Origin of the sequence: Bacillus cereus group sp. N24, from assembly GCF_016483345.1 — a bacterium.
Taxonomy (GTDB): Bacteria; Bacillota; Bacilli; order Bacillales; family Bacillaceae_G; genus Bacillus_A; species Bacillus_A toyonensis.
On record NZ_JAEHCA010000002.1, the window covers coordinates 402,382 to 517,026 of the forward strand.

Genomic DNA, 114,645 nt, shown 5'->3' on the forward strand with positions numbered 1-114,645 from the left:
GTGTTGCGTCTTTATCACTACAAACTGACATCCCTGTTATTTTCGGAGTATTAACGACAGAAACAATTGAACAAGCGATTGAACGTGCAGGTACGAAAGCTGGTAATAAAGGATATGAATCAGCCGTTGCTGCCATTGAAATGGCTCACTTATCAAAACAATGGGCATAAAAAAAGAGGCTGCGGCCTCTTTTTATTTTTTCGCTTTTTTTCGTACATCTTTTATTAATTCATTCATCGTTTTTCCTTCTGTCTTTATACGAAGTGCTTGCGCTGTTCTCCATACATTCTCTCTTTTTTTCGCTTCTTCTATAATAGTAATTTCTTTTCGTACTTCCTTTAAATCTTTCCCTTCCGTTTTCAATCCAAAATGTTCAGCTTTCGTTCGAAAATGTTGTTCAATTCTTTGTTGCATCTCTTTTTGTTCAGGATTTTCAGCGGCCTTAACTGGATCAGTACTTATTGCTTTCATTAAAATTAGACAGGTCATAATCGCTAATATGTATTTGTGCATGTAAAATCCTCCAACCCAATATAAAATACATATTTACTATGTACAACTAGGGCTTGGAAAATTCGTCCGCAAAAATTCTTTTTCTCACTCAAAACCCATTCGTATCAAGTGATAATAGCCTTTCATTACATTTTATTTACAAAAAAAGCAAACTCTTTTACAAGTTTGCTTTTTCCTCTATCTTATAGTGCACATTCCTCAATCTCAAATCCTAAATCTTCAATCATACCCCAGTCTGCAGTTGGCTCTTGTCCAGCTGTCGTTAAGTAATCCCCGACAAAAATAGAGTTTGCTGCAAATAAGCCGAGTGGCTGTACAGAACGTAAATTAATCTCGCGACCTCCTGAAATACGAATTTCTTTTGTTGGGTTTACGAAACGCATCATCGCCAATACTTTTAAACATTCTACAGGTGTTAACTCTTTTTGTCCTTCAAGCGGTGTGCCCTTTACAGCAACGAGGAAATTACACGGAATAGAATCTGCATCTATACGTTGTAATTCAAATGCTATTTCAGCACGTTCTTCAATTGTTTCTCCCATTCCAAAAATCGCCCCAGAGCATGGTGAAATACCAGCTTGTTTCGCTTTTTGAACCGTATCAACACGATCGTCATACGTATGAGTTGAGCAAATGCTTTCATAATTGTTTTCATGTGTATTTAAGTTGTGGTTATAACGATGAACACCAGCTTCTGCTAAGCGTCCTGCTTGATCTTCGTTTAAGAAACCTAAACAGCAACAAATCTTCAAATCTGTCGTTTCACGAATTTCCTTCACAGCCCCAATTACGTGATTTACTTCTTTATCTGTCGGGCGACGGCCAGATGCTACAATACAATATGTACCCGCTTTACGGCGAATTGCTTCATGTGCTCCTTCTACAATCTTCTCCTGCGTTAACCATGCATATTTATCAATTGGTGCTTCTGAAATAATAGACTGTGAACAATACCCACAATCTTCAGGACATAAGCCAGATTTCGTATTAATAATCATATTCAATTTTATTTTCTTACCAAAATGATGATGACGAATGATGTAGGCTGCATTCATAATTTCTAAAACTTCTGTATCATCAGCTTCTAATATTGCTATTGCATCTTCTTTCGTAATCATTTTCTCTTCTACTACGTCGTATGCAAGTTTTTTCCAATCCCTTTTTGTTTGTACTTGTTTCATTTCATCTCTTCCCCTCTTTTGTTATATACGTAAATAAAGCATGATACGTTGCCATTATCCCTTCATTTCCCGTGAAGTCTCTTTCGTATATACGAAGCATCGCACGAAAGAGTGAGGGACTTTGGCAATATGATTCTTCATTACTATTGGTCGCTCCTACTTTTCGAATAGAATGCAGAAACTCTCTAACTTCTGCAAAACTCTCTATGTAACATGTTTCAGAAACATGTACATCCCCTGTTTCTATCTTGCATATATGGCGTAACTGATCTTTCGAATAAAAACGTTGACCTATCGCTATTTCATTTCGTATATTTTTTTCTTCTTTCGCCCTCCGAAACGAATTGTGAAGCTCTTGAAAAGTTTCTTGTCCAAACGTTGAAAAGAGTAGTATCCCATCTGTAGACAAATGATGAAATAGATTTCTAATCACTTGTTTTAAATCATTTAGCCATTGAAATGTAGCATTTGAAATAATGACATCATATGATTCTTCTAATCGTAATCGTTCGATATCTTCACAGTGAAACGTTACATTTTTTACATTTTGTCTATTTTTCGCAACCGCAATCATACTTTCAGCAAAATCAATAGCTGTAATATGCGCTTTCGGAAATAAGTTTGATAATTTCTCTGTGACATAACCTGTCCCGCATCCAAGTTCTAAAATACGTATCGATGATGTTTCACTGTATCGCCGATTCAATACAGAAAGTAACGAATGGGCCATCTTTTTTTGTACATTTGCATATCGATCGTAAGATACGGCTGCCCCGTTAAACCGTTTTTGCAGTAACGTTTTGTTGATCATGTCGTATCCCCTCTACAAATTGAATTACCTCATTTACACAATATTCGAAATTCATTATACATAATGCATGTCCTGCCTCACTTACTACCTTGAGTGTTACATTTGTATTGTCCGCCATACTATGAGCAGCAGAAAATGGACATATTACATCCTGCTCTCCATGAATAAGTAGTATAGGTGCTTGAATTTCTTTCAGCTCTCCTCTCATATCTGTTTCTATTAAATAATCCAAACCTAATTGTAAAGACTGAATAGAATCTCCTTTAAAATGTTTTACAATATCTTCAAAACATTTATTCTCTTTCAGCTCATCTTTCGTAAACATATTTTCATAGAACCGCTTGAGCGTATCTTCTTTCTTTCTCACCAAATTCTTTTTCAGCCGTTCTACATGCAAAGAATTCCATCCACTTGTATAGTCACTCGTATTTGTAAATTTAGCAGTACCACCAATTAATACGATACCTTTCGCCTTAATCTTTTTATAGGCTTGAATTGCCGCTAAAGCTCCTAATGACCATCCAACTAAAATTACATTTTCATCATGCGCTACATCTATTATTCGTTCCGCAAACTCGCCTATCTCTTTCACGTTACGCCAATCTATGCATTGAACAGGATATTCTTTGAAATACGGAAGTACTAAATCCCAAACATTTTCTTCCATTCCCCATCCAGGGATAAAAATAATCTTTAGCTCTTTCATACGAAAAGCTCCTCTTCTTTCGCAATGTGAATAATTTGGTCAATGGCCCATTTTAAATCAGCTATTGTATGTTGTGACGTAACAGCAAAACGGACCCGGGAACTATTAATTGGAACCGTCGGTGGACGAATTGCAATTGCTGCGATGTCTACCTCTTGTAATCTTTTACTAAACCGTAAAGCATTTTCATTTGAACCGACTACAATTGGTACAATATGAGTTGAGCTATTCCCAATATCAAAACCAGCTTCTCGTAAATGGGTTCTGAAATATGCACCATTCGCTATAAGACTCTCTCTTCTTTCGTTATCTTCTTTCACAATTTCAATTGCTTTTCGTATCGCCCCTAATATTCCTGGTGGTAAGGCTGTAGTAAAAATAAAGCTTCTCATCATATTTCGTAAATACTCTATATAAATTGCATCGCCTGTCAAATACGCACCATAGCACCCTAAAGCCTTACTAAACGTCCCCATATGTATATCAATTTTTTGAGCAATGTCTTTTTCTATATGAGATAACCCAGCTCCATCGATTCCATATATTCCACTCGCATGCGCTTCATCAACTATAATGATTGCCCCGTATTTCTCCTTAAGCTGCACTAATTCTCTCAAGTATGCAGTATCACCATCCATACTAAAAACAGTATCAGTTACGATTAATTTCCTCTTTTCAGGTGACGCTATTTTCAATAACTTCTCTAAATGATCCAAATCATTATGACGATACCTTTTATGTTCTGCGCCGCTTAATATAATTCCATCAACAATACTTGCGTGATTTAATTTATCACTAAACACAATATCGTGACGACAGGCTAAAGCAGATATAGCACCTACATTTGCTGTATATCCACTATTTACAATTAGTGCTCTTTCAGTACCTTTCCAGTTGCATACACTTCTCTCAACCTCTTCATACAATGGATAATTTCCTACAACGAGGCGAGAGGCAGTCGCACCAGTTCCATATTTTTTTGTACACGCAATAGCAGCTTCTTTTAATCTTTCATCCCCAGCTAATCCTAAATAATTATTTGATGCTAAATTTAACAACCTTTTTTTATCTCGAATAAGCCACGTCTCTTCTGCTTGCTCTGTTACATGCAAATTACGATACTGTCCTTGCTCATGTAATTGTTGTAATTTAGATTGAAGATGTGTGCGCCACGTTTGATTCATTTTGAATGAACTCCTCTAATTTTGAAATCATAATATGTTCTTTTGCTGATTCCAATAATTTTTCCCTAGTAAATTCACCTTCAAGAAATGGTAATAAACCTAAAACTGGTACTCCACTTAACTCCTCAATCATTTCTTTATTTTCTTGCACTCTTTCTTTGTCACATTCTTTACAACTAGACAAAATTACACCTGCTACTGTTAAACCGTGTGCCTGTGCATAAGAAATTGTTAAGACAGTATGATTTACTGTCCCTAGCGTAGGGCGAGCTACTATAATAAGAGGCAACTGTAATTGTTTTGCGAAATCAATTACTAAACTATCTTCAGTATATGGGACTGCAAGCCCGCCTGCCCCTTCGACAAATACGCTATTAAACTCTTTTAATAGTTCTTCATAGTGCCTCATAATGTCTTTTAACTTTACGACTCTTCCAGCTCTTTTCATCGCAAGTCTCGGAGCAAGCGGTTCTTCAATGGAATAAGGACAAATTTCATCTTCTTTTGTCGGTACACCCGATAATGCTTTTAATCTTGCTGCATCTCCCTCAGGGTTTGATGCAACATGTCCACTTTGCAACGGTTTATATACCCCTACGTTATATCCCAACTCTCTATATACACCTGCTAACGCACCTGCAACCACAGTTTTTCCAACTTCAGTATCTGTTGCTGCTATGAAAAAACCGCTCATTCTTCTCCCTCCGTAACATCTGAGATTGCTTTATATAAAATGCGTAACATATCATCAATCTCATCAATTGTAGAAGCAAGAGGAGGCATAAATACAACCGTGTTACCGAGCGGTCGTAAAATCATGCCAAGATCTCTCGAGCGTTTACATACTTGCACACCGACTCTTTCTGTCCATTCAAACGATTCTTTCGTTTCCTTATTCTTCACTAGTTCAATACCAACCATTAACCCACACTGACGAATATCACCTACATGTTTATATGCAAAGAGCGCTTCTAATTGCTTTGCTACATATTCTGTTTTACGTGCAACATCTTCTATTAAATTTGTTTTTTCATATAATTCTAGATTCGCAATTGCTACTGCACACCCTAACGGATTACCTGTGTAACTATGACCATGGAAAAATGATTTTTGTTCCTCATATTCTCCTAAGAAGGCATTATATATTTCGTCTGTCGTTACCGTAACTGCAACCGGTAAATAACCACCTGTTAAACCTTTCCCAGCGGTTAAAATGTCTGGCGTCACATTTTCATGTTCACATGCAAACATTTTTCCAGTGCGCCCAAATCCCGTTGCTACTTCATCCGTAATAAATAAAACATTATATGTTGTACATAAATCCCTTAGCCCTTTTAAATATCCTTTCGGCATTTTAATCATACCGCCAGCACCTTGCATTAAAGGTTCTACAATAATAGCTGCAATTTCTTCATGTTTTTCTTTCAGCATTTCTTCCATTTCTTCTAAATGTTTTTTTACAATTTGTTCCTTATTATCTCCATAAGGAGAACGATATGTATATGGATACGGCATTTTAATTGCTTCAAATAAGAGTGAACTATACACTTGGTGAAACAAGTCTATTGCTCCTACTGAAACAGCACCAATCGTATCACCGTGATATGCTTCTTTTAATGTAACAAATCTTTGTTTTCTCGGTTTCCCTTTATGTTGCCAATATTGGAAAGCCATCTTAATTGCAATTTCAACAGCTGTAGAACCAGAGTCTGAATAGAACACCTTCTTCAATCCTTCTGGTACAACCTCAATAATTTTTTCTGCTAATAAAATTGATGGAACGTTAGCAAGTCCTAACATAGTAGAATGAGCAATTTTATTTAATTGCTCACGAATTGCTTCATCTAATTCTGGCACTTGATGTCCGTGAACATTTAGCCAAATAGATGAAACCCCATCCCAATATTCATTTCCATTTACATCGTATAGCTTTCTTCCCTCTCCACGTTCAATAATGACAGGATCTTCTTCTAAATAATCTTTCATTTGTGTAAATGGGTGCCATACGTAAGCTTTATTTTTCTCTGATAATTCTTCATATGTATAAGATGATTTTTCAGCCGTATTACTATTCACAGTCACAATTGTCACCCCTAATGTTAACTAGTTTATAGATATAGTTAACATTAAATCCAAAAGACTGTCAATTATTTTTAAATTAAAAAGTTCTTAAAAAAGAACAACTTATCATACGATAAGTTGTTCTACTTTCCATGCTGTATCTTTCCGATTTCTAAAATAATCTCTTCATCTTTTTTTCCTTCTGTATCAATTCCCAGTTGTTTTGCATGCTCAATTAATAAATCATGACGCTTCTCAAATCTAGCTGTGTTTACTTCTTTCGTAATTTCCTCTTTTGTTTTCTCATCAGTAGAAACTCCTAGTTTCGCAGCTACTTTTTCCATCGACTTCTTCTCTTCCGTTTCTTTCACTTTCTTCACTTCTGATTGCTGGATTTGCTTTTGCTTCACCTGCTCTGATTCAGCTGCAAAAGCTGTGTAAATTCCAGCACTTCCGCCAATGACTAGTAAGGTGGTAAAAAGAATTAGTTTTTTCTTCACTCTTTTCTCCCCTTTCGAATTCATTATAACGCACATTTTTCAATGTTAAAACCTATCTCCTTTATTTCCCTAAAAAAATATTACACATTTTTATTGACATGTATGATGAATATATGATAAAAATTTAACTAACATCATATGAATCGGCGTTGATAGGATTTAGTAGTATTTCGATTTCTGATTTCAGAGAGCTGGTGGTCGGTGCGAACCAGTACAGAGCGAATTATGAATTACCCCCTGGAGCTTCTTTTACGAAACGTAAGGAGTAGTGAAAGACGGTTATAGACCGTTATGTCTAAAGAGTGGTGAAACGACACTGTTTCACAATTTAGGGTGGTACCGCGAATTTTTCGTCCCTGCATATATTGCAGGGGCGTTTTTTATTTTATTAACGCATATCATACGACCCTTTATTTTGTGATACATTCATTTTACAAGCTAGGGTGGTACCGCGATTTCTTCGTCCCTGCATAATTATATGCAGGGACGTTTTTTTATCCAATCATTTCCGTATCATATAGAAGTATTAACAAATTACCGGTAATTTGTCAAAAGATTCTAAAATTTAAAAGGAAATATACAATATTGGCGAATTTTATATAAAAAAGGCTATTCTCGATTAATTAGGAGGGGAAAACAATGGTTTCAAAAATTGAATCTGTTCTTTTAACAATTTTTATCTTTTTCTGTATTGGTTTTAGTGTTATTCAATTAGAAGTTTCACCGCATATCCCGATTTTATTCGGTATCGTTATTTTATTAGCGTTTGGGTTTATGAAAAAAATCTCTTGGTCTACTATGGAAAAAGGGATGATCAGTAGTATTTCAGCGGGGATTCCCTCTATTTTTATTTTCTTACTTGTAGGCGTATTAATTAGTGTATGGATCGCAGCTGGAACAATTCCAACTTTAATGGTATACGGCTTCCAACTTGTATCTCCGAAAATTTTCGTTCCAACTGTTTTTGTTGTTTGTGCGATTGTTGGAACGAGTATCGGTAGTGCATTTACAACTGCTGCAACTGTAGGACTTGCCTTTATGGGCATGGGTAGTGCTCTTGGATACGATCCAGCGCTTATCGCTGGTGCAATTATTTCTGGTGCATTCTTTGGGGATAAAATGTCTCCTTTATCTGATACAACAAACTTAGCTCCTGCTGTAACCGGTGTAGATTTATTTGAACATATTCGTAACATGCTTTGGACGACAGTTCCAGCTTTCATTATTGCTTTTATTGCATATTTCATTTTAGGCAGTGGATCTGGAGGCAATGTTGATTTTACATCCTTTATTAGCACGTTAGAAAAAAATGCAACAATTTCTATCGTTACACTTATTCCAATTTTATTACTGTTCCTATTCGCATTCAAAAAGGTTCCAGCAGTTCCAACATTACTTGCTGGAATCGTAGTAGGAATCATTATTCTCTTTATTTTCAAGCCTAGTACATCTCTAACTGATTTAATGAAAATTATGCAGGACGGTTACGTTTCTAAAACTGGTATAAAAGATATTGATAGCTTATTATCTCGCGGCGGTTTACAAAGTATGATGATGTCCGTTGCCCTTATTTTCCTAGCTCTTTGCATGGGAGGATTACTACAAGGGATGGGTATTATCGCGCAGCTGATGAATATCATCTCTAGCTTTGTTAAAAATAGTACACGCTTAATTATTTCTACTGCTTCAACTGCAATTGGTGTAAACTTCTTACTCGGCGAACAATACTTGTCAATCGTTTTAACAGGACAAGCATTCGCTAACAAATACGATGAAGTCGGTTTAGAACGTCGTAATTTATCACGAGTACTAGAAGATGCTGGTACAGTAATTAATCCACTCGTACCATGGGGTGTAAGTGGCGTATTCTTAACAAACGTCCTTAGCGTCCCAACATTCGATTACCTGCCATACGCAATCTTCTGTTTAGCTTGTCCAGTTGTAACCATTATCGTCGGCTTTACTGGATTCGGTCTTTCATGGAAAAAAGAAAAAGCAGTACCAGTTTCATAATATACAAGTAAAAAAAGGATTACCGATTGCGGTAATCCTTTTTTTATACAACACTTTACTATCTATTTGCTTTCTTTCTTCTAAATAACATAAGTAATCCCGCTCCAACAAATGCAAGACCCGCTCCAATTGTAGAAGCAACACTTGCACCTGTTTTCGGTAAATCACGTTCATCTTTGTCAGCTTCTTTATTTTCACTTACAGTTGTCGTTGTTTCTTTTGTATTTTGATCATCTGTTGTAGTTTGTCCAGATCCTGCATTGTTTCCACTATTACCTTCATTTGTTGGTGGTGTCGTTGGATTCCCTCCATTATTGCCTTCACCTGTTGGTGGTGTCGTTGGATTTCCTCCATTATTACCTTCACCTGTTGGTGGTGTTGTTGGTTTTTCTCCACCATCGTTCTTCTTCGTTATATCAATTGCATATTTAGCAAATTCATTTTCAGATGGTCCAACATATGATATTTTCCCATCTTTCTTTATATACTTTTGTGCATTTGGTGAAGAATCAAATGTTGTATTTAATTTATCTGCAACAATCGGCTTAAATGTCCAGTTTTGATCGGCTGCTGGATTAATAACTGGTGTTTCTTGCATATACTTCACAATGATTTGACGCGTTTCATCTTGTGATTGGTATACAACTTCCCCTTTACTTACACCTGGGAACGTTTGGCTACTTCCACGATAGTTATTTGTAGCGACGATAAATTCTTGATTGTCAGCTACTGGCTTACCTTCATACGTCATATTTATAATACGATTCGTATTTGCATTTACAACTTTTCCATCTTTATCGTATTTCGCTGGTTGCGTCACATCAATTTCGTATTTTAAACCATCTAAAATATCAAAGTTATATGTAGGATACCCTATATTTACTAACGGCTGTTCTTTCGTTTCCTTTGGATCAATTTTATTAAACTGACCTGCAGACATTTCAAGCCATTCTTTCACTTGCGCTCCATTTACTTTTACAGCATATAACGTATTTGGATATACATATAAATCTGCAACGTTTTTAATTGCTAACGTTCCAGCTGGAATATCCGTATAATATGTAGCACCGTTTCGGCCACCTGCTTTAAATGGTGCGCCTGCAGATAAAACTGGTATTCCTTTATATTTACTATATTGTCCATTTTCAGCAAACAACTTTTCGACATACCATTTTTGGGCATTTGTCACAAGTTGCACAGAAGGATCATCTTGTACTAATGAGAAATAACTATTAATTGGCGCTGTCGTTTTTCCTACAGCTGTATTCACATAATCAATTGTCGCTTGATGATCATCTTTAATTTCATTAACTAAATTTTGATCAGATTGTACTAATGGGTTTCCTTTACTATCAGCAATCGGACGAAGTTGTGGCTTCGATTGCTCTTTTTGTACTTCCCATTTTCCGCTTACCTTTTTCAATTGCATATCAATAATACCTAAGTTACTTCCAAACACACCAGGCATTACAACTGGAACACCATTAAATACATCCTTCACTTCAGTATGTGAATGTCCCATTAATACTGCATCTACACCAGTAACTTCTGTTAAATAATACGATGCGTTTTCCATGCCAACGTTGTATCCACTCTTATCAACACCAGAATGCGCTAGTGCAACGATAACATCTGCACCTTCCGCTTTCATTTTCGGCACCATTTTCTTCGCTGTTTCAACTATATCTTTCGCTTTAACTTTTCCTTCTAAATTTGCTTTATCCCAGTTCATAACTTGAGGTGGAACAAATCCCATTACCCCAATTTTCACCTTCTGTTTTTGACCTGATTCATCTTCTACTTCTTTTTCAAAAATATGATATGGTTTAAAGTAATTTTGGTCGTTCTCTTCATTATTATCTTTATCATCTTTATAGACGTTCGAGTTAATAACCGGGAACTTTGTTTTACTAATCACTTTGTTTAAATAATCTAAACCATAGTTAAATTCATGATTCCCAAGAGAGATGACGTCATACTTCATTAAATTCATTACACGATATAATGGATGAGTATAACTAGGATCCACAGGATTTTTCGGATCGTTTATTTTATTCGCTACATAATCTCCAAGCGGTGTCCCTTGTAATGCATCCCCATCATCAAATAGGACAGAGTTCTTCGCTTCTTCACGTGCTTTATTAACAAGTGTTGCCGTTTGCACGAGACCTACTTTATTATCTGTTTTCGTTTGATAATAATCGTAATTCATTAAGTTAACGTGAATATCTGATGTTTCTAGAATTCGTAAGTTAACTGTACTCTCCCCATTGTTCTCATCCGCATGAGCTGTTGTTGGCAATACTTGCGGCGCTATTACACCTATAGCAAGAGTTGCTCCAGCTAGCATTTTTTTTGACTTTTTCACAAAAAATCCCCCTTATACAATTACCAGAAATAATGAAATGAATCCCTATCGGTCCTTAACCACATACCTTTTTTCTTCTATTAGAGACACGATTTTCATTTCATCCTGCGCTAACGAGTAGTCCCCTTAAACGCTCGATTGATGAAGACTAACAATTAACGGGAGATAAAGCTCCCACTAAGTAGCATTTCACCTTATCTGACATTATCATATATAAAACTCTTTCGTATCGTCAATATTTTTTGACAAACTTCAACAAATTTTCTGTAAAGTTATTGTAAACTTTTCATAAACATATAATATGCCCTTACATTGCTAATACTGCTGAATATGATACAATTACCAATTACAAGGAGGATGAATTTATGAAAAAAGTCATCTTAATAGTTGTTTGTCTCCTCCTTCTAATCATTTCTTATTCTAATTTTGAAAAGAACGATGAGACAAAACAAAACGAACCTGAAGACAAAACAGAGAAAACATCTGCTCCAAGTTGGATTGATAAGCAAACAAACGACTCCTTTTATCACCTCGTATTAGGTGATTCAATAGCTAAAGGATATGGATCGACACAAGGTGGATTTGCTGAATTAGCTTCCAGACAAATAGAAGCACAAATTCATAAACCAATTACAGTAGAAAATCTTGGGATAAACGGCCTTACTACAGATCGTCTCGCTAAAAAAGTTCAATCAGAAGATGTAAAGCAAAAAATTAGAGCTGCAAATATAATTACGATTAATATTGGAGGAAATAATTTATTTCGTTTAAATCGTGATGTCGGTGTTATAGATGGTATTAAAATGTTAAATAAAGAAAAAGCTCATTTTGAAGCGGATATAAAAACTATTGTAAAGACAGTTCGAGATCAAAATCCGAACGCTTTACTCATTCTCTCAGAACTCTATAACCCATTACAACTCGATGACTCCATCGCAAGTTATGCAGACATGTTTTTAGACGGATGGAATGAATCCGTTTATTCCATTTCAAAAGCAAATCAACCGTCTATCGTTTTACCAATTCGTAAATTAATATCGAATGATAAAAAAGATTTACTATTTGACCAAGTGCACCCAAATGATAACGGCTATGCGATTATTGCTAATACATTTACAAAGCAAGTGTTATCCTACAAATATTAAAGCTGCTGTGAAACAATTCTATTTTTATACCATGTCTTTTTTGTTACAATGAAAGTGGAAGGGGGCCTTTATATGGAATCACGCGAGTGGGAACGTATTGTTGATCATCTTCTTTCGCTAGTGCCTCTTTTTTATCGCAAATTTATGCTTCCTGGAGAATTTTCTTCTCAAAGACATATGCCGCCATCACATACACAAGTATTACTACTTTTGCATGAAAATGGCACATTAGCAGTTTCCGAAATCGGCAAGCGGCTAGCGATTTCAAGGCCTAACATGACACCTCTATTAAACAAACTTATTCAAGAGGAACTAATAGAGCGTCATTATAGCGAAAAAGATCGACGGGTCATTTTAATTTCTCTAACAGCTGAAGGGAAATTATTAGTAAATCAGTATCAGCAATTCATTTTAGACAAACTAAAAGAAAATTTCCAAACATTATCTGAGGAAGAGCGCGAAAAGCTCATTCAATCTCTTCAAACCATTCAAAATTTAATTTTGAAAACAAACGCATAAAGCTGCTTCTAAATAGAAGCAGCTTTATGATTCATAATAATTACCGTAGTATACATTTGAATATGGCCATGTCGTTAAATATGGTTTTTGATCTTGCGTAGGTTGTTGTGGTGGTATTTGTGGCAATTGCTGAAATTGTTGCTGTTGATACACTCCAACTTGCTGTCTCATATCATTTACCGGATAATAATTTGTATATGGGTATACTTGAGGTACATAGTAATAATACATCCATTCTCTCCCCCTTTTTCTTAAACATATTCAAAGGAGAAAATGAATGTGCCATTCTTTATATTTGTACAAGTGGTTCTCTCACTTTTTTCTTTCTGTTCTTCAAACGTAACTTACGATTCTTTTCATATAAATAATGCACTACGAAATATGAAACTACACCGAACACAACTCCTAAAATCGTCATTCCAATTAATACATATACTTCACTCTGTAATAAGCTCTTTAACATCGTAAAAATGTGACTTGAAAACAAGTCCGATATCGTAAATGGTTCATGATGTATTTGTTGTACATGAAATGGATAAATCATTTTCCCTAGCGCATACGCAAGCGGAAATAAAAACACTGGGAGAAACGATATTTTCCCAATAATATTGCCAATAACTGCAGCAGGAAATGATCCTTTTGCTAATCGAACGATTGGATAAAATATTACATATACGAGCGATGCTGTATAAATTACTAACATTTCTAAACCAAAACCAATAGCAAAACCTAACGACACTTTCTTTGCTCCTTCTGGCGATCGAAGCAACTTATAATATTGAAACTTTAATATTCTCCACATCCGCTGAAAAAACGAATATGTTTGCTTAGTTGTTTTCACTCTCATCATCTCTTTAACTATATTTTATATGTAGTATGTCCTTACACGTACTGAATAACAAATTTAGTTTTCTCTTTCTATTATAAATGATATAAAAATGATTAACCAAATATACATCCGACATTTTAATATAAAAAACCTTCCTTTTAGGAAGGTTCTTCTACATTATTAAATAAACTTACTAATAATGCTTTTTGAGCATGTAATCGATTACCAGCTTGCTCAAAAACGATAGACTGTGGTCCATCAATAATTTCTCCTGTTACTTCTTCTTCACGATGAGCAGGTAAACAGTGTAAGAAACGATATGTTTGCTTTGCATGCATAACAAGTTCTTTATTGATTTGATAAGGTTGAAATAAAGTATATTTCTCTACTTCTCCATCTTGCCCCATACTCATCCAAACATCAGTATAAATAAAATCTGCTTCCTGTACCGCTAATTCAGGATTATGCAAAATTTCAATTTCAGCGCCTGTTTCTTTAGCAATCGCTAACGCTTTTTTAACAATTTCCTCATTCGGTTCATACCCTACGGGTGTTGCCACAGTCATATTCATTCCGACTTTTGCACTCGCTAACAGTAACGAATGACACACATTATTCCCATCACCTACATAAGCCAATTTAATTCCTTTAAATGTATTCACTTCTTCATATATCGTCATTAAATCTGCTAATGCTTGACAAGGATGATGATCATCCGTTAATCCATTAATAACAGGAATGCTCGATTCTTTTGCCAGCTCTTCTACATCCGCGTGTGAGAATGTACGTATCATAATCCCATCAATATAATGAGACAGTACTTTCGCAGTATCAGAAACGGTCTCTCCTCTTCCGATTTGCATCTCCTTCCCACTTAAAAACATTCCATGTCCTCCGAGCTGTACCATTCCTGCTTCAAAAGATACACGAGTACGAGTTGAATGTTTATCAAAGATAAGCCCTAATATTTTACCTTGTAATAAAGGCTCTTGCTTATTCTTTTTTAAATATATAGCGAACTCAATTAAAGAAATAATTTCTTCTTTCGTTAATTCTTCTAGTGTTAAAAGATCTTTCGTATTTAATTTCGGTACTTGTACAGTTGACATGAAATTTCCCCCTTATATGATTGATACGTTTTTTGTACAAACTACTTTTTTTATCATATATACTGCCTGTTCTAACTCTTCATTCGTTACAATGAGTGGCGGTAATAGTCTTATGACATTAGGCCCTGCTTGTAATACGAGTAGCCCGTCTTTTTCAAGTTGTTCTATAAAATTTGAAACTTCATGCTTACATTCGATTCCAATCATAAGCCCCTTGCCACGAATATTTTGAATACATTCGACATGACATAACTCTTCTTGCAATCTCTTTAATACGTATTCGCCCTTTTCCTGTACGTCTTTTAAAAAGGATGGTTCCTTGCTTACCTGTAACACTTCTTTCGCAGCAGTCATCGCAATATAATTCCCTCCAAAAGTTGAACCGTGTGATCCCGCATTAAAAGAAGAGCCCAGTTCTTTCCTACCAATTACTGCTCCAACGGGAATACCATTTCCAAGAGCCTTAGCGATAGTAACGATATCAGGTTTTATTCCCATCTGTTCGTAAGCGAATAGTGTTCCGGTTCTTCCTATACCCGTTTGTACTTCGTCTATAATAAATAGAGAACCGTACTTATTACATAATATTTCGATTTCTTCCAAAAAAAACGGATCAGCTAGTATGACTCCGCCCTCTCCTTGAACAACTTCTATCATTACTGCCGCAACTTCTTCATTCATTACTTCCTCTAATGCTTGTATATCGTTAAAAGGGATATGTAAAAAAGACGGAAGTAGTGGACCAAACCCTTCTTTCACCTTATCTTGACCTGTTGCACTCATCGTTCCAAATGTTCTACCGTGAAAAGACTGCTCACATGTTACGACTAGAGATTTTCCAGTATGCTTACGAGCTAGCTTTAAAGCTGCTTCATTCGCCTCTGCCCCGCTATTACAAAAAAACACATAATCTAATGCTGTATTTTCTGTTACTAACGATGCAACCTCTTCTTGTAAGGAGTTTGTAAATAAATTCGATATATGCCATATGTCTCCAAGTTGCTTTTCAACCGCCTTTACAACAGTAGGATGACAATGTCCTAAATTACATACTCCAATACCGGAAGTGAAATCTACATATTGCTTACCATGTTTATCAATAACTTTCGTTCCATTCCCCTTTACAAACTCAACGTTTCTTCTTCCATACGTTTGAAAAAGATGACTCGTCATACAATACTCACGCCTTTCGTTACCGTCGTTCCGATACACTCGCCTGTGACCTCAGTAAAATCCTTTGTGCCATTCACAATACTTACCTTTTGTACTCCCATTTTTAATGATGTAAGTGCCGCCTGTACTTTCGGAATCATCCCGCCTGTAATAACACCTTTTTCTATAAAAGTTGCAATTTCAGACTCATCTGTTTTCTTTACCAATTTCCCTTCATGTAATATCCCATCTACATCTGTAATGAAAATAAGTTCTTTTGCGGATAGCGCATCCGCAATCCCAGCTGCAGCAGTATCCGCATTTATGTTATACACCTCATTACCATTTATTCCGATTGGGGCAATAACAGGAATATAATTCATATCTATTAATTTTTTTAATAAGGTTGTTTCTACATAACTTACCTCTCCTACATATCCTATTTCTTCGCTGACAGGTTGAACTTGAAGTAAATTACCGTCACACCCTGAAAGCCCTACGGCCAGTAAATTATGCTTTTGTAAATTCATTACAAACTTTTTATTTGTACTACCACATAGCACCATTTGAACAACATCCATCACTTCTTTTGGTGTTACTCGTAATCCATCTCTTTTTTCCACTTTGATATGACACTCTTTTAATTTGGCATCAATTTCTGGGCCACCACCATGGACAATCACTACCTTATACTTCTGTTGCAATTTCTTTATACAATCAAAAAACACATCATTTAATTGATCCAACATGCTACCGCCGCATTTAATTACGATATAATCACTCATCTTCTCTCTCCTTATGTACGATAACAAGCGTTTATTTTTACATAATCATAACTTAAGTCGCATCCCCAAGCTGATCCGGTCTCTTTTCCTACATGTAAATACACATCAATAATAATTTCATGTTCTTTTAATTTCTTTTTCATTTCCTCTTCAGAAAATATTTGAGGTTCACTATTTTTTAGCACAACGATAGATTGAAGAGTAATATCAATTGTATTTGGATTAATCGTTACTTCACTTTGTCCAATACTGCTAATAATTCGCCCCCAATTTGGGTCTTCACCGTGTATTGCGGTTTTCACAAGACTTGAACCAACTATTTGCTTTGCAATTTTCTTTGCCTCTTCACTCGCTTTAGCCCCTAGCACATTTACTTCTATTAACTTCGTAGCACCTTCACCATCTTGTGCAATTTTTTTTGCTAAATCTTCACATACCTTCTGTAAAGTAAATACGAAAGTTTCCCAATCTGTGTGTTCCATATTGATTGGTTTCGTTTCCGACAATCCACTTGCCATAACAATGACCATATCATTTGTAGAAGTATCTCCATCTACCGTAATTTGGTTAAATGTATGATTCGTAATTTGTGATAATGCTGTTTGCAATACTTCATGCTCTATATTGGCATCTGTTGTAATAAAACTAAGCATCGTTGCCATATTCGGATGAATCATTCCTGAACCTTTAGCAACACCAGCGATAGTCACTTCTTTTCCATCAATAATCATCTCATAACAAGTTTCTTTCGTTATAAGATCCGTCGTTAAAATTGCTTCACAAAAAGAATGAGCTTCACTTACTTCTTTTGTCGGTATAAGAGATGTAACTCCCTTGCGGATGCTATCCATCGGTAAAGGTACTCCAATTACACCAGTTGAACCGACCGCAACGTAATTTTCTTTTACACCAAAGTGTTCTGCCCCTAATGTTCGTATCTCGTAAGCATCTTGTAGCCCTTTCATTCCTGTACAAGCATTTGCATTTCCGCTATTAACGATAATTGCTTGTAATTTCCCTTCAGTTGCTATACTATCTTTCGTTACTTGCAGGGGTGCTGCTTGTATTTGATTTGTTGTATAAACAGCGGCGCACGATGCTGGTACGTCACAAACGATTGCACCTAAATCCTTTTTCTCCTTTTTCAAACCATTGCTAGTACCGATTGCCGAAAAGCCTTTCGGCGTTACAATTGAACCACTTTCTAATTTTGTAATAGACGCTACTTTAATCATCATGTCCCCCTTATGGATAAAGCGGCATATGCTGTAAACCTGTTGTCTCTTCCAATCCCGCTAATACATTTGCGTTTTGAATCGCTTGCCCAGCCGCACCTTTCATCATATTGTCTATAACAGAAACGACTGTAACTCTTTCTGTTCTTTCATCGTAAGCTACCCCAATATCACAATAATTTGAGCCCCTTACTTCTTTCGGACTTGGAAATTCTCCATGAGAGCGAACTCGAACGAAAGCTGAGTATTCATACGTTTCTTCATACAATTTTTGAAGCTGCTCTATTTTCATTTCCTTTTTCACTTTCGCATAAAGTGTAATCATAATCCCCCGTGATATCGGTATTAAATGTGTACTAAACGTGATTGGCTTCATTTCACTATTCCACTCTGCAAGCATTTGCTCAATCTCAGGAATATGCTGATGCTGATTAACTTTATAAATGTGTAAGTTATCATATAACTCAGGAAAGTGAGCCATTGTTGTTGGCGTTTTGCCCGCTCCAGATACTCCTGATTTCGCATCAATAATAATGGAATCTTCTTCAATTATGCCGCTACGCGTTAACGGCGCTATCGCTAATAATACAGCTGTAGCAAAACATCCTGGGTTTGCAATTAAATCTGCATTTTGAACCTCAGACCTTTTCCATTCACTTAGCCCATATACTGCTTTCCTAAGAATTTCTTCTTGTGCAGCTGGCCTTTTATACCACAGTTCATATGACGAGGGATCTATCATACGAAAGTCTCCAGATAGGTCAATTACTTTTAAACCTACCTGTAATAATTTTGGAGTTAATTCTGCCGATACACCTGCTGGGGTTGCTAAAAATACAATTTCTGCTTCCTTCTCTATTTCCTCCACATCAATTTCTTGTAACGTATGGACAAGGATATTTCGAAAATGTGGATATACATTCGCTATACACTCACCAACTTGCGAAAAAGAATGGAGAGATGCTATCGAAAAATACGGATGCTGCTCTAATAACCGAATTAATTCAATACCTCCATATCCAGTTGCTCCAATAATTGCGACTTTCATAAGTTCCTCCTCATATTGATTCTTTAAATTAAGTATGATTATAATATTGTATATTTATAGAGTCAATTAAATATTTATAAATTTTTTAAAACTAAAAAACTTAATTTTACTAGAAAAATAATATACTCAACCGAATTTTTATACAAAAATAGTGCATGGTAGTTTTTTTATTTCACTTCAAGTACAATAAAACAATACATACGTACATACAGGCGGGGAAAAATATGAACGAAAAGTTAATTGAGAAAATGATTATAAAAAGTTTTCAGCAATATCAATGCAATCCTGTATCAAAAGAGGATCAGGAAATGTTAGTGAAACATATTCAAGCGATTATTCATTCGAATAATGAAATTGACGTATACGAGGCAATTGAGGATACCGTTTACGATTATGTGACTGGAAAATAAAAAAACAGGAGATTTCCATATGGAAATCTCCTATTTTTTACTTAATGATTTTCCCGCTACACGTTCAAATAAACCAGGGAATAACGCATAGAGCTTAGGCCCCATTCCCATCCACTTCGGCAAATTCACTTCACGTTTTTTCGTTTGCATCGCCTTTACGATTTGTTCTGCTACATATGTTGGTTTTAACATGTAACGTCCCATATTTTTTACATATGTACCAGATTGATCAGCTATTTCAAAAAAGTTCGTATCTATCGGTCCTGGGTTAATTGCTGTTACATAAATATCTGTATTGGATAATTCCATGCGCAAACTATTCGTAAACCCTAATACGGCATGTTTCGTTGCTGCATAAGCACTCGATTTCGGAGTTGCAATTTTCCCAGCAAGTGAAGCTATATTAATAATATGTCCTTCGTTTCTTTTTACCATATAAGGTAATACCACTTTCGTACAAGCCACTAGTCCAAATACATTTACTTGGAACATATCCTTTACTTCATCCATTGATGCCTCTTCAAACGTTTTAAAAATACCAAAACCCGCATTGTTTACCAATATATCAATACGTCCCACTTCTTGTAATACCTTTGAAAAAACAGATTTTACTTTCGTCTCTTCACTTACGTCTAATACATAATAATAGCAAGGCGTATTATAAGTTTTTTTTATTTTGTCTGCTAACGCTTGTAGTTTCTCCTCTGTTCGAGCCATTAATACTGGAGTCGCTCCCTGCTCTGCAACTTGCATTGCAACTTGCTCTCCAATTCCACTAGAAGCACCTGTAATGACGATTACTTTTTCTTGTAAACGTCCTGTCATTGCTGTCACCTACTTTGCATAATAAATCAATTGTTGCGAAGATTCATCAATCATCACTTGTTGATTATATGCTAAAAAGTCTAATTGTCCAACAGTTTCGGAGATAGTAAGCGGCAATTGTTCTTTATATAATACTGGAAATAGCTTCACACATACTTCAAATGCTGTCATCGGTTTTTCCTTTAATAACTCAAGTACTTTAAATGCACGTGTTTCTTGCTTTTGTAACCTCGTTTCAATAAGTTGTTTCACATTTAGAACATCTTCCCCATGCCCTGATAAAATACGTGAAATATTCATTTCACTTAAACGTTTTAACGTTTGATTGTATTGTAGTAATGGACGTGCTCTTTCCGTTTGCCCTTCATATGGTGGTTCTAATATTGGATTCGAAGAAATATGACTAATGAGAGCATCCCCACCAATTAATATTCCATCGGATTCTCTATATAAAGAAATATGAGTAGAAGCATGGCCTGGGGTTTCAATTACTGTAAATCCAGGCAAAGAATCAATGCGATCTCCCTCTCTCACAGTATGTGTTAACGATCTATTGCAAGAATATTTAAGTGTCTTTGTCGTCAATAATGCCTCGTCTTTCAAAAATGCTGCTGGAACACCGAACTGCAAGGCTGTCTCTCTAAAAAACTCATGATACCACTTTAAAAACTCTGGATTTTGCGTGATCCACGGCTCATTCCAAGGGTGTCCAATAATATTCGTTTTCTCAGAAAATATATTTAAAAGTCCACAATGATCCGCATGATGATGCGTAATCACTACCGTTTCAATATCTGCTATCGTATAACCTAATGCACCTAATTGACTTTCTAACGCATTTTTTGCCTCTTCTGTATTCGTCCCTGTATCAATTAATGTTAATGTCTCCCCCTCAACTAAAAACACATTCACAGTCTCAACTGCAAATGGCACAGGAATCTCCATTCGGTGAATCGCCGTCATGCTTAGCCCCCCTGACTCTTTCCGGTTCAAAAATGAATACCTCTTCAGTTTACAACTTCTACATAAATTTGTCATTATTTTCAGATAAAAAGAGGTGTTTTCTATAAAAAACCGAATGTATGTACATTTATAAGTATTTCTAACCAAGTTTAAAGGAGGAACATCATGTCTATTCAAAACATATCCTTTCTCGGTGCAGGCTCTATTGCCGAAGCGATTATTGGTGGATTGTTACACGCAAATGTAGTTAAAGGAGAACAAATTACCGTAAGTAATCGTTCTAACGAGACAAGGTTACAAGAGCTACATACAAAATATGGTGTCAAAGGTACGCATAACAAAAAAGAACTACTTGCTAATACAAATATTCTTTTTCTAGCAATGAAACCAAAGGATGTTGCAGAAGCGCTTACCCCTCTTAAAGAATATATAAATAAGGATTTGCTTATTATTTCGTTATTAGCAGGTGTTTCTACTCACTCGATTAGAAACCTACTTCAAAAAAACGTTCCGATCATTCGTGCAATGCCAAATACATCTGCCGCTATTTTAAAATCAGCTACCGCTATTTCGCCTTCAAAACATACAACAGCGGAACATATTCAAACTGCAAAATCTTTATTTGAAACGGTCGGTCTCGTCTCTGTTGTAGAGGAAGAAGATATGCATGCTGTCACTGCATTGTCTGGAAGTGGACCAGCTTATATTTATTACGTAGTAGAGGCGATGGAAGACGCCGCAAAAAAAATTGGTTTAAAAGAAGATGTTGCAAAATCGCTTATTCTTCAGACGATGATTGGTGCTGCTGAAATGCTAAAAGCAAGCGAAAAACACCCTTCTGTTTTGCGAAAGGAAATTACATCTCCTGGCGGAACTACCGAAGCAGGCATTGAAGTATTACAGGAAAATAAATTTCAACAAGCACTCGTTTCTTGTATTACACAGGCAACGAAACGATCACATGATCTTGGAAAAACATTAGAACAACTCACAAAAGAAAAATAAAAATGGAGCTCAATCTTACTTGAGCTCCATTTTTTATCATCATATACTTTTAGTTATTACTCTTTCCAAAAATCTCTTCTTGTAGACGACGACCTGTCGGTGTTGCTGCAAGCCCGCCTTCAGCTGTTTCACGAAGTGCTACTGGCATCGTTTGTCCGATTCTAAACATTGCCTCAATCACTTCATCACATGGAATTGTACTCGTAACACCAGCTAATGATAAATCCGCTGAAATCATCGCATTTGAAGCACCCGCTGCATTACGCTTTACACAAGGTACTTCTACAAGTCCTGCAACAGGATCGCACACTAAACCAAGCATATTCTTTAATGAAATTGCCATCGCTGTAGCTGCTTGATCTGGTGTTCCACCAGCCATCTCAACTGCTGCTGCCGCTGCCATTCCACTTGCTGAACCAACTTCTGCTTGGCATCCTCCTGCCGCACCAGAAATACAAGCATTATTCGCAACTACCATACCGAAAGCTCCTGCTGTAAATAAAAATTCAATCATTTCTTCACGTGTAGGTTGTAATTTTTCTTTCAGTGCAAACAGTACACCTGGCACTGTTCCAGCAGAACCTGCTGTTGGTGTTGCACAAATAATCCCCATCGCCGCGTTTACTTCATTTGTTGCAACAGCTTTACTCACTGCGTCCAAAATCGTATCTCCAGATAAGCCTTTTCCGCTCTTCATATACGCTTGAACTTTTACAGCATCACCGCCAGTTAAACCAGTTGGTGATTTCACGCCGCGAATACCACGTTCTACTGCTTGTTCCATCACGACTAAGTTCTTTTCCATACCAGCAATTACTTCTTCACGTGAAATATGTCTTGTTTCCATTTCACATTGAATCATAATTTCTGCGATTTTTACATTTTGTTCTTTAGCTTGCGCCACTAGTTCCGCTGCGTTCCGAAACATGGTGTGTCCCCCCTGCAATTAATCCATAATAGTTACTTGACAAATATTTTGTTGCCCTTTTATTTCTTCAATTACTTCATCTGCTAACAATTCATCTGTTTCAATGACCATAAGCGCTCTTCTTCCTTTTTCTTTACGAGAAACGCTCATTGTACTAATGTTAATCTCGTGTTTCGCAAGAATGGAAGCTACAGCTGCGATAGCACCAAAGCGATCGTTATTTACAATAAGTAGTGCTGGACTCGTGCCTGTTAATTGAAGATCGAATCCGTTTAATTCTACAACTTCAATTTTACCGCCACCAATTGAGCAAGCAACAACTTCAATTTCCTCTTCACCTTTATACAGACGAATTTTCGCTGTATTTGGATGCGGAGCATTTGCATCTTCTTCAATGAATTCCACTTCAATCCCGCGTTCTTTTGCAATATCTAACGCACTTGGAATACGTAAATCATCTGTTTCAAATCCAAGTATTCCACCGATTAGCGCTACATCCGTACCGTGACCACGGTATGTTTTTGCAAATGAACCATATAATGAAATGCTAACTCTCTCTGGCTCATGACGAAACAGCTGACGAGCAACTTGCCCCATTCTTGCCGCGCCTGCTGTATGTGAACTTGATGGACCAATCATAACCGGACCAATAATATCAAACACTGAGCGGTACTTCATCATAACTCCCCCCTAAACCTCTATGAAAAAAATTTATTCTACTATTTTATTAAGCTGCCACATTTGTTGCTGTTCCAGTTCTACCACGAATTTGTTCCGCTGTACGAATTGGATAGTTTTTGAATAAAATGAACCAATATCCTGAAATAATACCAGATACCATAATACATAAGAAATATAGCATTACTTTCATTTAAAACGATATAAGATAACCAGCAATAAATCCTGGTAGCAATCCAAAGTTTAACACAGAAGCCATTGCAAGCATAGCATAAACAGGTGATATAACCATTGCTAATACAACTAAATTTGCACCCGCTACTCAACCTAGACTACCTGCTGATGTTCTGAACTCTTTTAAAGAGTGGTATACCAATTAAATTCCCACCAACTTATTATTAAAAAAGCTTCTACTAAAGCACTTGCAACAGCTACACTAGCTAATCATACCGTTTAGCTAAAAAGTAAAAAAGACTTAGTACAAATAATGATATCTTTCCTATTATAATCTCCATATTACTCTCTCATGTTTTAGTCAACTTCACTTGTTACGACAATGACTAATATGCATGTGACTTATAATAAATTGTAATCTGCCCTCATTATAGCTTGTTTTTTATAAAACGCTTACTTTTGTTGAATTTTAAAAGTTCTGAATAAAAGTCCCTTTCTGCTATTTGTATTACTTGTATGTCATCTGACTTATATAACAGTTTTTCTAAATAATCATTATTACGTATTTTTATCCTATATATTCAAACCATTCTAAGTTTCTGTATCATCCAAGTTTAAGTATAAAATAATAACAGTTTTATTTTTAAAATTTTTTAGACATAAAAAAATGGTAACCTAATGTTACCATTTTTCAAAAAATCATTATTTTTCTACTGGAAATGATTTTAAATCTGTCGCTATTTCTGTATTAGGAAATAACTCTCGTGCCTCTTTCAATAATTCCTTATATGTATCTCCTTGATAACGAGAACTAATGTGAGTTAATATTAATCGTTTCGCATTTGCATGAAGTGCAATGCTCGCAGCTTGCTTAGATGTGGAATGAAAATAATCATGCGCTTGTTGTTCATCGTCTGCCGCAAAAGTTGCTTCATGAACAAGTACATCAGCATTTTGTGCTAGCTCTCTACTCGCTTCGCAATATCGTGTATCACCTAAAATGGTAATAATTCTTCCCTTTTGAGGCGGACCGATAAAATCTTTTCCATTTAGTATCGTACCATTCTCTAATACAACTACTTCTCCATCTTTTAAACGCTTAAAGATTGGCCCTGGTTTCACTCCCATTTCGAGCAATTTATCGACTAAAAGAACACCTTGTATATCTTTCTCTACAATACGATATCCAAAACATTCAATGCCATGTGACAATTTTTTCGTTTCTACATAAAACTCATTATCTTCAAACACAGTACCTTCTTCTGTTATCTCAACGATTTCAAGTGGATATTTCACATGTGTCGTACTTACTGATAATGCCACTTCAATAAATTGTTTAATTCCTTTTGGTCCGTACACTGTTAATTTTGTTGTTCCACCTTGAAACGAACGGCTACCCAATAAACCCGGCAATCCAAAAATATGATCGCCATGTAAATGCGTAATAAATATTTTTTCAATGCGGCGTGGACGTACAGACGTATGTAGTATTTGATGTTGCGTCGCCTCGCCACAATCAAATAACCAAGTCTGTCCTCGTTCTTCTAACAACTGCAAAGCAATTGCTGAAACATTCCTTCCTTTTGAAGGAACACCTGCACCAGTTCCTAAAAATACAAATTCCACTCTCTTTCCTCCAGCTCTTTATATAATCTATCTTTCATCTTACGGAATGTTATTTCAAATGGCAAATTGAATTTACATAACCAATCATCTAGACAACTATATAATACGAACGTTATACTTAAAAAATTTAGCCATCGTTCGTGTTTTGTGGTAAAATGATTGTACTACATTTTAAGGGAGCGTTTTATTATGAAAGAAGTATTTCGTTTACAAACTGATTTTTCATCTTCATTTGATCGCTGGGTAAGTTCTTTCGTGTCTGATCACCCAGCACAATTAGAATGGACGACTTTAAAAGAATTAATCCATGAATATACAACATCACATACAAATGAGACATTACCAACATATATTTCTTCAGCTTTAACATATTACGCACAACGCGTTTCAACAACAAATAACTCAGAAATTGTTATTTTTGAAAATCCTACAATCTCGTAATCTATAATAAAAAAGCACTGGTTACAGTGCTTTTTTATTATACTTATTTAACAAATGATCATATTCCGTCCAAAAATCTGTATAAACACTTTGATCAAACTCATCTGAAATTATCTTTTCACTTGATTTATTAAATAATTCTTTTGCTTGTAGTGCAAAAGAAACAATTTGTTTTCTATATTCACTTTCATTCACTTCTATATGAAGCCCTTCATAGTATATAGCCTTTTGAGCAGTAGAAATAACTTTGACAAAGTCCTTTAAAACCACGTTTTCACCTATATGGTTTATAGTCCAATGAATTGAAATTGGGCATCCTAACATTAGCATAGTGCCACATCCGTGCAAAATAAGCCCCTCGTCATTTTCAATATCACAAATATATTCTTTATCTAAAGTTCGTAACAGAGCTAAAGCTGATTCACTTATTCCCCATTCTTCATCTATACCTGCTTGGGTAATAATCGTTCCAGCCACAGTTAAATAAATTTCTCCGTGAGAACATAAATCCTCCTGCTCATTAAACAGCCATTTTTGATTCTCAATATTTATAATAAACTTTTGTGATATCATTACAAATTCCCCTTTTATACAAACATTTATTTTCCACATTATTTACAATCAATGTCATACATTTCATCCCATATATCTATTATAAATCTATTTAATATTTTAAAAAAACAGATAAAAAAGATATTGACACTACGATTTTACAGTGCTAACATTCAACATGTAATTGAATATGGTCTCTGTTAGGTGAGGCTCCTGTATAGAGAAACGCTGCTGCCCAAAAATGTCGAGAGACGCCAATGGGTCAACAGGAAAGGTCGGAATGAAGGCCTTTTTTAACGTAGCTGGTTCCAGTACCTATGCTATACAGTGCTAAAACTCAACGAGGGAGAGGTGCATGTATTTTGTCATACACAAAAACTGTTTTTAGCTATGTTTACTAACAGGCTTTCGTGTGGACGTTTTTTAACTGTGAATTCAGACCTTTACTCGTTGTGAGTAAAGGTCTTTTTTATGTCTTTATGCACCTGACTATGAAACAAACATAGCATATTCAGAAACTATTAAATTGGACGGAGGTGAGGAACAGTGGCAAGTGATGATTCGGCCCAGATACCCATATGTTTTACGTTAATATTTCATCATGTAGGTAGGAAAGAAGCTGTTCCTCCTAATTTTAAATAGTCGAGTAACAGATTGTTTCCTCCTTCATGCCAGAGGAGGAACTACCGATGTTTAATTTTCAAAGACAAGAAACAAAGCATGCTTACGATCAAGATAGCATGCAAACAAATAACAAAGTATTAGTGGAAGTTGCAACACAAGATATAAACTCTGCATTAAAACTTCTAGAAACTACAGAAAATGGACTCTCTAAACAAGAAGCGTCCCGTAGACTTTCTTTATATGGTCCGAACGAAATTGCTCATAATAAAACATTGCCGTGGTACATTCAATTTCTGCTGGCATTTAAAAATCCATTTATTTTTGTTTTATTAGCTCTTGGAGCGCTCTCTTTTTTCACAGATGACATGCAAGGAACAATTGTCGTATCTGTAATGGTACTTCTAAGTTCAACGATTCGCTTTTTACAAGAATTCCGCTCTCAAAAAGCCGCGGATAAATTAAAGGCTATGGTTCGAACAACCGCGAGCGTCTTTAGAATAGATGGATTTGTACACGAAACAAAAAACGTAACGAATTTAAATCGAAATTATACAATAGAAATTCCAATGGAAGAACTTGTACCTGGCGATATTATTTCACTTTCAGCCGGTGACATCGTTCCAGCTGATGTGCGTATTTTATCGGCTAAAGATTTATTTGTTAATCAGTCTTCATTAACCGGGGAAGCACTTCCTGTAGAAAAATACGAAAACTGCTATCATACAGAAAACAAGCATATCTTACCGAAAAATATGAAAAAAAATTTCAATCCACTCGATATGGAAAACCTTTGCTTTATGGGTACGAATATTGTAAGTGGTAGCGCAAAAGTTGTTGTCGTTTCAACAAGTACCGATACGCATTTCGGCTCTTTAGCGAATAAAGTAATCGGGAATCGCGCAGAAACAAGCTTTGATAAAGGTGTAAACAAAGTAAGCTGGCTCTTAATTACATTCATGCTTATTATGGCGCCCATTGTCCTTCTCATTAATGGATTCACAAAAGGTGATTGGCAAGAAGCTTTCTTCTTCGCTATCGCTATTGCAGTTGGTCTTACACCTGAAATGTTACCAATGATTGTAACTGCTAATTTAGCTAAAGGTGCTGTGAACATGTCTAAGCAAAAAGTTATTGTAAAACAGCTAAATTCTATTCAAAACTTAGGCGCGATGAACATTCTTTGTACAGATAAAACTGGGACATTGACAGAGGATAAAGTTGTTCTTGTTAGACATTTAGATCCTACTGGTAATCCATGCAATCGTGTATTACAGTTTGCATATTTAAATAGCTTCTATCAAACTGGATTGAAAAATTTAATAGATAAAGCTGTTATTGAGCATACAGAAGAAAAACAAACGTTCGACCCTTCAACGTTTCAAAAACTAGATGAAATTCCATTTGATTTTGCCCGCCGTCGCATGTCCGTCATCGTCAAAGACATCTCAGGTGAACATACAATGGTTTGTAAAGGTGCCGTGGAAGAAATTTTATCCATTTGTAACTACACTGAATCAAACGGAAAGATTGTTCAACTTACCGAGGAAATGCGCTCAAATGTCAAACAACTAAGTGAGACATTGAATGGCGAAGGTATGCGTGTAATTGCTGTAGCTTATAAAAAAAATAGAAAAATAAATGATAAAGAGTACGCGGTAAAAGATGAAACAAATATGATTCTCGCTGGATATATTGGCTTTTTAGATCCACCGAAACCATCTGCAGCTGTTGCTATTCAAGCATTACAGAAACATGGTGTACAAGTAAAAATTTTAACTGGTGATAATGAAATTGTTACAAAAAAAGTTTGTAAAGAAGTTGGATTGGATATTGGTGAGCCTATCCTTGGCTACGAGATCGATTCTTTACCAGATAAAGCATTAGCAAAACTAGCCGAAGAAACAACAGTGTTCGCAAAACTAAATCCAATGCAAAAATCTCGCATTATTCGTGCCTTACAAGGGAACGGTCATACAGTAGGTTATATGGGGGATGGTATTAACGATGCCGTAGCATTACGTGATGCTGACGTTGGAATATCTGTTGATACTGCAACTGATATCGCAAAGGAGTCTTCCGATATTATTCTACTTGAAAAAAGTTTAACTATATTAGAAGCGGGTATTTTAGAAGGACGCACTACGTTCGGAAATATTTTAAAATATATTAAAATGACGGCTAGCTCTAACTTTGGAAATGTATTTAGTGTGTTAGTGGCCAGTGCTTTCATTCCCTTTTTACCGATGCTTGCCATTCACCTTTTAATTCAAAACTTGCTTTACGATATTTCACAGCTGTCTATTCCATGGGACAAAATGGATAAAGAATTTTTAGAAAAACCGAGAAAATGGGATACTGCAAACTTACGGAACTTCATTATTTGTATCGGCCCAATTAGTTCCATATTTGATATTATCACATACGTAGTCATGTGGAATGTCTTCGGTGCAAATACACCTAGCGAACAATCATTATTCCAATCTGGTTGGTTTGTCGTTGGACTGCTCACACAAACTTTAATCGTTCACATGATAAGAACACAGAAGATTCCATTCATTCAAAGTACTGCATCAGCACCGGTACTGTTATTAACCGCTTGTATTATGGCAATCGGAATTTATATTCCATTCTCACCACTTGGTGCGGTCGTTGGTTTACAAGCATTACCACTTAGCTATTTCCCTTGGCTAGTAGGAATACTATTAGGCTATGCTTTCTTAACACAATTCCTGAAAAAAGTTTATATTAAAAAGTTTCATAGCTGGTTATAAAGTGAAACTTTAATCAGTGGGGTCTTACTGCCCGCAAATAGCGGGATAAAAACGAGAATGAATGGGTACTCCCCACTCATTCTTAAAAACATAACACGTACTTATATGTATGGAGGTGACCATGATGGTATGGTATGACATTGTATTAAGATTATTTATCGCAATTATTATAGGTGCTTGCATCGGAATGGAAAGGCAATGGAGACACCGGATGGCCGGTTTACGGACAAATGCTCTCGTATCACTTGGTGCCTGTATATTTGTTTTATTATCCGTCATGCTTGATCATGATGCTAGCCCCTCACGTATTGCTGCTCAAGTTGTTAGTGGGATTGGCTTTTTAGGAGGCGGTGTGATTATCCGTGACGGTTTTAGTATTAGAGGATTAAATACTGCGGCTACTTTATGGTGTGCTGCTGCTGTCGGTACTCTTACAGGCGCTGGTTTTCTCCTTGCAGCTATATTAGGTGCAGCCGGCGTTTTACTAGCAAATATACTACTTCGCCCGATCGCTCTCTTTATGAATAAAAAATCAAAAGAAGAATCACCTGAACAAACAAACTACTTCCTTTCTCTTACTTGTTCCGAAGAAAATGAAGCACATATTCGTTTTTTACTCATGCACATGGTAAGTACAGAAGGTCTCGGTTTAAAAGAGTTATATAGTGAAGATGTAGATTCTAAGCAAAAAGTCTGTATACAGGCTACATTACATTGCAAGACAAATGCGGCTATCTTAATTGAAAAAATAGTAAGTAGAATGTTATTAGAATCTGGCGTTACTGCTGCTGGGTGGAGGACTTCTTTAGATTTAGAAGCAAGTTAAATATGAAAGGTGTCATGCTATTTACTACTTCATGACACCTTCTACATAAACTTATTTTCTAACTTTTGTTGAAACGACTTCTCTTGCTTACGTAGTAGTTGACTACCTCGTTGTAAAAGCGGTGTTCCATACTTATCATTAATTTGATCAATGACAGCAAGTAGCGGTTCTTTTTTCGCATCCTCTTCAAATGAAAACAAATCTAATTGTTTCACCGATTCTGTCTTCCACTCTATTTCAGTAGCTGTAACACCTAGTAAACGAACGGAATCACCATCCCAATGTTGCTTCCATAAACGGGATGCTGCTTGAAAAATATCGCGTTCTTCCCAAATTGCATTTTTCAATTGCTTACTCCGTGTTACCGTTCGCCTATCATGGTATTTAATCATAATTTGAATATTATAGCTGACAAGAGTTCGCTTTTGTAATCTTTTACTCACTGATTTTGATAAACGTTCTAACATATCAAGTAACTCTTTCTCTTCATCCATATCCTTTGAAAAGGTCGTCGAATTACCGACACTTTTATGCTGTCCCATTTGACTCGGATCAACTTCTCTATCATCCATACCTTTTGCACGCCTTTGTAAATCAACACCGTGCTTTCCAATTTTAGCGCGAATGATATGCTCGTCTCCCTTTGCCAATTGTTCAATTGTCTGTATATGAATATCATTTAATTTTTCAGCTGTTTTCTCACCAATTCCATGCATGGCTCCAACTGGAAGTGGCCAAATCAATTCTGAAATATCACGTTTTCGAAGTACAGTAATACCAAGTGGCTTTTTCATATCTGAAGCGGTCTTTGCTAGAAAAAGATTTGGAGCAATCCCAATACTACACGGAAGCTGTAGCTCTGTTAACAACGCTTGTTGAATCATCTTTGCTATTTCAAGAGGCGAACCGAGTGCATAGCAATCTGTAATATCTAAATATCCTTCATCTATAGAGACTGGTTGTATCTTTTCTGTAAAACGGGAAAGGATTTGAAACATTTGAAATGAAGCTTCACGATATAATGTGAAATTAGGACGCCTTATAACTAATTGTGGGCATAACCTTTTCGCTTCCCAAAGAGGCATCGTCGTACGTATTCCATATTCTCTCGCCTCATAACTACACGTTATAATAATTCCTTTTCTCTCTTTTTCATTTCCAGCAACCGCTAATGGCTTTCCTTGTAATGATGAATCATGAGCAATTTCAACAGATGCGAAAAAACAATTCATATCCACATGTAAAATAACACGGCCATTTTTCGGATACATTTCTCGCATAGTACTCCCCCCCTCCAAAGAACATTCGTTCCTTCATTATACCAAATTCATGTACAATATAATAATTACTTATTCTTTTTATCCTTATTTTTGCTATACTTAATACGTAATATGGATATTATTGTCAAAGGATTGACTTATTATGAAATCTAATAGTAAACCTAACTATATCTTTCTCATTATTATATTAATCCTCTTAATTAATTACTTACTACTCCCGATTTTTAATATTAATACAGCTGCACTCCTCCCTCGTTTACTAAGTATCGTAACAACTTATATACTGCCATGGATTTTCTTATATTGGTTTATCCGCCTAGTGAAAGCAGTTGAATCAAAATAAAAAAGACGTGTAAACCATAATTGGTTCACACGTCTTTTTTATTTTATTACTTCGCTACTTCTTCAATAATTGCAACAACTAATTCTGCTGTTTTCGCTAATTCTTCAACAGGAATCTTCTCGTTTGTTGTATGAATTTCTTCATAACCAACCGCTAAGTTAACTGTTGGAATACCGTGTCCTGCAATTACGTTTGCATCACTTCCGCCACCACTTTGGTGAAGAGAAGGTGTGCGACCAATTTTTTCAGCTGCACGTTTTGCAACTTCTACAACGTGGTCGCCATCAGCAAATTTAAATCCTGGGTACATAACGTTTATTTCAACGTCTGCTTGACCACCCATATCTTTTGCAGTTGTTTCAAATGCTTCTTTCATTTTCGCAACTTGTGCTTCCATTTTCTCGTTGATTAAAGAACGAGCCTCTGCAAAGATTTGTACATGATCACAAACGATATTTGTTTGTGTACCACCTTCAAAACGTCCAATATTTGCAGTCGTTTCAGAATCAATACGACCAAGTGGCATCTTCGCAATTGCTTTCGCTGCGATCGTAATTGCAGATACACCTTTTTCTGGTGCTACACCAGCATGAGCTGTTTTCCCGCGAATAATTGCGTTCACTTTCGCTTGTGTTGGAGCTGCAACAACGATTTCACCAACTTTTCCATCGCTATCTAATGCGTAACCATATTTCGCTGTAATGCGCTCACGGTCTAATGCTTTTGCACCAACAAGTCCAGATTCTTCTCCAACTGTAATAATAAATTCAATTTTACCATGAGGAATATTTTTCTCTTTTAACACACGAATTGCTTCGAACATTGACGCTAATCCTGCTTTATCATCCGCACCTAAAATTGTAGTACCATCTGATACGATATATCCATCTTTAATAGAAGGCTTAATTCCATTACCAGGAACTACTGTATCCATATGAGAAGTAAAGTAAATTGTATCCACGCCATCTTTTGTTGCTGGTAAAGTACAAATTAAGTTACCTGCACCATGACCAGTTACAGACATTGTGTCATCTTCAAATACTTCTACACCTAAATCTGTAAATTTCTTTGTTAATACTTTGCAGATTTCTGCTTCAAATTTCGTTTCAGAATCTACTTGTACTAATTCCATAAATTCATTTACTAAACGTTCTTGATTAATCATAAGACTGCGCCTCCTGCACTACCATTATGTATGTAACACTACTAATTATAACAGAATTTCGCAAAAGTTTCGAAATACAAGACAAAAAACAGACGGTTTATATGTCTAGATAACCATCTGCTTTCGATTACTCATTTAACAATACCCAGCGCATATGATCTTCCCACACTCCATTTACCATTAGCATCTTCCTAGATACACCCTCATACTGGAAGCCTATTTTCGTCACTACTTGTATAGATGCTAAATTACGCGGCATAATTGGTGCTTCTATACGATGTAAATGAAATTCCTCAAAAGCAACTGCAATTGCTTTTCTAAGCGCTTCTGTCGTATAACCTTTATTTAACTCTTCCTTATCTAATTTATAACTGAGTACACAAGATTGATAAATACCACGAACGATTAAATTAAATGAAATACAGCCAATTATTTTCGTGTCATCACCTTTTTTAAAAATCCATAGCCTAATGATCTTACCTTCTGTAAACTCTTTTCTATCCTTTTGTAGCTTTTTCTTTTGATAATCTAACGTAAAAAAATCCTCCGGTCTATACTCTTCCCAAGCTTTTAAAAATTCACGATTTCTGTCGTAATATTGAAGAATTTTTTCAGCATACGACTCATCGATTTCCCTTAAATGTAAGCGGCCTGTCTCATATATTTTCATCATTGTATCTCCATTCTTCAGCTTGCAAAACAAAAACTCACAATCTATCTTTTAATATATTCTCTATGCATACTTAAATTTCCTGTTATATTTTGCAACCCCTTCCCGAAATTTGTCCTTTCTCTCCCCTTGTCCACAGTTTCATTTCTCGTTACAATGAAGGTGTACTGATTTGCAAGGAGGTTTAACGATGCATAAAAAAGCTCAAAAAGTTATGGTTTATATCATGCTAATTTCTATGCTTGTAACAACATTACTTGCTGGCGCAAGTATGTTTTGGTAAAAAGGGCGATGTGTTCGTCCTTTTTTTACGTTTTACACATAATAAAATAAACCATCTCGACATCGAGATGGTTTATTTTATATAAAGCACAACCGCTACAATACTAAAGGAAAATGCCATTACTAACGCTATCACAAAACTCGTGTACTGTTTGTGTTGAAACGCTCCAATAACAAAAGTAAGATTAAGTAATGCCATCAATACAATCGCTACAACGTAAGAGCATATATTAAAAGTTGCCAATATGAATGTAATCACAAATAGAAAACCAATAAAAAACTGCATATACGAAATTTTTGGATTCAAGTACATATGAGCAACCCCTTTACCTATTTTTATCCCGCATTAACGGGGAATAACCTCGCACTGATTAAAGTTTCACTTTATCTTTCTATATTTTCATTAACGCATGGTTATGTACACATGTCAAGACAACTTATGATAAAAGAAAAAGCCAACCTTTGCGTTGGCTTTTTCATATGCAATGGCACCTTTTTCTTTTGCCAATCGCTGAAATGTTTTTTTCGACTTCACAATCCACACTTTTGTTCCAATTGGAATGCGATCAAATAAATATTCCACATCGTTTTTCTTCATTCTTATACATCCTTGTGAAATATACTTTCCAATTGAACTTGGTTGGTTTGTTCCATGTATTCCATATTTACTCCCATCAGTTCCTCTTGCATTAAACCCAATCCACCTTGATCCAAGTGGATTTTTTGGTGAACCACCTGGAATATCTTTTGCAATATAGTACGGATCCTTCGCTTTCATTACAATATCAAAAGTTCCTTCTGGGGTTAATTCATTCGTTTTTCCTGTCGCTACGGGAAAAATCTTTTGAATTTTCCCATCGTCAATGTAAGCTAGTTTATTCGTCGCTTTATTTACAATAATGAAAGGATCTCCGGCACGTGGATTATCACCAAGAGGCCAAATCGGCGATAAAGAAAGACATAATATGAAAGAGAGAAGATACGGCATAAATAATTCCTACCTTCTATATAAGTTCTTTTATATTATCCTTTCCCTTAAAGCGACTTTTAATGAGTAAATATTGCTCCATTTCATATACAAGTTGAACAAGTTTTGCACGTATTTCAAATTCTTCACGTGTGACTGGTAACGGCATTTCTCTAAACAATTCTCTCATTTCTTGAAGCTGCCTTAAGGAAATAACACCTGTACTTTCAGGGCTAATTGCATTCCCAATATTTTCAACAACATCGGCAATCATATCAGCCTGTTCATATGTCCACGATAAAGAGGCTGCCAATGGTATCATTCGCTCTAAAATTTCGAATTGTTGCATGCGCATATTAAAGTAACGATAGTAATAATCATCTTCGCGCATAAATGCATTCTCAAGCTTCTTAAAAGATAAATCTCTTGCTTCATTTAGCATATTCTCGGTTTCAATGAGTTCTGCCCCGCTCCAACTACTTTCTCGATTTCGTAAATACACAACCATTTCAAACAATATCGTTTTAAAATTACTTTCTATTTTATTCCGATACTCTCTTAGCTTATTTTCACTACTTGGCATATACATGTTCACTAATAACGCCACACTAATTCCTATCGTTAATATAGCAATTTCATTTCCAACTATAAGCCATGTAATGTGTTTCAATGAATATAGATGCATAACAATAACTGAACTCGTGACGATGCCTTCTTGAATTTTCAACATAACTGCAGTCGGAATAAATGTAAGTAATAATACGCTAATTGCAAGTGGGGTATAGCCAATTGTTTCAAAAATGCAAAATGCGAATACCATTGATAATACACAAGCTAAAAATCGATGTACCGATACTTGAAGTGATTTACGCTTCGTATTTTGTACACATAATATAACTAAAATACCTGCTGAACTATAAAATTCTAAACCTAATAACTGAGCAATAAAAACTGCCGCTCCTGCCCCTATTGCTGTTTTTACTGTACGGTATCCAATTTTAAACATATCATTACTCCTATATGTATAAACGTATTTACAGTTAGTATAAAAAAAGGATGACACAATGTCATCCTTTTCTACTTATTATTCACATAACCTTTTCATATTACAATATTTTTTGTAAAAATTGTTGCGCACGTTCACTTTTTGGTGCTGCAAAAAATTGTGCTGGCGGACTGTCTTCTACAAGGTTTCCTCCGTCTAAGAAAAGAACGCGATCTGCCACCTCTTTTGCAAATCCCATTTCATGTGTAACGATAGCCATCGTCATTCCTGTCGTTACCAATGATTTCATAACTTCTAGCACTTCTTTCACCATCTCTGGGTCTAGCGCTGATGTTGGTTCATCGAACAGCATAACTTCCGGTTCCATTGCTAAAGCTCTCGCTATCGCTACACGTTGCTTTTGTCCCCCTGAAAGGCGATTCGGATACGTATCTTTTTTATTTAACAAGCCTACTTTTTCTAAAAGTTTCTCGGCTTTCTTTTCAGCCTCTTGTTTCGTTACTCCTTTTACATTGATAGGAGCATACGTAATATTTTCTAATACAGTCATATGAGGGAATAGGTGAAAATGTTGAAATACCATTCCTACATTTTCACGAACGTGCATTATATTCGTTTTCGGATTCGTTACTTCTTCCGTTCCAATCCAAATGTGACCATTTGTCGGTGCTTCTAACACATTCATACAGCGTAAAAATGTTGATTTCCCTGATCCGGACGGTCCGATAATTGCAACTACTTCCCCTTTTTCAATCGTTGTTGTAATGCCTTTTAATACTTCGTTTTTCCCAAATGATTTATGAAGGTTTTCAATTTTAATCACTTTTTTTCATTCTCCCTTCAATTGCCTTCCCGACTAATGTAAGAATAATGACTAGCGTATAGTAGATCAGACCAACAAATAGTAGCGGCTCAAGATATTTAAACGTTTCACCGCCTACAATGTAAGCGCGGCGCATTAAATCCGTCGCACCTATTACTGTTACTACAGCCGACTCTTTCGTAAGCGTCGCAAACTCGTTTACAAGTGCCGGTAATATATTTTTTAAAGCTTGGGGAAAAATAATATTTCGCATCATTTTTCCATATGGAATTCCTAAAGCCATCGCTGCTTCTGTTTGTCCTTTATCAACCGCTTGAATGCCGGCACGGATGACTTCTGACATATATGCACCTGAATTCAAACTAAATGCTAGTACAGCCGCTAAAAAGGCCGGTATCTCATAACCAATTATTTGCGGGACACCGAAATAAATAATCATTAATTGCAATACAAGTGGTGTACCACGGAAAATTGATGTATAAAGATCTGCCGCTATATTTAATGCTCGTATTCTAGCAATCTTACAAAGTGCTAATAACGTTCCTAAAATAAATCCTACTAAAGCTGATACTGCTACAATTTTCAAAGTAACTTCTAGCCCTTTTAATATATACGGTATCGAAGGCGTAATCGCTGAAAAATCCAAGTTCATTCTTTTCATTCCCTTCACAGAAAAGTGAAAGGCAGCTTATTTTCCGCTGCCAAACCACTTCTTCACTAATTTATCCATTTCTCCGTTTTCTTGCATTTTTTTAATCACTTTATTAAATTCAGCTGTTTTATCACTGTTTTTCGGAAGGGCAATTGCCGCTCCTACTTCTTCTGGTGCTTCTTTAATTTCAATTCCTTGTAAATCTTTCATTTTCTCTAAATAATTTTTCGCTACTGTATCTTCTAAAATCGCCGCATCGAAACGACCCGCTTTAATTTCTTGTACAATTTCTGGTATACGGTCACGTCCCTCAGCTTTGAAATCAACTTGTTTTTTAAATTCCGCCGCCTTCTCTTCTTGAATAGATCCTGTTTGTACCCCTACTTTTTTCCCTTTTAAATCTTCTACTGATTTAATGTTAGAATCCTTTTTAGAAACAATCATGTTTTTCGCAACAAAATATATATCTGTAAAATCTACATTATTTTTACGCTCTGCCGTTGGCGTCATACCTGCCATTACAAAATCAACTTTTCCTGAGCTAAGAGACGCTAATAAACCACCAAAATCCATATCTTTCACTTTCACTTCATACCCAAGTTCTTTTCCGATATACTTTGCAATATCAATGTCAAAGCCAATAATTTCATCACTCTTTGAAGCTTCTACATATTCATAAGGTTTATAGTCTGCTGAAGTTCCCATTACAAGTACTTTCTTATTTCTTTTTTCTTCTTTTACGTCCCCATTACTACACGCACTAAACATACTTACAATTAAAATAAGTGCAAACGATATCGATAATAACTTCTTCATCTTTCTTCCCCCTAATAATGTATATTTAAAAGTTTAATAGAATATTTATTCGATGTTTGTATTGTATCAGCAGTTTTATTTTTATGCAATATATAAAATAAAAATAAATAAAATAACATTAAATAACGCATTCTCAATGCATAAAAAACTGCATAACAAAACAAGATGATGTATATTCCATCGTTTTGTATAATTAATAAAAAAAAGGCGGTACACCCACTTAATCGTGGGCGTACCGCCTTTTCACTTATTTATAGTTCTTCACAATTCTCTTCAAAATACGATTGTAATTTCGCAATAACTTGCATCGGTTCATGACCTTCAATTTCATGACGTTCTACCATCGTTACAATTTTTCCATCTTTTAATAAAGCAAATGATGGAGAAGAAGGTGGATACCCTTCAAAATATTCACGAGCTCTTGCTGTTGCTTCTTTATCTTGACCTGCAAACACCGTTACAAGATGGTTAGGACGTTTATCATAATGTACGGAATGCGCAGCAGCAGGGCGAGCAATACCACCTGCACAACCACATACAGAGTTTACCATTACAAGTGTTGTACCATTTCTTTTAAACGCTTCTTCAACTGCTTCTGGTGTCGTTAATTCTGTATATCCAGCAGAAACGATCTCTTCACGCGCTTGACGAACAACATCATTCATAAAAAAGTTAAAATTAATCAATCTTTCCCCTCCTCTAAATCTACCTATTTGTATCTTACCAGTTAATGTTTATGAAATACAAGTAAGTTTACTTGTATTTAAGCATAGAAAAGGTGTTAGAGCTCTTGCTCTAACACCTTTTCTCAATGACCACGATGTTTTTGCTTTGCTTTTTGTACTTTTATAAAACGTTTTCTCTGCTTTTCAGCTTCCCGTTTCTCTTTAGATTGCACTTTCTGTTCTTGTTTATGCAGTTCATAAGATAAACTAATTGCTTCTTGTGCCTTTGTAAAACGTTTTACATTTACTTCTTTTGCCGCTTCTCGTATGATACGTTTTATATTTTTTGGACGCTGTTTTTCTTTAACGTCCACACCACATTTTGCAACGTGCTGGAAATATGCTAACATTGGACCATTCACAAATATAAGTACTTCCTCGTCTGAAGGTTCCATTCCAAAAATATACCTCGCTCCATACAATTTCCCTTTTTCTTTATGCGTAATAATTCCTACAAAAAATTGACCGTCGTGATATACTGTCAAATCCATTGACAGCCCCTCCTTTAATAAAATTAGAAATATTGGACATCCCGGAGGGGAAGGTTACTGACATGAAATCATGCGTCTGGACTACCGACCAGAGCTGTGTTTTTATATTTCTTTCATTATTATATATTCATTTCCATAATTTTCATATATTCAACAATCATTTTTTTATGCGATCCAACAATATAGTCAGGTAGCTCCGTTACTGGAAAGAATTTAAGCTGAACCGCCTCTTCTTTATTCATAACAAAATGTCCTTCGTATTCATCCGTATAATAGGCTGTCGTTACAGATTGAAATTCATCACCGTTTGCTAATTTTGTAAAGTAGTTCGCTCCAGAAAACACATTGATTAATCGTAAGTTCTTTACTTCTATACCTGTCTCTTCATATACTTCACGGTAAGCTGTTTCTTCTGGTGATTCACCAAGCTCCATGAGCCCGCCAGGCAGCCCCCATTTTCCATACGGTTCTGTTCGTTGTTGCAATAATACATCTCCATGTTCATTTATAACGAGTACAACAGCACCAACTAAAATTAAAGGGCGATGACCAACTATTTTTCGTAATTCTTCTACATATCCCATCGTATCGCCTCCTTTTTCGTTGTCCACACTATTGTATCATATGTATGAAACGACAAAATGCGTATATTTTTCATTTTTTTAACAAAATATTTATTTTACGTGCTTCATCTACTGTAGCTAACATAATAGATTCGACTTCTGTACTCTCCTCTAGAAATTCTCTCGCCCACGCTTCTGTTTTTCCTAATAAAGCAAGAACATCTTTCTGAATCCTCCCATCCTTTACTAATACAAAAGAAACTGGAGATTTTTTTCCCGCCACTTTAAGATCAAGTCGCGAAACTGCTTCATATTCTGGATATCGAAATATAGAAACGACACCGTTCGCTTCCCATAATGCTAATTTGATTGTTTGAATATCGCTCACATTTCGCATACGAAGTTCCGAAAATAAATATTCCACGGTAATTCTCGCTTTTTTCAAATTGCTAAAATCAATGGAACCATTGTGTATAAGAATGATAGGTGCTGGCTCTAAAAAACGTCTCCATCTATCCCATTTCAGCATTAAAACTGAGCTTATAATATGAAGTACAACGAGTATGAACGTTGTAATCATCGAACCGAGTAACCCTACTTTTTCATCAGACAATGCGTTAGAAATATTCCCACCAAGCAATAGCACTAATACAACATCTAAAAAACGAAGTTGTGCGATAGATCTTTGCCCCATCGCTTTCGCAACTAATATTAAAAATACGTATGCTATTATAGCCCGTACAACCCATTCCATATTTGAAAGGTGCCGTGCCCCTTCAAAAATATGCATATGCATCATTCGCACCCCACCTCAAACTGCTAGTCTGTTTTAGTTTGCAACGTTTAAAAGCATATATGTAAAAAAGCTAGTTCGTTTTTACACGAACTAGCTTTTTTACTTAACTGAAAACATATATTTTTTATACGTTTTCCGTACCGATAATATGAGACCCATCATAATCATATTCGAGAACAAGGAACTTCCCCCATACGATAAGAAAGGCAATGCAATCCCTTTTACAGGCATTAATCCAACGATCATACCGATGTTTTGGAATATTTGAACCGTTAATATCCCAATTGATCCAGCACATAATAATGTACCGAATAAATTATCAGCAGAATAACCAATAATAATTGTTCTATATAGTAGTAATAGGAACAAGAACACAACTAACGCTGCTACGATAAATCCACCTTCTTCGGCAATTGTAGCGAAAATAAAGTCAGTATGCTTCTCAGGGATATAGACGTTCCCTTCGCCAAATCCTTTCCCTTCCATACCGCCACTACCTACAGCTAAAATCGATTGCTGCGTTTGATAACCTTGATCTGTATGTTCAAATGGATCTAACCAACCTAAAATACGTGATTGTTGGTGAGGTTTTAGTAAAGTAACTAACTTATTAAAGAAGAAATCCTCATACCTTACGTAAATAAATATTAACGTAGTTAATATGGTGACTGGAATAACTGTACATAACGCTATCAATTTCTTCTGAATACCTGACATAAATAAAATACATGCAATGGCAGCAGCATATAAGAACACCATCCCTGTATCCGGTTGGCTATATACAACAGCCATAGGCGGGAGGGATACTAGCACAATTTTACCTACTAATTTTAAGTCCGTTTGGAATGTCCTTGCCATATACTGTGCATTATGTTTCACTGCTATACTTGCTACTACGAGAAGCAATGAAATTTTGAAAAACTCAGACGGCTGAATTTGTCCAACTAGCGGAAATACAAACCATCTTTTTGCACCTAATTTTTCAGGTGTGAAAGTGGAAACTGGTAGTATTTTCAAAAGAATAAGTGAAGCAAATCCAACGATATAAAGTGGCCAAGACAATTTTTGTAATTGATCTAGGTCAATGCTTGCAACAAGCAATAACAATACAACCCCAATTATGTAGTTCAAACCCTGTTTCATCGCAAAGTTTGCCTCTCCATATTGGCCAGTTTGCTGACTGCTATATATAGCAGCTATACTCGTAACACATAGTGCACACAAAATTAAAATTAATTTTACATCTAAACTTTTTAGAAACTCGGTACTTCTTTTCATGACATCCTCCTGAAACATTGTTACAGCAAAATAAAAAACCAGGAGTCAACATTCTTCATGTTTTGACGACTGATTACACATTATCTATAAAACACTTATATAGAATAACTCTCTTTTTCATACAATACAATATATTATACTACAGTTTCATCAGTAAGATTTGCCAAAAAAATTATTCTTTTCTTATTTTATATCTATATACCATATATCAGCAATGTATTTTCGTAAATTCCTAATACATAATCGTTCATTGTAAGATTACTGGGAAAAGTGTTGTACATACAGTAGAATGCAAATGAAGAAATAAGATGATAAAAAGCTCGCATAAGCGAGCTTTTTATTAATATACAGATGTATTATTTTCTGACATGTTTTCTAAAATTTCTTTTACACGTCCTAAGAACTTACCACAAATTAAACCATCAAGTACACGGTGATCAAGTGATAGACATAAGTTAACCATGTCACGAGCACCGAACATACCGTTATCCATGATTACTGGGCGTTTTACAATTGATTCAACTTGTAAAATAGCTGCTTGAGGGTAATTAATAATACCCATAGATTGAACAGAACCGAATGATCCTGTGTTATTAATTGTAAATGTTCCGCCTTGCATTTCGTCCGCTTTTAACGATTTCGTGCGTACTTTTCCTGCAAGCTCTGTAATTTCACGAGCGATACCTTTAATTGTTTTCTCGTCCGCTTGCTTAATTACTGGTACAAATAGTTCTTCCTCTGTTGCAACAGCGATAGAAAGGTTAATATCTTTCTTCTGAACGATTTTATCGCCAGCCCACATAGAATTGATTTGAGGATACTCTTTTAACGCTTGTGCTACTGCTTTTACGAAGAAAGCAAAGAACGTTAAGTTAAAGCCTTCGCGCTTCTTAAAGTCACCTTTAATTGAATTACGGTATGACACAAGGTTTGTCACATCTACTTCAATCATCATCCAAGCGTGTGGCGCCTCATGTTTACTACGTAACATATTCGCTGCAATTGCTTTACGCACACCTGTTACTGGAATTTCGATATCGCCAGGCATTGTCGGTACAGAAACTGGTTTCGCAGCTTCTACTTTTTGCGCTACTGGCGCTGCTTTTGGTGCTTCTGGGCGCGCTTCTACTACTGCTACAGCTTCCTCTTTTTTCGCACCTACTTGCGGAATGTTTCCAGATTCCACTAGTTTTAAAATATCTTTACGAGTGATACGACCATTTGCTCCCGTACCTTCTACTAAATCTAAATCAACGTTATGCTCGCCCGCAAGTTTTAATACCGCTGGTGAAAAACGTGGTTTTCCATCAGTTGGTTGTTTTACTTTCGGCGCTTTTTCAGGCGTAGTTACTTCTGCCTTCGGTTCTTCTTTTGTTTTTTCTTCTACAGCTGTTGCTGCTACTTCATCCGCGCCTTCTACTTGAATGACACAAACTACTTCACCTACAGCTAACGTATCGCCTTCACCAGCGATTAACTCTTTCACAATACCAGTGAAAGAAGATGGTACTTCTGCATTTACTTTGTCAGTCATTACTTCTGCAAGCGGATCATACTTATTTACGTGATCGCCAACATTAACGAGCCATTTACTAATTGTGCCCTCTGTAACGCTCTCCCCGAGCTGAGGCATTGTAATATTTTCTACAGCCATGTATAGTCCCCCCGATTAAAATTCCGCAAGTTCACGCATTGCTTTTTCAACTTTATCTGGATTTACCATAAAGAATTTTTCCATTGTTGGTGCATATGGCATTGCTGGAACATCTGGGCCTGCAAGACGTGCAACTGGTGCATCTAAATCAAACAGACAATTTTCAGCGATAATTGCCGCCACTTCACTCATAATGCTTCCTTCTTTATTATCTTCTGTTACAAGAAGAACTTTACCTGTTTTAGAAGCAGCTTCAATGATTGCTTCTTTATCTAATGGATACACAGTACGTAAATCAAGAATGTGTGCAGAAATGCCATCTTGCGCTAACTTCTCAGCTGCTTGAAGAGCAAAGTGAACACATAATCCGTAAGTGATAACAGTAATATCATCACCTTCACGTTTTACATCTGCTTTTCCGATTGGTAATACGTAGTCATCTTCTGGCACTTCACCTTTAATTAAGCGATAGGCACGCTTATGCTCAAAGAATAGTACCGGATCTTCATCACGAATTGCAGCTTTTAATAAGCCTTTTGCATCATATGGTGTAGAAGGGATAACAATTTTTAAACCTGGTTGGTTTGCAAACATCGCTTCTACAGATTGTGAATGATACAATGCACCGTGAACACCCCCGCCAAATGGCGCACGAATTGTAACTGGACAAGTCCAATCGTTGTTAGAACGATAACGAATTTTTGCTGCCTCAGAAACAATTTGGTTTACTGCTGGCATGATGAAATCAGCAAACTGCATTTCAGCGATTGGGCGCATACCATACATTGCCGCACCAATTGCTACCCCAGCAATTGCAGATTCTGCAAGCGGTGCATCAAGTGCACGATCTTCACCAAATTGATCATATAAACCGTGTGTCGCTTTAAACACGCCACCTTTTTTACCAACATCTTCTCCTAAAACGAATACTTTCTCATCGCGTTCCATTTCTTCGCGCATTGCTAATGTAATAGCATCAATATAAGACATTACAGCCATGAAACGTTCCCCCCTATTCTGCGTATACGTGCTTCAATGCATCTTCAGGTGCTGCATACGGAGCATTTTCTGCATATTCTGTTGCTTCATTTACGATATGCATAATTTCGTCTAACATTTGTTTTTCAAATTCCTCAGTTAACACGCCAGCTTCTTTTAAATAAGCTGCAAATGTTATAATTGAATCTTTTTTCTTTGCTTCTTCTACTTCTTCTTTATCACGATAAACACGATCATCATCGTCACTAGAATGTGCTGTTAAACGATATGATACTGTTTCAATTAAAGTTGGACCTTCACCACGTCGACCGCGGTCTGCTGCTTCTTTTACAGCTTTATATACTGCAAGCGGATCGTTTCCGTCTATTGTATATCCAGGCATACCGTAACCAATTGCACGATCTGATACGTTTTTACATGCTAATTGTTTTTCAACCGGAATAGAGATTGCATATTTGTTATTTTCACACATGAAAATAACAGGTAGTTTGTGTACACCAGCAAAGTTTGCCCCTTCATGGAAGTCACCTTGGTTTGAAGAACCTTCTCCAAATGTAACGAACGTTACTAAATCTTTCTTCTCCATTTTTCCAGCTAACGCAATACCAACTGCATGTGGTACTTGTGTTGTTACTGGAGATGAACCTGTCACAATACGATTTTTCTTTTGACCGAAGTGACCAGGCATTTGACGACCACCAGAGTTTGGATCTCCAGCTTTCGCGAAAGCTGACAACATAAGCTCTTTAGCTGTCATACCAAACGCTAGTACAACACCCATATCACGGTAGTATGGTAATGCATAATCTTTCTCTCTATCAAGAGCGAACGCTGCTCCAACTTGTGCAGCCTCTTGTCCTTGACAAGAAATTACGAATGGAATTTTACCTGCACGGTTTAATAACCACATACGTTCGTCAATTTTACGTGCAAGTAACATCGTACGGAACATTTCTAATACTTGCTCATCACTTAAGCCAAGCTCTTCATGGCGCTTTTCTTTTACTTCTGCCATTTTTCATAACCTCCTAAATCCACATTTTTATGCGTGTAACGCTCTTCCATCTACAGCAAGTGCTGCTTCACCAATCGCCTCAGATAATGATGGATGCGGATGAATTGTATGTGCTACTTCCCAAGGTGTTGCATCAAGTACTCTTGCAAGACCAGCTTCAGAAATCATATCTGTTACGTGTGGTCCAATCATATGAACACCAAGAATGTCATTTGTTTCCTCATCAACTACAAGCTTTACAAAACCATCAGATTCTCCGTATACAAGCGCTTTTCCAATTGCGCGGAATGAGAACTTACCTACTTTTAACTTATAGCCTTTTTCTTTCGCTTCTTGTTCTGTTAAACCGACAGAAGCAACTTCTGGACTGCTATATACGCATTTTGATACCATAGAGTAATCAATTGGCGTAACTTCTTTCCCTGCAATATGTTCTACTGCAACAATTCCTTCGTGTGAAGCAACGTGAGCAAGTTGTAAGCCACCGATTACATCTCCAATTGCGTAAATATGAGATTCTTTCGTTTGATAAAACTCATTTGTTTGAATGTATCCTTTTTCCACAACGATATCCGTATTCTCTAAACCAATATTTTGCGTATTGGCCTGTCTTCCTACAGATACAAGCATTTTTTCTGCTTTAAATTCTTTATTCTCACCGTTATGTTCAGCTTGAATTGTTACTCCATTATCTTTTACCAATGTTTCTGGTAATACTTTTGCACCAGTCACCACTTTAATACCTTTTTTCTTGAACAGACGTTGCATTTCTTTTGAAACGTCCTGATCTTCTAGTGGTAAAATCGTTTTCGCATACTCTAACACTGTAACTTCTACACCGAAGTCAGCAAGCATAGATGCCCACTCAATACCAATTACACCGCCACCAACGATAATGATCGAACTAGGAAGCGTTTCCATTTTTAGGGCATGATCTGAAGACATTACATACTCTCCGTCTAACTCTAAACCTGGTAATGAATTTGGACGAGAACCCGTTGCAACAAGTACATTTTTTGGAATTAACATTTCATTCTCTTCTCCACTTGCAAGTTCAACTGAAATTGTCCCTGGCATCGGAGAAAAAATAGACGGGCCAAGAATACGGCCAATACCTTCAAACACATCAATTTTACCTTGTTTCATTAAATGTTGAACACCTTTATGAAGCTGCGTTACAATCTTCTCTTTACGCTCTTGTACTTTTGCAAAGTTTAGTTCTACATTACTTGCAATAACTCCGAACTCTTCGCTTTTTTTAGCAGTTGCGTATACTTCCGCACTACGTAAAAGAGCTTTACTAGGAATACATCCTTTATGCAAACAAGTACCACCAAGATTTTCTTTTTCAACAAGTGCTGTTTTTAATCCTAGTTGTGATGCGCGAATTGCAGCAACATATCCACCTGTACCGCCGCCAACGATGACTAAATCATATTCTCTTGCCATTATCTCAACCCCTAGCTACTGTTTGTTTTTCTCTTACCACATACTCTTTCGGCGCTTCTTCTTCACGTAATACACGAAGTGCTCCTTCTGCTAACGCTTCTAACTCATCTTCCCCTGGATGTACGATAACATCTGCAATCCAATCCACTCGTTCTTTTATTTCATCAACAAGTATTTTACTGTATGCAAGTCCACCAGTTAATACGATTGCATCGATTTTTCCGTGAAGTACAGCACTAGCTCCGCCAATCTCTTTCGCAACTTGATATGCCATTGCTTTATAAATAAGAGTTGCTTCAGGATCGCCTTTTTCAACCATTTGTTCTACTTTAATTGCATCATTTGTACCGATAAGACTTACAAGTCCACCTTGTCCGACAAGTTTTTTAACCATTTCGTCTCGGTAATACTCACCAGAGAAACACATCTCAACTAATTGTCCTACTGGTACTGTACCAGCACGCTCTGGACTAAATGGTCCTTCTCCGTTTAAGCCATTATTAACATCGATAACTTTTCCTTTTTTATGAGCACCAACTGTAATACCGCCGCCCATATGTGTAACTAATAAATTTAAATCCTCGTATTTGTGGTTTAATTCTACAGCCACTTTACGAGCAACTGCTTTTTGGTTTAATGCATGGAAAATACTTTTACGTTCCATACCAGCAATACCGCTTATACGAGCAATCGGTTCCATTTCATCTACAACGACAGGATCCACAATGAATGCTGGAATATTTAATCCAGAAGCGATTTCATATGCTAAAATGCCTCCAAGATTCGAAGCGTGATGACCGCTAAATCCATTTTTCAAATCTTCTAACATTGCATCGTTTACTGTGTATGTTCCGCCTTCTATTGGACGAAGTAATCCACCACGCCCACAAACAGCGTTCAATTTTGAAATGTTAATACCGTGAGAATGTAAAACTTCTAATATTGTTTCTTTTCGAAACTCATATTGGTCGATAATTCGTTTATATTTCCCAATCTTTTCTTCATCATGACGAATTGTTTCTTCTAAAACAGGTCTTTCATTATCAAAAACACCAATTTTTGTGGATGTACTACCCGGGTTAATAACAAGAATTCGATTTAAGGACAATGTTGCTACCTCCACTAATAAATTCAAAAGGACGTGGAAACCTCATAAGAGGTAACCACACCTTTTGTAAAAGTTATATATGAATGATTAGCGACGGCTAATAATGTCGTGACCGTTGCGTAAGTATGTGCTACGAGAGTTTTTCAAGCTTGCAATGCGCTCTTCAGCTAAACGATCTGCTGCTACATAAGTTGCTATGCCATCGCGTTTTGAAATTTCGATTACTTTTGCAATTGTGTCATAAATTGACTCAACACGTTTTAGCGCACGTTCTCTATTATATCCATATAATTCGTCTGCTACGTTAATTACGCCACCTGCATTAATTACATAGTCTGGTGCGTATACAATACCCATTTCATGAATGATGTCGCCGTGACGATCTTCTTTTAATTGATTATTTGCAGAACCCGCGATTACTTTTGCTTTAAGTTGTGGAATAGTTTCATCATTAACTGTTGCGCCTAATGCACATGGTGCGTAAATATCACATTCAACACCGTAAATTTCATTTGGCTCAACTGCTGTTGCACCGAATTCTTCTACTGCACGTTGTACAGCTTCTTTATTAATATCTGTAACAATTAATTTTGCTCCTTCAGCGTGTAAATGTTTGCATAGATGATATGCTACGTTACCAACACCTTGAACAGAAATTACTTTTCCTTCTAGATTATCTGTACCGAACGCTTCTTTCGCAGCTGCTTTCATACCACGGTATACACCATATGCAGTTACTGGAGATGGGTTTCCAGAAGAACCGAATGAAGGTGAAATACCTGTTACAAAGTCAGTTTCTTCATGGATAATATCCATATCATCTACTGTAGTACCAACATCTTCAGCTGTAATGTAACGTCCGTTTAATCCTTGAATATAGCGTCCTAATGCACGGAACATCGCTTCACTCTTATCTTTACGTGGGTCACCGATAATTACTGTTTTCGCTCCACCTAGGTTTAAACCAGCTGCTGCGTTTTTGTATGTCATCCCTTTTGCAAGACGCAATGCATCTTCAATCGCCGCTTCTTCAGAATCATATGTCCACATTCTTGTTCCACCAAGAGCCGGTCCAAGTGTTGTATCATGAATTGCAATAATTGCTTTTAAACCTGATTCTTTATCTTGACAAAATACTACTTGCTCATAATCATATTTTTCTAAGTATTCGAAGATTTCTAATGTCATTGTCGTTTCCCCCTAATGTTTTACCCTTTTTGGTTTATTTTGAAGCAGTCGTAACTGCCAATGCTAATGAATATACTTTTGTTTCTGCTGAATCAGCACGAGATGTTAAAACAATCGGTGCTTTTGCGCCAGCAATCATCGCTCCTACTTTTGCATCTGCAAAGTAAACGAGTGATTTATAGAGCACATTTCCAGCTTCAATCGTTGGGACGAGTAAAATGTCTGCCTTACCTGCTACATCACTTACTATGCCTTTATGCTCTGCTGCGATTTGTGATACTGCATTATCTAAAGCAAGTGGTCCATCAACGATACAATTTTTAATTTGTCCGCGGCGATTCATTTGTGTTAACATCGCTGCATCAATTGTCGCCTGCATCGCTGGATTCACAACCTCTACTGCTGCGATTGGTGCCACTTTTGGCAACTCGATTCCTATTGCCCGGGCAACTTCTACAGTATTTTGTATAATAGCAGTTTTTTGTGTTACATCAGGTGCGATGTTCATCGCTGCATCTGTAACGAAAATAAGACGATCGTAATTTGGAACTTCAAATGCTGCTACATGTGAAAGCACGCTACCTTTACGTAACCCCCACTCTTTATTTAACACAGCCTTTAAAATATTCGCTGTTGGGATGTTGCCCTTCATAAGCACATCTGCTTCACCGTTTCTCACAGATTTAACAGAAAGCTCTGCAGCCTCAGCACTTGACGCTGCTGCAATCACTTCAATGTGGTCTGAAGTTTGTAAACCATGTTCTTGTAGCATCCCCATTATTTTTTCTTGATTTCCATATAGACGAAATTGAGCTAGCTGTAATTTAATCGCTTTCGCTACAGCTTCAATTACTTCATGATCTTCAGCTACTGCTACAGCTACAGTTTTTTTAGACTGTCCTGCTGCTTGATCAATTAAGTGTTCTAACTTCATATTTTGTAATCAACCCTTTCCGTCGTCCCTCGTTTATTTATAAAGCAAATACCGTGCCAACTTTTTAAAGTGGTCTTACCAATAATGAAAACGCATTCAAAATGCAGTAAAATCAATACTTTGCAAAATAACGAAACATTCTGTCTTAATTTGTCGCTTTTTATATACCATGCAATAAATTGCACGGTACGCAATTTATTGCATGCTATTTTTTGCACACTCATACTTTTCTAGCTTGTAATATAGATTTCGAACTGAAATTCCTAATGCTTTTGCAGTTTTCGTTTTATTCCCATCAAATTTCTCTAGATATCCACGAATAATATTCCCTTCAAACTCTGTCACTAAATGTTCAAGTGGCTTTTCTTCTAATTCAGGTAATAAGTTATTTTGAGCTAACTCCGCCTGCTCTTCTTTATGCAAAGGGGGTAAATGCTGTACATCAATATATATCTCGTTATAATTCATAAAGATAATCGCTCGTCCTAAAATATTTTCAAGTTCCCTTACATTCCCTGGCCATTCATATGATTGTAGATAGGAAATAGCCGAATCAGTGAGCCCCTCTACATTCCGACCATAATCTTGGTTTATTTTTTGTATCAATCGTTCAGCAATTGCCGGTATATCTCCTTTTCGCTGACGAAGAGACGGAATTTGAATTGGAATTTTATTTAATCGATAATATAAATCCTCTCTAAACTCTCCTTCTAGAATAGCCTTTTCTAAATTCACATGTGTCGCTGCAATTACCCGAACATTAATAGGTATCGCTTTCGTTCCACCAACTTTTACAATTTCTTTTTCTTGCAACACGCGAAGGAGTTTCGCTTGCGTATTTGCAGACAACTCACCTATTTCATCTAAAAAGATACTACCGTTATTCGCTTCCTCAAAGAATCCGCGTTTCCCCCCTCTTTTCGCTCCAGAAAACGCACCCTCCTCATAACCGAATAATTCACTTTCTAACAACGTCTCCGAAATCGCCGCACAGTTTACACGGACGAACTTATTATATTTTCGATTACTTCCATTATGGATCGCATGTGCAAATAATTCTTTACCCGTCCCAGATTCTCCGCGTAACAATACTGTTGCCGGTGTATTCGCCCCAAGTTTCGCCTGCTCGATAGCTGCAGTTGTTTCATCTGAATTTCCGACAATATCATCAAATGAATATTTTGCTTCTAATGTACGAATAATCTGTCTCGCTCTATTCAACTCATTTGTTAACTTTTGAATTTCTGATACGTCACGAATTACACCGACGCTTCCTTTTAATATCCCATCAACAATAACGGGTGCTACGTTTACAATTACATCGCGCTTCTTTTGCCCAATCTTCATATGTATTCCGCGTACCGCCCTACGCGTTCGAAGTACTTTCATATGCATACTTTCACCTTCTACAATATCAGTTGTAGCCGGTTGTCCAAGAATATCTTCTTCTGTTAAACCCGTTAACTTCGTATAAGCAGGGTTTATAACTAATCCTCTTCCTTTCTCATCGACAACCGAAATTGCTTCTTCAGATGAGTTGATAATTGCCTCGAGTAACGTTTGAATTTCTTTTAAATCTGTAACTTCTTCCGCTAAATCTACAACTTCTGTAATATCTTTAAAAATCGCAAATGCCCCTTGAACCTCTCCTCCTTCTTTTAATATTGGAATACGTGTTGTAATAATTTTCTTTTCATTTTCTAACGTCAGTTCATAATTTACTTCTATTTGTTTCGTACGTATAATGCGAAGCAGCTTACTAGTTGGAATAACTTCTAAAATATATTTCCCTATCGCGTCTTCTTTTTTATATCCGATAATACGCTCTGCACTTTTATTAAAAAGACGGACTTGTCCCTCTTTATCAATTACAATCATACCGTCATGTGTAGAATTTAAAATTAATTCTCCTTGTTGTGTCTGTTCCTCTAACTGTCCAATTAAACCTTCCTTCTCATGCGCTAATTTTGTAACAATTTTCGCAATATCACCTGGAATGAGAAGAGTATCTTTATGCTTTTTCTCTAGTAAAACTTTATGTAAACCATCGTCACCTGTCATATCAAATATGACATCGATATGCATAGAAAGAAACGGAGTTACACTCTCTCCAATCACAATCCCATTTTCCTTAGCAATTTGTAATCCTTGCGCAGTCGGATTTATATCAATAACTCCTATAATTTGAAATATATTCGAACTTTGTAACAGATTCAGCAGTGTACTTCCACCTTCACCTGCACCAACAATTAAAACCTTTTGTTTCATACATTACACTTCCTCTCGAAGTATCTCTGCAAAATTTTTCACACCTTTATCTTACTCGCTCAGCCCCCTCTTGACAAACCCCCTTCTCATATAACATCATTGGAATATACTAAATAATCTGAAAAGGAGCGTTATGTATGCAGCGTTACCTTGCTCTATTATTAGCACTCATCCCTATTTCATTAGCTGTATTCGGCATTAAGTTAATGAGAGATACTGTGTTTGGGATTTTATTCCCCCCAATTTCTATACTATGGTTACAGTTTTTTATTGGCGCTCTCTGCTTCGCACTCGGGTTTTACATCTTTGGTGGCTTCGTCTTACACCGAGACCGTAAACGCAATAAAGTTCAAGCTCGCTTTAGAAGATAAAGTAAAACTTTAATCACTAGGGTTTTGTCCATTTCTAACTGATGATGAGTCCTACAACAAAGAGCTTGATAAATAAAAAATGAGACCTTTATATTAGGTCTCATTTTTTTATCGGCAATAAAGTTCTTGCTGTTTCAGGATAATCGGTAATAATCGCCGAAATATTCATATCAAAATATTTACGCATAAGAGTTTCTTCATTTATTGTATAGGGGCGAACCTCTACACCACTTTCCATTGTTAGTATAGCTATGGCATCTTGAAGGTAACGATAATTAGGATGTACTGCTGTTGCGCCCATTTTTTTTGCATATGCCCACGGACTATGCAAACCTTCACGATATAAAATAGCTGTTTGAATATCCGGAGCCATCATATGACATTTTTTCATACTGTAGTGATTAAACGAAGAAAATACAACACGATCTTCTAGACTAAACTTACGTACAAGTGTTATAACCTCTTCTTCTAAACCTCTGTATGGGATTTTATTATTTTTAAATTCAATATTGAGTAGCAATTTCGTTTTGGCGAGCCATTCTAATACTTCTTCTAGAAGAGGTATTTTACAAAAACCTACTTTATCACCGAATTTATAACTCGCATCCAACTTACATAAATCCTCATATAAATAATTTCGAACCGCACCTTTTCCATTTGTTGTCCGATCCACCGTTTCATCATGAATGACGACAACCTTTCCATCTTTCGTTAGTTGAACATCAAGCTCAATTCCGTCCGCTCTAAAAGCCTCCGCCGCTTCAAATGAAACCATTGTATTTTCCGGATACGTTCCCGCTGCACCACGATGTGCAAATATAAGAGTCATCCTCACTCCCCCAATCTTATGCTATACTATACGAAAAAGGAGGTACTTCTATGAGACCATTACAAATTTCTCCAGACACTGCAGTTCGCTTATCAAAAGCATTAGGTGTGCCGCTCGAACAGCTCATGCATATGCCACAACACATTTTAATTCAAAAGCTAGTTGAATTAGAAAAACAAAATAAAGACGAAGAATAATATGGTCCTGTTTTGCAGGACTTTTTGATTTATCCTTACTACATATACTATCACAAGTACATCTTCCATACAGTGAAACTTCCACCAGATAAGTTATCTTGTCTTATTCTCCTACTGATCCCACAACTAATCGCTTTCTTACAAGCATTCTTTGAACAAAAAAATGAAAGAGCGTTGCCTCATGGCATCGCTCTTTCATTTCTCTATTGGAAATATATTAAACCTTTATCATTTATCCGCTTTATGATTTATCGTTGTCTTATTATGCTCTGTTTTCACCCATGTATGTTGTTGCTTCCATTTAATTAGACCAACAATTTGAGCATAAACAAACGTATATGCGTAATAAAAGATAGAAAAACTCATTTGGATAAGTTTATACTTTCTATTTGTATCTACCTTAACTGCATAATACATACAAACAACAAATTGATACAGGAATAATATTAAAGAAAGAATACTCGCACCTAAAATCATCGCAACTAAACGTTTCCCTATTGCAGGGATATCTTGATATGATTGCGTCGCAACAACATATCCTAAAGCAATTAAAATACCTATCAAGGTTATTGTCATTTGAACTGCACGAGTCATTCCGAATAGATAAAACAACTGGTCAATAATTCTTATTTTCCCTTTTTCAGTAAACAGTTTTTTTACCATAGGTTTAAAGTTTGTAAATGCAACATACCAATGCCCTTGAGACCAACGCGTACGTTGTTTAATACTAATTTTAAAGTTATCTGGTTTTTCATCGTATACTCGAACAAAGTGATTCCATAATACTCTTCCATTATCTTTAACAATTTCCATCTCTAATTCTAAATCCTCTGTTAGCGAATCAAAACGGAAACCACCATGTTTCATTAAGTACTCCATTTTAACAATGAACCCAGTTCCACCAATAGCATTCGGTAATCCCAGACGATATTTTGCCAGCTGGAAGAAACGATTTGTTAAGTAATAGCTCATAGCATAACCAAGCGATAAATTAGTCGCTGAGTTTTTTGAATCTAAATAAATTTGAATCGCTTCTGGCTTATCTTTAGCAATGTACTGTGAATTTAACTCTTGTAAAACATTCGAATCGACATGATTATCAGCATCTAAAATCATTAAACAGTCATATTTTTCAGTCAGTTTATCAAATCCTAAATGACGTAACGCATATTGTAAACCTGCTGGTTTCCCTACGCCTTCACGAGGAAATAGCTGTTCACTTGTATTAACATATTTCATTCCCTTTTCTTCACAAATAGCACCTGTTCTATCCGTACTATTATCATTTACAACATAAATATCATACAAATCATCTCGGTATTGAATTTTTCTTAAATTATCAATAGTTGAACCAATTACTTTCTCTTCATTATGTGCTGCAACTAATATTAAAAACTTTGTCTTATCTTCAATTATTTCATAATCACGTTTCGCTTTACCAAATCCAAAAAAGGAAATGATTACATAGTATACCGTATTAATATTAACATATACTGTAATGATAAAAAACAATGCTAATAACACGGTAACTACTTTTCCGCTCAAAAATTCCATGTCCATCCTCCTAAAATCTTTCCAATATACACCATTATAGACTCTTAAATAATAATAATCTAGTTCGTTTCGTATTTCAAATAGTTTTTCTTACATAACGATGAAGATTAGTATCGTAAATAATCATAAAATACAGTGGAATTTTAGTCAGCTTTTTTTATCTATCTCCACTGACTATTATCCTCTATTAATTAAGTTTTTATTGTAATCTACCTTTCGCTAACCACCAAATCCCACTTACTAACATTACGTCTAAGCAAACTGTAAATAAAAATAAATGCTTAGCGAAATCCCCTTCTCCACTTCCAACAAATGGGACCACATAAGAAATCATGCCAATTATAGCTACCGCTGTAAATATGTCAGGAATAAGCCGCTCACTATGCGTCTTAGCTCTTCTGTATTCTAGCAAAATTCCTAGTCCATATAAAACGTATAAAAGAACAATCCATATGAATCCATTTGGATGATATTGCTCTTTCACATGACTCCATAAAGAAAATGTCTCCACTTGAGTAGCGGGAACTGGATTATCTTTTTTCTCATAATTACCAAGAAAAGCAACCCCATCAACGGACGGTCGGATAGTCCAAGCATATTCAGCTGTTGCCTCTAGTTTACTCCAAAATCTTTGTGGATGCGTCAAATAAAATTTGGCGATATCAGGGAATTTTATTTTATTATATAATTCTTTATGCAATCTCGGGTCTTCCTGTGGTATCGCTGCATTAGACCAAAAATGAGTTCCTGCATTTACAGCAAGTTCTGGATCAACTCCAAGATCACGTAAATCTTGTTCTGGGTTTGGAGAATCTTTAAGAACCCCATAAAATACTGTTTGATATATATTAATTTTATCAATCCATGCAGGTGAGCTTTTATAACAAATGAAAGATAAAATTAAAAGTAATGCCGTCATTGATACAATTACACTTCTCCATACTTTATCCTTGCGTATAAACCATAGTCTAATAGTAAGTAATGCTGCTATAAATCCTGCTGGTGTATACTGCGTTTTAGAACAAGCTAGCATTATTGCTGATATATAAAACAAAATAACTAACCAAATAGACGGATGTTTCTGACGCGCAAGTTGTATTCCTAATGCAATTGTTAAAAATAGAAACACATACGTTACAGCTTCACCATACATAGAATTAAAATATAGTATGTATCCAATATCTGCAAAAACAACAATTGTTAACGTTACAAGAAAACCATTCACGATTTTATTATTCGTTTTATTCAGTTTGACAATTAGATATAGTGCTAGAAGAAAAATCATAATATATTCGACCGCTAGAACTCGTATATCAAACCAAGGTCCTGGTAATATTTTACCAATCCATAAAGCTGGAACCATGAGAAACAACTGCGAAGAAACATAATCACCTGCAGCTGGATTCACATAAGCATATAAATGATGGATAAATGAAAAGTATTTATCTACCCTCGCTTCATTTGGATCTGGATAAGCCAATCCAATTTGAATCATAATACGTTCAAAGTCACCATTGTCAGCGAGACCAACAATAGGCTTAATAAGTAATAAACCGATCATTACTATTGCCGCAACAACAACTGCTATAACTTCCCATTTTAACCACTTTGTCTGCATTTTTTATCTCCTTTATATGCATGCCATTACGTCATCGTTTTTTTGCCAGACAAACATGCAACTAGCATTATCCTTCCAGCTCTTTTTAAGTGTAAATTACAACCTATTTTGTCATATTTTTTAAAAAAAGAATCTAGAAATACGAAAGCTTATAGTAAATATACCTCTTTATTTACTATAGCTTTCACAATATAAAAATCAACAAAATTTTACATCATCTACCTTAAACTGTCAATTGTTAATCTGATCTTTCAACATAATATTTTATTTATTAATTTAAATATTAGCTTCTTTCAGCAATAAAAAATTCAATTGGCCTCTTATTAGGACGTCGTTCGCACTAATAAGAGGCGAGGGATGGATACCTCCACTACTTATAGTTTCACTTTATTACACTTGTTTTGCATCGCTGTAGTTGCTTCGCTTTCAGTAGAATTTCCAGTAACATATAGATCCCCATCTCCCCTCTACCTACTACCAGCGATTCTCCTTTTTATCTATTTCAGCACTTGCTTGTTTATCTACTGGATAATCTGCAAGTTTTAATATCCAAAAGGTCGCCACCACCACAAGCCCCTATAACCACTACTATCCCTAGCCAAGTTAATATTTTATTTTTCCGCTCTCGTCCCCCCATCTGTATTTATTAAAACCTCTCGCAAAATATTATATAAAAGACCGTGCCCTTATAAGTAATCCTTCTAAATATAGACTTTATATCCTAGGGAGTTGAATGAGCCTTTAATTTACAAAAAAATTTGACTTCTCTACAAAATAGAAAGGCAAATGAATCATAAAATTCATTTGCCTTTGAATGAAACTTTTATTTTTTTAAAATTAGTATTGTTTCTAGATTTCATCGTCAGCTTTGCTATTTATACTCTCAGCTAGCCTTATGTTCAAGTCTCAACTTATCCGCAACCATTGCGATAAATTCAGAATTCGTAGGTTTTGCTTTTGACATGGATACTGTATAACCATCGCTATATCAAGGCGTGTTGTATTTCATAACTATCATTAAATGCTTCTATTTATTGGTTAGAAGTGTACAATCTATTGCTTATCTAAATTTAATTGTACCACCTATTTGAAGTACCTTCAATTATATTCAGACATTATTTTTTAGCCTGTTGAATACTTATATATAACTTATTAGTAATCTATTTCAACATAGGATGAATCCAACTTCCTCGCAACTGAATAATAGTTAATCACTTACAATTTCCTACAAGAAATTTTTTGCTTTATTCTATAATTTTATTAAATCAAAAATAAACTCCATTCAAATTCATGTTTTATACTTATACACCGTTTCTAGTGTAAGGTAGTAAGTGTTAGAAGCTTTCCCTTGTCCTACTATAACAGATAGTAACCCTTGTTCTTTCAGTCCTTTTATTGCTTTTGTTGTATTACGGTTCGCACGTAAATAGTCTTATTGGTTATATGATAACTTCACAGGTGCTTTATCCGATTCTAATTCTTTCATAATATATAGTAACAATAGTTCTGTTTTATATAAGTTAGTGCGTTTGAATAACCCCAATAATAGACACCTTTCTTCCTTATTATATGTTTTAGTACCTACACTAATGACACCTAGCCTTCTATATAGCACAAATTAATTACTACAAAAACAATAAAAACTTCCTCTTAACTGTGGGATACATATTAAAAAGACTTATGCGTAATTCACATAAGTCTTACTTTTGTTACTCATAATTAATTATTATTTGTCTTCGCAATCACATAAGCTAGAAAACAATTCTTAAAATGATGAACCAATAATGCACTACTCTAAAAAAATAGAATTGATATCTATTAAATATAATAATCAGGATTTTCTTCCATTTTTATTAAAAATTCTTCTAAAGAATCCTCTATTTTCGTTGAACCATAATATATAGGACATTGACCTATTTCATTTTCCTGCTTAAATTTAATTGTTAAAAAGCTAATCTCTGATACTTCAAAAAATACTAGTGATTCTTCATCATCGACATCGTCGAAATTAGGATTATATTCATAAATATCTTGTCTTAAACGAAAATCTGCAACAGAAAATGGGTCCATGAATCTGTTAATAAGAGTCTTATTAGTCTTTAAAAATCCATAGCCAATTTCCTCATAGAAACGTTTTAATTCTTTTGGGAATTGCATTTTCAACAAATCTTCTGCTTCTGCTATCTCTTCTTTTGATAAAGGATAAAAAATAGGTGTTTGATTAGATTTAATACTCTCGTCTGCTACAATGTGTTTTTTCAAAAAGTTAAACATGTTTTAATTACCTCCTTATTACAGATGGGCTGTTTTCAATGCTTCCTCAAGCATTGTATTGAAATCATTATATGTGTTCATCACTGTGCCAGATGGTTTATCGAGTTCTAGATAAGTACTGTCTGATAAGTTTTTGCAAAACCACGCAATATTTGAATCCCCAAAGAAAAGATACTCTTTTTGAAATTCATTTTCATACCAAATCTCATTCGTGTCTATAAAGCCGCAAATTTGTTCATCTTTTTCTGTTTCTAGTAAAGGAGAATCAACTCCGTAAAGTACCAGCCCATTAAAATCTAAACCATTTATAATTTTAAGAAACTCTTCGTATTCACTCGGTAAATCAACATTAAATTTCTCTTTTGCATGTTCTCTTAATTTCTGAACTTCGCTATCTGTTGCTGGCGTACTCAGTTTATCATTAAAACTTTTCTCTATTTTTTCAATTTCTAAAATCAGATTTTTCCACATATAAATTTCACCATTGCTTCAGCTTGAATCTGTTCAAAAATTCCTTTCTCATTTCCCTCATAATTGTCTAACATTCTTAGGATTTCTGAAACTTTTGTGTCCATGCTGTTAACTCCTATCAGTTATTTTAAGGACTTTCTTTTACATGTCCGCTTTTGAATCCCATACCTCTACAAATTCAAAGCCTTTTAAATCACTCTCTAAAACTGCATTTCTAAATTCGTCAGACACTAAAACAGTAGAGGAGTGTAATCTTTGATTTAAATAGGTTTTAAATATTATCTGCCCTTCAACTATATTAGGCAAAAATGCGTATTTTTCGAAACCTATTATTAATCCTGTACTTAGTTTTTCAAAAACTGCTTTATTGTAGTCAATTGCATCAATTGTATTTAAAACGTTTATTAGGTAATAAACTTCACCTGTAACATCATGGGTTAGCGGAAGGAACTCAACATTATTACAAATTAGAGGTTCTAATACCTCTTTTGCTTTTCTACTAACCATCGGCGTGCCAAGTTCCCCCCAGAACATAGGACAATCACTATGGTTATCTCCTTCTACACATTCAACAAGAATTTCTCCCCATGAATCAGATAGCTTTATTGCCAAATCAATTTTTTCATCGAAATATTTTTTACGGTCTTCTTTCAAATTTAATGGTTGAAAAGATTTATAGTTATCAAATAAACTTTTTAATTGCCAAATTTTCATCTTTTTTCTCCTTTACTATTTTTCTAGCATAAATAAAATTATTCCTTCTTCGGTTTATTTAATTTTAATTTACCATTTACAATGGCAAAACATACTATGTAACGGCAAATGAAGCCTATGTATATGTGAGGTAGTAGGTAGCAAAAAAGCAGAACCTGATGAAAGCTGAGGTTCTGCTTTTTTATAATGTCTGTCAGCTTTTGAAAGTCAATTTAACTACATATTTGCTTCTGAATCCCATATCTCTACAAATTCAAAACCTTTTAAATCACTTTCTAAAACTGCATTTCTAAATTCATCTGCTACCAAAATATAGTTCGGGTGAATCTTTCCATTTATATACAATTTAAAAAACATTTCATTTTGAACAACACTAGGAATAAATACAAATTTTTCACAGCCTATTATTAAACCTGAACTTAATTTTTCAAATATTGTATTATTAATATCAAGTGCATCTAACACACATAAAACGTGAATAGCATAGTACTTTTCGTTTGTTGTTTTATGAATTAATGGTAAAAATTCAACATTATTGCCTACTAAGGGTTCTAATACTCCTTTAGCTTTCTCACTAATTATTTGTACACCAGATTTCCCCCAAAAAATAGGACAATCACTTTGATACCCTTCATCTATAATCTCAATAAATTTAACTGTCCATGAATCTGACAAACTCACTGTAGAGTTAAAATCATTTTTAAAATATTTTTTGTCCTCTTCATAATTTAATAATTGAAAAGTTTGATAATCACTAGTTGAACTTTTTAATTGCCAAATCTTCATATGTATATTCTCCTTCACCATTTATTGACATATAGTTATTTCTTTGGTTCATTTAATCTTATCTTACCTTCTAATAAATCTTGTCTTATTTTGTGTAAAACTTCAGCTACATCAGCTTGAGTACCACCCATTTCCACAACACTATTTAGTCGTTCTGTTACTTCTCTTATATACTCTTTAGAATGGCTACCTATATGCAATACTTCAGTGGTCACATAATCATTCACTTTATACGGTAAAAATACCCCATTGACAGCAGCATCATGGTGTATTCCAATCTCTTTTAATAATTCCTGTACTTCCACAGCCCTACCATCATTCCAAGGTACAATATGATGTGCCGCATTAGGATACGGTGGTGGTTCAATCCCTGCTTCTTTAAGTTCTGCACGCAATTTTTGAGATGCTGTATACGAATCGGGATAATCATTTTTCACATCTACTCTATCAAGAACTTTATCTGCATATTCCTTTATTACTTCTTGAACATCTTTGACCCTACTTCTTCCACCAGTTTTGGAAAACATAAATGTATCACGGGCTTCTTGTAACATTTCAGAAGCTTTTCTCTTTGCACTTCCAAAGCCACTAGCACCTGCGAATGCAAAGCGTTCTGTCAACGGTAATTTATTCGCAACAGAAGAGATTCCTGTAGAAAACTTTGCTAGATTTACACCTTCACGGAGTGTAGTTACTTTCCCTACATTGCTTATCCCTTTATCCCCAATCCATCCTAACCCAAATTCCATAAAAATACTTGTTCCCCATTTTGTACGACTTTCCGCATCACCATGCCAAACATCATTCATAAATGAATCCGAAAAAGTATTACACATAGTATATGCCGTCTCTAGAGGGTGACCTATAGCATACTTGATATTTTCTTTTGTTACTGTATCGTCTAGTGAATTGAATCCTTCTACAATCTCTCCGATAACTTGCCCAGAACCAACGTATATACCGTCCCAAACTTTTCTAAGCATAGATTTTTCAAGGGAGGTATCATCATACATTGCCTCTTCTTCGATATTATCATCTGATAAATTGTCATTTAGAAGATTGCTAGCTTGGCGTGCCCTATCTTCTCCAATCGCTTGAATAGCAGTTGTCCACTCCATATTCAATCTTTGCGTACTAAACGTTCCGCTTGCAGGACTAAATCCTTTGCCACCTTGCACTTCCGCAAGACCTTGTGCGATACTCGCAGCTAGTTGGAGTGCAGTATCATAATTATTACTAGAAGTATAATTAAATTCATATAGATGTTCTAATTTTTCTTGCAGTTTTTTCCTCATGACAGTAAAAAGATTCGCCATAGCGTCCATACCTGGGATTGGCATAGCTTGACTGATGGCTTCCATACTTGCTTTCATTCGGTCAATTTCTCGAATTTGTTCTAATATTTCTTGTTCAATTACATCTGTGGAAGCGACTTGTGATTGAAATTGACTTGGAAAAGCATCATTCTGACGAATTAACTCTTCACACAGATAAATGATTCCTTGTGCTAAAGGACGAAAGGTTTGTACAAAAAATGATTTTGCACTGCTATAAGTTTGTCCTTGTAGAACAGTATCAATTGCAAAAGCGTCAATCGACTGAATGGCTTGTTCCATACCTTGAATGGTAGCAGTACATACAGCGTTCATACTTTGAGTTTGGCTTTGTACTTCTCCCAAATACATATTTAAACTCATGAATTGACCTTCCTTCTTTATACAGTACTTTATAAGAAAATTATACCATGTCTGGTTATTTCACTGTGCCAAATATTTGAATTTACTAGACAGGTAGAATTAATACGATTAGTTATATAATTGAAAATAAAATTGTTAAACAAATGTTGAGAAATATTAAAATTCAATTTCCATTATATTCTATTCTTGTTATCATTTAATGTAAGACTATTCAGAAAAGGAAGGGATTACATGCACGTTCCAGTGAAGGGGAATGAACAAGTTACAAAGTTACTTAATGACTGGTATCAAGCTATACTACAATACCAAAATATACAAGCAACAAACTTAAAACAAGAAGTTGAAGATAAACTTTCCAGTATAAAAGAAGATAAAAATTTATTATTATACTATTCATTATTAGACTTTAGATATAAAGTACTAACCGATGGACTTAACATTACAAAAGATAGCTTTAATGAAATTAACTCCTTTGATATACCTGATAACAGCTTTTTATCCTATTATTATCACTTCTTCAAAGCTATTCACAGCACAATTCTTGCAGACTATAATGAAGCAAAAGAATACTTTGGAAAAGCAGAGAAACTTTTAATGTATGTGCCTGCCGAAGTAGAAAAAGCAGAATTTAATTATAGGTTGGCATCTTTCTATTACCAAACTTATAAACCCCTACCATCTATTTCATATGCTAACAAAGCAAAAGACTTTTTCAGCAAAACTAACTGTTATAACATTAACATTGCTTTATGTGAAAACGTCCTAGGCTTAGCATGTATACAGATAAGACAATTTGAACAAGCAGAAGAACACTTAAATAAAGCTATTGATATTGTTAAAAAGATTAATAACACGGAACTACTGTTACGTATTAGAAATAATTTAGGCTGGTTATACGCAAATCAAAACCTTTCAGATTTAGCTATCCGTCATTTATCAGAAGTTACAGAACATCTTCCAAACCATTATAAAGCTATATTCTTACAGGCTAGGGAATATTATAAATTGGGTGAACACAATAAGGTTGATACACTCATTGAAAAAGGGCTTGCAGCTTGTACTAAGATAGAAAATAAGGAATACGTACATCGCTTTAATATCTTGAAGGAAATGAATAATGGTTCTGATTCTCTAACGTTGGAAAGTGTTGTTTTAGAAGGAATTTCCTACTTCGAAGCAGAAAATTTAACACGTTGCGTACAAGAATACACGGAAATATTAGCAACTATGTTTTAGAAGGAAGCAAACGAAAAGAAGGCAAGTAGGTATTTTTACATGAGTAATGAAGCAAGAAAGAAATATGAAGAAAAAGGGGCGTTAGTATAATGAAAAAGCTTAAAACAGTACTACTATTATCGGTTACGGCATTTAGTTTCTTAGCAATGGCTGAGGGTGACACACCTGCACCACAAAGACCTGACTTATCGTATAGTCACGGTCATACTGGTGGTTCTCCTGAATATACACATGGAGAAGGTTGGTCTCCATCTTACACACACGGAGAACCTTGGGGTATAGCTGATGGTAATACTGGTTCGCCAACTTATAATAAAGGTGACACACCTGCACCAAAAGCTTAACTGTTTCATAAAGAAAGTCATACTACTTGTATGGCTTTTTTTTATTGTTCCATATTCTATATTTCAATTTAATTAACTTTATATAGGTTTAAATTTCTTTAAATCACTTTATTTTCACTACATAACTGCACTTCATAAATAAAGCTTAATAAAGCACCCGCTTTAAAATTAAATACAAATAAAGTAGGTTACGCATTTCACTTATACAACAAGGAAAGGCAATTAAAGTTTAATAAAGATAATTGAAGTATATTAAACTTATTTAAAGAAACGGCCAGTTTAAGTAATAATAAAAAGACACCCGTTAAGGTGCCCTTAATTTATAAGTGCCTTCGTTTCCGTTTGTAGCCCGTCATTAATATAACTATAGAACGTATCTATTAACTTTTGCTTATGTAGTTCAGGGGCATGTTCAAGTATGTCTATTATATCCTTATAAGCATTACACACTTCTGTAAGAGTATATAGGACTTCTTCAGCCGTCATACCTACCTTTGCTGCTTCTACTATTATATCGTCCATAAAAAAGGAATGGTCTTTGTATTCCATTTCATATAGTAGTTCCGTGAATACTTCCTTATTTAACAATTCTGCATTATCAAGCCTGTATACTGGGTAGCCGAATGTGTCAGCTACCCTTTCCTGTATTAAAGTAACTATAATTTTATTTATCATTGTTATAACCCCCACCTTCCATTTCACATAATTATCCCTTTATATATTTTTCTTTTAAACTCATTTACTTTTTTCTAATGCTTTATTCAATTTTTCAATATGCTATAAAAAGGCATATGCTTTTTCCTTACAACTTTCCGTTCATTATACTCCTAGTGCTGTTTTTAATTTAATGGTAGTAAGATGAAAATCTCCTAGCTAAAGAAGTAATTACTTTCCCAAAACCTCTACCATTTAGAAAAGATTGCTAAGACGACATAAAAAGAGACGTACAGCAATTTGACCTTTGCTATACGTCTTTCCACTATACCGCTAGCACTTGTTATATTTAGCGGTAGGAGGTGACAAATGCCCCCACTAAAAGAAGTAGTAATAATTTTATTATATCCAATATATAAACTGCTTACCAGTCCGAGGTTTTCAGTCCCGTCGCAAAATTTTTTTAAAGAGAATAGCTATTTACAAAGATGAAATTCTTGTTATACCCTTACCCAAGTTTAGAAAAATGGTGCATATTTGTTTCAGACATCAGATGAGGTATATATTAAGGTGACTTCCCCCTTGCACCCCTTCCTTCAAAATAAAGAATATATGAATTACCTACCGTTCACTCTAACCCAACTAACACCTTCAAATAGCGGCTTCGGTCTGACTTCATATTTACTTATTACATGTTTGTATATTGTCTTGTACTATGTATGTATTTGTATGTATTACTGTGTAACTATACCTATGCGTACTGCACACCTGCCTTGCCCATTATCCTCGCTATGCCCTTGTCCCCTACATAGTGTGATTGCAGTATAGTGACTGGGAATAGTGTGGTACTGCTGCTGTGCTAGATGGTACTTTAGGTGGGCTTGGTATATAAGGTACACCTTTTTACATACCTACTACACAAACGGCGGTATAGTACAAGGTAATTATGCAGATTATTTATTTAGCAACTGCGTGGGGGTGTTAGGGTGCTTTATTACATGCTATCCACCAAGTAGAAAAGGGGAAAATGGCCCAGCCTGAAGGGGCGGAATTTGCGGGGTGTAGTTTAGCCACATTTAAAAGACGACTAAAAGAATACAGAGAGCAAAAAGGAGTTTCCTAGTTCTATTTCATAACTGGTCTTTAAATTCTCTTCAGGAACTACAAGGGATAATACTTGTGGTTTCCTACTAAGCCATACGGGACAAAAAATACCCACAAACGTATATGTAACAAGGGCTGGACAGCTATCACCACCTCAAAAAAAGATTTTCAGCATTCACAATTTATCACACAGGCAAGCTGTGCTATTTCACCTACTTGTTAACCTAATCTCAGAAGTTCTGTCAAATGCCTTCTAATGGGCTAATATTACAAATCTATATAAAAAATACTGCAATCCCTTCTAATTAAAGTGAGATTACAGTACTTTATACTAATTATCTTTGTTTATGAATGTTGACATACCAGAAGTTAATCTTTCTAATTCTCTAAGCGTATCATTAGCTAAAACTTGAGATGGATAAGAAGGAAAATCGTAACGCATAGAAGTGTAATTATATGTGCTGTTAATCATATTAGGACGGTTGATATATTTTCGATTTACAGCTTCGTCCCATGTAGCTTGTCTAAACTTATCTGCTTCTACTTTTTGTTTAGCAAATTCTTTCCCTACAATTGACACGCTTTCTAGCATTTCGCAAAGCACATTATTGACAAAGGGTGTAAAATCAATCTTCTGTATTTCAGCATTATCTTTTTTCATAGCTTCTTCAAATTCAGGGAAGTATTTTACTTTCAATTCAGAAAAGCGTTCCTCTACTTCTTTTAGAACTTGCTGTACAATTTCAATTTCTTCCACAGTATTTTTCATTTCCCTACGTAGGTACACGACTTGTGAAACATCACCTTTAAATAATTCTAATTCCTTAACAAGCTTTACCTGTTCAGTCATTAATTATGTTAATTCAGTTTCAAGCTGTGCCTTCTGTTCTTCAATTTTAGCAACTTCTTTTTCATAGTTTTTGTAAACCTTTTCGCTATTTTTAAAGAACTTTAATTCCGCTGCTATTTCTTCAAACGCTTCTTTATTTACCACGTTCCCTTAAATATTTAATATACGTCCGAATATGAAGGGGTTTTACCTTATCAACATCTGTAATCTTTAATTCTCTTTCTAAATATGAAGCAAATAACTTCAACGTTTGGTCATATGACCGAATTGTTTTCCTACTTAGATGCTTTGAATCGCAATGAAGTAAAAAGTTCTCAACATTCATCTGAAAATTATTCATACAACAAAAAAACCTCCTAACTATTGGAATCAAAATTTCAATCCAATAAATAGAAGGTTTTTAAATTAACCGCCAATTACCTATGTACTTTATTGCTTACATACGTAATTCGTTGGTTATTAAATGTTGTTATGAAATACCCTTAACATCTTGATAATACAGCGTTTACGAAGCCTTATGTTCAAGTCTCAACTTATCCGCAACCATTGCGATAAACTCAGAATTCGTAGGTTTTGCTTTTGACATGGATACTGTATAACCAAATAAGGACGAAATAGAATCAATATTTCCACGGCTCCACGCTACTTCAATCGCGTGACGGATTGCACGCTCGACACGGCTCGCTGTTGTATTATATTTCTTTGCAATATCTGGATATAATACTTTCGTAATAGACCCTAGTAATTCGATATCATTGTACACCATAGAAATCGCTTCTCGTAAGTACATGTACCCTTTAATATGAGCAGGTACACCAATTTCATGAATAATACTCGTAATACTTGCATCTAAGTTTTTCGGTTTTCCATCTATTGTTGTTGCTGATCGGAAAGATGGTAATGGACGTTTAATAGTAGCATTTGCCTTGCCACTCACTTGACGAATATGACTAGTTAAATTCTCCATATCAAATGGTTTTAATATGAAATATGAAGCACCTAGGTCAACTGCTTTTTTCGTCACATCTTCTTGTCCAAATGCTGTTAACATAATTACGCTAGGCTGTCTTAACCTTTCAATATGTCGCATTTTCTCTAGTACAGCTAAACCATCTAAATGTGGCATAATAATGTCTAAAACGAGTACATCAGGCTGCTTATCTGTTAATAAGTTTAAACACTCTTGACCATTATAAGCAGTACCGATTACTTCCATATCATCTTGAGCAGCTACATAACTCTCTAGCATTGATACTAATTCTTTATTATCATCCACAAGACATACTTTAATTTTCTCCACAGCTTTTCCTCCCTTACCGAATCGATTCTCCGACATGTGTATCCTTCTAGGCTACATGAATTGTTCGACAATTGTGTGAAAATTCCCTTTTAAAGTTTGTTACTTTCCGATAAAATCACAAAAAAATATGTTTATCGTTCATTTATTCCCTTTCGCAACACATTCCATCATAGAAATACAACGAAACGTTCAACCCTTTGCTTATATTTTACAACAAAAAACATCTCTTGCGGAGCTTTTACAAAATTTCAACGAATTTTTCAATAGAAAAGCGAGCTAATGAATAAATTAGCTCGCTTTTTTTTCTTGATCATAAATATTAATTCCAGCCTCATGTAACATCCATTCAATATGAACACCGTACCCTGATGTTGGATCATTGACAAATACATGTGTAACGGCTCCGATTACTTTCCCGTTTTGTACAATTGGACTTCCACTCATCCCTTGTACGATACCACCTGTTTTTGCTAATAAACGCTTATCTGTTACTTTTATTACCATACCTTTTGTAGCTGGAAATTTTTGCGGTACCGTACTAACAACTTCAATATCAAATGCTTCTACTTTATCTTGATCAATAACTGTTAATATTTTTGCCGGTCCTTCTTTTACTTGATGAGATAATGCGATAGGCATTGCTTTATCCATTACGCCGTTTGTCATATTTGTATTTAATTTTCCAAAAATACCATACGGACTATTTATTGTAATATTGCCAATCACTTCACGATCTGGTGAGAACCTTGCTAACTTCTCTCCTGGATTCCCATGACTACCTCTTTCAATCGATGTAACTGTCGAACGCATAATTTGTCCATCTTCAACTTGAATCGGCTTTTTCGTATCATTATCAGAAATGACATGACCCAGTGCTCCGTATTTCATAGAATCTGGATGAACAAATGTCATTGTTCCGATTCCAGCTGCCGAATCACGAATATATAAGCCAATACGATAAGACGATTCCCCACTGTCTTTTTGTGGTGTTAATTTCGTGCGAATGTATTTTCCATCTCTTAACAAAACAAGGTTAAGTGGTTCACCTGTTTCACCACTACTATGAATAAATGGTGCGACATCACTCATTCTTTCAATTGTTTTACCATTAATTTCAGTAATCATATCTCCAATTTGCACACCAGCTGTTTCACCAGGAGATATTTTACCTTTTTCAGTTTGAATTAAATGATGGCCTACAACAAGTACACCTTTTGTGTTTAATTTCACACCAATTGATTGTCCACCTGGAATAACTTTAAAATCTTTTAATACTTTCACATTTACTTTTTTTACTGGAAAACCAGCGATTTGGAACACCATGTCCGCTTCACCATTTTGATGCGAATTTACCATAAGTCCTTGTTTTTGTTCATTCGAACTCACTGTAAATACATGGCTATTTGTAGATGAAGCTTTAAAAACTGGTAATGAAGCTATTTCTGATTGTTGTCCTTCAAAAACAACAAGTTGCTTCGGGGATGAAATAAACGTCCGAAGCGGCTTAAAACATCCAATAAAAACTAAAGAAACAAGGAGACAAAGACCTATTATTTTTCGAAATCTTTCTAATTTCAATTTGTTCACTCTCCTCGCTCCTACCCCACATTCAGCCTCTTGGCTTCACTTTTTAATCTCTCCTTGCAGTGCTTTATTTATAACCGGAAGAATTAAGAAATCTTCATTTGAGAAAAAAAGCTATCCATTACTGGATAGCCTCTGCTGTCTGTTTAAAATGATGCGCTTGCGTAAGTAACTCTTTCGCATGTTCTGTCGTTAAATCTGTAATTTCCACACCAGAAATCATTCGAGCTATTTCTGTTACTTTATCCTCCATAGTTAAAACGGTAACTGATGTAATTGTCCGATCATTCGCTACCTGTTTTCGAATAAATAAATGCGAATCCGCCATTGAAGCTACTTGAGGTAAGTGCGTAATACAAAGCACTTGTGAGTTTACTGATACACGATAAATTTTTTCCGCAATAGCCTGTGCAACTCGACCACTCACACCAGTATCCACTTCATCAAAAATAACAGATGCAATACCTTGATGTTTAGAAAAAATACTTTTTAAAGCTAAAATAATACGAGATAACTCTCCACCAGAAGCGACCTTTGAAAGTGGTTTTAACGGTTCACCGGGATTCGTTGAAATATAAAACTCCACGTGATCATAGCCGTCCGCCGTAAGGCGCACCGGTGCGCCTTCCACAAGAGGTTCTTCTGCATTTCCTTCTCTCTTCATGATTCTCACTTCAAATTTCGTTTTTTCCATATATAGTTCTTTTAATTCTTGATGAATAGCATTTGTAAGATGCTCTGCAAGTTCATGACGCATATTACTTAACAACGTTGCTTCTTTCAGAATAACACTTTCTAATTCCTTTAACTGCTTCTTCGTCGTTTCAATATGAACGTCTTTATTTTCAATCGTAAAAATTTCTTGCTCAATTTTATCAGCATACGCTAAAATCTCTTCTACATTATTTCCATATTTTCTCTTTAGCATACGAATTTCATTTAAACGTGTTTCAATTTCATCTAGACGATTCGGATCATATTCCATCATATCGAGATTTTCTCTAAGTTGATACGCAACTTCTTCTAATAAGTAATAGCTATTTGCAATTGAATCATGATTTTCTTGATATACTTCATCTAAATGTGTAATACTCTCCATTTGTCCCATTGCACTTCTTACATTATCTAATCCTTGTCCGTCAGCACTTAACGAACGATATGCATCACCTAACGCTTTATAAATCTTTTCAAAATTAGAAATTTGCAATCGTTCCTCAGTTAATTCATTTTCTTCATCCATCTTTAAATCAGCCTTACGGATTTCTTCATGCTGAAATTGAATTAAATCTAAGCGATGTGCCATTTGTTGTTCATTTTCACTTAACGATTTCAATTGTTTTTTTAATTTCTCATAGTCAGCGTATACATTTTGATATATATCCAACTGTTTAACAATACGCTCCCCATCAAAATGATCGAGCATAAACAGATGTCGCTCTTCATTCATTAAGTCTTGCGTTTCGTGCTGTCCATGAATATCAACAAGCGTTTTGCCAATCTCTTTTAATATACTAAGGGTGACAAGTTTCCCATTTACACGACATACACTCTTTCCGTTTGCAGCAATATCACGCTTCAAAATAATCATGCCGTCTTCTATTTCTATATCTAACTCTTCTGCCTTTTCAATACATGGATGCTTATCGTCTTCCACATAAAATAACCCTTCTATCTCAGCTTTTTCTGTTCCGTATCGAACAAATTCCGCTGAACCACGGCCACCTACAAGTAAACTAATCGCATCAATAATAATCGATTTTCCAGCTCCTGTTTCACCACTTAAAACTGTTAAACCTTTTTGAAAAGAAATATTTAATGCCTCAATAATAGCAAAGTTTCTAATCGATAATTCCGATAACAATGCCCCATTCACCTCGTTATAAACTAATCCCCTACTAAGGGCTTTTCTCAGTTCTTTATTCAAATAGTCATACTATATGTTTGTATGTACTCTTCTAACCCGCTCCATTGTACCAAACATTCGTTTTACGGGTCAATCCACCTATTTTCTAATTTTATTCAAACAAAATATTATATTACAATTAAAAATTCACATTTTTAACCGCTAAAAAAATCCTGTTCACTTTCCACTTTACAGAGGAAAGCAAACAAGATTTTTTTGTTACAACATATTTAAGAAACGATCAGAGACAACACCTGTATCCTCAGGTGTACGGCAAATAATTAAGCAAGTATCATCACCACAGATGGTTCCGATGATCTCATCCCACTCTAAATGATCAATAAGTGCTCCAAGTGAATGAGCGTTACCAGGCAATGTTTTTAGCACAAGCATATGTCCTGCCGTGTCTAATTTTACAAATGAATCCACTAGATTTCGTTTTAATTTTTGTAACGGGTTAAACCGTTGATCTGCTGGCAAGCTATATTTATAGCGACCATCATGTAATGGCACCTTCACTAAGTGCAGTTCTTTAATATCGCGCGATACTGTTGCTTGCGTTACATTAAATCCCTCATTACGTAAAATATCAACTAATTCATCTTGTGTTTCGATTTCTTTGTTCGCAATAATTTCCCTGATTTTAATATGGCGCTGACCTTTATTCATACATTTGCACCTCACACTATCTCTTACCATAGTTTAAACATTGGTATACTTCACTTATTTATGTTAACTTATAATTCGTTACTTGTACACAATTGTTTTTACAATCATTATACAATTACAGCAAAAAGAGGAACAACATATGTTATTCCCCTTTTCCTTTTTGTTTTAGAACGTCATGCGCTTCTGTAACAACTTGCTCAATAGAAATTGGAGAATGATTTTTGCCACTCTCATCACGTTCACCATGCCATTTTAAATGAATTAAGAATTCAATATTACCGTCTCCACCCGTAATCGGTGAGAATGTTAACCCTTCTACATCATAGCCTTCTTTTAAAGCAAAATCGACAATCATTTCTACGACAGCTTCATGCACTTTTCTATCACGAACAATGCCTTTTTTCCCAACTTGCTCTCTTCCAGCTTCAAACTGCGGTTTAATTAACGCTGCTACATCACCGTTAAGCATAAGCATTGTTTTTAAAACTGGCAGTATTAGTTTTAATGATATAAATGAAACATCTATACTAGCAAATTGTGGTAAACCACGCTCTAAGTCTGCTGGTGTCACGTAACGGAAATTTGTACGTTCCATTACGACAACACGCTCATCTTGACGCAATTTCCACGCCAATTGATTATATCCTACATCTAATGCATAAGATAGTTTCGCTCCATTTTGAAGCGCACAATCTGTAAAGCCACCAGTTGATGAACCAATATCTATCATAACTTTATCTTGTAAATCTAGATGAAATGTCTCCAGTGCCTTTTCAAGTTTATAACCACCACGGCTTACATACGGCATAACTTGTCCCTTTACCGTAATCTCTGTATCTTGTGGGATCTTCTCTCCTGGCTTATCGAGTCTCATCTCATTCGCATATACGAGTCCAGCCATAATAGCACGTTTCGCTTTCTCACGTGTTTCTATAAGCCCTCGCTCTACTAATAGTACATCTACTCTTTCTTTTTTTGCACTCATTTGTTACGCCCTTTTTTGTTTTGATGGAATCATTGTATGAATACGGTCTACAACAGCATCTGTCGTTAAACCAATTTCTTCTAATAATTTTGTTACACTACCGTGCTCTATGAAACGATCTGGAATACCCATTCTTTCAATTAATGCACTATGGTATCCGTTCTCAGATGCAAATTCAACTACTCCAGTTCCAAAACCACCGATTAAACAAGCTTCTTCAATCGTTAAAATCGGTATATTTTTTCCTAAGAGATCATGTAAATACGCTTCATCCATTGGTTTAATAAAGCGAGCGTTCACTACTTTCACTGAAACTCCAGCCTTTTCAAGACGCTCTGCTGCTTCCATTGCCATTGGAATTGTCGTACCAAATGTTAAAATAGCTGCCTGCGTACCTTCTTTTAACGTTTCCCATGTGCCGATTGGAATTGCCTTTAATTCTTCGTCCATATGAACGCCAAGGCCATTACCACGTGCATAACGTAAAGCGATTGGTCCATCTTCGTATTGCATCGCCGTATACACTAAATGTTGCCCTTCATTTTCATCTTTTGGCATCATTATTACCATATTCGGTAAATGACGTAAAAACGAGATATCAAATACACCTTGATGTGTTTCACCGTCTGCTCCTACTAATCCAGAGCGATCTATTCCGATGAAAACATTTAAATTTTGACGACATATATCATGAACAACTTGGTCATATGCTCTTTGTAAAAACGTTGAATAAATTGCTAAGAATGGTTTCATCCCTTGCGTTGCCATACCTGCTGCCATTGTTGTAGCATGCTGTTCTGCAATACCTACATCGATCATACGATTCGGGAATTCCTTTTGGAATTTCTCAAGTTTCGATCCAACAGGCATTGCAGGCGTAATTGCAACAATACGCTCATCTTCTCTCGCCAACTTAAGTACTGTTTCACTAACAACAGCACTCCATGCTGGTGCAACTTCCTTCGGTTTAACGAAGTCACCTGACTCAATTTTATACGGGCCTGTTCCATGCCAAGTTCCAATTACGTCACTCTCAGCTGGTTTATAACCTTTTCCTTTTTTCGTAATCACATGAACAAGTACTGGACCTTTTGTTTTCTTTGCATATTGCAACGTTTCGAATAACTTTTCATAATCGTGCCCATCGACTGGACCTAAATATGTAAAGCCTAACTCTTCGAAAAAGACGCCTGATACTAGTAAATATTTAAGACTATCTTTTATTTTCTCTGCTGTTGCAGCCACTTTTCCACCGACTGCTGGGATTTTTTTCAATATATACTCTAGTTCATCTTTTACCCAATGGTATTTTCCTGCGGTACGTAAACGACCAAGTACATTATGAAGCGCACCAACGTTTGGTGCAATTGACATTTCATTGTCATTCAAAATAACAATCATGTCTGTTTTTTCATGCCCAATATGGTTCAATGCCTCTAAGGCCATTCCACCTGTTAAAGCACCATCTCCAATGATTGGTATAACATATTCTTTCGTTTTCTTTAAATCACGTGCTAAAGCCATTCCCATTGCAGCAGATAGTGATGTCGAGCTATGACCTGTTTCCCATACATCGTGCTCACTCTCACAACGTTTTGGAAAACCACATAGACCTTGATATTGCCTTAATGTACCGAATTCCTTCGCACGTCCTGTTAAAATTTTATGTACATAGGATTGATGTCCTACATCCCATAAAAATTTATCTTTCGGACTATCAAATAATTTATGCAGAGCAATTGTGAGTTCTACTACACCTAAGTTAGGTGCAATATGTCCACCTGTTTGAGAGAGCTCTTCAATTAAAAATTTACGAATATCCTCACTCAATCCCTCTAGTTCACTGATAGACATATCTTTCAAAAAACTAGGGTTTTGAATTTGCGTTAGATCCACATGGATCACTCACTTTCATTTCATAATCTGTCAACATGTCAAATATTATAAAAAACATTTACACAACACAAGAAATTTTCTTTTCTATCCTTTATCTTACCCTGCTATCAACCAGTCTATTGTGCCCTAATCCTATTATAAACCATATTTCTTTATGCGTTGAAAAAAATAGCCGCTAACACGAAGTGATAACGGCAATGTAATCTACATATATTTTTGCCAATAACAAGAAAAGAAAAACCTTTTCCTACATTTATATCATAAAATGATGAATGACTCAACAAATGAAAACGCTGTTATATTAGTTATTACGTTTTGCAATCAAATCGCAAATAGATAGTAAATATTCATCTTGTAATTGCAAGGAGCTAATCGCATCTTTTGCTTTTGCAATTGTTTCTTCTAAAATATTCTTTGCTCTATCTACAGTAAATAACGTCGTATATGTGCTCTTTTCGTTGGAAACATCACTACCAATCGGTTTTCCAATCTCTTCTTCGGTTCCTTCTACATCTAAAATATCATCTCGAATTTGGAAAGCTAGGCCAATATTTTTTGCAAACTCAAGTAACTTTTCTTCCTGCTCTTTTGTAGCATTAGAAAGTATCGCTCCTGCAAGTACAGCGAATTCAAGTAGTTTCCCGGTCTTATGCTTATGAATATACTCTAACTCATCAATCGTAAGTTGTTTCCCTTCAGCTTCCATATCCGCCACTTGTCCGCCAACCATTCCTTCCGGCCCAGCTGCTTTTGCAAGCTCAAGTACAAGTCTTACTTTTTTTTCAGCAGAGATTTCTTTTTGCTCATATGCCATAACAATTTGAAAAGCATACGTCAACAAACCATCTCCTGCTAAAACTGCCATTGCTTCACCAAATACTTTATGATTCGTGGGCTTTCCTCTTCTTAAATCATCATCATCCATACAAGGTAAATCATCATGAACTAACGAGTATGTATGTATCATTTCAAGAGCACAAGCTGCACCTACTCCAAGATTTCTTTCTTTCCCAAACGCTTGTAATGTTGCAAATAAAAGTAACGGGCGGAGACGTTTTCCACCCGCTTCCAAAGAATATGCCATCGCTTCCCGAAGTACATTTGGACATTGTAATTCATTTGCATAGCTTACAAGCTTCTCTTCTACAAAAGTTTTACTTTCTTTCAAAAAAGTATCAAAAGCGATTGTCACTATGCTTCATCTCCTAAAGCAGTAAACGGTTCAAGCTCTCCATCTTCTCCAAGAATAACTGCCATTTGTTCTTGTACGTTCTTCAACTTCTCATCGCAAAGCTTAGATAATTCCATACCCTCTTTAAAATAAGAAATCGCTTCTTCTAAAGGTACATCACCTTGCTCTAGCTTAGATACGAGATGCTCAAGTTGCGAAATTGCCTCTTCAAAACTCACTTTATTTTCCATTATTCAATTCACGCTCCTCTATGCCTGATACGCTACAATCTAGTATTCCATCTTGTAATTGAACTGAAACAGCATCTCCAAGGCTGACATCTTTCACACTTTTTAACACTTGCTTCTCTTCATCATATACAAGCCCGTACCCTCTCATCATTACTTTAAGCGGACTTAATGCTTCCAGTTTTTGAGCAGCTCTTACAAAGGCAAATTCTTTCGTTTGAAGTAATGTTTGCATTTCACGTTGTAATTGCTTTTGCAACGTTTCAATCGCTACCTTTGTTTGTATAATTTTTTGAGACGGGTGGTGCTTCTCTAAATAAAATGAAAGCTGTTTTAACTGATTCACCTTTTTATCAATGTAGCGCTCTTTCGCTAAAACAAGCTGTTCTAACGCTCTATCTAATTGCTCTTCCTTTTGTTCATATACTTGTCTTGGATAACGGAATGCATAAGATTTTTGCAATACTTGTAATTTTTCTTCTTTTTTATGTACTAACTCTCTCATTGCTCTTTGCAATCTTAGAGTTCTTTGTAATACCTTTTCTTGTAACTCTATAACGTTCGGTGCTGCTAGTTCAGCTGCTGCAGTCGGTGTTGGTGCACGTAAATCGGCAACAAAATCTGCGATTGTAAAATCTGTTTCATGCCCTACTGCTGAAATAATAGGAATTTCGCTCTTAAAGATTGCTCTTGCAACCACTTCCTCATTGAAAGCCCATAATTCCTCAATAGAACCTCCCCCGCGTCCAACAATTAATACATCTATATCTCCCATTTCATTCGCTGTACGAATCGCTTGTACAATCGAGGGAGCTGCTGACTCCCCCTGTACAAGTACTGGAAATACAATAACATTCCCAATTGGATAACGACGTTTAATCGTTGTTATGATATCACGAATCGCAGCTCCTGTTGGCGACGTAATTACCCCTATTGTTTTAGCATAAGGAGGGATTATTTTTTTATAAACTTGAGAAAACAATCCTTCTTCCTCTAAACGAACTTTTAATTGTTCGTAAGCCAAATGCAAATTTCCGACTCCGTCAGGTTGCATGTCTTGAATATAAATTTGATAAGAACCACTCGCCTCGTAAACAGAGATTTTCCCTTTTACAAGTACCTTCATCCCATTTTCAGGTCTGAATTTAATATTACGATTATGACCCGCAAACATAACCGCTGCGATTCTGGCATTTTCGTCTTTCAATGTAAAATACATGTGACCACGACTATGATTTTTAAAGTTGGAAATTTCACCTTTTAACCAAACAGACTGTAAATGCGGGTCATATTCTATTTTTGTTTTTATATAGCGTGTTAATGCTGTAACGGTTAAATATTGTTTCTCCATTTCTCTCTCCTCATAGCCGACTCAAATTATTTACAAACGACACCTGCGCGTTTGGCAGATTCAACAGTATTATGAAGAAGCATTGTAATCGTCATTGGACCAACACCCTTTGGCACAGGCGTAATGTAACCCGCAACGTCTAACACGTTGTCAAAGTCAACATCACCACAAAGCTTGCCTGTTTCTAATCGATTCACACCAACGTCAATTACAACCGCGCCTTCTTTCATATAATCAGCTGTTACCATTTTAGGTCGTCCAACAGCTACGATTAAAATATCAGCTAACTTCGATAATTCTTTAATATTTTGCGTCTTAGAATGACAATATGTGACAGTTGCATTTTCATTTAAGAACAATTGCCCCACTGGTTTGCCGACAATATTACTTCTTCCAATTATTACAACATGTTTTCCCGAAATATCAAGATTCGTTTCTTTTACTAATTCTACAATACCATGCGGTGTACATGGAAGGAATGTATCTTGTCCCGTCATCATACGTCCCACGCTGATTGGGTGAAATCCATCTACATCCTTTTCTGGTGAAATTCTTTCAATGATAGCTTTTTCTTCAATATGTTTTGGTAAAGGTAATTGCACTAATATGCCATTAATGCGGTCATCGCCATTTAAGCGATCGATTTCAGCAAGCAAACGTTCTTCAGTAATCGTTTCAGGAAGTTCAATTAGCTCAGAATAAATTCCTACTTGTTCACAGCCTTTTTCTTTTCCTTTTACGTAAGAACGAGATGCTGGATCTTCTCCCACTAAAATCACTGCTAATCCTGGTACAATCCCTTGCTCTTTCAACTTCACAACTTCTTCTGTTAATTGTGCTCGTTTTTTCTCCGCAACTTCATTTCCTTTGATGATTACTGCTACCATTTTAAGATTCCCCCTTAAAGAAATTACAGTGTATCTTTTATATTAGATAAAACGCCGTTAATAAAACGACGAGATTCCTCATCCCCAAATGTTTTAGCAATTTCAATTGCCTCGTTAATTGTTACGTTGTGTGGAATTTCTTCCATGTACTTCATTTCATACACAGCTACACGTAAAATACTGCGATCAACAATACTAATACGCTCAAGCTTCCACTTTTTTAAGTTTTGACGAATTGCTGCGTCAATCTCTTCTTTATTGTCTACAAATCCTACAACAAGTGATTCTAAAAACTCATTTGTTTCTTCACCTTCATCTAGCGTATTTTCCACCGCTACCTTCGGTTCTAATTCACCTGTAATATCCATTTGGTATAATGCTTGCATAGCTCTTTCTCTAGCCGTCCTACGTTTCATTGTAACTCTCCTTTATGCTTCAAGTCTTTCCTTATGCTTTGTTATATTATTATAATTTATAAGCCGTCAATTCACTTACTCTTACAGTTTTCATTGATTTTCCAACCTTATAATACAATGATAATAACACAATTTATCGTTTCACACACGGGTTACAAGGCTGAAAAATAATAAAAAGATTAACTTCAAGTTCCATATCTTATCACAATGTACGTTTTTTGGAAAAACGAAACATTTTCTTTTTTATTTCTTATTTTTTGAAATAGTATAACAATTAGAGGGTTGTAATTTGTGAAGAAATGAAACGATAAAAAAGATGCCTATGTTACTAGGCACCTTTTTCATTCTTACACTGGTTCAATTTCTGTTTTTTGTGTTTCGAATGTTACGCCAACGATGTGAACATTCACTTCTTTTGGCTCAAGTCCTGTCATTGTAAAGAGTGCTTGGCGAATATTGTCTTGAATCTTTTGTGCAACAACTGGAATTGCTACACCAAAATACATTACAACATAAAGGTCAACGATAATATCTTCGTTTGCTAATTCAACCTTTACACCTTTACCATGATTTTTCTTACCTAACTTCTCAACAACATCTGTAGCAAAATTACCACGCATTGCCGCCACACCTTCTACCTCAGCAGCTGCAATACCTGCAATTACTTCAATTACTTCTGGTGCAATTTCTACTTTACCAAGAGTTGTATCTTGACCCATATCTAACATATGTTCAGCCATGAAAAAAACCTCCTTTAATGTATCACTGCGTCACAAGTTCATGCTCTTCCAAAAACTTCGTATTAAACTCACCTTTTACAAAATCAGGATGATCTAACAATTGCAAATGGAACGGGATTGTTGTATGTACGCCTTCAATGACAAACTCACTGAGTGCACGCTTCATTTTTGCAATTGCCTCTTCACGTGTTTTTCCGTGAACAATTAATTTAGCAACCATCGAATCATAGAAAGGTGGGATTGAATATCCCGGATATACAGCTGAATCGACGCGAATACCAAATCCGCCTGGTGGTAAGTACATTTCTACTTTACCTGGAGATGGCATAAATTTTTTGGCAGGGTTTTCCGCATTAATTCGGCATTCAATTGCCCAACCATTAAATTGTACTTCTTCTTGCTGTAACGATAACTTTTCTCCAGAAGCAACAAGAATTTGCTCTTTAATTAAGTCCATTCCTGTCACCATTTCAGTAACCGGATGCTCAACTTGAATTCTCGTATTCATCTCCATGAAATAAAAGCTTTTCGTTTTATATTCATAAATAAACTCAACCGTACCAGCACCTGTATAATCAACCGCTACCGCCGCTTTAACTGCCGCTTCACCCATCTGCTTGCGAACATTTTCATCAAGTGCAGGTGATGGACTTTCTTCTAATAGTTTCTGCAAACGGCGCTGAATTGTACAATCACGCTCTCCTAAATGAATGGCATTTCCGTGTGTATCTGCCATTATTTGAATCTCAACATGGCGGAAATCTTCAACGTACTTTTCTAAGTATACACCAGGGTTCCCAAAAGCGGTACTAGCTTCTTGCTGTGTAATTTGAATTCCTTTTACAAGCTCTTCTTCATGACGTGCAACACGAATACCTTTTCCGCCGCCACCTGCAGTCGCTTTAATAATAACTGGATATCCAATTTGATTTGCAAGCTCGATCGCTTCCTCGGTATTTTTTATAATCCCTTGTGAACCTGGTACAATCGGAACCCCTGCTTTTTCCATTGTATCACGAGCAACGTCTTTTGTGCCCATCTTTGAAATAGCTTCTGGACTTGGACCGATAAAAATTAAGTTACATTCACGGCATAACTCTGCGAAATCTGCATTCTCTGCTAAAAATCCGTATCCCGGATGGATAGCATCGCAGCCCGTTAACTTCGCAACGCTAATAATGTTCGTCAAATTTAAATAACTTTCTTTTGAAACTGTTGGTCCTACACAATACGCCTCATCTGCAATTTGTACGTGAAGTGACTCTTTATCTGCTTCTGAATAAATCGCAACTGTTTCAATATCCATTTCTTTACAAGCACGAATAATTCGTACAGCAATTTCCCCACGATTGGCTATTAATACTTTTTTTATCATCACAAAGACTCCCTTATTACGCTTTCACAAGAAATAGCGGTTGTCCATACTCAACAAGCTGTCCGTTATTAACAAGAATCTCAACAATTTCGCCCTCTACATCAGCGTCAATTTCGTTAAATAACTTCATAGCCTCGACAATACATACGATAGAATCTTTCGATACCCTGTCTCCAACACTTACATATGGAGGGGTATCAGGTGAAGATGAAGAATAGAATGTACCTACCATTGGTGAGGTAATCTTATGTAGGTTTTCATCTTGAACAGCTTTCTTCTCTTCTTGTTTTGGTGCTTCTACTTGCGCTGCCGCTACTGCTGTTTCAACTTCAACAGATGCTACTGGTTGCATAGCTTGTTTCGCTACAGGTGCTTGCATCGCAACAACTTCATTACCACGCTTTTTCATTTTGATTGTTGTACCGTCTTTTTTGTATTCAAATTCATCAATATTAGAGCTATCAATTAATTTAATTAATTCACGAACTTCTTGAATTTTAAACATGTAAAATCCACTCCCATACTCTTGTTTGTCCCGTTTTTACAGATTCTCATCACTAACACTAGATTGACTGTAAAAATACGATGTATTCTATTAGAAAATTTATTTTATTTACTAATAGAAATATTTACTATTTCCATCTTACGATAAATTTTTTAAACATTCCAATTTATATTTCTTTATAATAAATCGAAACTCCTGTAAAAATATTATTCCAATAAAAATTTATTACCTAGTAATAATACCAAGTTTCACACGAAATTGGCAAGACCACTTCCTAAAAAACATTCCTTACCTTTTCAAAATGCTACACAGTAAACATATAATTGCCGCTCCACTCTTCACCACATCTATGGTTCATAACATATTTTTACCAAATATTATTTTTTTGTTTACACGCCGTTCATCATTCCTTCATATAAGAATAGTATGTTCAAAGTGTAGAAAATATATTGTATCGAGGTGTGGACATATGATATGGCTCATGCTCTTCTTACCTGCCGTAATGGTTTGGGCATTCGTTCTCTTCATCCACGTCAAATCTGGAAAAAGTAATCATCATCACCATGAACCGCTAATTTTTTATTCACAACGTATTTCTCCATTCCGAGTTGAACATAGTAAAAACACATACAAAGACGAAATAGAAAAAAGCTATCGAAAGTGATAGCTTTTTTCTATTATTATTTTTATCTAATTATTTTGAAGTACTCTATGTTCTTATTTACAAAAAATGCGATTAGTAAAAATTAATAATCCGTGGGGGAAATCCCCCACGGATTAAAATTCTACTTATTTTGCTGATGGATCAAATTTCACACCTACATCTTTAGAACCGCCTTCACTTCTTACAAGCTGTATAATTTTGTTCGCTTCTTTTTGTGAATGTTTCGCTGCCTTCACTGTTACTCTAATGTCAGTTCCATCAGCTCTTACAAGGGCATCTTTATATCCTCCTTGAGCTTTAATAACTGTTTCAAGTAAACCTTCTTTTGTTTCCATTGTAGCGATTGCATCCATACCATCTTTCGCCTTACTTCTTTCTTCAGCAGTAGCGTTAGAAGACTTTATTACATTTTGTAATTTTTCTCTTTCAGCACTACGCTTATCTTCCATTTGCATACGTAAAGCTGTGAAATTCTCATCACTCGATTGAACTGATACATTCCCCTCTTTTTTACTTGTTTCTTTTTTAGCATTTTCTTTTTTATCTGTCTCTTTATTTGTTGTCTCTTTATTTGGTGTTTCCTTGCTTGGAGTTTCTTTTGTTGTTTCTTTATTTGGCGTTTCGTTTGTTACTGCTTTGTCAGTACCTTGTTTTTCTTGTCCAATCTTTTCACCTGTTGCCGGCGATGCTGTATTCATTTTGTCAGGAGTTGTTACGTAATACACAGATAGTACAACAACTAAACTTAACATTGTTAATAGCCAAACCGTTTGTTTTTTTAACACTTTATTTCCTCCCTATCAATTTTTCGGTGAAACTGAAACACGATGGGCTGGTACATCTAGCAGCCTTATCACAGCTTCTTTTACCATTGCTTTAACTTGTATATTATCCACTCCTTTTGCTACGACGAGAACACCTCGTACTTTCGGTTTCTCTGTCCGTAAAACAACGGGAGTTTCTTTATCACCTTCACGTATAATGACAGTTTTTTCATCAAGAGACTCGTCCTCTACTTCCCTCTTACCGCCTGTTTTATCTGTTTCACCTGTTGTTTGTGAGCGTTTCACTGTATTTTTTTCTAAAATTTTTTCTTCAGATGAATCTAAATTCACCTTAATCGTTACGTCTTTTACTCCTGCTATTTCTTCTAAAGCAGCTTTTAATTCTTGTTCATACGCTTTTTCATATTTTTCTACATTTGACATACTATCATTACTTTTTTGTCCGAAAGTTGGTACGTCTTTTTCTTGGTTTTGAGTTTTTTGTTCTTTAAATACAGGTACTTCTTCTTTTTTACTTGAAAAGAGACTACTAGAAAACATAAGCAAAATTCCAAGTATGAGTAGGACAAGTAAAAACTTAGGTGTTACCTTTTTCCCCTTCTCGTTGCTTTCTTTTTGATCCCCATTCAATAAGTTTCGAAAAAATGAGAACTTCGAATTTTTATCTTTATTGTCCATTTACTCTACCTGTCCTCCCTTCCGTTTGAACTTGGATTTGTTTATTCTCTAGTTGCCACCTGCTTGAAAAGAAATCTTTCATTTCTACATTCGTTTCTTCTACCTTTTTTGGAGGTTCATTCGTATTAATTTCAATTGGCTTTACTGTTTCAATTGCGTCATTTTTACTGCGTTCTTTTTCTTTCAACGTCACAACAACAGATTGAATATCTTTGGCTGACTTTACTTCTTCTACCCTTTCCGTTGCGACTATTTGTATTTCAGAGACTGTCATACCATACTTTTTCTCAAACTCTTTTCCTACTTCTTTTTTCATTTTGGTAGCCATCTCTTCTAAACTATATGCACGTGTTAGAGCTTGTATTTCTTTTTTCTTCGAATCTATTGAATTTTTTACAGATCCCTCTGCTACATACTTTTCTTCATTAAAATTTGCGATTACTTCATTTACATCTGTTTGCAACAGTTTAAAAAGAGGTGTTAAAATTAATACAACTAATAGTAGACTTACGACGAATTTAACGTATTTTTGCAAATTCGAGTTTGGAAGAATAAGATGAAGCATTGTCGCTAAGAGTAAAAAAACGATAATATTTCTAATCCACTCTGTAACAAATTGCATACTCTTCACCTCCTATCGCATCATAAGCGTAATGTTCCCCGCAGCAATAATAATTGTGATACTTAAAAAGAACATAAATGATACGATAGCTAAGCAAGCAAACACGTAAATGATGCTTCGTCCAATGATATCTAAACATTGAATAATTGCTCCTCCGCCAACTGGTTGCAATACTGCTGCTGCGAATTTATAAATAAACGCGATACAAAAAATTTGAATCGCTGGAAAAGCGACAATTAAACATAAAATAACGAGCCCTATAATTCCGACTGTATTTTTTAATAACCCCGACGCACTAATAACAGTATCCGCTGCCTCTGTAAACATCCTTCCAACTACAGGAATAAAGTTCCCTGTTACAAATTTAGCAGTTTTCACAGCTATCCCATCAGCAACCGCTGTCGCTGTTCCTTGTACAGATAATACTCCTAAAAAAATCGTTAAAAAGATCCCGATAATCCCAACGCTAACGTTTTGCAGAAGCTTGGACAATTTCGTAACTTTATATTGATCACTCATCGTACTTACAATACTTAATATCGTTGCAAGTAATAAAAGTGGTAGAACGATGTAATTCATAAGAAGCCCACTCGTATTCATTAAGAAAATGATAATCGGATGAAAAAAAGATACAGATACAACACCGCCTCCAGTTGCTATGAGTGCAAGCAAGATTGGTAATAGCGCTAATATGAAATCTACCATTGTTTGTATCGTTTCTCTTGCATATGTCATAACCACATAAAAACTATTTAAAGCAAAAATAATAAGCACCATATATACAACTGCATCGGCAATTTTACTTACACTACTCTTTGAAAAGGCAGATTGCAGTGATTGCAACAATGCACTAAAAATTGTGAGCATAATGAGTGTTCCAAGTAGCTTTCCATTTGCAGCAAGCTCGTGAAACAAATATTTTAATAAACCTAGCATCCATTCTTTTATAGAGAATTCTTTTTCTCCCTTTACAAACTCCATAAAGCTTCCTTTTTGACTCTCTGGTAAATAACCTCCATATTTTGTAACAAGCCCGTCCCAAAATTGCTTCACATCTTCAATTCCGAGCTTATCCAATTGTTGATCAACGACGTTTGTTTCTACAGGAGAAGCTTGTACAACAACCGGTAAAGAAAAGAAAAGGAAGCAAGCAAATAGCAGCTTAGCTCCAAACTTCCTCAACATTCACTCCCCCTTATCCCGTCGGTAAAAATCCGAGAATAGTTTCAATTACGACTGTCAAAATAGGAATTGCCATAACGAGAATTAAGATTTTACCAGCTAGTTCAATTTTCGAAGCGATTGCACCTTGCCCAGCATCTTTTGTAATTTGCGCTCCAAACTCAGCGATATAAGCAATCCCAATAATTTTCAGTAACGTTTCTACATAGACGTTGCTAACTTTCGCTTCACTCGCTACTCTCTCAATCATTTGTAAAATAGAGTGAATTTGATCGATTAAAATAAGAAACATTACGCTACCTACAAAAACAATAAATAACGATGTAATGCTAGATTTATGCTGATTCAAAACAGCTGCTAAAAACGTAGCAACGAGGCCTAATCCGACAATTTGTATAATTTCGATTCGAACCGCCTCCTTTACTGGAAGAGAAAGACACTTTTAATCTTGTCGAACAACGTATTAATTAAAAATGCAACATGGAATAGAATGACGACAAAACCGACAAGGATAACCCAATTTGCAATATCCTCTCGTTTTAATTCTTTTAATACGGTATGAATGAAAGCTAAAACAATGCCGATTCCGGCGATTTGAAATATTAATCCAACATCAATGGACATCGCCTTTCTCCCTCCTATAGCAGTAAAATTACGATAAGTAGCCCCGCTAGTACCCCTAAGCTCTTAATCATTTTTTCATATTGCAGTTGTAACGCTTTCGCTTCTTCTTCCTCTCTCTCTAAATGTGTAATACATAATCGAATATGTTTTTGTTGTGATTCACGATCATGTTGTCCAAGTGTTTCACCAAATTGCTGCAAGATTTCATACTCGGTTTGTTGAAATGCGGTTAACTTCCAATTCTCTTTCAAACTTTCTATCCAAGCTTCCCTTACTGTTTGTTCCCCGTTTTTTAGTTTTTTGGCGAAACTTTGAAATATCCAATTTAATGGCTTGGGCATTTGTTTAACTAATCGTTCGGCGGCTTCAGATAAAGGTGTGTGCCCATACATAATTTCTGCCTCTAATGATTGGAGTGCCGATTTTAATAGTCTAAGTTGCCGCGGCCTCTCACTATATCTTTTTGCGTATGAAAACCCGAAAAAAGTGCTGACCGCAACGATTAACACTGCACCAATTATTTTCACCATACGCCCCCAGCCTTTCGATTCGGTAGTGCTGGTTTTCCATATCTATCTTTCACTTGCATAACTGTTCCTGGGCCTCTTGCTTTTGATAACTCCACAAACCTATCAAATATGCCAAGCTCCAGCACTGCCTGTAGCGATGGACGTTTCACAACATCATCATAAGAAAACCCGTGTGCACTTATAAAAAGCTGGACCCCTGCATGCACCGCCTCCATAATTGCTTCACTATCTTCTTTACGTCCAATCTCATCTACGATCAAAACATCTGGACTCATAGAACGAATCATCATCATCATTCCTTCAGCCTTTGGACATGCGTCTAACACATCTACTCGTGTACCAAATTCATACTGAGGGATTCCTTTCACACATCCAGCAATTTCTGACCGCTCATCAACAATCCCCACTTTGCAAGAAGGAATTTTCGACGTACCAACCCCTTGACTCATGCAACGTGCTACATCTCTTAAAAGTGTCGTTTTCCCCGTTTGCGGCGGGCCAATTACCATCGTGTTTAACCATCTTGATTCATACAAATACGGCAAAAGCGGCTCAGCTATTCCTATTTTTTGACGAGCAATACGAATATTAAATGAAGAGACATCACGAATCATTTTCACTGTACTTTTCTCTGTAATGACTTTTCCTGCTAGGCCAATTCTATGTCCTCCTCGAAGTGTCACATACCCACGTTTCAATTCCTCTTCCATCGTATAAATTGAGAATTGACTTAACTTATTCAATAAGTAACTGGCATCTTCTGCTGTAGCGATATAGTCATAAAAAAACACCTCTCCATGCGCAATACACTCTAGCGGTCTTCCAATTCGAACACGAATTTCCTCTAAAGTATTGTATTGCTTACAACTTTCAACTAACTGTTTCATCGTTTTTGGTAAAACCTCTAATACTTCTTTCATAGGCTTCTCCCCACTATACTCGACTTACTATTTCAACAATGCGATAAAAATGCAGCCAATTCCAAGTGCCAGAAAAAAGAGTTTCAAGAAAGAAATTTCGCTCGCTACACTCGCTATGCCTATTGTCATTGTTAAAATTAATACGGTCGGTCCAACAAACGCCAACATACCATTTATAAACAATGCTTTCTTCGCATCATTCACGTAAAGCATAAGCAAAGCGGCGAATATTTCCGCGCTACCCGAAAACAACCGAAGTAACCCCATTACGAGCACGGATGTTTCCATTGCCGCTAGCCACTGTTTCATTCTCCCACCTTCTCCCGTAACGGTTACGAATTCTACATTCCAAAAAAGAATATATTTGTACAACCATATGCAGAGGTTGTCTATTTCAGAAGTAAAAACATAATTTTTCTCTAACACCTTTATTTAAATCTGAATATTCGTGTTTTTTTAATGGTATATTATGGTATATTTAATTTAAAAGGGGTATAGACGATGCAGCACGTTACTTTATTACCACTTGATTTACGCTATGCAAATGTGCTTTTTGAGCTATCAAGTGAACCACACGTAAAAAATGCATTAGGAATACAGGTAGAAAAAGTCGAAGACACGAAAGCATTTCTTCTTTTTGCAATAGAAGAAGAGCGCCAAAAGAAGTCTTTATCGAGAATGATTGTAAATGAAGAGAATGAAATACTTGGCCTCACCACACTTAAACATATTAATTATGAGAAGAAACAATCTCACATTGGTAGTTGGTTTGGCTATCCATATTGGGGCAAAGGGTATAATGAGGCAGCTAAAAAAGAAATCTTTAAAATCGCTTTTTTAGACTTACAACTTACATACGTATTCGCTGGTGCTAAAACGACTAACATTCGCTCGTTAAAAGCACAAGAAAAACTACCTTACATTTCATTGCATGTGAAAAGCAAGTTTCCAGGCGAACATGCTGCACTGGAGAAAGAAGTAAAGTCACCTTGCGTACTGCATGTCGTATCGCGTAAGAAATTTTTAAATTGGCTGGACGTACAAAATGAGGGGGGAAAATATGAAGGTTTTGAAAATTAGTTTAACAATTGTAGTAGAATTAGCTCTTATTTATCTTTTTTCATTATTGGTCGGTTGGTCATTTATAGAGACCTTTTTCCTTGGCAGTCTAGCAATATTTGCAATTATGTGGTTAATTATTATGAGTAACCATAGAAATAACATTACAGATCACGCAATAAGTAAAACATTAACTGGTGTTGAGACTGGTGAAATAAAACCATTTCAATTCATTTTCACACCATATATAGCGGGTACTCTTTCACTTGTTTTAGTTAGTTTTATTGTCACCGCAATTTATTATATGCCCTATTTTCTATAAAAAAAGCACTCGTGATAATCACGAGTGCTTTTTTACTATGCACGAGAAACGTATTTACCTTCACCAGTGTTGATGATAAGCATTTCGCCTTCGTTAATGAAGATTGGCACTTGTACAACAAGACCAGTTTCTAATGTAGCTGGTTTTGTTACGTTAGAAGCTGTGTCACCTTTAATACCAGGCTCTGTTTCTGTAACTTTTAATTCAACTGTGTTCGGAAGTTCAACACCAAGTACTTCACCTTGGTATGTCATAATAGATACTTCCATGTTTTCTTTTAGGAATTTTAATTCGCGCTCGATTTGGTTTTCACCAAGTTCGATTTGCTCATAAGTTCCGTTATCCATAAATACATGAGCCTCACCGCTCGCGTATAAGTATTGCATACGACGGTTTTCGATGTGTGCTTTTTCTACTTTTTCACCTGCACGGAATGTTTTCTCTTGAACAGAACCTGTGCGAAGGTTACGTAGTTTAGAACGAACGAATGCAGCACCTTTACCTGGCTTTACGTGTTGGAAATCAAGTACTTGCCAAAGGGCATTGTCCACTGAAATTGTTAAACCTGTACGAAAATCGTTTACTGAAATCATGTAAAAAAATCCTCCTGTGTATTACAAAATAATAAGTTCTTTTGGTGATTTCGTAATTACTTCATTACCTTCACTCGTTACAATGATATCATCTTCAATACGTACGCCGCCAATACCTGGAATATAAATACCTGGTTCTACTGTTACAGCCATACCTGGTTCAAGTACTGTATCAGAACGGAACGCTAAACCTGGCGCTTCATGGATTTCAAGGCCGATTCCATGACCAGTAGAGTGTCCAAAGTATTCACCATATCCTTTTTCCGTTATGTAATCACGCGTTAATGCATCTGCCTCGCGGCCTGTTAAACCAGCTTTAATACCGTTTACACCACGTAATTGTGCTTCTAAAACGACATTATAAATTTCTTTTAATTTATCAGATGGTTCACCGACTGCAATTGTACGAGTAATATCAGAACAATACCCTTTGTAATAAGCGCCGAAGTCTAATGTAACGAAATCTCCTGTTTCTATCACTTTTTCAGATGCCACGCCGTGCGGTAATGCCGAACGAAGACCTGAAGCAACGATAATATCAAACGAAGAAGATGTTGCTCCTTGTTTTCTCATGAAAAATTCAAGTTCATTTGACACTTCAATTTCAGATACTCCCGGGCGAATGAATGATAGAATATGCTCAAAGGCAGCATCTGCAATCTGTGCAGCTTCCTTTAATATCTTAATCTCTGAATCAGTCTTTATCAAGCGTAACTTTTCTACAAGCCCAGAAGTCGGGATAAATTCAGCTTCGATCGCCTCATTATGCGTTACGTAAGAGCTATATGTAAGAGTATCCTGCTCAAAGCCAAGCTTTTGAATTCCAAGTTCTTTCACTTGCTTTGCAACTTCATCAATAATTAATCCTGCATGCTGCACGATTTCATATCCAACAGCTTGTTTACTAGCCTGCTCTACATAACGAAAATCCGTAATAAATTGAGCACGCTCTTTTGAAATAAGTACAACTCCAGCTGTTCCAGTGAAGTTAGCCATGTATCTACGACTATGTTCATTTGTTAATAAAATACCGTCGATACCAGCCTCAGCAAATGCGCTTCTTAATCTTTCGATTTTCTCCATGACTTTATGCCTCCCTTAATTTCTCCATTAATGCAAATAACGCTAACTTATAGCCATAAAAACCAAATCCAACAATTTGTCCTGCACAAACAGCCGCCGTCACAGATTCGTGACGGAACGATTCACGCTGGTGAATGTTAGAGATATGTACTTCAATAACAGGAATCGAAATGCTCGCAATTGCATCTCGAATTGCATAGCTATAATGCGTAAATGCTCCAGGATTTAAAATGATCCCTTCATATATATCTTCAGCCTCATGAAGACGATCGATAATCGCACCTTCATGATTCGATTGGAAACATTCTAACTCCACTCCCATTGTTTTTGCTTCTTGCTTTATATCTGCTTCAAGTGTCGCTAACGTGCCCTTTCCATATACATTTACCTCACGAACACCGAGGCGATTTAAGTTAGGACCGTTTACGAGGAGTAACTTTTTCATATTCTTAAAACTCCTTAATATTAAATATCTATACAACATTTTAACATAGGAGTTACTTATTTGAATAGTTCGTCTTCTCTTCTCCTTCTTGCTCCGCTTTATTACTATTTACTGCGTAAGAAACAGAGTATGCAATAAACACACCATACAATATAAAAATACATATTGTCGTCACAATCGTCTCTTTCGGCAAATTGAACGCACTTTTAATAACAGGTGCCATTAAACCCATTCCGAAAAACAGTAACGCCCACCAAAATAGCCCATAAATAATCCCTGGAATGATTCCTTCAAATTTCGCCAAAAACGCTTTATACAAAAAGGAAATCAAAATTGAAAGAAGTCCCATGCAAACAATTCCTGACAGATTGCCCCATATCCCTTCTTTCCAACTCCCAAACGCAAATGGTAACAGTAAATAATTAGGTCCCGCTTCCGTGAATGAAAATATATGAAGGAAATACCATATTCCTCCCCAAAAAATTCCACCAAACAAACCGATTTGCACATAATTCCTTGTTCCTAATTGTTCTTGACTCACATCAACACCTCCGCTTAATAGTATGCCCGAAACTATTTTGAAGCATGTTTAAATACTGCGAAATTTGTCTATAAAAAGAATAAGAAATGTCCGACTCTCGTAACATTTTCTCTTGTCATATACTTGTATTTGTCGATAAAATAAAGGAAACTCGGTGATTGTCTTATTTCAAAACGACAGAACCCAGTATGACAATTGCCTCTTTTTCTACATAAGAGAGAAACAAATACAGGTTGGTGTTAACATGGCAGAAGAGTCAAAACAAATATATGGCGGGCAAGCAGTCATAGAAGGAGTTATGTTTGGCGGTAGAGAATATACTGTTACAGCGGTTCGTCGTAAAGATAAATCGATTGAATTTTATCGATTACCACGCGTTCGTAATAAAGCATTATCTATCCTAAAAAAAATTCCATTTTTACGAGGTATTGCCGCCATTGTGGACGCAAGTGCGAATGGAGCAAAGCATTTAAACTTCGCTTCAGAACGATTTGATGTCCACCCAGAAGATGATGAACAAATTGCAAATAAAAAAGAAGAACAATCAAAATTAACGATGGTATTAGGAGTTGCAGCAGTTGGCGTTTTATCTTTCATATTCGGTAAAGTCATTTTCACAGCAGTTCCTGCACTATTAGCTGAATTAACGAGACCGATTTTCCCATCTCATACAGGGCAAATCATTGTCGAAAGTGTCATTAAGCTCATGCTACTATTGAGCTATATATACTTTATTTCTTTAACCCCACTTATTAAACGGGTATTTCAGTATCACGGTGCAGAGCATAAAGTAATCAATGCTTATGAGAATAATCTTCCTATGACTGTAGAAAACGTCCAAAAGCAAACCCGCCTCCATTATAGATGTGGTAGTAGCTTTATTATATTTACAGTCATTATTGGAATGTTTGTTTATTTCCTCGTTCCTACAGATCCACTTTGGGCACGAGTAATAAACCGAATTTTATTAATTCCAGTCGTTCTCGGCATTTCGTTTGAAGTACTACAATTTACGAATCGATTGCGAGATATTCCTGTATTACGCATACTTGGATATCCCGGATTATGGCTGCAACTATTAACAACGAAAGAACCAACAGATGATCAAGTGGAAGTAGCTATTGCATCGTTTGAAGAATTATTACGTTTAGAAAACAAACAATAATTATTTAAAAATGGTGTTCAACTCCTCTCCTCATCGTTAATATACTAATTTTAATATATGTTTTTAGGAGGTGTTCCTTATGAACGGTCGTTCGTTTACTTTCGCTATATTTGTGCTTATAATCGGATTAGCAATATTCGGCCTTGTTTCATCTGTAATTACAAATCCAATGGGTGTATTAAGAAATATCGGGTATATGTTACTTGTTGTCGGTATCTTTTACTTGCTATACAAGATGTTTACTAATTCCAGTGGTTCTGCAAATTCGCAAAGCTCATATAAGCGCGCTGCAAAACAATCGAACCGCAAACATGGGAAACAAAATGTAGCACCCCTAAGCAATTCATTCTTGAAACGAAATACTTCTGATGACAAGGGCAAAAAGGGTAATTCTCCATCGTTGAAACGAAAAAGAAAACAATCTCATTTAACTGTCATTGAAGGTAAAAAGAACAAAAAGAAAGACCGTGCTTCCTTTTAGGAAATACGGTCTTTCTTTATACTTTCAAGCACTTCTTTCAAAGTTTTATCTATCATACTTTCAATTCGAAGGTGATGATTTTCAAATGGTAAATTTCTTGTCACATCATTTGGAACAACGACGCATTTTAATCCTGCCGCAACCGCTGCTTTCAATCCATTTAATGAGTCTTCAAATACAACAGCTTCTGATGGTTCAATTCCTAATTCCTCTATTGCAATTCGATAAAGTGCTGGATCTGGTTTTACCTTCTCAACATCTTCTCTCGTTTTAATTACTTCAAAATAATCTCGAATCTGTAGATCTTCTAAAAAACGAACAACCCATTCTCTAGATGAACTAGAAGCTAATGCGATTTTCAATCCCATTTCTTTCGCTTCTTCTAAATATTCTTTTACCCCATCACGCGCTTCTGGTATTTTCATTTTCTCTTTATGTAAAGTCGTCACCTTTTCTTTTAGTGCACGCTCGTTAAACTTTTCTTTTAATTGTTCCTTTAAATATGTATAAAGTACATCATCTGTCGTTCCAATACATTTCGCAAATTCCTCTAAAGGTAACTGTCCGCCGTACTCACGAACAGCATCTCTGAAAGAGTGAAACCATATTGTTTCTGTGTCCACAATTAATCCATCAAAATCAAAAATAATTGCTTTCATAATTCTCCCGTCCTTTTCAATTGAAATAAAAAAGGAAACGCCATCCGTTCCCCTTAATTACTTTTCTCTTCATTTGCTTTTTGAACACCACGAAGTGTTTCTACTCGAACCTCATCTTGTTCAAAGTATTGTACTAAATCACCGATACGGTCAATTGCTTCCCAACTTAAATGATGTTCAATCCCTTCAACATCATTGTAAATCTTGCTTTCATCCAAACCAATAATACGCATAAACTGCTCTAGCAAGTCATGACGATATACGAGACGTTCTCCGATTTTTTTACCTTTTGATGTTAATACAAGCCCTCTATATTTTTCATAAATTAGATATTCATCTTTGTCTAATTTTTGCACCATTTTTGTTACAGAGGATGGATGTACACTAAGCGCTTCAGCAATATCAGATACGCGGGCATAACCCTTTTCATCAATCAACAAATAAATTTGTTCAATATAATCTTCCATACTAGGGGTAGGCATCGGTTTCCTCCATCCAATTTCATTTTGCTTATTCCGAACGAAGCAATCAATAAAATGATACACCAGAAAGAATAACGTGACAAGGTAGAAACGAGCCTAAATCTACAAAAGAGAAAAGAACCCGCATTCAAATACAAGTTCCTTTCATGTGAAATATTGAATTTCTGCGTCAGGAAAAAAGTGACGAATATATCCTCGAATCGTTTCCTCCAATACTTCTGCATCATCTTTTTTATAGACGTATTTCCCAATACCGTATCGTCCCCATTTATATTTCCGCTTCTCTTCGTCCATTTCAAGTTTCGTATTCGGATAACGCGCTTGAATGACCTTTTTTGCCGGCTTCGTAAAGCGATGCTGAATTAATTCAAACGTTAAATTTGGTATCACCATATCTTTCAAGGCATTGTATAATCTCTCAAACAATTCACGATACCCCTCTTCCCATCCTTCATGCATATAAAGTGGCGCAACTATAAAGCCAAGTGGATAATTAGCCCCTGCCACTTTACGAGCAGCCTCAATTCTCTCTTCGAACGGCGATGTCCCCGGTTCAAAATTTTTAATCACATAACGTGAATTAATGCTAAATCGAAAACGCGTTTTCCCATTATGCTTTGCATCTAATAAATGATCAACGTGCGAATATTTCGTAACGAAACGTAAACGCCCATGCTCACTTTCTCCCATAAATTCGATCGTCCGCTTTAAAGCATGCGTTAAATGATCAATTCCAACGATATCTGATGTACACGCCGCTTCAAATCTTGTTATTTCTGGTGCCCTTTCATCCATATATTGCTGTGCCTTCTCAAATATTTCATCTAGATTCACATATACACGAACGTAAGGTTTACTACCAAGCGTCGTTTGCAAATAACAATAATGGCAATGTCCCATACACCCTGTTGCAAGCGGAATTGCATATTCAGCTGACGGCTTTGACGTATCAAACTTTAATGTCTTCCTCACCCCAACGACAAGCGTTGCCTTTGCATTGCGATACTTTTGCAAATCATTTTCACCTGGCAAATTTCTAATTTGATTATGGGATGTCGTTTCACGAATTTCTAATCCCATCTTCGTAAACTTCTCATACAGCTCTTTTCCAAGTGGATATTCGAGTGCCTTCGGTTCAAAGTAAACAAGTTTTGGCATAAACGGTTTCATATACTTCCCTCCTCTCGTTAGTATGGAGAACACGGAAAAATTAAAACGCATTAAAGTTTTCCACTTCAGTAACTTGCGTTGCAAGTTACTGAATGTTATAATTTGGATAACAGCTACCTTGCAAGGCAAGTTACCTGAATAAAAGGTGGGGAAATCATGCACAGCCAAATGTTAAAAGGTGTACTCGAAGGTTGCATCCTATACATCATTTCGCAAGAAGAAGTGTATGGATATGAGCTGAGTACAAAATTAAATAAATACGGCTTTACATTTGTCAGCGAAGGAAGCATATATCCGTTATTGTTACGTATGCACAAAGAGAGGCTAATTGAAGGAACATTAAAAGCTTCCTCACTCGGTCCAAAGCGAAAATATTATCATGTAACCGATAAAGGAATAGAACAGCTTGAAGAATTTAAACAAAGCTGGGGAATGGTTTCGACAACGGTGAACAACTTATTACAGGGAGAGTGATAGGGATGAATGCGCAAGACATGATGGAATTGAACAACAAAAAACGCGAACTTCTAACATTTGAAAACGAAGCTTCTTATGGCGATATGCTAGTATATCTTCGGTTATCTAACGTACCTGAACAACAAGTAGAAGAACTATTATTAGAAATATTAGATCATCTCATCGAAGCACAAAGAGAAAATAAAAATGCTTATGATATTTTCGGCAATGACTTACAATCTTATTGTGATGAACTCATATCGGCTTTACCAGCTCAAACAAAGTTAGAAAAAACTTCTTTAATCGGTTTTGTTATTAGCTTACTTCTTGCTATACAGTTTGGAATGGATGCACTTGTTTCGACTTTCATTTTAATCTTCAGGAAAAATATCGAACAATTAAGCCCAGCTTTTAGCATCCCTGGAACCACTTTGTTCGTTTCACTTATTATACTAGGCATTCTTTTCATTTTATATTTATTAAAGCGCTATTCCTTTGATCAAAAGATGAATTGGAAAAGAAGGATTCTATTTGGATTTGCATTTGCTACTCCATTTTGTTCAGCTGTATTTTTAAATGTCTATTTTAAAAAACAACCTTATCTCATTTACCACCTAACCTTTTGGCAAAACGCCTTAATTGCTATCTTATTTTTCATTTTATATAAATTACTATACAAAAAGTCAAATTTTTAACAGCCTTTCAAAAGGCTGTTTTTCTTCTGTCTAATTTTACAAATTGAAAAATTTCATAAAGAAAATAAGAAAAATGCAAAATAATTAAAGTTAATTGTTGACGTGATGCTTTTATTATCGGTATCATAAATCTTCGTGAGCAATTATTTTTCGTTATACGATTTTTTTATTATTACTGAATTTTTGAGAGGAGAAATTAGATGTCAGTTAAGAAGAAAACGCAAGTACGCACCGGCAAAATGGTACGTGAACTAATGTTAGCAGACGAAGATGTAAATGCTTCGCTAATTATGGTATACAGTGAAAACGGTGTAAACGCAGAAATTAAAATCGAGGGCTTAACGCCGAAATGTAACGAAGAATTATTTTTGAGCGGAAACGTGGATTGGAACAAGAGTGTTATTTATAAAATTGTTGATTTCACTGGAAACGCTGAAGTTGGTAAAGTTACATTATCAGCGATGAACAAAAACAATGTTTCTCTAGAAATAGAACGCGTTATGTGGAGTAAAGAAAATAAAGAGGCTGCTGGTCAAGAAGAAACACCGGTAGAAGCCACACCGAAAAAAGAAGTAGTTGTAGAAGCTCCAAAAGCAGTTACACCTGCTCCTAAACCTATTACGCGTGTAGAAACACCTGCTATGGCCCCTAAGCCTACTCCGGTACCGACGCCGAAGCCAGTAAGCGTAGAAGCAGCTGTAGAACTAACTACTCCAGCACCTGTGAAAAAAGTAGTCCCTACTTCAGTTACAAAGCAAGAGACAGTACCGGTTGCTCCAGCAAAACCGAAACAACCTGCTTTGACTGAAACAAATTCAAAACTACAAGAAAATTATGTGAAACTCGTGAAAAAGACAATTGAAGTTTGTCAAGATTACGAGCTTGGCATCGACATAGATGATTCTATTGAAGGCTTAAAAGAAGAACTACAAAGCCAAGGTATTAGCGTTACATTCGACAAAGAAATTATGGACGTTGTAAATCGCCTTCGTTCTTTACAAGATAAAGGAATCAAAGTAGAAAAAGTACTTAATTTACTATAAAAAAATAAGAGATGGCAATTGCCATCTCTTATTTTTTATAATTCCATTCCTTACTTTCATACTTTTCTTTTGCTAACGTTTGAACTTCATGTAACTGTTCTTCTGTTAATTCATATGGCACAAGCTCTATATCCAATCCTTTTTCAAACCCAACCTCGAACGCTTTAATTAACTGTTCGATCGTAAATGTACGGTCTGTCAATTTATTAATTGCTACCGCTTTAGAAGAAAACATACTTTTCATACGTTCTTTCACACGTTCATTTGGGAATAAAAATAGGTCGTATAGTTCGTCTAAATCTATTTCTAACGGAATCGATCCGTGCTGTAAAATAACACCTTTTTGACGTGTTTGAGCACTACCTGCGATTTTTCTTCCTTCAACTACAATTTCATACCAAGATGGCGCATCAAAACATACTCCTGAACGCGGATTTTTTAAATTCTCACGATCCGCCTCTGTTTTCGGAACTGCATAATACGCTTCTAATCCTAATGCCTTAAAACCGTCCAATAAGCCTTGCGAAATAACGCGGTATGCTTCCGTAACTGTTTTTGGCATATTTGGATGATCTTCAGACACAATAACACTGTACGTTAATTCTTTGTCATGTAGTACACCCCTGCCGCCTGTTTGACGACGAACGAACCCATATTTCTTTTCGTTAACTACATCCATATTTATATCTTTTTCAACACGCTGGAAATACCCGACTGTTAATGTTGGTACTTCCCATTCATAAAAACGAATTGTTGGTTGCATCTTCTTTTCACTTTGCCAATTTAATAAACATTCGTCTAACGCCATATTAAACGCTGGTGAACATTGACCAGAGTTAATATAACACCATTTTTCTTTTCCCATCCTACACCTCATATAACCAATTATTTTTCACATTCTCTAGTCTACCAAATTCGACAAAATTTGTGAAAGAATACGAAATTTCTCCTTATATACAAATGAATCTGTTGCATAAATACATATGGGCATTATAATATTGAAAGTAGGATAAGAAAAAAGGGAGCGATAGAACCGTGTCAACAACTTGGATTATTTTATTAGCCGTAATCGTAGCGTTCATCGGTTACACTGTATGGATGTATTTCTATCAGAAAAAATTAATTAAAACTCTTACAGAAGAAGAATTTCGCGCTGGCTACCGTAAAGCACAGCTTATCGATATTCGCGAAGCAGACGAATATAACGCAGGGCACATTTTAGGTGCACGTAACATTCCGTTATCACAAATTCGCCTTCGTCATAAAGAACTTCGCCAAGATCAACCTGTTTACTTATACTGCCAAAGCGGATTCCGTACAGGCCGTGCAGCTCAATACTTAAAAAAACAAGGTTACAAAGATTTCTACCAATTACAAGGTGGATTTAAATCTTGGACAGGTAAAATTAAAAAGAAATAACATACAAAAACTAGCTGCATGCTGCAGTTAGTTTTTTATTTCATATTGTTTGCAATGTAATATAGATTCTTTTTTATTACATCTGCATCGTTCTCTTCTACATTACGATATAATAACTGATATTCAATCCCCTTTTCTTTCCATAGAAGCGTAGCAAATTCCTCTCCTCTCTCGAAGTCATCTTTATTTTTAAAATAAGCAGACGCTCCATTATTCAATTTCATTTGTTCTTGAAATCGCTTTTCTTCTACAAAATCCGGAAAACTGTAAGGGAAATTTGCAACAGTTAGCTCAATATACTCATGTCTACCTTGCTCCTGTTGTTTATATTTAATCGTTAAGACAGCATTCTTCTTTTCAATCGTTCTCACTTCACCCAACACATCACTCGTAATGTCATATGGTAAAAAGGTAGGAACTTTAAATTTCGCCGGAAAATATTTTGGAAGTTCTTTTAACGGAATCGGATCCGTAACGCGATCTGTAGCCCCACCTGTTGTTCCCACAAATGTTTTTTCTTCTTGCATCGTTTGCTGAAATGAACATGAGCTAAGTAATACACTAGAAAACACGAAACAAATGATTCCTTTTTTCAATTTGTTTCCGCCCTTTCATACCGCCCTCTTAACGAACAAAGCGTTTATATGTTGTTCATATTCGCTTGAATGCCACACTCCACCTTTGAAAACTTTCCTCGTTATTCTCACACATTTTGACAAAACTGCTTTCAAACAAACAGAAAGACTTCGCTATTCTTACGCCCAAACGAAATGGTTACGCGAATAACAGAAGTCCTATTTATAACATAGATTGTGAAAAGCTTTTCAGGTCAAGATTTTTTCATTCTACTTATTTTCCCTTTATAATAAGTAAAGAGGTGATGCATATGGCCAATATAAAACAAATCGCTAAAACTGCTGGTGTATCTATATCAACCGTTTCCCGTGTCTTAAATAATCACCCTTACGTAAAAGAAGACAAACGGAAACGAGTTCTAGAGGCGGTTGAAGAATTAAACTACGCAAAAAATATAAATGCTATTCATTTAATAAAGGGGAAAACATATACAATCGGGGTTATGCTCCCTTTCATTAATGTCCCTTACTTCAGTACCATTATTGAAGGAATCGGAAACGAAGCGTTAGCAGCTGGATATCACATTAATTTATGCCAAACAAATTACGATAGTATTGAAGAAATTCGTGTTCTTGAAATGATGAAAATGAAACAATTTGACGGGATGATTATTTGTTCTCGAACGAGTTCATGGGAACAAATCGAACCTTTCGCAAAATTCGCCCCTATTATTTCATGTGAAAAAATGAACCACCCCCTCATTTCATCTGTCTACGTAGATCATTATGAAGGATTCCGGCTCGGTACTGCATATTTACTAAGTAAAGGCCATGAAAAAATCGGAATTTGTTTAGCAAGAAAAACGAGTGTAAATTCTATGGAACGTGAAAAAGCGTTTGCTGATACACTTCATAACGAAGGTCAAACGTTACATCCTGAATGGATTTTTCATCAATGCTATACAATGCAGGACGGAGCACAAATACTCCACCGTATTTTACATATGAAAAATCGTCCAACTGCTATTTTCACAGCGAATGACCAAGTAGCTGCCGGTTTATTAACAGAGGCAAAGAAACGTGGTGTTCGCGTCCCTGAAGATCTCGCTATTTTAGGATTCGATAACCATGAAATTTCAAAGGCGTTAGAAATTTCGACTATTGAACACCCTGGTCTTACGATGGGATCACGTGCTTTTACCTTATTCCATAAACAGATGCAGGACAAACAAATAACCGGGAACTCAGAAGAACTTCCATTCCATTTAATTGAGCGAAAAACAGTCTGAAAAGGAGCGTTAACTATAGCACTCTTTTTCAGCTTTTCACCTATTGACTTTGTGTTTTTTATCTCATATAATAAACCTAACGAACGGTAGGTAGGGGATGAAAATGACAGCAAATCGCATTAAAGCTGTAGCACTTTCTCATTTCGCACGCTACGGCTATGAAGGAACTTCATTGGCAAATATTGCCCAAGAAGTTGGGATTAAAAAACCATCGATTTACGCACACTTTAAAGGAAAAGAAGAGCTATATTTCATATGCTTAGAATCTGCTCTTCAAAAAGATTTGCAGAGCTTCACAGGCGATATCGAAAGCTTTTCCAATTCGTCCACTGAAGAATTGCTATTAAAATTATTAAAAGGCTACGCAAAACGATTTGGTGAAAGTGAAGAATCAATGTTTTGGTTACGAACTTCTTATTTTCCGCCTGATGCATTTCGCGAACAAATTATTAATAAAGCAAATGTACACATTGAAAACGTCGGAAAACTTTTATTCCCGGTATTTAAAAGAGCAAGCGAACAAGATGAACTGCATAACATTGAAGTAAAAGACGCCTTAGAGGCTTTTCTATGCTTACTCGACGGTCTTATGGTTGAACTACTATACGCAGGTTTAAATCGTTTTGAGACACGTTTAGACGCTTCTTGGAAAGTATTTTGGCGCGGACTTTCAAACTGACGGATTGCTCCTTTGCAATGCGTCGTTTTTAAGCCCTTTACCTAACGACTGGTAGGAAGGAGAAATGACATATGGCATGGATTTATGTAATCATCGCTGGTATTATTGAAATCTTTTGGGTGATTGGACTAAAAAAAGCGGAGGCACCACTTGAGTGGGCTAGTGTTGCTCTATTAATTACAATTAGTTTCGTCTTATTATTTAGAGCTTATAAAGATTTACCTGTCGGCACTGTATACGCAGTCTTCACAGGAATCGGAGCTGGCGGAATTGTTCTTACAGAAATTTTCATCTTCGGAGAACCTTTCTCTATCGTAAAAGTTTTATTAATCAGTTTAATCTTCTTCGGAGTAATTGGTTTAAAACGAGTAACAGAAGAAAAAGAAGCAAAGGAGGCCGCATAAAATGGCTTGGGTATTTTTAATTCTAGCTGGTATTTGTGAAATTATTGGTGTACTCTTTATGAAAGTAGCCACTGAAAAGAAAGGCTGGGCACCAAAAGTTATTTTAATCGCTAACTTCGGCGTAAGCTTCTTCTTCTTATCCCTTGCGATGGACACATTACCGATGGGAACTGCTTACGCGATTTGGACTGGAATCGGAACTGCCGGAAGTGCACTTCTAGGCATTCTTATTTTCCGAGAATCAGCGGATTGGCGTCGTCTTGCCTTCTTAAGCTGCATTCTATGCGGCGCTGTTGGCTTAAAACTATTAAGCTAACGTGAGGTGAATGTCATGTGGAAAGAAAAAGGAAAACAAATGTTAGCATGGATCACACTCGTGATCGCCATTCTACTGCAAGTAAGTTTTCATATAATAGAATGGTTGTTTCATAAAATATTATCCATTCTTACATTCCTTCCGAACATGACACTTGAAATTTTATCTATCGTTTGGTCAATTATTGCCTCCATTGCAATCGTAATTATATGGAGTATCGCCAAGCTATATAATAAGTTATTTAAAAAGGACAGTTACTCTGAAAAAGAGTAACTGTCCTTTTTTATATAGATTCAGACTTTCTATAGAAGTTTGATGTGATAAGACAAAGCAGACCAACTACGACAACACTCATACCAATCCCTTTATGCAAACTAGGAAATAGCGGTGGTATATCCGAATAAAAGTTTGCTAATATGCAACCACTTGAAACTAAAAGTATTCCTATTCTATATAACCATTTTCTTTTGTTCATCATTCTCCCTCCTAAAATTTTTCATACACTCCTTCCTTTTGGACATACTACCTAAAAAAGGAGTGGATCCTATGCAAAATTCTATACATAAACAGATCCTATTTTTATTTTTCCTCTTTCTCATTCTCATTATCGTTTTCAGCTTTATATTACATACTCCAAAAGATGTTGTACCGAATAGCCTCTCTGTTTATAAACTATTACTTTCACATTGTCGATATTGAAGAAGGTGCCTTTTATGAGGCACCTTTTAAAATTCTCTCTTCTCATACAATTTCATTGAAACGAAGGCAGATACTATGAACATGCATATTGAACTAACGAATAATAAGCCGTTATATAGTTGGATTTGTTCCAGGTTGATTTCAAAGAACATAGTACAAATGGCTGTCGGTGCTATTAGTATGAAAAGCGTAATAAAAATAGCTTTTTTATATGCTAGCCAAAATGATATCGGTAAAACAAAGCTTAAATATATTAAAATAAAGCTAATACTAGCAATCATTGTCGTTTCAATAAATTCAAATAGGTTAACCCCATTCTTCATCCCCATCGTGAAACAACCGACCATTACACTTATAAAAAGAATAATAATTGCTACTATATATTTCGCATACACAATTTGTTTTCTCAATATTGGTAAACTATTTACTATAACTTCACTCTCATTTTTACTATCTGCTTCAAATGTTTTTACTGTTGCCCCAATTGTAATAATTACTGACATAATTATGAACAGATTTTTCGTATCTGTTAAGGCTATATAAAAGAAAATGGGATACAGTATGTACCAAATTAAAAATTTCCATTGAATGATGAAATCTTTTAAAATTAATTGCTTAATCATGTATTACACCTCCTAAGATGAAAATGCCCCTTCTATAACTCTGCCTCCTGAAACATTTTCATTGAGAGTAACATTGATATGACTATACTTACTAACACTCCGATACCAAGAACACTCATCGCTACTGTAGCATCCTCAGAGTGAAGTACTTTTAACATAATTGTTTTATCACCAAAAACATTACACATAAGGCCAATCATACCCATTAAAGGAAAAAACATAATCACATTCAAGACAGTAATAGCTTTATATCCCCCAATGTAATTAGTAGGTATCGTTACTACACAATAAATCAAAGTTGCTACTATTGCTGAAAATACTGCATATCCAGGCATAACTATATCCCTGTCCAATAAAATATTTCCTAATATTACGACTATAAAAATTGCACTCAAACCAGCCATAATAAATAATGTGCTTGAAATATATTTAGCTATAATTATCTCTTTTCTCGTTATAGGCAAACTTACTAGTACTTTTTCTGTTTTACTTTTCTCTTCATAATAAAAAGAAATATATATAATCGTACTACATGTTATAAATAATCCTATTGCAACCCCCATTGGTTGGACGGGATTTCTAAAAACAGATAAAATAGGCATTAAAAAATAGAAAGGAAACATCTTCTTCTGTAAGAAAAACTCCTTCAAAATCAACTGTTGCATATGAATTCTCCTCTCTATAAATCACGGGCTCCATAAATTTTAATTGTTAGAAACATAGAAGCGATATATACACTAGCTAATATAATTCCTCCAACTATAAATAAGCTAAGATGTGATGGATTCATAATCCACTCAATGAATGAAGGTGCTGTTGCGTTCAGCCCATCCCCTATAAATATCCATGCAATTCCAGCTACTGCCATCGATGCTCCTGACAAGATACTTCTTGCTACCTTTGATTTGGTTCCGTAATAACTAGGAAAAAACGCTGCAACAAAAACCAAAGCGTAAACAGCCCCATTTACTATTCCATACCACGGAATTTCAATATACAAATTAGGATGGTATGCACCGATATCATCAATAACAGCGACACCTCTTATAAGAAAAACAACTACCATAGTTGAGACTATCCCACCTACAATAAATATTGCACAGGAAATATATCTAGCAATTATGATATCCTTTCGACTTAACGGTAAACTATTTATTACAATGTCACTTTTATTCCTTTCATCCATATAGATTAGCGTCATAACGGAGGAAAGGGTTATAAATAGACAACTCATCGGAAATAACAATTCACTCCCGGGCTCAAGTAAAAAGAACATAAGGGGCATAATAAGATTCACTAACCAAGTTACCCGAAAAAAGAACAAATCTTTATAGATGAGCTGACGCATAGGCACCTCTCCCTTTCGCAGTGTAAACGATAATATCATCTAATGTAGGCTTTTCTAGTACAACCTCATTTCCAAACCAATCGATAATTACTTGTTTATCCTTCGCTAAACCTTCAAAACCAAATTTATTTTTTCGTAATCCAACAAATAGCTCTTTTCCTTCTCGATCCAATAAATCATTACTTCCCTTTACGATTACGTAGCTCTCCATTAATTCATCTTTCTCACCAGTAAATATAATTTCCCCATCGTTGATAAACGTAATATAATCTGCGATGCGCTCTAAGTCTGTTGTAATGTGCGTTGAGAATAATACAGATACTTCATCTTCCATTACAATTTCTTGCAATATATCAAGCAATTCACTTCGAACAACTGGGTCCAATCCTGCTGTTGGTTCATCCATAATAATAAACTCTGCATGATGCGAAAGCGCGATAGCAATCGCAAATTTCATTTTCATCCCTTTAGATAACTCTTTAATTTTTTTATACTTTGGAACTTGTAATCTCTCCATATACGATTGATACTGACATTCGTCCCACTTTTTATATAGCGGTGCAATAATACGCTTCATTTGTTCACACGTTAAATCTTCGTAGTAATGATTTTCATCATATACAAAGCCGATATTTTGTTTTATTTCCTTTTCTGCTTTCTTATTGTCCTTGCCAAAAATTTGTATATCGCCGCTCTCTTTTCTAATTAAATTCATAATCATTTTGATCGTCGTACTTTTCCCAGCACCATTCGGTCCGACAAATCCCATAATATATCCACGTGGCAGCGTAAAACTTATATTTTTCACTGCAAAATCTTGATATCTTTTACAAACGTTTTTTAGCTCTAACATTCCTTATTCCCCCTCATATAAACACGCAATCATCTGCTGTAAATCTTCAAGTGAAAGCTGCAACACTTTACTTTCTCTCACAATTTCTTCAGCCCTACTTTCCAATAAACGTAAGCGCTGTTCTTTTAATAGTTCATTGTTTTTACGTGAAACATAAGTCCCCTTCCCAGCAACAGTTTCTATATATCCTTCTTTTTCAAGTTCCTCGTACGCACGCTTCGTTGTAATTACACTAATTTGTAATTCCTTCGCTAAGCTACGAATAGACGGCAGTTGGTCTCCCCCCTTTAAACCACCATTTAAAATAAGCTGGCTTAATTGTTTCCTTATTTGTACATAAATAGGGTCTTGGGAAGAATTCGAAATAATAATATTCATGTTTTCCTCCAGTGTGTATATACTGTATATATTTTATATATACAGTATATACACACCATCCTATTTTTGGCAAGAAAAAAAGACCAACATTTTCCTGTTGGTCTTTCGTATATGTATCACTTTTCAAAGCGATCTAACATTTCGTCTCTCATTCCGAAACTAACAACCGCAATTCCTACATACATAAACAGAAGGAATGCCGGATGAACTGTATTGTACCAGCTGCTATCAACAATTAAATAAATCGTTAACGCCACAACAAGAACAAACGCTAAAATAAACATATAAAAGTGTCTTGTACTACCCATGATAAACTCCTCTCTACTCTCTGCACCATTCAACAGTATATTTTATCGAATAATTCGATATGACTCAAGGTTAACTTTCTTTTATGTAATCAAGTTCTACCTTTACAATGTCCTCACATGCTATTGAAATGATTGTTCCTTGTTTATCAATCGCCGTCACTTCTCTATTATCCATTACACGATGTGCTACTCTTTCTAACACTTTTCCTTGGTCTCGATAGCAAAATTCTTTTACATCTTTAATTGTTTCTCCATTTTCTAAATGGTATACCATTCTATAACATCGATATCCCACACTTTCACCCCCGCCTTGCTCGTTTTTTCACATATACATAAAAATGAGTAATTTTTGCCTCATCACATCTTCTTAATTTCAATAAAATTCTAACAAAAATAAATACTTTTATCAAACCGACTTTTTCAACAAAACTACCTATAAAACTACATCTTTACACCATTATGAAACAAAAAATATAAAGTTTTAACATTTTCTTCACTATTTCTGCATAAAGTGAAACTTTAATCAGTGGGGATTTTTGTTCATCCCCACTGATTATTAGCCTGCACCAATCGGGCATTTACAGACAGTTTATCTCCCACCTGGGTTCTTTGCACCAGCTAAGTTTTGAGTTGGGAGTTTTACTGTCCACAAATAGCGGGACAAATTCTCCAAACAAAAAAAAGAACCCGCATGTAGCGAGTTCTTTTTTATTCTAATCAAACTTGTACAGGAGCAAGCTTTTCATAACGTAAAACAGGTTTACGAGCAGCCATCGTTTCGTCTAAACGTTTAATAACTGTAGTGTGCGGTGCTTCTTGTACAACTTCTGGATTTTCTTCTACTTCTTTAGCGATTTGAATCATCTTATCAATGAAACCATCTAATGTTTCTTTTGATTCTGTTTCTGTCGGTTCAATCATAATACATTCTTCCACATTTAATGGGAAGTAAATTGTTGGTGGGTGGTAACCGAAATCAAGCAGACGTTTTGCAATATCTAATGTACGTACACCAAGTTTCTTTTGACGACGACCTGATAATACAAATTCATGCTTACAATGTCTATCGAACGGAAGATCATAGAACGGTGCTAATCTTCTCATCATATAATTCGCATTTAATACAGCATACTCAGTTACTGCACGTAGTCCATCTGGACCCATAGAACGAATGTATGTGTATGCACGAACGTTAATGCCGAAGTTACCATAGAATGGTTTCACACGCCCAATTGCCTCTGGACGATCGTAATTAAAGTGGTAGCCATTTTCCGTTTTCTCTAAAATTGGTTTTGGTAAGTACGGAATTAAATCAGCTTTCACACCTACTGGACCAGAACCTGGACCACCGCCGCCATGCGGACCTGTAAATGTTTTATGAAGGTTTAAATGTACAACGTCAAATCCCATATCTCCTGGGCGCGCTTGGCTTAATACCGCATTTAAGTTTGCACCATCATAGTATAATTTACCGCCTGCATTATGGACGATTTCAGCCATTTCTAAAATATTTTCTTCAAATAGGCCTAATGTATTTGGATTTGTTAACATAAGTGCTGCTGTTTCTTCGTTTACAACACGTTTTAAATCTTCTAAGTCAACAAGACCATGTTCATTTGATTTTACTGTAATTGTTTCAAAACCAGCTACAGTTGCAGATGCTGGATTCGTTCCGTGAGCAGAATCAGGAACAATTACTTTCGTACGGTTAAAGTCACCATTTGCTTCATGGTAGGCACGAATTAACATTAAACCTGTCCATTCTCCGTGTGCACCAGCTGCTGGTTGTAATGTAACAGTATCCATACCTGTAATTTCAATTAAATGCTCTTGTAAGTCGTACATTAATTCCATTGCACCTTGCACTGTCTTTTCATCTTGAAGTGGATGAATATTTGCAAATCCTGCAAAACGAGCTACGTTTTCATTAATTTTCGGATTATATTTCATCGTACAAGATCCAAGTGGATAGAATCCAGAATCAACGCCGTGGTTACGGTTTGAAAGTGCTGTATAGTGGCGCATAATGTCAAGTTCAGATACTTCTGGTAGCTCTGCATCTTCTACACGAATATAATCACTCTCAAATACATCTTCTAGTTTCACTTCTTCTACATCTAATTTGGGTAAGCTATATCCTACGCGTCCTTCTTTAGTCACTTCAAAAATAAGTGCTTGGTCTTGGTTCTTCATTGGATAGCCCCCATTTCGTTTACAAGTGTGTCAATTTCCTCTTTTGTACGAAGCTCAGTTACTGCTAACAGCATATGATTTTCTAATTCTTTATAATCACGGCCTAGATCATAACCACCGATAATATTCTTTTGTAGTAATACGTCGTTTACTTCTTTCACTGGACGTTTGCAATCTACAACGAACTCATTGAAGAACGGTCCAGCAAATGTAGCTGTGAAGCCTTTCGCTTCGAATTGACGTTTTGTATATTGTGCTTTAGAAATATTTTGACGCGCCATTTCTTTCACACCTTGTTTTCCAAGTGCCGTCATTGCAACAGAAGCTGCTAATGCATTTAACGCTTGGTTTGAACAAATGTTAGATGTCGCTTTGTCACGACGAATATGCTGTTCACGTGCTTGTAGCGTTAATACAAATCCACGTTTACCATCTGAATCTACCGTTTGTCCGACAAGACGTCCTGGAATTTTACGCATAAATGCTTTCGTTGTTGCAAAGTAACCACAGTGTGGTCCACCAAACTGTGTTGGAATACCGAATGGTTGTGCATCACCGATTACAATGTCAGCACCGAATTTCCCTGGTGGTGTTAATGCGCCTAATGATAACGGATTTGAAGAAACGATAAATAATGATTTTTGTTGATGAACGATTTTTTCAATATCAGCTAACTTTTCAACTTGTCCGAAGAAGTTTGGATATTGAACGATTACACAAGCAACTGTATCGTCTACTTCGCTTTGTAATACGTCTAAATCTGTTACACCATCTTTATGATTAATTTCAACAACTTCTAGATGTTGACCTTTTGCATAAGTTTCAAGTACTGCTCTTGATTCTGGGTGCACTGCACTAGATACAAGAATTTTCTTTTTACGAGTATGGCCAGCCGCTAACATTGCCGCTTCAGCTAAAGCTGTACCTCCGTCATACATAGAAGAGTTTGCTACATCCATTCCTGTTAACTCACAAATCATTGTTTGGAATTCAAAGATTGCTTGTAATTCCCCTTGTGAAATTTCTGGTTGGTATGGCGTGTAAGCTGTATAAAACTCTGAACGAGAAATAACATGATCAACAATTACTGGAGCATAATGATCGTATACGCCTGCTCCTAAGAAAGAAGCATATTCTTTTAAATTAGCATTTTTACCAGCCATTTGAGATAGCTCTTTTAAAAGCTCTGGCTCTGATTTTGCTTCTTTAATTTTTAAATCCCCTTTAAAACGAACACTCTCTGGAATATCAGAGAATAATTCGTCGATCGTTTGAACGCCGATCGTTTGTAACATTTCTTTTTTGTCTTCTTCTGTCATTGGAAGATAACGATGCAACATGAAATCTACCCCTCTCCCCGTTACTTTGAACGTTTATAAAATGGTGTTGGAACAACTACTGCTTTGACGCGTTTATTACGAATTTCAATTTCTACTTCTGTATCAACTGCTGCGTATTTTACATCAATTAGTGCTAAACCAATGCTTTTCTTTAACGTTGGAGATTGTGTACCACTCGTTACTTCCCCGATTTTTTCTTCTCCCACAAATACAGGGTAATGCGTACGAGGAATACCGCGTTCGATTACTTCGATGCCGACTAATTTACGAGATGCACCGTTTTCTTTTTGCTCTTTTAACGTTTCTTTTCCAAAGAAGTCTGCTTCTTTGTTTGGTTTTACCGCAAAGCCAATTCCTGCTTCAATCGGTGTAATATCTTTTGATAATTCTTGTCCGTATAACGGAAGTGTCGCTTCAAAGCGAAGTGTATCACGAGCACCTAAACCACATGCCTTTAAACCCTCTTCTGCTCCAACTTCAAGAAGTTTCTCCCAAAGTTTTGCAGCATCTTCACTCTTACAGTAAATTTCGAATCCGTCTTCACCTGTGTAACCTGTACGAGATACAAGTGCAGGAATTCCATCTACAAGAATATCGTTTTTAAATTTAAAGAACTTAATTTCTTTCAAATCTTCTGACACAACTTTTTGTAAAATGCCTTCTGCTTTTGGTCCTTGAATTGCAAGCTGCGCAACTTCACTAGAAACATTGACTACTTTCGCATCGCCAATTACATGACTTGCTAACCATTCGTAATCTTTCTCGATATTTGATGCATTGATTACTAATAAATAGTCTTCTTCACCACGTTTGTAGATTAATAAATCATCTACTGTACCACCATTTTCGTAGCACATAGCTGTATATTGTGCGCCTCCTACCTTTAAGGTAGATACGTCATTTGTAACAACACGTTGTAAAAATGCTAAACTATCTACACCTTTTACCTCAACTTCTCCCATATGAGACACATCGAACAAACCTGCCGCTGTACGTACAGCTTCGTGTTCTTCTTTAATGCTTGAAAATTGAACTGGTAATTCCCAGCCACCAAAGTCGATTGTTTTCCCACCATACTTCGCGTATACATCAAATAACGGTGTACGTTGTAATGTAATCATGCTCTTTCCCCCTTATGCTCTGACAAATCAATAAAAGTTGCTTCCCATATCTAAACATTTTCATTCTGAAAAGATAGGATATACGGAATCTCACTATATTTTTTTATGAAAGCGTAAATAAAAAAGTACTTTCTTGGATAAAATACGAAAGATTCCACACATTTCACACCATTATCCTAACATCATTCGCTATATTTCATCAATATTCTAGCATAAAAAATAATTTAGAATTTTTCATTCTTAATCTTATTAAATACAACTTTTGAGATTTAATGCTTATTATTGTCTATCATATAGCCTTTAATAACGATAACAAAGCCTTCTTTCAAGGCGAATCATTATACATGTAAAAAATAATTACTTTAACTTATAAAAGGTGGGAAAGTCATAATGAATGTTGATATTTCCGTAGATCGGACGTGGCAAAACAATTTTTTAAATAGAATTGAAGAAGATGGGCCTTGGACAAACTGGGATTTATACCATTTAGCTTATGAAACAGAAAAATCGTTACTTGTTCCTACTTTCGATGGACTACAAGCACCGAAGCACTTATCCCATTTCACACCGCTTCCTCATCAATTAGAAGTCGCTCAAAATGTTATTGAACAAATGAACGGTAAAGCGATACTAGCCGACGAAGTAGGGCTTGGAAAAACAATTGAGGCTGGACTTATTTTAAAAGAATATATGGTGCGTGGGCTTGTGAAAAAGGTACTCATACTCGTCCCAGCCTCTCTCGTGTCACAATGGGCATACGAACTAAATACAAAGTTTTTCATTCCAGCTGTAGCTCAAAAGAAAAGCTACTCGTGGGAGCAAGCTGACGTGATCGTATCATCAATTGATACTGCAAAACGTTCACCACATCGCGATATCGTTTTGAACTTAGAATATGATCTTATTATTATCGATGAAGCACATAAACTAAAAAATAATAAAACAAAAAACTATGAATTTGCACAGCGATTAAAAAAGAAGTTTTGTTTATTACTAACAGCTACTCCTGTTCAAAACAAGATTGATGAAATTTTCAACCTTGTTTCTTTATTAAAACCAGGACATTTAGGCAATCAATCCAACTTTGAAGAATACTACGCTTCAAAAAATCGTTCAGCCGAATCAGATGAAGACTTAAAAGCTCTCATTAACAAAGTAATGGTCCGAAATAGACGTCATAATACCGGAATTGATTGGCCGAAGAGGCATGTACGTACAATTTTTGTGGAGTTTAATAAAGAAGAGCAAGCTTTATATAATGCAATTGAACATTGGGGAGGACGAGATGCCTTCACATCTGCTTTCTCATCCTTAACATTAAAACGCGAGGCATGCAGTAGCCGTGAAGCTGTGTACTATTCATTAAAAAAGCATGTAGAAAAACGTCAGAAAGAAAATGAACAGTATATAAAAGATCCACATATTGATGTGCTAATGGACAATATTAATCATATTCCATTCAACTCAAAAGCAAATAAAGCTCTTGAGCTTATAAAAGAAATTGACGATAAAGTCGTCATCTTCACGGAATATCGAGCGTCACAAATGTACTTACAATGGTTTTTACAGCAGCACGGCATTTCTTCCGTTCCGTTCCGCGGTGGATTTAAACGCGGGAAAAAAGATTGGATGAAGGAACTTTTCCAAAAACACGCGCAAGTATTAATTGCAACGGAAGCTGGCGGAGAAGGAATTAACTTACAGTTTTGTAGCCATAT

General features: G+C 35.8%; 129 protein-coding genes, 5 pseudogenes, 1 riboswitch and 1 other annotated feature (2 of these 136 cut by a window edge). Of the genes and pseudogenes, 31 read left to right on the forward strand and 103 right to left on the reverse strand.

The window, feature by feature from the left end; all coding sequences use genetic code 11:
- Nucleotides 1-170 carry the 3' portion of a 6,7-dimethyl-8-ribityllumazine synthase gene (gene ribH, locus JDS95_RS05045; RefSeq protein WP_000230897.1) on the forward strand. The gene continues 292 nt to the left of window position 1, outside the view, so only the last 170 of its 462 coding nucleotides appear in the window; the start codon falls outside the window, past its left edge; the stop codon is at nt 168-170.
- 22 nt (nt 171-192) lie between these two features.
- Here ribH and JDS95_RS05050 read toward each other — a convergent pair whose 3' ends face one another.
- The 8 genes from JDS95_RS05050 to JDS95_RS05085 all read right to left on the reverse strand — a co-directional run bounded on the left by JDS95_RS05050 (nt 193) and on the right by JDS95_RS05085 (nt 6,956).
- Entirely contained in the window at nt 193-513 is a 321-nt protein-coding gene (locus JDS95_RS05050; protein ID WP_000549788.1) for a hypothetical protein, read from the reverse strand.
- A 182-nt stretch (nt 514-695) separates the two neighbouring features.
- Nucleotides 696-1,694 carry a biotin synthase gene (bioB, locus tag JDS95_RS05055; RefSeq protein WP_000815851.1) on the reverse strand — a complete coding sequence of 333 codons (999 nt, stop codon included), beginning with the start codon at nt 1,692-1,694 and terminating at the stop codon, nt 696-698.
- A 1-nt stretch (nt 1,695) separates the two neighbouring features.
- Nucleotides 1,696-2,505, reverse strand: a complete 810-nt coding sequence (gene bioC, locus JDS95_RS05060; RefSeq protein WP_195754489.1) for a malonyl-ACP O-methyltransferase BioC — start codon at nt 2,503-2,505, stop codon at nt 1,696-1,698.
- Nucleotides 2,471-3,211, reverse strand: coding sequence for an alpha/beta fold hydrolase (locus JDS95_RS05065; protein ID WP_199690305.1), 741 nt, complete (start codon nt 3,209-3,211; stop codon nt 2,471-2,473). Before JDS95_RS05065 ends, bioC begins: the two co-directional genes overlap by 35 nt.
- Complete coding sequence (gene bioF / locus JDS95_RS05070; RefSeq protein WP_001077303.1) at nt 3,208-4,395, reverse strand: 8-amino-7-oxononanoate synthase; 1,188 nt, start codon at nt 4,393-4,395, stop codon at nt 3,208-3,210. Before bioF ends, JDS95_RS05065 begins: the two co-directional genes overlap by 4 nt.
- On the reverse strand, nt 4,361-5,089 hold the full coding sequence (gene bioD / locus JDS95_RS05075) for a dethiobiotin synthase (protein ID WP_000012468.1): 729 nt from the start codon (nt 5,087-5,089) through the stop codon (nt 4,361-4,363). Before bioD ends, bioF begins: the two co-directional genes overlap by 35 nt.
- Nucleotides 5,086-6,477 carry an adenosylmethionine--8-amino-7-oxononanoate transaminase gene (gene bioA, locus JDS95_RS05080; RefSeq protein WP_000217823.1) on the reverse strand — a complete coding sequence of 464 codons (1,392 nt, stop codon included), beginning with the start codon at nt 6,475-6,477 and terminating at the stop codon, nt 5,086-5,088. Before bioA ends, bioD begins: the two co-directional genes overlap by 4 nt.
- Nucleotides 6,478-6,599: 122 nt before the next feature.
- The gene (locus JDS95_RS05085) at nt 6,600-6,956 is read right to left on the reverse strand and encodes a hypothetical protein (RefSeq protein ID WP_033661360.1); all 357 of its coding nucleotides are present in this window, start codon (nt 6,954-6,956) and stop codon (nt 6,600-6,602) included.
- Nucleotides 6,957-7,096: 140 nt separating this feature from the next.
- Nucleotides 7,097-7,317, forward strand: a binding site (T-box leader).
- 278 nt (nt 7,318-7,595) lie between these two features.
- On the opposite strand from JDS95_RS05085, the gene nhaC reads away from it, so the two are divergent.
- Nucleotides 7,596-8,969: a Na+/H+ antiporter NhaC gene (nhaC, locus tag JDS95_RS05090; protein ID WP_000253727.1), complete on the forward strand. Its 1,374-nt coding sequence runs from the start codon at nt 7,596-7,598 to the stop codon at nt 8,967-8,969.
- Between the two features lie 58 nt (nt 8,970-9,027).
- On the opposite strand, the gene cpdB is transcribed toward nhaC, so the two are convergent.
- Nucleotides 9,028-11,337 carry a bifunctional 2',3'-cyclic-nucleotide 2'-phosphodiesterase/3'-nucleotidase gene (gene cpdB, locus JDS95_RS05095; protein WP_000748627.1) on the reverse strand — a complete coding sequence of 770 codons (2,310 nt, stop codon included), beginning with the start codon at nt 11,335-11,337 and terminating at the stop codon, nt 9,028-9,030.
- Between the two features lie 365 nt (nt 11,338-11,702).
- Here cpdB and JDS95_RS05100 point away from each other — a divergent pair, with 365 nt between their 5' ends.
- Both JDS95_RS05100 and JDS95_RS05105 read left to right on the forward strand, forming a co-directional pair.
- Nucleotides 11,703-12,482, forward strand: coding sequence for a GDSL-type esterase/lipase family protein (locus tag JDS95_RS05100; protein ID WP_000755808.1), 780 nt, complete (start codon nt 11,703-11,705; stop codon nt 12,480-12,482).
- Between the two features lie 72 nt (nt 12,483-12,554).
- The gene (locus JDS95_RS05105; RefSeq protein ID WP_000445820.1) at nt 12,555-13,001 is read left to right on the forward strand and encodes a MarR family winged helix-turn-helix transcriptional regulator; all 447 of its coding nucleotides are present in this window, start codon (nt 12,555-12,557) and stop codon (nt 12,999-13,001) included.
- Between the two features lie 24 nt (nt 13,002-13,025).
- Here JDS95_RS05105 and JDS95_RS05110 read toward each other — a convergent pair whose 3' ends face one another.
- The 7 genes from JDS95_RS05110 to argC form a co-directional block, all read right to left on the reverse strand.
- The gene (locus JDS95_RS05110) at nt 13,026-13,232 is read right to left on the reverse strand and encodes a hypothetical protein (RefSeq protein WP_000291941.1); all 207 of its coding nucleotides are present in this window, start codon (nt 13,230-13,232) and stop codon (nt 13,026-13,028) included.
- Between the two features lie 58 nt (nt 13,233-13,290).
- The gene (locus JDS95_RS05115) at nt 13,291-13,851 is read right to left on the reverse strand and encodes a DUF2062 domain-containing protein (protein WP_002044856.1); all 561 of its coding nucleotides are present in this window, start codon (nt 13,849-13,851) and stop codon (nt 13,291-13,293) included.
- A gap of 137 nt (nt 13,852-13,988) precedes the next feature.
- The gene (gene argF, locus JDS95_RS05120) at nt 13,989-14,939 is read right to left on the reverse strand and encodes an ornithine carbamoyltransferase (protein WP_000108848.1); all 951 of its coding nucleotides are present in this window, start codon (nt 14,937-14,939) and stop codon (nt 13,989-13,991) included.
- Nucleotides 14,940-14,951: 12 nt separating this feature from the next.
- The gene (locus JDS95_RS05125) at nt 14,952-16,112 is read right to left on the reverse strand and encodes an acetylornithine transaminase (protein WP_000200527.1); all 1,161 of its coding nucleotides are present in this window, start codon (nt 16,110-16,112) and stop codon (nt 14,952-14,954) included.
- A complete protein-coding gene (gene argB, locus JDS95_RS05130) occupies nt 16,109-16,876 on the reverse strand; it encodes an acetylglutamate kinase (RefSeq protein WP_001286769.1) in 768 nt (255 codons plus the stop codon). The genes JDS95_RS05125 and argB overlap by 4 nt, the downstream gene beginning before the upstream one ends.
- Nucleotides 16,877-16,887: 11 nt before the next feature.
- Complete coding sequence (gene argJ / locus JDS95_RS05135; RefSeq protein ID WP_000598404.1) at nt 16,888-18,111, reverse strand: bifunctional glutamate N-acetyltransferase/amino-acid acetyltransferase ArgJ; 1,224 nt, start codon at nt 18,109-18,111, stop codon at nt 16,888-16,890.
- A 10-nt stretch (nt 18,112-18,121) separates the two neighbouring features.
- A complete protein-coding gene (gene argC, locus JDS95_RS05140; protein WP_097837450.1) occupies nt 18,122-19,159 on the reverse strand; it encodes an N-acetyl-gamma-glutamyl-phosphate reductase in 1,038 nt (345 codons plus the stop codon).
- A gap of 224 nt (nt 19,160-19,383) precedes the next feature.
- Between argC and JDS95_RS05145 the strand changes: the two genes are divergently transcribed.
- On the forward strand, nt 19,384-19,569 hold the full coding sequence (locus JDS95_RS05145) for a YqzH family protein (protein WP_001003213.1): 186 nt from the start codon (nt 19,384-19,386) through the stop codon (nt 19,567-19,569).
- A 30-nt stretch (nt 19,570-19,599) separates the two neighbouring features.
- Here the strand turns inward: JDS95_RS05145 and JDS95_RS05150 are convergent, their stop codons facing one another.
- Both JDS95_RS05150 and JDS95_RS05155 read right to left on the reverse strand, forming a co-directional pair.
- A complete protein-coding gene (locus JDS95_RS05150) occupies nt 19,600-20,394 on the reverse strand; it encodes an SDR family oxidoreductase (protein ID WP_199690306.1) in 795 nt (264 codons plus the stop codon).
- Between the two features lie 9 nt (nt 20,395-20,403).
- Nucleotides 20,404-21,357: an MBL fold metallo-hydrolase gene (locus JDS95_RS05155; RefSeq protein ID WP_199690308.1), complete on the reverse strand. Its 954-nt coding sequence runs from the start codon at nt 21,355-21,357 to the stop codon at nt 20,404-20,406.
- A gap of 165 nt (nt 21,358-21,522) precedes the next feature.
- Here JDS95_RS05155 and proI point away from each other — a divergent pair, with 165 nt between their 5' ends.
- Nucleotides 21,523-22,362, forward strand: coding sequence for a pyrroline-5-carboxylate reductase ProI (gene proI, locus JDS95_RS05160; protein WP_000027277.1), 840 nt, complete (start codon nt 21,523-21,525; stop codon nt 22,360-22,362).
- Between the two features lie 49 nt (nt 22,363-22,411).
- Here proI and sdaAA read toward each other — a convergent pair whose 3' ends face one another.
- The 4 genes from sdaAA to rnz all read right to left on the reverse strand — a co-directional run bounded on the left by sdaAA (nt 22,412) and on the right by rnz (nt 25,768).
- Nucleotides 22,412-23,290 (reverse strand): L-serine ammonia-lyase, iron-sulfur-dependent, subunit alpha, encoded by an 879-nt coding sequence (gene sdaAA, locus JDS95_RS05165; protein ID WP_000489451.1) that lies wholly within the window; start codon nt 23,288-23,290, stop codon nt 22,412-22,414.
- 18 nt (nt 23,291-23,308) lie between these two features.
- A complete protein-coding gene (sdaAB, locus tag JDS95_RS05170; RefSeq protein WP_000877455.1) occupies nt 23,309-23,968 on the reverse strand; it encodes an L-serine ammonia-lyase, iron-sulfur-dependent subunit beta in 660 nt (219 codons plus the stop codon).
- A 49-nt stretch (nt 23,969-24,017) separates the two neighbouring features.
- Entirely contained in the window at nt 24,018-24,161 is a 144-nt protein-coding gene (locus JDS95_RS05175) for a hypothetical protein (protein WP_000867046.1), read from the reverse strand.
- Between the two features lie 683 nt (nt 24,162-24,844).
- A complete protein-coding gene (gene rnz, locus JDS95_RS05180) occupies nt 24,845-25,768 on the reverse strand; it encodes a ribonuclease Z (protein ID WP_199690309.1) in 924 nt (307 codons plus the stop codon).
- Nucleotides 25,769-25,957: 189 nt separating this feature from the next.
- Between rnz and JDS95_RS05185 the strand changes: the two genes are divergently transcribed.
- On the forward strand, nt 25,958-26,209 hold the full coding sequence (locus tag JDS95_RS05185; RefSeq protein WP_000665711.1) for a DUF3932 family protein: 252 nt from the start codon (nt 25,958-25,960) through the stop codon (nt 26,207-26,209).
- A gap of 21 nt (nt 26,210-26,230) precedes the next feature.
- On the opposite strand, the gene JDS95_RS05190 is transcribed toward JDS95_RS05185, so the two are convergent.
- Nucleotides 26,231-26,782, reverse strand: coding sequence for a hypothetical protein (locus JDS95_RS05190; protein WP_199690310.1), 552 nt, complete (start codon nt 26,780-26,782; stop codon nt 26,231-26,233).
- A 168-nt stretch (nt 26,783-26,950) separates the two neighbouring features.
- Nucleotides 26,951-27,118, forward strand: a riboswitch (M-box (ykoK) riboswitch).
- Between the two features lie 332 nt (nt 27,119-27,450).
- Here JDS95_RS05190 and mgtA point away from each other — a divergent pair.
- Together mgtA and JDS95_RS05200 are read left to right on the forward strand one after the other, a co-directional pair.
- The gene (mgtA, locus tag JDS95_RS05195) at nt 27,451-30,156 is read left to right on the forward strand and encodes a magnesium-translocating P-type ATPase (RefSeq protein ID WP_000481708.1); all 2,706 of its coding nucleotides are present in this window, start codon (nt 27,451-27,453) and stop codon (nt 30,154-30,156) included.
- A gap of 124 nt (nt 30,157-30,280) precedes the next feature.
- On the forward strand, nt 30,281-30,982 hold the full coding sequence (locus tag JDS95_RS05200; RefSeq protein ID WP_000262352.1) for an MgtC/SapB family protein: 702 nt from the start codon (nt 30,281-30,283) through the stop codon (nt 30,980-30,982).
- 41 nt (nt 30,983-31,023) lie between these two features.
- Here JDS95_RS05200 and JDS95_RS05205 read toward each other — a convergent pair whose 3' ends face one another.
- Nucleotides 31,024-32,262, reverse strand: a complete 1,239-nt coding sequence (locus JDS95_RS05205; protein ID WP_001208868.1) for a DNA polymerase IV — start codon at nt 32,260-32,262, stop codon at nt 31,024-31,026.
- A 142-nt stretch (nt 32,263-32,404) separates the two neighbouring features.
- On the opposite strand from JDS95_RS05205, the gene JDS95_RS05210 reads away from it, so the two are divergent.
- Entirely contained in the window at nt 32,405-32,605 is a 201-nt protein-coding gene (locus JDS95_RS05210) for a hypothetical protein (RefSeq protein ID WP_085450655.1), read from the forward strand.
- A gap of 46 nt (nt 32,606-32,651) precedes the next feature.
- Here the strand turns inward: JDS95_RS05210 and JDS95_RS05215 are convergent, their stop codons facing one another.
- A complete protein-coding gene (locus tag JDS95_RS05215; RefSeq protein ID WP_000609819.1) occupies nt 32,652-33,770 on the reverse strand; it encodes a tripeptidase T in 1,119 nt (372 codons plus the stop codon).
- A gap of 127 nt (nt 33,771-33,897) precedes the next feature.
- Nucleotides 33,898-34,443, reverse strand: coding sequence for a GNAT family N-acetyltransferase (locus tag JDS95_RS05220; protein ID WP_002044843.1), 546 nt, complete (start codon nt 34,441-34,443; stop codon nt 33,898-33,900).
- 187 nt (nt 34,444-34,630) lie between these two features.
- On the opposite strand from JDS95_RS05220, the gene prli42 reads away from it, so the two are divergent.
- A complete protein-coding gene (gene prli42 / locus JDS95_RS05225; protein ID WP_000549039.1) occupies nt 34,631-34,723 on the forward strand; it encodes a stressosome-associated protein Prli42 in 93 nt (30 codons plus the stop codon).
- Nucleotides 34,724-34,795: 72 nt separating this feature from the next.
- Here prli42 and JDS95_RS05230 read toward each other — a convergent pair whose 3' ends face one another.
- The 19 genes from JDS95_RS05230 to JDS95_RS05320 form a co-directional block, all read right to left on the reverse strand.
- Nucleotides 34,796-35,035: a DUF3894 domain-containing protein gene (locus tag JDS95_RS05230; protein WP_000281158.1), complete on the reverse strand. Its 240-nt coding sequence runs from the start codon at nt 35,033-35,035 to the stop codon at nt 34,796-34,798.
- Between the two features lie 114 nt (nt 35,036-35,149).
- Nucleotides 35,150-35,710 (reverse strand): L,D-transpeptidase, encoded by a 561-nt coding sequence (locus JDS95_RS05235; RefSeq protein ID WP_001146538.1) that lies wholly within the window; start codon nt 35,708-35,710, stop codon nt 35,150-35,152.
- Nucleotides 35,711-35,726: 16 nt separating this feature from the next.
- Nucleotides 35,727-36,695, reverse strand: coding sequence for an aromatic acid exporter family protein (locus JDS95_RS05240; RefSeq protein WP_199690312.1), 969 nt, complete (start codon nt 36,693-36,695; stop codon nt 35,727-35,729).
- A gap of 100 nt (nt 36,696-36,795) precedes the next feature.
- Entirely contained in the window at nt 36,796-37,518 is a 723-nt protein-coding gene (locus tag JDS95_RS05245) for an amino acid ABC transporter ATP-binding protein (RefSeq protein ID WP_000590220.1), read from the reverse strand.
- Nucleotides 37,511-38,170: an amino acid ABC transporter permease gene (locus tag JDS95_RS05250; protein ID WP_001046925.1), complete on the reverse strand. Its 660-nt coding sequence runs from the start codon at nt 38,168-38,170 to the stop codon at nt 37,511-37,513. The genes JDS95_RS05245 and JDS95_RS05250 overlap by 8 nt, the downstream gene beginning before the upstream one ends.
- Nucleotides 38,171-38,206: 36 nt before the next feature.
- Nucleotides 38,207-38,986 carry a transporter substrate-binding domain-containing protein gene (locus tag JDS95_RS05255; RefSeq protein ID WP_000735466.1) on the reverse strand — a complete coding sequence of 260 codons (780 nt, stop codon included), beginning with the start codon at nt 38,984-38,986 and terminating at the stop codon, nt 38,207-38,209.
- Between the two features lie 251 nt (nt 38,987-39,237).
- Nucleotides 39,238-39,651, reverse strand: a complete 414-nt coding sequence (locus JDS95_RS05260) for a BrxA/BrxB family bacilliredoxin (RefSeq protein WP_001979317.1) — start codon at nt 39,649-39,651, stop codon at nt 39,238-39,240.
- A 143-nt stretch (nt 39,652-39,794) separates the two neighbouring features.
- Nucleotides 39,795-40,202 carry a YjdF family protein gene (locus tag JDS95_RS05265; RefSeq protein ID WP_002044836.1) on the reverse strand — a complete coding sequence of 136 codons (408 nt, stop codon included), beginning with the start codon at nt 40,200-40,202 and terminating at the stop codon, nt 39,795-39,797.
- Between the two features lie 119 nt (nt 40,203-40,321).
- A complete protein-coding gene (locus tag JDS95_RS05270) occupies nt 40,322-40,786 on the reverse strand; it encodes an NUDIX hydrolase (RefSeq protein WP_000542539.1) in 465 nt (154 codons plus the stop codon).
- Nucleotides 40,787-40,856: 70 nt separating this feature from the next.
- The gene (locus JDS95_RS05275; RefSeq protein WP_033661369.1) at nt 40,857-41,561 is read right to left on the reverse strand and encodes a DUF421 domain-containing protein; all 705 of its coding nucleotides are present in this window, start codon (nt 41,559-41,561) and stop codon (nt 40,857-40,859) included.
- Nucleotides 41,562-41,660: 99 nt separating this feature from the next.
- Nucleotides 41,661-42,839, reverse strand: coding sequence for an FtsW/RodA/SpoVE family cell cycle protein (locus JDS95_RS05280; protein ID WP_000831187.1), 1,179 nt, complete (start codon nt 42,837-42,839; stop codon nt 41,661-41,663).
- A 340-nt stretch (nt 42,840-43,179) separates the two neighbouring features.
- Nucleotides 43,180-44,493 carry a dihydrolipoamide acetyltransferase family protein gene (locus JDS95_RS05285; protein ID WP_000257668.1) on the reverse strand — a complete coding sequence of 438 codons (1,314 nt, stop codon included), beginning with the start codon at nt 44,491-44,493 and terminating at the stop codon, nt 43,180-43,182.
- Between the two features lie 15 nt (nt 44,494-44,508).
- A complete protein-coding gene (bfmBAB, locus tag JDS95_RS05290; protein WP_000290072.1) occupies nt 44,509-45,492 on the reverse strand; it encodes a 3-methyl-2-oxobutanoate dehydrogenase subunit beta in 984 nt (327 codons plus the stop codon).
- A 13-nt stretch (nt 45,493-45,505) separates the two neighbouring features.
- Nucleotides 45,506-46,507: a 3-methyl-2-oxobutanoate dehydrogenase subunit alpha gene (bfmBAA, locus tag JDS95_RS05295; protein ID WP_000852549.1), complete on the reverse strand. Its 1,002-nt coding sequence runs from the start codon at nt 46,505-46,507 to the stop codon at nt 45,506-45,508.
- A 27-nt stretch (nt 46,508-46,534) separates the two neighbouring features.
- Entirely contained in the window at nt 46,535-47,956 is a 1,422-nt protein-coding gene (lpdA, locus tag JDS95_RS05300; RefSeq protein ID WP_000090439.1) for a dihydrolipoyl dehydrogenase, read from the reverse strand.
- 4 nt (nt 47,957-47,960) lie between these two features.
- Entirely contained in the window at nt 47,961-49,064 is a 1,104-nt protein-coding gene (gene buk, locus JDS95_RS05305; RefSeq protein ID WP_000056190.1) for a butyrate kinase, read from the reverse strand.
- Nucleotides 49,065-49,151: 87 nt separating this feature from the next.
- The gene (locus tag JDS95_RS05310; protein ID WP_000171363.1) at nt 49,152-50,252 is read right to left on the reverse strand and encodes a leucine dehydrogenase; all 1,101 of its coding nucleotides are present in this window, start codon (nt 50,250-50,252) and stop codon (nt 49,152-49,154) included.
- 34 nt (nt 50,253-50,286) lie between these two features.
- On the reverse strand, nt 50,287-51,186 hold the full coding sequence (yqiS, locus tag JDS95_RS05315) for a phosphate butyryltransferase (RefSeq protein WP_000763083.1): 900 nt from the start codon (nt 51,184-51,186) through the stop codon (nt 50,287-50,289).
- A 195-nt stretch (nt 51,187-51,381) separates the two neighbouring features.
- Nucleotides 51,382-53,454 (reverse strand): sigma-54 interaction domain-containing protein, encoded by a 2,073-nt coding sequence (locus JDS95_RS05320; protein ID WP_000811004.1) that lies wholly within the window; start codon nt 53,452-53,454, stop codon nt 51,382-51,384.
- Nucleotides 53,455-53,591: 137 nt separating this feature from the next.
- Between JDS95_RS05320 and JDS95_RS05325 the strand changes: the two genes are divergently transcribed.
- Nucleotides 53,592-53,825: a DUF2627 domain-containing protein gene (locus tag JDS95_RS05325; protein WP_001190186.1), complete on the forward strand. Its 234-nt coding sequence runs from the start codon at nt 53,592-53,594 to the stop codon at nt 53,823-53,825.
- 100 nt (nt 53,826-53,925) lie between these two features.
- Here JDS95_RS05325 and JDS95_RS05330 read toward each other — a convergent pair whose 3' ends face one another.
- Entirely contained in the window at nt 53,926-54,654 is a 729-nt protein-coding gene (locus tag JDS95_RS05330) for a glycerophosphodiester phosphodiesterase (protein WP_000172598.1), read from the reverse strand.
- 50 nt (nt 54,655-54,704) lie between these two features.
- On the opposite strand from JDS95_RS05330, the gene JDS95_RS05335 reads away from it, so the two are divergent.
- Nucleotides 54,705-54,851, forward strand: a complete 147-nt coding sequence (locus JDS95_RS05335; RefSeq protein ID WP_001247671.1) for a YycC family protein — start codon at nt 54,705-54,707, stop codon at nt 54,849-54,851.
- A gap of 228 nt (nt 54,852-55,079) precedes the next feature.
- Here the strand turns inward: JDS95_RS05335 and JDS95_RS05340 are convergent, their stop codons facing one another.
- The 10 genes and pseudogenes from JDS95_RS05340 to JDS95_RS05375 all read right to left on the reverse strand — a co-directional run bounded on the left by JDS95_RS05340 (nt 55,080) and on the right by JDS95_RS05375 (nt 63,965).
- Entirely contained in the window at nt 55,080-56,405 is a 1,326-nt protein-coding gene (locus JDS95_RS05340; protein ID WP_000395074.1) for a glycosyltransferase family 2 protein, read from the reverse strand.
- Nucleotides 56,406-56,604: 199 nt separating this feature from the next.
- Nucleotides 56,605-58,023: a glycan biosynthesis hexose transferase WsfD gene (wsfD, locus tag JDS95_RS05345; RefSeq protein WP_001193753.1), complete on the reverse strand. Its 1,419-nt coding sequence runs from the start codon at nt 58,021-58,023 to the stop codon at nt 56,605-56,607.
- A gap of 404 nt (nt 58,024-58,427) precedes the next feature.
- Nucleotides 58,428-58,660, reverse strand: a pseudogene (locus JDS95_RS32100) (hypothetical protein); the annotation flags it as partial.
- Between the two features lie 246 nt (nt 58,661-58,906).
- A pseudogene (locus tag JDS95_RS05350) lies at nt 58,907-59,002 on the reverse strand (sporulation initiation factor Spo0A C-terminal domain-containing protein); the annotation flags it as partial.
- A 309-nt stretch (nt 59,003-59,311) separates the two neighbouring features.
- A pseudogene (locus JDS95_RS31045) lies at nt 59,312-59,566 on the reverse strand (GntR family transcriptional regulator).
- A 275-nt stretch (nt 59,567-59,841) separates the two neighbouring features.
- Entirely contained in the window at nt 59,842-60,297 is a 456-nt protein-coding gene (locus tag JDS95_RS05355) for an SMI1/KNR4 family protein (protein WP_085450657.1), read from the reverse strand.
- Between the two features lie 18 nt (nt 60,298-60,315).
- Nucleotides 60,316-60,768: a YrhA family protein gene (locus JDS95_RS05360; RefSeq protein WP_085450658.1), complete on the reverse strand. Its 453-nt coding sequence runs from the start codon at nt 60,766-60,768 to the stop codon at nt 60,316-60,318.
- 141 nt (nt 60,769-60,909) lie between these two features.
- Complete coding sequence (locus tag JDS95_RS05365; RefSeq protein ID WP_085450659.1) at nt 60,910-61,482, reverse strand: imm11 family protein; 573 nt, start codon at nt 61,480-61,482, stop codon at nt 60,910-60,912.
- A 216-nt stretch (nt 61,483-61,698) separates the two neighbouring features.
- The gene (locus tag JDS95_RS05370) at nt 61,699-62,268 is read right to left on the reverse strand and encodes an imm11 family protein (RefSeq protein WP_070173760.1); all 570 of its coding nucleotides are present in this window, start codon (nt 62,266-62,268) and stop codon (nt 61,699-61,701) included.
- Between the two features lie 35 nt (nt 62,269-62,303).
- Nucleotides 62,304-63,965 carry an AHH domain-containing protein gene (locus tag JDS95_RS05375; protein WP_144467023.1) on the reverse strand — a complete coding sequence of 554 codons (1,662 nt, stop codon included), beginning with the start codon at nt 63,963-63,965 and terminating at the stop codon, nt 62,304-62,306.
- Between the two features lie 231 nt (nt 63,966-64,196).
- Here JDS95_RS05375 and JDS95_RS05380 point away from each other — a divergent pair.
- A pseudogene (locus tag JDS95_RS05380) lies at nt 64,197-65,291 on the forward strand (response regulator aspartate phosphatase).
- On the forward strand, nt 65,291-65,545 hold the full coding sequence (locus JDS95_RS05385) for a DUF2790 domain-containing protein (protein WP_000734398.1): 255 nt from the start codon (nt 65,291-65,293) through the stop codon (nt 65,543-65,545). The pseudogene JDS95_RS05380 and the gene JDS95_RS05385 overlap by 1 nt, the downstream one beginning before the upstream one ends.
- Before the next feature lie 315 nt (nt 65,546-65,860).
- Here JDS95_RS05385 and JDS95_RS05390 read toward each other — a convergent pair whose 3' ends face one another.
- Nucleotides 65,861-66,220: a hypothetical protein gene (locus tag JDS95_RS05390; RefSeq protein ID WP_085450662.1), complete on the reverse strand. Its 360-nt coding sequence runs from the start codon at nt 66,218-66,220 to the stop codon at nt 65,861-65,863.
- A 964-nt stretch (nt 66,221-67,184) separates the two neighbouring features.
- On the opposite strand from JDS95_RS05390, the pseudogene JDS95_RS31050 reads away from it, so the two are divergent.
- Nucleotides 67,185-67,322, forward strand: a pseudogene (locus tag JDS95_RS31050) (recombinase family protein); the annotation flags it as partial.
- Nucleotides 67,323-67,634: 312 nt separating this feature from the next.
- On the opposite strand, the gene JDS95_RS05395 reads toward JDS95_RS31050, so the two are convergent.
- From JDS95_RS05395 to accB, 17 genes are all read right to left on the reverse strand, one after another.
- Nucleotides 67,635-68,060 carry a hypothetical protein gene (locus tag JDS95_RS05395; RefSeq protein ID WP_144467022.1) on the reverse strand — a complete coding sequence of 142 codons (426 nt, stop codon included), beginning with the start codon at nt 68,058-68,060 and terminating at the stop codon, nt 67,635-67,637.
- 96 nt (nt 68,061-68,156) lie between these two features.
- Entirely contained in the window at nt 68,157-68,297 is a 141-nt protein-coding gene (locus JDS95_RS05400; protein ID WP_176220233.1) for a hypothetical protein, read from the reverse strand.
- Nucleotides 68,287-68,493 carry a site-specific integrase gene (locus JDS95_RS05405; RefSeq protein WP_085450664.1) on the reverse strand — a complete coding sequence of 69 codons (207 nt, stop codon included), beginning with the start codon at nt 68,491-68,493 and terminating at the stop codon, nt 68,287-68,289. The genes JDS95_RS05400 and JDS95_RS05405 overlap by 11 nt, the downstream gene beginning before the upstream one ends.
- A 165-nt stretch (nt 68,494-68,658) precedes the next feature.
- Nucleotides 68,659-69,453 carry a sporulation transcription factor Spo0A gene (spo0A, locus tag JDS95_RS05410; RefSeq protein ID WP_000411416.1) on the reverse strand — a complete coding sequence of 265 codons (795 nt, stop codon included), beginning with the start codon at nt 69,451-69,453 and terminating at the stop codon, nt 68,659-68,661.
- Between the two features lie 288 nt (nt 69,454-69,741).
- Nucleotides 69,742-71,040, reverse strand: coding sequence for a SpoIVB peptidase (spoIVB, locus tag JDS95_RS05415; RefSeq protein WP_002048975.1), 1,299 nt, complete (start codon nt 71,038-71,040; stop codon nt 69,742-69,744).
- 118 nt (nt 71,041-71,158) lie between these two features.
- The gene (gene recN, locus JDS95_RS05420; protein ID WP_000947736.1) at nt 71,159-72,898 is read right to left on the reverse strand and encodes a DNA repair protein RecN; all 1,740 of its coding nucleotides are present in this window, start codon (nt 72,896-72,898) and stop codon (nt 71,159-71,161) included.
- A 261-nt stretch (nt 72,899-73,159) separates the two neighbouring features.
- Entirely contained in the window at nt 73,160-73,609 is a 450-nt protein-coding gene (gene argR, locus JDS95_RS05425; RefSeq protein WP_001032581.1) for an arginine repressor ArgR, read from the reverse strand.
- Nucleotides 73,610-73,751: 142 nt separating this feature from the next.
- Nucleotides 73,752-74,594, reverse strand: a complete 843-nt coding sequence (locus JDS95_RS05430; RefSeq protein ID WP_001274740.1) for a TlyA family RNA methyltransferase — start codon at nt 74,592-74,594, stop codon at nt 73,752-73,754.
- Between the two features lie 3 nt (nt 74,595-74,597).
- Nucleotides 74,598-76,490 (reverse strand): 1-deoxy-D-xylulose-5-phosphate synthase, encoded by a 1,893-nt coding sequence (gene dxs / locus JDS95_RS05435; protein WP_000366442.1) that lies wholly within the window; start codon nt 76,488-76,490, stop codon nt 74,598-74,600.
- A 301-nt stretch (nt 76,491-76,791) separates the two neighbouring features.
- The gene (gene ispA / locus JDS95_RS05440; protein WP_000150368.1) at nt 76,792-77,682 is read right to left on the reverse strand and encodes a (2E,6E)-farnesyl diphosphate synthase; all 891 of its coding nucleotides are present in this window, start codon (nt 77,680-77,682) and stop codon (nt 76,792-76,794) included.
- Nucleotides 77,682-77,912 (reverse strand): exodeoxyribonuclease VII small subunit, encoded by a 231-nt coding sequence (xseB, locus tag JDS95_RS05445; RefSeq protein WP_000428977.1) that lies wholly within the window; start codon nt 77,910-77,912, stop codon nt 77,682-77,684. The genes ispA and xseB overlap by 1 nt, the downstream gene beginning before the upstream one ends.
- Nucleotides 77,902-79,260, reverse strand: a complete 1,359-nt coding sequence (gene xseA, locus JDS95_RS05450) for an exodeoxyribonuclease VII large subunit (protein ID WP_000415264.1) — start codon at nt 79,258-79,260, stop codon at nt 77,902-77,904. Before xseA ends, xseB begins: the two co-directional genes overlap by 11 nt.
- 26 nt (nt 79,261-79,286) lie before the next feature.
- Nucleotides 79,287-80,147, reverse strand: a complete 861-nt coding sequence (gene folD, locus JDS95_RS05455) for a bifunctional methylenetetrahydrofolate dehydrogenase/methenyltetrahydrofolate cyclohydrolase FolD (RefSeq protein WP_000226729.1) — start codon at nt 80,145-80,147, stop codon at nt 79,287-79,289.
- A 23-nt stretch (nt 80,148-80,170) separates the two neighbouring features.
- Complete coding sequence (nusB, locus tag JDS95_RS05460; protein WP_000830246.1) at nt 80,171-80,563, reverse strand: N utilization substance protein NusB; 393 nt, start codon at nt 80,561-80,563, stop codon at nt 80,171-80,173.
- A 347-nt stretch (nt 80,564-80,910) separates the two neighbouring features.
- Nucleotides 80,911-81,303 carry an Asp23/Gls24 family envelope stress response protein gene (locus JDS95_RS05465; protein WP_000807630.1) on the reverse strand — a complete coding sequence of 131 codons (393 nt, stop codon included), beginning with the start codon at nt 81,301-81,303 and terminating at the stop codon, nt 80,911-80,913.
- A gap of 22 nt (nt 81,304-81,325) precedes the next feature.
- Nucleotides 81,326-82,678 (reverse strand): acetyl-CoA carboxylase biotin carboxylase subunit, encoded by a 1,353-nt coding sequence (gene accC, locus JDS95_RS05470; protein WP_000592880.1) that lies wholly within the window; start codon nt 82,676-82,678, stop codon nt 81,326-81,328.
- A gap of 16 nt (nt 82,679-82,694) precedes the next feature.
- The gene (gene accB, locus JDS95_RS05475) at nt 82,695-83,183 is read right to left on the reverse strand and encodes an acetyl-CoA carboxylase biotin carboxyl carrier protein (RefSeq protein ID WP_000472854.1); all 489 of its coding nucleotides are present in this window, start codon (nt 83,181-83,183) and stop codon (nt 82,695-82,697) included.
- A 469-nt stretch (nt 83,184-83,652) separates the two neighbouring features.
- Here accB and JDS95_RS05480 point away from each other — a divergent pair, with 469 nt between their 5' ends.
- Nucleotides 83,653-83,847, forward strand: a complete 195-nt coding sequence (locus tag JDS95_RS05480; protein WP_000638008.1) for a hypothetical protein — start codon at nt 83,653-83,655, stop codon at nt 83,845-83,847.
- 125 nt (nt 83,848-83,972) lie between these two features.
- Here the strand turns inward: JDS95_RS05480 and JDS95_RS05485 are convergent, their stop codons facing one another.
- Genes JDS95_RS05485 through JDS95_RS05525 form a run of 9 tightly spaced genes read right to left on the reverse strand, consistent with a single transcriptional unit; the run spans nt 83,973 to nt 89,497 of the window.
- Nucleotides 83,973-84,632: a SpoIIIAH-like family protein gene (locus JDS95_RS05485; protein WP_000914719.1), complete on the reverse strand. Its 660-nt coding sequence runs from the start codon at nt 84,630-84,632 to the stop codon at nt 83,973-83,975.
- 15 nt (nt 84,633-84,647) lie between these two features.
- Complete coding sequence (gene spoIIIAG, locus JDS95_RS05490) at nt 84,648-85,310, reverse strand: stage III sporulation protein AG (protein WP_000368888.1); 663 nt, start codon at nt 85,308-85,310, stop codon at nt 84,648-84,650.
- Nucleotides 85,300-85,932 carry a stage III sporulation protein AF gene (gene spoIIIAF, locus JDS95_RS05495; protein ID WP_001161043.1) on the reverse strand — a complete coding sequence of 211 codons (633 nt, stop codon included), beginning with the start codon at nt 85,930-85,932 and terminating at the stop codon, nt 85,300-85,302. The genes spoIIIAG and spoIIIAF overlap by 11 nt, the downstream gene beginning before the upstream one ends.
- A gap of 12 nt (nt 85,933-85,944) precedes the next feature.
- On the reverse strand, nt 85,945-87,117 hold the full coding sequence (spoIIIAE, locus tag JDS95_RS05500; protein ID WP_000944633.1) for a stage III sporulation protein AE: 1,173 nt from the start codon (nt 87,115-87,117) through the stop codon (nt 85,945-85,947).
- Between the two features lie 10 nt (nt 87,118-87,127).
- A complete protein-coding gene (spoIIIAD, locus tag JDS95_RS05505) occupies nt 87,128-87,511 on the reverse strand; it encodes a stage III sporulation protein AD (RefSeq protein WP_077393170.1) in 384 nt (127 codons plus the stop codon).
- 23 nt (nt 87,512-87,534) lie between these two features.
- Entirely contained in the window at nt 87,535-87,738 is a 204-nt protein-coding gene (gene spoIIIAC, locus JDS95_RS05510) for a stage III sporulation protein AC (protein ID WP_000020914.1), read from the reverse strand.
- Nucleotides 87,739-87,752: 14 nt separating this feature from the next.
- On the reverse strand, nt 87,753-88,268 hold the full coding sequence (gene spoIIIAB, locus JDS95_RS05515; RefSeq protein WP_199690313.1) for a stage III sporulation protein SpoIIIAB: 516 nt from the start codon (nt 88,266-88,268) through the stop codon (nt 87,753-87,755).
- Complete coding sequence (gene spoIIIAA, locus JDS95_RS05520; protein WP_000665897.1) at nt 88,262-89,188, reverse strand: stage III sporulation protein AA; 927 nt, start codon at nt 89,186-89,188, stop codon at nt 88,262-88,264. Before spoIIIAA ends, spoIIIAB begins: the two co-directional genes overlap by 7 nt.
- 27 nt (nt 89,189-89,215) lie before the next feature.
- The gene (locus tag JDS95_RS05525; protein ID WP_000816054.1) at nt 89,216-89,497 is read right to left on the reverse strand and encodes a YqhV family protein; all 282 of its coding nucleotides are present in this window, start codon (nt 89,495-89,497) and stop codon (nt 89,216-89,218) included.
- Nucleotides 89,498-89,689: 192 nt separating this feature from the next.
- Here JDS95_RS05525 and JDS95_RS05530 point away from each other — a divergent pair, with 192 nt between their 5' ends.
- Both JDS95_RS05530 and JDS95_RS05535 read left to right on the forward strand, forming a co-directional pair.
- Entirely contained in the window at nt 89,690-90,268 is a 579-nt protein-coding gene (locus JDS95_RS05530) for a GNAT family N-acetyltransferase (protein WP_144467021.1), read from the forward strand.
- Nucleotides 90,249-90,569, forward strand: coding sequence for a hypothetical protein (locus tag JDS95_RS05535; protein ID WP_000866178.1), 321 nt, complete (start codon nt 90,249-90,251; stop codon nt 90,567-90,569). Before JDS95_RS05530 ends, JDS95_RS05535 begins: the two co-directional genes overlap by 20 nt.
- A gap of 35 nt (nt 90,570-90,604) precedes the next feature.
- On the opposite strand, the gene efp is transcribed toward JDS95_RS05535, so the two are convergent.
- The 4 genes from efp to JDS95_RS05555 are packed head-to-tail and all read right to left on the reverse strand — an operon-like array spanning nt 90,605 to nt 93,231.
- Nucleotides 90,605-91,162 (reverse strand): elongation factor P, encoded by a 558-nt coding sequence (gene efp / locus JDS95_RS05540; protein ID WP_000626519.1) that lies wholly within the window; start codon nt 91,160-91,162, stop codon nt 90,605-90,607.
- Between the two features lie 21 nt (nt 91,163-91,183).
- Nucleotides 91,184-92,245 carry a Xaa-Pro dipeptidase gene (gene pepQ, locus JDS95_RS05545; protein ID WP_000411034.1) on the reverse strand — a complete coding sequence of 354 codons (1,062 nt, stop codon included), beginning with the start codon at nt 92,243-92,245 and terminating at the stop codon, nt 91,184-91,186.
- Nucleotides 92,246-92,249: 4 nt separating this feature from the next.
- Nucleotides 92,250-92,690 carry a type II 3-dehydroquinate dehydratase gene (gene aroQ / locus JDS95_RS05550; RefSeq protein ID WP_000735139.1) on the reverse strand — a complete coding sequence of 147 codons (441 nt, stop codon included), beginning with the start codon at nt 92,688-92,690 and terminating at the stop codon, nt 92,250-92,252.
- 52 nt (nt 92,691-92,742) lie between these two features.
- Complete coding sequence (locus JDS95_RS05555) at nt 92,743-93,231, reverse strand: YqhR family membrane protein (RefSeq protein ID WP_000076902.1); 489 nt, start codon at nt 93,229-93,231, stop codon at nt 92,743-92,745.
- 244 nt (nt 93,232-93,475) lie between these two features.
- Here JDS95_RS05555 and JDS95_RS05560 point away from each other — a divergent pair, with 244 nt between their 5' ends.
- Together JDS95_RS05560 and JDS95_RS05565 are read left to right on the forward strand one after the other, a co-directional pair.
- On the forward strand, nt 93,476-94,396 hold the full coding sequence (locus JDS95_RS05560; protein WP_000797102.1) for a DUF1385 domain-containing protein: 921 nt from the start codon (nt 93,476-93,478) through the stop codon (nt 94,394-94,396).
- Nucleotides 94,397-94,475: 79 nt separating this feature from the next.
- On the forward strand, nt 94,476-94,877 hold the full coding sequence (locus tag JDS95_RS05565; RefSeq protein WP_001014465.1) for an SA1362 family protein: 402 nt from the start codon (nt 94,476-94,478) through the stop codon (nt 94,875-94,877).
- On the opposite strand, the gene JDS95_RS05570 is transcribed toward JDS95_RS05565, so the two are convergent.
- The 3 genes from JDS95_RS05570 to splB all read right to left on the reverse strand — a co-directional run bounded on the left by JDS95_RS05570 (nt 94,874) and on the right by splB (nt 97,188).
- Nucleotides 94,874-95,536 (reverse strand): HAD family hydrolase, encoded by a 663-nt coding sequence (locus JDS95_RS05570; RefSeq protein WP_000643927.1) that lies wholly within the window; start codon nt 95,534-95,536, stop codon nt 94,874-94,876. The genes JDS95_RS05565 and JDS95_RS05570 overlap by 4 nt on opposite strands.
- 53 nt (nt 95,537-95,589) lie before the next feature.
- Nucleotides 95,590-96,018: a transcriptional regulator MntR gene (mntR, locus tag JDS95_RS05575; protein WP_001143071.1), complete on the reverse strand. Its 429-nt coding sequence runs from the start codon at nt 96,016-96,018 to the stop codon at nt 95,590-95,592.
- Between the two features lie 144 nt (nt 96,019-96,162).
- Nucleotides 96,163-97,188 (reverse strand): spore photoproduct lyase, encoded by a 1,026-nt coding sequence (gene splB, locus JDS95_RS05580; protein WP_000802126.1) that lies wholly within the window; start codon nt 97,186-97,188, stop codon nt 96,163-96,165.
- Between the two features lie 156 nt (nt 97,189-97,344).
- On the opposite strand from splB, the gene JDS95_RS05585 reads away from it, so the two are divergent.
- The 3 genes from JDS95_RS05585 (at nt 97,345) to JDS95_RS05595 (ending at nt 99,382) form a co-directional block, all read left to right on the forward strand.
- On the forward strand, nt 97,345-97,662 hold the full coding sequence (locus JDS95_RS05585) for a PadR family transcriptional regulator (protein ID WP_199690314.1): 318 nt from the start codon (nt 97,345-97,347) through the stop codon (nt 97,660-97,662).
- A gap of 5 nt (nt 97,663-97,667) precedes the next feature.
- Nucleotides 97,668-98,339 carry a DUF1129 family protein gene (locus tag JDS95_RS05590; protein WP_199690315.1) on the forward strand — a complete coding sequence of 224 codons (672 nt, stop codon included), beginning with the start codon at nt 97,668-97,670 and terminating at the stop codon, nt 98,337-98,339.
- Nucleotides 98,340-98,539: 200 nt separating this feature from the next.
- Nucleotides 98,540-99,382 carry a hypothetical protein gene (locus JDS95_RS05595; protein WP_000111890.1) on the forward strand — a complete coding sequence of 281 codons (843 nt, stop codon included), beginning with the start codon at nt 98,540-98,542 and terminating at the stop codon, nt 99,380-99,382.
- Between the two features lie 28 nt (nt 99,383-99,410).
- On the opposite strand, the gene JDS95_RS05600 is transcribed toward JDS95_RS05595, so the two are convergent.
- Nucleotides 99,411-100,247, reverse strand: a complete 837-nt coding sequence (locus tag JDS95_RS05600; protein WP_000514090.1) for a lipoate--protein ligase family protein — start codon at nt 100,245-100,247, stop codon at nt 99,411-99,413.
- Nucleotides 100,248-100,417: 170 nt separating this feature from the next.
- Here JDS95_RS05600 and JDS95_RS05605 point away from each other — a divergent pair, with 170 nt between their 5' ends.
- A complete protein-coding gene (locus JDS95_RS05605) occupies nt 100,418-100,801 on the forward strand; it encodes a rhodanese-like domain-containing protein (protein ID WP_000108653.1) in 384 nt (127 codons plus the stop codon).
- 35 nt (nt 100,802-100,836) lie between these two features.
- Here the strand turns inward: JDS95_RS05605 and JDS95_RS05610 are convergent, their stop codons facing one another.
- Nucleotides 100,837-101,373, reverse strand: coding sequence for a hypothetical protein (locus JDS95_RS05610; RefSeq protein WP_002048959.1), 537 nt, complete (start codon nt 101,371-101,373; stop codon nt 100,837-100,839).
- Nucleotides 101,374-101,687: 314 nt separating this feature from the next.
- Between JDS95_RS05610 and JDS95_RS05615 the strand changes: the two genes are divergently transcribed.
- The 5 genes from JDS95_RS05615 to JDS95_RS05635 all read left to right on the forward strand — a co-directional run bounded on the left by JDS95_RS05615 (nt 101,688) and on the right by JDS95_RS05635 (nt 104,337).
- The gene (locus JDS95_RS05615; protein WP_001273955.1) at nt 101,688-102,665 is read left to right on the forward strand and encodes a LacI family DNA-binding transcriptional regulator; all 978 of its coding nucleotides are present in this window, start codon (nt 101,688-101,690) and stop codon (nt 102,663-102,665) included.
- Nucleotides 102,666-102,762: 97 nt separating this feature from the next.
- Nucleotides 102,763-103,344, forward strand: coding sequence for a TetR/AcrR family transcriptional regulator (locus JDS95_RS05620; protein ID WP_002005730.1), 582 nt, complete (start codon nt 102,763-102,765; stop codon nt 103,342-103,344).
- A gap of 71 nt (nt 103,345-103,415) precedes the next feature.
- Nucleotides 103,416-103,748, forward strand: coding sequence for a DMT family transporter (locus tag JDS95_RS05625; protein WP_199690316.1), 333 nt, complete (start codon nt 103,416-103,418; stop codon nt 103,746-103,748).
- Between the two features lies 1 nt (nt 103,749).
- Entirely contained in the window at nt 103,750-104,064 is a 315-nt protein-coding gene (locus tag JDS95_RS05630) for a DMT family transporter (protein ID WP_000312621.1), read from the forward strand.
- A 15-nt stretch (nt 104,065-104,079) separates the two neighbouring features.
- Nucleotides 104,080-104,337 carry a DUF3975 family protein gene (locus JDS95_RS05635; protein ID WP_000265397.1) on the forward strand — a complete coding sequence of 86 codons (258 nt, stop codon included), beginning with the start codon at nt 104,080-104,082 and terminating at the stop codon, nt 104,335-104,337.
- 10 nt (nt 104,338-104,347) lie between these two features.
- Here JDS95_RS05635 and JDS95_RS05640 read toward each other — a convergent pair whose 3' ends face one another.
- From JDS95_RS05640 to gcvT, 11 genes are all read right to left on the reverse strand, one after another.
- On the reverse strand, nt 104,348-104,539 hold the full coding sequence (locus JDS95_RS05640; RefSeq protein ID WP_199690317.1) for a hypothetical protein: 192 nt from the start codon (nt 104,537-104,539) through the stop codon (nt 104,348-104,350).
- A gap of 250 nt (nt 104,540-104,789) precedes the next feature.
- Nucleotides 104,790-105,386, reverse strand: coding sequence for an ABC-2 transporter permease (locus JDS95_RS05645; RefSeq protein WP_000595332.1), 597 nt, complete (start codon nt 105,384-105,386; stop codon nt 104,790-104,792).
- A gap of 32 nt (nt 105,387-105,418) precedes the next feature.
- Complete coding sequence (locus tag JDS95_RS05650; protein ID WP_001186570.1) at nt 105,419-106,051, reverse strand: ABC-2 transporter permease; 633 nt, start codon at nt 106,049-106,051, stop codon at nt 105,419-105,421.
- Between the two features lie 14 nt (nt 106,052-106,065).
- Nucleotides 106,066-106,734, reverse strand: coding sequence for an ABC-2 transporter permease (locus JDS95_RS05655; RefSeq protein WP_001249432.1), 669 nt, complete (start codon nt 106,732-106,734; stop codon nt 106,066-106,068).
- Nucleotides 106,715-107,587, reverse strand: coding sequence for an ABC transporter ATP-binding protein (locus JDS95_RS05660; RefSeq protein ID WP_000891283.1), 873 nt, complete (start codon nt 107,585-107,587; stop codon nt 106,715-106,717). The genes JDS95_RS05655 and JDS95_RS05660 overlap by 20 nt, the downstream gene beginning before the upstream one ends.
- Before the next feature lie 3 nt (nt 107,588-107,590).
- Nucleotides 107,591-107,965 (reverse strand): GntR family transcriptional regulator, encoded by a 375-nt coding sequence (locus tag JDS95_RS05665; protein ID WP_001021360.1) that lies wholly within the window; start codon nt 107,963-107,965, stop codon nt 107,591-107,593.
- A 116-nt stretch (nt 107,966-108,081) separates the two neighbouring features.
- A complete protein-coding gene (locus JDS95_RS05670; RefSeq protein ID WP_000535934.1) occupies nt 108,082-108,273 on the reverse strand; it encodes a hypothetical protein in 192 nt (63 codons plus the stop codon).
- Between the two features lie 70 nt (nt 108,274-108,343).
- Complete coding sequence (locus JDS95_RS05675; protein WP_002039587.1) at nt 108,344-108,547, reverse strand: DUF3929 family protein; 204 nt, start codon at nt 108,545-108,547, stop codon at nt 108,344-108,346.
- Between the two features lie 443 nt (nt 108,548-108,990).
- Entirely contained in the window at nt 108,991-110,466 is a 1,476-nt protein-coding gene (gcvPB, locus tag JDS95_RS05680) for an aminomethyl-transferring glycine dehydrogenase subunit 2 (RefSeq protein WP_000795710.1), read from the reverse strand.
- The gene (gcvPA, locus tag JDS95_RS05685; protein WP_000903226.1) at nt 110,463-111,806 is read right to left on the reverse strand and encodes an aminomethyl-transferring glycine dehydrogenase subunit 1; all 1,344 of its coding nucleotides are present in this window, start codon (nt 111,804-111,806) and stop codon (nt 110,463-110,465) included. Before gcvPA ends, gcvPB begins: the two co-directional genes overlap by 4 nt.
- Nucleotides 111,807-111,826: 20 nt before the next feature.
- The gene (gcvT, locus tag JDS95_RS05690) at nt 111,827-112,927 is read right to left on the reverse strand and encodes a glycine cleavage system aminomethyltransferase GcvT (RefSeq protein WP_000631761.1); all 1,101 of its coding nucleotides are present in this window, start codon (nt 112,925-112,927) and stop codon (nt 111,827-111,829) included.
- A gap of 390 nt (nt 112,928-113,317) precedes the next feature.
- On the opposite strand from gcvT, the gene JDS95_RS05695 reads away from it, so the two are divergent.
- Nucleotides 113,318-114,645: the 5' portion of a DEAD/DEAH box helicase gene (locus JDS95_RS05695; protein WP_001100043.1), read on the forward strand. It continues 355 nt past the right edge of the window; only the first 1,328 of its 1,683 coding nucleotides appear in the window; its start codon is at nt 113,318-113,320; its stop codon lies beyond the right edge, outside the window.

What these genes read in the sequence shown, in the direction of transcription:
- JDS95_RS05050 (WP_000549788.1), bottom strand. Translation starts at nt 513, where the DNA reads ATGCACAAATACATATTAGCGATTATGACCTGTCTAATTTTAATGAAA.
- bioB (WP_000815851.1), bottom strand. Translation starts at nt 1,694, where the DNA reads ATGAAACAAGTACAAACAAAAAGGGATTGGAAAAAACTTGCATACGAC.
- bioC (WP_195754489.1), bottom strand. Translation starts at nt 2,505, where the DNA reads ATGATCAACAAAACGTTACTGCAAAAACGGTTTAACGGGGCAGCCGTA.
- JDS95_RS05065 (WP_199690305.1), bottom strand. Translation starts at nt 3,211, where the DNA reads ATGAAAGAGCTAAAGATTATTTTTATCCCTGGATGGGGAATGGAAGAA.
- bioF (WP_001077303.1), bottom strand. Translation starts at nt 4,395, where the DNA reads ATGAATCAAACGTGGCGCACACATCTTCAATCTAAATTACAACAATTA.
- bioD (WP_000012468.1), bottom strand. Translation starts at nt 5,089, where the DNA reads ATGAGCGGTTTTTTCATAGCAGCAACAGATACTGAAGTTGGAAAAACT.
- nhaC (WP_000253727.1), top strand. Translation starts at nt 7,596, where the DNA reads ATGGTTTCAAAAATTGAATCTGTTCTTTTAACAATTTTTATCTTTTTC.
- JDS95_RS05100 (WP_000755808.1), top strand. Translation starts at nt 11,703, where the DNA reads ATGAAAAAAGTCATCTTAATAGTTGTTTGTCTCCTCCTTCTAATCATT.
- JDS95_RS05105 (WP_000445820.1), top strand. Translation starts at nt 12,555, where the DNA reads ATGGAATCACGCGAGTGGGAACGTATTGTTGATCATCTTCTTTCGCTA.
- JDS95_RS05110 (WP_000291941.1), bottom strand. Translation starts at nt 13,232, where the DNA reads ATGTATTATTACTATGTACCTCAAGTATACCCATATACAAATTATTAT.
- JDS95_RS05115 (WP_002044856.1), bottom strand. Translation starts at nt 13,851, where the DNA reads ATGATGAGAGTGAAAACAACTAAGCAAACATATTCGTTTTTTCAGCGG.
- argF (WP_000108848.1), bottom strand. Translation starts at nt 14,939, where the DNA reads ATGTCAACTGTACAAGTACCGAAATTAAATACGAAAGATCTTTTAACA.
- JDS95_RS05125 (WP_000200527.1), bottom strand. Translation starts at nt 16,112, where the DNA reads ATGACGAGTCATCTTTTTCAAACGTATGGAAGAAGAAACGTTGAGTTT.
- argB (WP_001286769.1), bottom strand. Translation starts at nt 16,876, where the DNA reads ATGAGTGATTATATCGTAATTAAATGCGGCGGTAGCATGTTGGATCAA.
- argJ (WP_000598404.1), bottom strand. Translation starts at nt 18,111, where the DNA reads ATGATTAAAGTAGCGTCTATTACAAAATTAGAAAGTGGTTCAATTGTA.
- argC (WP_097837450.1), bottom strand. Translation starts at nt 19,159, where the DNA reads ATGAAAGTCGCAATTATTGGAGCAACTGGATATGGAGGTATTGAATTA.
- JDS95_RS05145 (WP_001003213.1), top strand. Translation starts at nt 19,384, where the DNA reads ATGAACGAAAAGTTAATTGAGAAAATGATTATAAAAAGTTTTCAGCAA.
- JDS95_RS05150 (WP_199690306.1), bottom strand. Translation starts at nt 20,394, where the DNA reads ATGACAGGACGTTTACAAGAAAAAGTAATCGTCATTACAGGTGCTTCT.
- JDS95_RS05155 (WP_199690308.1), bottom strand. Translation starts at nt 21,357, where the DNA reads ATGACGGCGATTCACCGAATGGAGATTCCTGTGCCATTTGCAGTTGAG.
- proI (WP_000027277.1), top strand. Translation starts at nt 21,523, where the DNA reads ATGTCTATTCAAAACATATCCTTTCTCGGTGCAGGCTCTATTGCCGAA.
- sdaAA (WP_000489451.1), bottom strand. Translation starts at nt 23,290, where the DNA reads ATGTTTCGGAACGCAGCGGAACTAGTGGCGCAAGCTAAAGAACAAAAT.
- sdaAB (WP_000877455.1), bottom strand. Translation starts at nt 23,968, where the DNA reads ATGAAGTACCGCTCAGTGTTTGATATTATTGGTCCGGTTATGATTGGT.
- JDS95_RS05175 (WP_000867046.1), bottom strand. Translation starts at nt 24,161, where the DNA reads ATGAAAGTAATGCTATATTTCTTATGTATTATGGTATCTGGTATTATT.
- JDS95_RS05185 (WP_000665711.1), top strand. Translation starts at nt 25,958, where the DNA reads ATGAAAGAAGTATTTCGTTTACAAACTGATTTTTCATCTTCATTTGAT.
- JDS95_RS05190 (WP_199690310.1), bottom strand. Translation starts at nt 26,782, where the DNA reads ATGATATCACAAAAGTTTATTATAAATATTGAGAATCAAAAATGGCTG.
- mgtA (WP_000481708.1), top strand. Translation starts at nt 27,451, where the DNA reads ATGTTTAATTTTCAAAGACAAGAAACAAAGCATGCTTACGATCAAGAT.
- JDS95_RS05200 (WP_000262352.1), top strand. Translation starts at nt 30,281, where the DNA reads ATGGTATGGTATGACATTGTATTAAGATTATTTATCGCAATTATTATA.
- JDS95_RS05205 (WP_001208868.1), bottom strand. Translation starts at nt 32,262, where the DNA reads ATGCGAGAAATGTATCCGAAAAATGGCCGTGTTATTTTACATGTGGAT.
- JDS95_RS05210 (WP_085450655.1), top strand. Translation starts at nt 32,405, where the DNA reads ATGAAATCTAATAGTAAACCTAACTATATCTTTCTCATTATTATATTA.
- JDS95_RS05215 (WP_000609819.1), bottom strand. Translation starts at nt 33,770, where the DNA reads ATGATTAATCAAGAACGTTTAGTAAATGAATTTATGGAATTAGTACAA.
- JDS95_RS05220 (WP_002044843.1), bottom strand. Translation starts at nt 34,443, where the DNA reads ATGATGAAAATATATGAGACAGGCCGCTTACATTTAAGGGAAATCGAT.
- prli42 (WP_000549039.1), top strand. Translation starts at nt 34,631, where the DNA reads ATGCATAAAAAAGCTCAAAAAGTTATGGTTTATATCATGCTAATTTCT.
- JDS95_RS05230 (WP_000281158.1), bottom strand. Translation starts at nt 35,035, where the DNA reads ATGTACTTGAATCCAAAAATTTCGTATATGCAGTTTTTTATTGGTTTT.
- JDS95_RS05235 (WP_001146538.1), bottom strand. Translation starts at nt 35,710, where the DNA reads ATGCCGTATCTTCTCTCTTTCATATTATGTCTTTCTTTATCGCCGATT.
- JDS95_RS05240 (WP_199690312.1), bottom strand. Translation starts at nt 36,695, where the DNA reads ATGTTTAAAATTGGATACCGTACAGTAAAAACAGCAATAGGGGCAGGA.
- JDS95_RS05250 (WP_001046925.1), bottom strand. Translation starts at nt 38,170, where the DNA reads ATGAACTTGGATTTTTCAGCGATTACGCCTTCGATACCGTATATATTA.
- JDS95_RS05255 (WP_000735466.1), bottom strand. Translation starts at nt 38,986, where the DNA reads ATGAAGAAGTTATTATCGATATCGTTTGCACTTATTTTAATTGTAAGT.
- JDS95_RS05260 (WP_001979317.1), bottom strand. Translation starts at nt 39,651, where the DNA reads ATGAATGATGTTGTTCGTCAAGCGCGTGAAGAGATCGTTTCTGCTGGA.
- JDS95_RS05265 (WP_002044836.1), bottom strand. Translation starts at nt 40,202, where the DNA reads ATGGATTTGACAGTATATCACGACGGTCAATTTTTTGTAGGAATTATT.
- JDS95_RS05270 (WP_000542539.1), bottom strand. Translation starts at nt 40,786, where the DNA reads ATGGGATATGTAGAAGAATTACGAAAAATAGTTGGTCATCGCCCTTTA.
- JDS95_RS05275 (WP_033661369.1), bottom strand. Translation starts at nt 41,561, where the DNA reads ATGCATATGCATATTTTTGAAGGGGCACGGCACCTTTCAAATATGGAA.
- JDS95_RS05280 (WP_000831187.1), bottom strand. Translation starts at nt 42,839, where the DNA reads ATGAAAAGAAGTACCGAGTTTCTAAAAAGTTTAGATGTAAAATTAATT.
- JDS95_RS05285 (WP_000257668.1), bottom strand. Translation starts at nt 44,493, where the DNA reads ATGGCTGTAGAAAATATTACAATGCCTCAGCTCGGGGAGAGCGTTACA.
- bfmBAB (WP_000290072.1), bottom strand. Translation starts at nt 45,492, where the DNA reads ATGGCTGTAATGTCTTATATTGATGCTATTACATTAGCAATGCGCGAA.
- bfmBAA (WP_000852549.1), bottom strand. Translation starts at nt 46,507, where the DNA reads ATGGCAGAAGTAAAAGAAAAGCGCCATGAAGAGCTTGGCTTAAGTGAT.
- lpdA (WP_000090439.1), bottom strand. Translation starts at nt 47,956, where the DNA reads ATGGCAAGAGAATATGATTTAGTCATCGTTGGCGGCGGTACAGGTGGA.
- JDS95_RS05310 (WP_000171363.1), bottom strand. Translation starts at nt 50,252, where the DNA reads ATGACATTAGAAATCTTCGAATACTTAGAAAAATATGATTATGAGCAA.
- yqiS (WP_000763083.1), bottom strand. Translation starts at nt 51,186, where the DNA reads ATGAAGTTAGAACACTTAATTGATCAAGCAGCAGGACAGTCTAAAAAA.
- JDS95_RS05320 (WP_000811004.1), bottom strand. Translation starts at nt 53,454, where the DNA reads ATGAAACAAAAGGTTTTAATTGTTGGTGCAGGTGAAGGTGGAAGTACA.
- JDS95_RS05325 (WP_001190186.1), top strand. Translation starts at nt 53,592, where the DNA reads ATGCAGCGTTACCTTGCTCTATTATTAGCACTCATCCCTATTTCATTA.
- JDS95_RS05330 (WP_000172598.1), bottom strand. Translation starts at nt 54,654, where the DNA reads ATGACTCTTATATTTGCACATCGTGGTGCAGCGGGAACGTATCCGGAA.
- JDS95_RS05335 (WP_001247671.1), top strand. Translation starts at nt 54,705, where the DNA reads ATGAGACCATTACAAATTTCTCCAGACACTGCAGTTCGCTTATCAAAA.
- JDS95_RS05340 (WP_000395074.1), bottom strand. Translation starts at nt 56,405, where the DNA reads ATGGAATTTTTGAGCGGAAAAGTAGTTACCGTGTTATTAGCATTGTTT.
- wsfD (WP_001193753.1), bottom strand. Translation starts at nt 58,023, where the DNA reads ATGCAGACAAAGTGGTTAAAATGGGAAGTTATAGCAGTTGTTGTTGCG.
- JDS95_RS05355 (WP_085450657.1), bottom strand. Translation starts at nt 60,297, where the DNA reads ATGTTTAACTTTTTGAAAAAACACATTGTAGCAGACGAGAGTATTAAA.
- JDS95_RS05360 (WP_085450658.1), bottom strand. Translation starts at nt 60,768, where the DNA reads ATGTGGAAAAATCTGATTTTAGAAATTGAAAAAATAGAGAAAAGTTTT.
- JDS95_RS05365 (WP_085450659.1), bottom strand. Translation starts at nt 61,482, where the DNA reads ATGAAAATTTGGCAATTAAAAAGTTTATTTGATAACTATAAATCTTTT.
- JDS95_RS05370 (WP_070173760.1), bottom strand. Translation starts at nt 62,268, where the DNA reads ATGAAGATTTGGCAATTAAAAAGTTCAACTAGTGATTATCAAACTTTT.
- JDS95_RS05375 (WP_144467023.1), bottom strand. Translation starts at nt 63,965, where the DNA reads ATGAGTTTAAATATGTATTTGGGAGAAGTACAAAGCCAAACTCAAAGT.
- JDS95_RS05385 (WP_000734398.1), top strand. Translation starts at nt 65,291, where the DNA reads ATGAAAAAGCTTAAAACAGTACTACTATTATCGGTTACGGCATTTAGT.
- JDS95_RS05390 (WP_085450662.1), bottom strand. Translation starts at nt 66,220, where the DNA reads ATGATAAATAAAATTATAGTTACTTTAATACAGGAAAGGGTAGCTGAC.
- JDS95_RS05405 (WP_085450664.1), bottom strand. Translation starts at nt 68,493, where the DNA reads ATGAATAATTTTCAGATGAATGTTGAGAACTTTTTACTTCATTGCGAT.
- argR (WP_001032581.1), bottom strand. Translation starts at nt 73,609, where the DNA reads ATGAATAAAGGTCAGCGCCATATTAAAATCAGGGAAATTATTGCGAAC.
- JDS95_RS05430 (WP_001274740.1), bottom strand. Translation starts at nt 74,594, where the DNA reads ATGAGTGCAAAAAAAGAAAGAGTAGATGTACTATTAGTAGAGCGAGGG.
- xseB (WP_000428977.1), bottom strand. Translation starts at nt 77,912, where the DNA reads ATGGAAAATAAAGTGAGTTTTGAAGAGGCAATTTCGCAACTTGAGCAT.
- xseA (WP_000415264.1), bottom strand. Translation starts at nt 79,260, where the DNA reads ATGGAGAAACAATATTTAACCGTTACAGCATTAACACGCTATATAAAA.
- folD (WP_000226729.1), bottom strand. Translation starts at nt 80,147, where the DNA reads ATGGTAGCAGTAATCATCAAAGGAAATGAAGTTGCGGAGAAAAAACGA.
- nusB (WP_000830246.1), bottom strand. Translation starts at nt 80,563, where the DNA reads ATGAAACGTAGGACGGCTAGAGAAAGAGCTATGCAAGCATTATACCAA.
- JDS95_RS05465 (WP_000807630.1), bottom strand. Translation starts at nt 81,303, where the DNA reads ATGGCTGAACATATGTTAGATATGGGTCAAGATACAACTCTTGGTAAA.
- accC (WP_000592880.1), bottom strand. Translation starts at nt 82,678, where the DNA reads ATGATAAAAAAAGTATTAATAGCCAATCGTGGGGAAATTGCTGTACGA.
- accB (WP_000472854.1), bottom strand. Translation starts at nt 83,183, where the DNA reads ATGTTTAAAATTCAAGAAGTTCGTGAATTAATTAAATTAATTGATAGC.
- JDS95_RS05480 (WP_000638008.1), top strand. Translation starts at nt 83,653, where the DNA reads ATGATATGGCTCATGCTCTTCTTACCTGCCGTAATGGTTTGGGCATTC.
- spoIIIAG (WP_000368888.1), bottom strand. Translation starts at nt 85,310, where the DNA reads ATGGACAATAAAGATAAAAATTCGAAGTTCTCATTTTTTCGAAACTTA.
- spoIIIAF (WP_001161043.1), bottom strand. Translation starts at nt 85,932, where the DNA reads ATGCAATTTGTTACAGAGTGGATTAGAAATATTATCGTTTTTTTACTC.
- spoIIIAE (WP_000944633.1), bottom strand. Translation starts at nt 87,117, where the DNA reads ATGTTGAGGAAGTTTGGAGCTAAGCTGCTATTTGCTTGCTTCCTTTTC.
- spoIIIAC (WP_000020914.1), bottom strand. Translation starts at nt 87,738, where the DNA reads ATGTCCATTGATGTTGGATTAATATTTCAAATCGCCGGAATCGGCATT.
- spoIIIAB (WP_199690313.1), bottom strand. Translation starts at nt 88,268, where the DNA reads ATGGTGAAAATAATTGGTGCAGTGTTAATCGTTGCGGTCAGCACTTTT.
- spoIIIAA (WP_000665897.1), bottom strand. Translation starts at nt 89,188, where the DNA reads ATGAAAGAAGTATTAGAGGTTTTACCAAAAACGATGAAACAGTTAGTT.
- JDS95_RS05525 (WP_000816054.1), bottom strand. Translation starts at nt 89,497, where the DNA reads ATGAAACAGTGGCTAGCGGCAATGGAAACATCCGTGCTCGTAATGGGG.
- JDS95_RS05530 (WP_144467021.1), top strand. Translation starts at nt 89,690, where the DNA reads ATGCAGCACGTTACTTTATTACCACTTGATTTACGCTATGCAAATGTG.
- JDS95_RS05535 (WP_000866178.1), top strand. Translation starts at nt 90,249, where the DNA reads ATGAAGGTTTTGAAAATTAGTTTAACAATTGTAGTAGAATTAGCTCTT.
- efp (WP_000626519.1), bottom strand. Translation starts at nt 91,162, where the DNA reads ATGATTTCAGTAAACGATTTTCGTACAGGTTTAACAATTTCAGTGGAC.
- pepQ (WP_000411034.1), bottom strand. Translation starts at nt 92,245, where the DNA reads ATGGAGAAAATCGAAAGATTAAGAAGCGCATTTGCTGAGGCTGGTATC.
- aroQ (WP_000735139.1), bottom strand. Translation starts at nt 92,690, where the DNA reads ATGAAAAAGTTACTCCTCGTAAACGGTCCTAACTTAAATCGCCTCGGT.
- JDS95_RS05560 (WP_000797102.1), top strand. Translation starts at nt 93,476, where the DNA reads ATGGCAGAAGAGTCAAAACAAATATATGGCGGGCAAGCAGTCATAGAA.
- JDS95_RS05565 (WP_001014465.1), top strand. Translation starts at nt 94,476, where the DNA reads ATGAACGGTCGTTCGTTTACTTTCGCTATATTTGTGCTTATAATCGGA.
- JDS95_RS05570 (WP_000643927.1), bottom strand. Translation starts at nt 95,536, where the DNA reads ATGAAAGCAATTATTTTTGATTTTGATGGATTAATTGTGGACACAGAA.
- mntR (WP_001143071.1), bottom strand. Translation starts at nt 96,018, where the DNA reads ATGCCTACCCCTAGTATGGAAGATTATATTGAACAAATTTATTTGTTG.
- splB (WP_000802126.1), bottom strand. Translation starts at nt 97,188, where the DNA reads ATGAAACCGTTTATGCCAAAACTTGTTTACTTTGAACCGAAGGCACTC.
- JDS95_RS05585 (WP_199690314.1), top strand. Translation starts at nt 97,345, where the DNA reads ATGCACAGCCAAATGTTAAAAGGTGTACTCGAAGGTTGCATCCTATAC.
- JDS95_RS05590 (WP_199690315.1), top strand. Translation starts at nt 97,668, where the DNA reads ATGAATGCGCAAGACATGATGGAATTGAACAACAAAAAACGCGAACTT.
- JDS95_RS05595 (WP_000111890.1), top strand. Translation starts at nt 98,540, where the DNA reads ATGTCAGTTAAGAAGAAAACGCAAGTACGCACCGGCAAAATGGTACGT.
- JDS95_RS05600 (WP_000514090.1), bottom strand. Translation starts at nt 100,247, where the DNA reads ATGGGAAAAGAAAAATGGTGTTATATTAACTCTGGTCAATGTTCACCA.
- JDS95_RS05615 (WP_001273955.1), top strand. Translation starts at nt 101,688, where the DNA reads ATGGCCAATATAAAACAAATCGCTAAAACTGCTGGTGTATCTATATCA.
- JDS95_RS05620 (WP_002005730.1), top strand. Translation starts at nt 102,763, where the DNA reads ATGAAAATGACAGCAAATCGCATTAAAGCTGTAGCACTTTCTCATTTC.
- JDS95_RS05625 (WP_199690316.1), top strand. Translation starts at nt 103,416, where the DNA reads ATGGCATGGATTTATGTAATCATCGCTGGTATTATTGAAATCTTTTGG.
- JDS95_RS05630 (WP_000312621.1), top strand. Translation starts at nt 103,750, where the DNA reads ATGGCTTGGGTATTTTTAATTCTAGCTGGTATTTGTGAAATTATTGGT.
- JDS95_RS05635 (WP_000265397.1), top strand. Translation starts at nt 104,080, where the DNA reads ATGTGGAAAGAAAAAGGAAAACAAATGTTAGCATGGATCACACTCGTG.
- JDS95_RS05640 (WP_199690317.1), bottom strand. Translation starts at nt 104,539, where the DNA reads ATGAACAAAAGAAAATGGTTATATAGAATAGGAATACTTTTAGTTTCA.
- JDS95_RS05645 (WP_000595332.1), bottom strand. Translation starts at nt 105,386, where the DNA reads ATGATTAAGCAATTAATTTTAAAAGATTTCATCATTCAATGGAAATTT.
- JDS95_RS05650 (WP_001186570.1), bottom strand. Translation starts at nt 106,051, where the DNA reads ATGCAACAGTTGATTTTGAAGGAGTTTTTCTTACAGAAGAAGATGTTT.
- JDS95_RS05655 (WP_001249432.1), bottom strand. Translation starts at nt 106,734, where the DNA reads ATGCGTCAGCTCATCTATAAAGATTTGTTCTTTTTTCGGGTAACTTGG.
- JDS95_RS05660 (WP_000891283.1), bottom strand. Translation starts at nt 107,587, where the DNA reads ATGTTAGAGCTAAAAAACGTTTGTAAAAGATATCAAGATTTTGCAGTG.
- JDS95_RS05665 (WP_001021360.1), bottom strand. Translation starts at nt 107,965, where the DNA reads ATGAATATTATTATTTCGAATTCTTCCCAAGACCCTATTTATGTACAA.
- JDS95_RS05670 (WP_000535934.1), bottom strand. Translation starts at nt 108,273, where the DNA reads ATGGGTAGTACAAGACACTTTTATATGTTTATTTTAGCGTTTGTTCTT.
- JDS95_RS05675 (WP_002039587.1), bottom strand. Translation starts at nt 108,547, where the DNA reads ATGGTATACCATTTAGAAAATGGAGAAACAATTAAAGATGTAAAAGAA.
- gcvPB (WP_000795710.1), bottom strand. Translation starts at nt 110,466, where the DNA reads ATGAAGAACCAAGACCAAGCACTTATTTTTGAAGTGACTAAAGAAGGA.
- gcvPA (WP_000903226.1), bottom strand. Translation starts at nt 111,806, where the DNA reads ATGTTGCATCGTTATCTTCCAATGACAGAAGAAGACAAAAAAGAAATG.
- gcvT (WP_000631761.1), bottom strand. Translation starts at nt 112,927, where the DNA reads ATGATTACATTACAACGTACACCGTTATTTGATGTATACGCGAAGTAT.